This is a genomic window from Wukongibacter baidiensis (genome assembly GCF_050888315.1).
Lineage (GTDB): Bacteria > Bacillota > Clostridia > Peptostreptococcales > Caminicellaceae > Wukongibacter > Wukongibacter baidiensis.
In genome coordinates, this window is the sequence record NZ_CP138202.1 from 2,652,881 (window position 1) to 2,768,223 (window position 115,343).

The 115,343-nt window shown below is 34.6% G+C and carries 99 protein-coding genes, 1 pseudogene and 2 riboswitches (2 of these 102 running past the window's edge); of the genes and pseudogenes, 23 read left to right on the forward strand and 77 right to left on the reverse strand.

Features of this window, described 5'->3' with window-relative positions; genetic code table 11:
- The 10 genes from R9X47_RS12005 to R9X47_RS12050 all read right to left on the reverse strand — a co-directional run.
- A protein-coding gene (locus tag R9X47_RS12005; RefSeq protein WP_432667094.1) for a sigma 54-interacting transcriptional regulator crosses the window boundary here: on the reverse strand, window positions 1-1,578 show its 5' portion. It extends 444 nt beyond the left edge of the window; only the first 1,578 of its 2,022 coding nucleotides appear in the window; it begins with the start codon at window positions 1,576-1,578; its stop codon lies off the left edge, out of view.
- A gap of 150 nt (window positions 1,579-1,728) precedes the next feature.
- Complete coding sequence (locus tag R9X47_RS12010) at window positions 1,729-3,690, reverse strand: beta-galactosidase (RefSeq protein WP_432667096.1); 1,962 nt, start codon at window positions 3,688-3,690, stop codon at window positions 1,729-1,731.
- Between the two features lie 319 nt (window positions 3,691-4,009).
- Window positions 4,010-4,666, reverse strand: coding sequence for a beta-phosphoglucomutase (pgmB, locus tag R9X47_RS12015; protein WP_432667097.1), 657 nt, complete (start codon window positions 4,664-4,666; stop codon window positions 4,010-4,012).
- Between the two features lies 1 nt (window position 4,667).
- The gene (locus R9X47_RS12020; protein ID WP_432667098.1) at window positions 4,668-7,019 is read right to left on the reverse strand and encodes a glycoside hydrolase family 65 protein; all 2,352 of its coding nucleotides are present in this window, start codon (window positions 7,017-7,019) and stop codon (window positions 4,668-4,670) included.
- Between the two features lie 223 nt (window positions 7,020-7,242).
- Window positions 7,243-8,466: a sugar ABC transporter substrate-binding protein gene (locus R9X47_RS12025; protein ID WP_432667100.1), complete on the reverse strand. Its 1,224-nt coding sequence runs from the start codon at window positions 8,464-8,466 to the stop codon at window positions 7,243-7,245.
- Window positions 8,467-8,485: 19 nt separating this feature from the next.
- Window positions 8,486-9,319, reverse strand: a complete 834-nt coding sequence (locus R9X47_RS12030) for a carbohydrate ABC transporter permease (protein WP_432667102.1) — start codon at window positions 9,317-9,319, stop codon at window positions 8,486-8,488.
- The gene (locus R9X47_RS12035) at window positions 9,319-10,209 is read right to left on the reverse strand and encodes a carbohydrate ABC transporter permease (protein WP_432667105.1); all 891 of its coding nucleotides are present in this window, start codon (window positions 10,207-10,209) and stop codon (window positions 9,319-9,321) included. Before R9X47_RS12035 ends, R9X47_RS12030 begins: the two co-directional genes overlap by 1 nt.
- A 43-nt stretch (window positions 10,210-10,252) precedes the next feature.
- The gene (locus R9X47_RS12040; protein WP_432667107.1) at window positions 10,253-11,242 is read right to left on the reverse strand and encodes a LacI family DNA-binding transcriptional regulator; all 990 of its coding nucleotides are present in this window, start codon (window positions 11,240-11,242) and stop codon (window positions 10,253-10,255) included.
- Between the two features lie 218 nt (window positions 11,243-11,460).
- Window positions 11,461-12,081: a cyclodeaminase/cyclohydrolase family protein gene (locus tag R9X47_RS12045; protein ID WP_432667109.1), complete on the reverse strand. Its 621-nt coding sequence runs from the start codon at window positions 12,079-12,081 to the stop codon at window positions 11,461-11,463.
- 19 nt (window positions 12,082-12,100) lie between these two features.
- A complete protein-coding gene (locus R9X47_RS12050; RefSeq protein WP_432667111.1) occupies window positions 12,101-12,898 on the reverse strand; it encodes a YARHG domain-containing protein in 798 nt (265 codons plus the stop codon).
- Between the two features lie 234 nt (window positions 12,899-13,132).
- A riboswitch (M-box (ykoK) riboswitch) is annotated at window positions 13,133-13,297 on the forward strand.
- 323 nt (window positions 13,298-13,620) lie between these two features.
- Here R9X47_RS12050 and R9X47_RS12055 point away from each other — a divergent pair.
- Entirely contained in the window at window positions 13,621-14,553 is a 933-nt protein-coding gene (locus R9X47_RS12055) for a magnesium transporter CorA family protein (protein ID WP_432667113.1), read from the forward strand.
- 233 nt (window positions 14,554-14,786) lie between these two features.
- Here the strand turns inward: R9X47_RS12055 and R9X47_RS12060 are convergent, their stop codons facing one another.
- The 11 genes from R9X47_RS12060 to R9X47_RS12110 all read right to left on the reverse strand — a co-directional run bounded on the left by R9X47_RS12060 (window position 14,787) and on the right by R9X47_RS12110 (window position 28,043).
- Window positions 14,787-15,410, reverse strand: coding sequence for a sulfite exporter TauE/SafE family protein (locus tag R9X47_RS12060; RefSeq protein ID WP_432667115.1), 624 nt, complete (start codon window positions 15,408-15,410; stop codon window positions 14,787-14,789).
- Window positions 15,411-15,450: 40 nt separating this feature from the next.
- Entirely contained in the window at window positions 15,451-16,680 is a 1,230-nt protein-coding gene (locus R9X47_RS12065; RefSeq protein ID WP_432667117.1) for a hypothetical protein, read from the reverse strand.
- Between the two features lie 459 nt (window positions 16,681-17,139).
- Window positions 17,140-17,925 carry an AAA family ATPase gene (locus R9X47_RS12070; RefSeq protein ID WP_432667119.1) on the reverse strand — a complete coding sequence of 262 codons (786 nt, stop codon included), beginning with the start codon at window positions 17,923-17,925 and terminating at the stop codon, window positions 17,140-17,142.
- A 21-nt stretch (window positions 17,926-17,946) separates the two neighbouring features.
- Entirely contained in the window at window positions 17,947-19,833 is a 1,887-nt protein-coding gene (gene cooS, locus R9X47_RS12075; protein ID WP_432667120.1) for an anaerobic carbon-monoxide dehydrogenase catalytic subunit, read from the reverse strand.
- A 358-nt stretch (window positions 19,834-20,191) separates the two neighbouring features.
- The gene (gene lon / locus R9X47_RS12080) at window positions 20,192-22,573 is read right to left on the reverse strand and encodes an endopeptidase La (RefSeq protein ID WP_432667122.1); all 2,382 of its coding nucleotides are present in this window, start codon (window positions 22,571-22,573) and stop codon (window positions 20,192-20,194) included.
- Between the two features lie 127 nt (window positions 22,574-22,700).
- Complete coding sequence (locus R9X47_RS12085; protein ID WP_432667124.1) at window positions 22,701-23,411, reverse strand: hypothetical protein; 711 nt, start codon at window positions 23,409-23,411, stop codon at window positions 22,701-22,703.
- 63 nt (window positions 23,412-23,474) lie between these two features.
- Entirely contained in the window at window positions 23,475-23,891 is a 417-nt protein-coding gene (locus R9X47_RS12090) for a MarR family winged helix-turn-helix transcriptional regulator (RefSeq protein ID WP_432667126.1), read from the reverse strand.
- 204 nt (window positions 23,892-24,095) lie between these two features.
- Window positions 24,096-24,470 carry a redoxin domain-containing protein gene (locus tag R9X47_RS12095; protein ID WP_432667625.1) on the reverse strand — a complete coding sequence of 125 codons (375 nt, stop codon included), beginning with the start codon at window positions 24,468-24,470 and terminating at the stop codon, window positions 24,096-24,098.
- A 12-nt stretch (window positions 24,471-24,482) separates the two neighbouring features.
- Window positions 24,483-24,731 (reverse strand): hypothetical protein, encoded by a 249-nt coding sequence (locus R9X47_RS12100; RefSeq protein WP_432667128.1) that lies wholly within the window; start codon window positions 24,729-24,731, stop codon window positions 24,483-24,485.
- A 79-nt stretch (window positions 24,732-24,810) separates the two neighbouring features.
- The gene (locus R9X47_RS12105) at window positions 24,811-25,395 is read right to left on the reverse strand and encodes a TetR family transcriptional regulator C-terminal domain-containing protein (protein ID WP_432667130.1); all 585 of its coding nucleotides are present in this window, start codon (window positions 25,393-25,395) and stop codon (window positions 24,811-24,813) included.
- A 296-nt stretch (window positions 25,396-25,691) separates the two neighbouring features.
- Window positions 25,692-28,043: a glycyl radical protein gene (locus R9X47_RS12110; protein ID WP_432667132.1), complete on the reverse strand. Its 2,352-nt coding sequence runs from the start codon at window positions 28,041-28,043 to the stop codon at window positions 25,692-25,694.
- Between the two features lie 143 nt (window positions 28,044-28,186).
- Between R9X47_RS12110 and R9X47_RS12115 the strand changes: the two genes are divergently transcribed.
- Entirely contained in the window at window positions 28,187-29,032 is an 846-nt protein-coding gene (locus R9X47_RS12115; RefSeq protein ID WP_432667134.1) for an AraC family transcriptional regulator, read from the forward strand.
- A gap of 91 nt (window positions 29,033-29,123) precedes the next feature.
- Here R9X47_RS12115 and ortB read toward each other — a convergent pair whose 3' ends face one another.
- Genes ortB through R9X47_RS12140 form a run of 5 tightly spaced genes read right to left on the reverse strand, consistent with a single transcriptional unit; the run spans window position 29,124 to window position 36,576 of the window.
- Window positions 29,124-30,554, reverse strand: a complete 1,431-nt coding sequence (gene ortB / locus R9X47_RS12120) for a 2-amino-4-oxopentanoate thiolase subunit OrtB (protein WP_432667136.1) — start codon at window positions 30,552-30,554, stop codon at window positions 29,124-29,126.
- Window positions 30,554-30,859: a 2-amino-4-oxopentanoate thiolase subunit OrtA gene (gene ortA / locus R9X47_RS12125; RefSeq protein WP_432667138.1), complete on the reverse strand. Its 306-nt coding sequence runs from the start codon at window positions 30,857-30,859 to the stop codon at window positions 30,554-30,556. The genes ortB and ortA overlap by 1 nt, the downstream gene beginning before the upstream one ends.
- A gap of 29 nt (window positions 30,860-30,888) precedes the next feature.
- Complete coding sequence (locus R9X47_RS12130; protein ID WP_432667139.1) at window positions 30,889-33,246, reverse strand: glycyl radical protein; 2,358 nt, start codon at window positions 33,244-33,246, stop codon at window positions 30,889-30,891.
- Window positions 33,247-33,263: 17 nt separating this feature from the next.
- Window positions 33,264-35,621, reverse strand: a complete 2,358-nt coding sequence (locus R9X47_RS12135; protein WP_432667140.1) for a glycyl radical protein — start codon at window positions 35,619-35,621, stop codon at window positions 33,264-33,266.
- A gap of 25 nt (window positions 35,622-35,646) precedes the next feature.
- Window positions 35,647-36,576: a glycyl-radical enzyme activating protein gene (locus R9X47_RS12140; RefSeq protein ID WP_432667142.1), complete on the reverse strand. Its 930-nt coding sequence runs from the start codon at window positions 36,574-36,576 to the stop codon at window positions 35,647-35,649.
- Between the two features lie 585 nt (window positions 36,577-37,161).
- On the opposite strand from R9X47_RS12140, the gene R9X47_RS12145 reads away from it, so the two are divergent.
- Together R9X47_RS12145 and R9X47_RS12150 are read left to right on the forward strand one after the other, a co-directional pair.
- Window positions 37,162-38,169 (forward strand): proline racemase family protein, encoded by a 1,008-nt coding sequence (locus R9X47_RS12145; RefSeq protein WP_432667143.1) that lies wholly within the window; start codon window positions 37,162-37,164, stop codon window positions 38,167-38,169.
- Window positions 38,170-38,258: 89 nt separating this feature from the next.
- Window positions 38,259-40,025, forward strand: coding sequence for a sigma-54 interaction domain-containing protein (locus R9X47_RS12150; RefSeq protein WP_432667144.1), 1,767 nt, complete (start codon window positions 38,259-38,261; stop codon window positions 40,023-40,025).
- 281 nt (window positions 40,026-40,306) lie between these two features.
- Here the strand turns inward: R9X47_RS12150 and R9X47_RS12155 are convergent, their stop codons facing one another.
- Window positions 40,307-41,632 carry a sodium-dependent transporter gene (locus R9X47_RS12155; protein WP_432667145.1) on the reverse strand — a complete coding sequence of 442 codons (1,326 nt, stop codon included), beginning with the start codon at window positions 41,630-41,632 and terminating at the stop codon, window positions 40,307-40,309.
- 416 nt (window positions 41,633-42,048) lie between these two features.
- On the opposite strand from R9X47_RS12155, the gene R9X47_RS12160 reads away from it, so the two are divergent.
- Complete coding sequence (locus R9X47_RS12160; protein WP_432667146.1) at window positions 42,049-42,804, forward strand: FCD domain-containing protein; 756 nt, start codon at window positions 42,049-42,051, stop codon at window positions 42,802-42,804.
- Window positions 42,805-43,735: 931 nt separating this feature from the next.
- Here R9X47_RS12160 and R9X47_RS12165 read toward each other — a convergent pair.
- Window positions 43,736-44,002, reverse strand: a complete 267-nt coding sequence (locus R9X47_RS12165) for an IS110 family transposase (protein WP_432667147.1) — start codon at window positions 44,000-44,002, stop codon at window positions 43,736-43,738.
- A gap of 261 nt (window positions 44,003-44,263) precedes the next feature.
- Here R9X47_RS12165 and R9X47_RS12170 point away from each other — a divergent pair, with 261 nt between their 5' ends.
- From R9X47_RS12170 to proC, 3 genes are all read left to right on the forward strand, one after another.
- A complete protein-coding gene (locus R9X47_RS12170) occupies window positions 44,264-46,036 on the forward strand; it encodes a cobalamin-dependent protein (protein ID WP_432667149.1) in 1,773 nt (590 codons plus the stop codon).
- 16 nt (window positions 46,037-46,052) lie between these two features.
- Complete coding sequence (locus R9X47_RS12175; RefSeq protein ID WP_432667150.1) at window positions 46,053-48,065, forward strand: hydantoinase/oxoprolinase family protein; 2,013 nt, start codon at window positions 46,053-46,055, stop codon at window positions 48,063-48,065.
- Window positions 48,066-48,164: 99 nt separating this feature from the next.
- Window positions 48,165-48,971: a pyrroline-5-carboxylate reductase gene (proC, locus tag R9X47_RS12180; RefSeq protein ID WP_432667151.1), complete on the forward strand. Its 807-nt coding sequence runs from the start codon at window positions 48,165-48,167 to the stop codon at window positions 48,969-48,971.
- Window positions 48,972-49,332: 361 nt separating this feature from the next.
- Here proC and R9X47_RS12185 read toward each other — a convergent pair whose 3' ends face one another.
- The 4 genes from R9X47_RS12185 to R9X47_RS12200 form a co-directional block, all read right to left on the reverse strand.
- Window positions 49,333-50,673 carry a HAMP domain-containing sensor histidine kinase gene (locus R9X47_RS12185; protein ID WP_432667152.1) on the reverse strand — a complete coding sequence of 447 codons (1,341 nt, stop codon included), beginning with the start codon at window positions 50,671-50,673 and terminating at the stop codon, window positions 49,333-49,335.
- The gene (locus R9X47_RS12190) at window positions 50,663-51,373 is read right to left on the reverse strand and encodes a response regulator transcription factor (RefSeq protein WP_432667153.1); all 711 of its coding nucleotides are present in this window, start codon (window positions 51,371-51,373) and stop codon (window positions 50,663-50,665) included. The genes R9X47_RS12185 and R9X47_RS12190 overlap by 11 nt, the downstream gene beginning before the upstream one ends.
- A 37-nt stretch (window positions 51,374-51,410) precedes the next feature.
- Window positions 51,411-52,595 (reverse strand): 4Fe-4S binding protein, encoded by a 1,185-nt coding sequence (locus tag R9X47_RS12195; protein ID WP_432667154.1) that lies wholly within the window; start codon window positions 52,593-52,595, stop codon window positions 51,411-51,413.
- 230 nt (window positions 52,596-52,825) lie between these two features.
- The gene (locus R9X47_RS12200) at window positions 52,826-53,392 is read right to left on the reverse strand and encodes a DUF502 domain-containing protein (protein WP_432667155.1); all 567 of its coding nucleotides are present in this window, start codon (window positions 53,390-53,392) and stop codon (window positions 52,826-52,828) included.
- 253 nt (window positions 53,393-53,645) lie between these two features.
- Between R9X47_RS12200 and R9X47_RS12205 the strand changes: the two genes are divergently transcribed.
- A complete protein-coding gene (locus R9X47_RS12205) occupies window positions 53,646-54,344 on the forward strand; it encodes a hypothetical protein (protein WP_432667156.1) in 699 nt (232 codons plus the stop codon).
- An 88-nt stretch (window positions 54,345-54,432) separates the two neighbouring features.
- Here R9X47_RS12205 and R9X47_RS12210 read toward each other — a convergent pair whose 3' ends face one another.
- The 3 genes from R9X47_RS12210 to R9X47_RS12220 are packed head-to-tail and all read right to left on the reverse strand — an operon-like array spanning window position 54,433 to window position 57,032.
- Window positions 54,433-55,848 (reverse strand): PH domain-containing protein, encoded by a 1,416-nt coding sequence (locus R9X47_RS12210; protein ID WP_432667158.1) that lies wholly within the window; start codon window positions 55,846-55,848, stop codon window positions 54,433-54,435.
- A complete protein-coding gene (locus tag R9X47_RS12215; RefSeq protein WP_432667159.1) occupies window positions 55,841-56,323 on the reverse strand; it encodes a PH domain-containing protein in 483 nt (160 codons plus the stop codon). Before R9X47_RS12215 ends, R9X47_RS12210 begins: the two co-directional genes overlap by 8 nt.
- A gap of 16 nt (window positions 56,324-56,339) precedes the next feature.
- Window positions 56,340-57,032: a Crp/Fnr family transcriptional regulator gene (locus R9X47_RS12220; protein ID WP_432667160.1), complete on the reverse strand. Its 693-nt coding sequence runs from the start codon at window positions 57,030-57,032 to the stop codon at window positions 56,340-56,342.
- Between the two features lie 198 nt (window positions 57,033-57,230).
- Here R9X47_RS12220 and R9X47_RS12225 point away from each other — a divergent pair, with 198 nt between their 5' ends.
- The 3 genes from R9X47_RS12225 (at window position 57,231) to R9X47_RS12235 (ending at window position 58,815) form a co-directional block, all read left to right on the forward strand.
- A complete protein-coding gene (locus R9X47_RS12225) occupies window positions 57,231-57,653 on the forward strand; it encodes a DMT family transporter (RefSeq protein ID WP_432667161.1) in 423 nt (140 codons plus the stop codon).
- Window positions 57,654-57,664: 11 nt separating this feature from the next.
- Window positions 57,665-58,123 carry a DMT family transporter gene (locus R9X47_RS12230; protein WP_432667162.1) on the forward strand — a complete coding sequence of 153 codons (459 nt, stop codon included), beginning with the start codon at window positions 57,665-57,667 and terminating at the stop codon, window positions 58,121-58,123.
- Between the two features lie 119 nt (window positions 58,124-58,242).
- A complete protein-coding gene (locus tag R9X47_RS12235; RefSeq protein WP_432667626.1) occupies window positions 58,243-58,815 on the forward strand; it encodes a cupin domain-containing protein in 573 nt (190 codons plus the stop codon).
- Between the two features lie 196 nt (window positions 58,816-59,011).
- On the opposite strand, the gene R9X47_RS12240 is transcribed toward R9X47_RS12235, so the two are convergent.
- Complete coding sequence (locus R9X47_RS12240) at window positions 59,012-59,830, reverse strand: alpha/beta fold hydrolase (protein ID WP_432667163.1); 819 nt, start codon at window positions 59,828-59,830, stop codon at window positions 59,012-59,014.
- Window positions 59,831-60,240: 410 nt separating this feature from the next.
- Here R9X47_RS12240 and R9X47_RS12245 point away from each other — a divergent pair, with 410 nt between their 5' ends.
- The 7 genes and pseudogenes from R9X47_RS12245 (at window position 60,241) to R9X47_RS12275 (ending at window position 66,390) form a co-directional block, all read left to right on the forward strand.
- The gene (locus tag R9X47_RS12245) at window positions 60,241-60,810 is read left to right on the forward strand and encodes a TetR/AcrR family transcriptional regulator (RefSeq protein WP_432667164.1); all 570 of its coding nucleotides are present in this window, start codon (window positions 60,241-60,243) and stop codon (window positions 60,808-60,810) included.
- Between the two features lie 245 nt (window positions 60,811-61,055).
- Window positions 61,056-61,753, forward strand: a pseudogene (locus R9X47_RS12250) (NADH:flavin oxidoreductase); the annotation flags it as partial.
- A gap of 24 nt (window positions 61,754-61,777) precedes the next feature.
- On the forward strand, window positions 61,778-62,260 hold the full coding sequence (locus tag R9X47_RS12255; RefSeq protein ID WP_432667627.1) for a HisA/HisF-related TIM barrel protein: 483 nt from the start codon (window positions 61,778-61,780) through the stop codon (window positions 62,258-62,260).
- 107 nt (window positions 62,261-62,367) lie between these two features.
- Window positions 62,368-62,601: a MoaD/ThiS family protein gene (locus R9X47_RS12260; RefSeq protein WP_432667165.1), complete on the forward strand. Its 234-nt coding sequence runs from the start codon at window positions 62,368-62,370 to the stop codon at window positions 62,599-62,601.
- Between the two features lie 42 nt (window positions 62,602-62,643).
- Entirely contained in the window at window positions 62,644-64,620 is a 1,977-nt protein-coding gene (locus R9X47_RS12265) for an aldehyde ferredoxin oxidoreductase family protein (protein WP_432667166.1), read from the forward strand.
- A gap of 13 nt (window positions 64,621-64,633) precedes the next feature.
- Window positions 64,634-64,843: a 4Fe-4S binding protein gene (locus tag R9X47_RS12270; RefSeq protein WP_432667167.1), complete on the forward strand. Its 210-nt coding sequence runs from the start codon at window positions 64,634-64,636 to the stop codon at window positions 64,841-64,843.
- Window positions 64,844-65,265: 422 nt separating this feature from the next.
- Window positions 65,266-66,390 carry a radical SAM protein gene (locus R9X47_RS12275; protein WP_432667169.1) on the forward strand — a complete coding sequence of 375 codons (1,125 nt, stop codon included), beginning with the start codon at window positions 65,266-65,268 and terminating at the stop codon, window positions 66,388-66,390.
- A gap of 315 nt (window positions 66,391-66,705) precedes the next feature.
- On the opposite strand, the gene R9X47_RS12280 is transcribed toward R9X47_RS12275, so the two are convergent.
- The 8 genes from R9X47_RS12280 to R9X47_RS12315 all read right to left on the reverse strand — a co-directional run bounded on the left by R9X47_RS12280 (window position 66,706) and on the right by R9X47_RS12315 (window position 77,178).
- Entirely contained in the window at window positions 66,706-68,205 is a 1,500-nt protein-coding gene (locus tag R9X47_RS12280; protein WP_432667171.1) for a phytoene desaturase family protein, read from the reverse strand.
- Window positions 68,205-68,780 (reverse strand): TetR/AcrR family transcriptional regulator, encoded by a 576-nt coding sequence (locus R9X47_RS12285; protein ID WP_432667172.1) that lies wholly within the window; start codon window positions 68,778-68,780, stop codon window positions 68,205-68,207. Before R9X47_RS12285 ends, R9X47_RS12280 begins: the two co-directional genes overlap by 1 nt.
- Before the next feature lie 173 nt (window positions 68,781-68,953).
- On the reverse strand, window positions 68,954-69,838 hold the full coding sequence (locus tag R9X47_RS12290) for a transposase (RefSeq protein WP_432667173.1): 885 nt from the start codon (window positions 69,836-69,838) through the stop codon (window positions 68,954-68,956).
- A gap of 495 nt (window positions 69,839-70,333) precedes the next feature.
- Window positions 70,334-71,134 (reverse strand): alpha/beta hydrolase, encoded by an 801-nt coding sequence (locus tag R9X47_RS12295; protein ID WP_432667174.1) that lies wholly within the window; start codon window positions 71,132-71,134, stop codon window positions 70,334-70,336.
- A 101-nt stretch (window positions 71,135-71,235) separates the two neighbouring features.
- Window positions 71,236-72,147: a helix-turn-helix transcriptional regulator gene (locus tag R9X47_RS12300; protein ID WP_432667175.1), complete on the reverse strand. Its 912-nt coding sequence runs from the start codon at window positions 72,145-72,147 to the stop codon at window positions 71,236-71,238.
- 182 nt (window positions 72,148-72,329) lie between these two features.
- The gene (locus R9X47_RS12305) at window positions 72,330-74,573 is read right to left on the reverse strand and encodes a DUF3656 domain-containing U32 family peptidase (RefSeq protein ID WP_432667176.1); all 2,244 of its coding nucleotides are present in this window, start codon (window positions 74,571-74,573) and stop codon (window positions 72,330-72,332) included.
- 216 nt (window positions 74,574-74,789) lie between these two features.
- Window positions 74,790-76,187: a 23S rRNA (uracil(1939)-C(5))-methyltransferase RlmD gene (rlmD, locus tag R9X47_RS12310; RefSeq protein ID WP_432667177.1), complete on the reverse strand. Its 1,398-nt coding sequence runs from the start codon at window positions 76,185-76,187 to the stop codon at window positions 74,790-74,792.
- 85 nt (window positions 76,188-76,272) lie between these two features.
- Window positions 76,273-77,178, reverse strand: a complete 906-nt coding sequence (locus tag R9X47_RS12315) for a tRNA 2-thiocytidine biosynthesis TtcA family protein (protein WP_432667178.1) — start codon at window positions 77,176-77,178, stop codon at window positions 76,273-76,275.
- A gap of 273 nt (window positions 77,179-77,451) precedes the next feature.
- Between R9X47_RS12315 and R9X47_RS12320 the strand changes: the two genes are divergently transcribed.
- Window positions 77,452-77,850: a BlaI/MecI/CopY family transcriptional regulator gene (locus tag R9X47_RS12320; protein WP_432667179.1), complete on the forward strand. Its 399-nt coding sequence runs from the start codon at window positions 77,452-77,454 to the stop codon at window positions 77,848-77,850.
- A 24-nt stretch (window positions 77,851-77,874) separates the two neighbouring features.
- Here the strand turns inward: R9X47_RS12320 and R9X47_RS12325 are convergent, their stop codons facing one another.
- A complete protein-coding gene (locus R9X47_RS12325; RefSeq protein WP_432667180.1) occupies window positions 77,875-78,027 on the reverse strand; it encodes a hypothetical protein in 153 nt (50 codons plus the stop codon).
- Window positions 78,028-78,387: 360 nt separating this feature from the next.
- Here R9X47_RS12325 and R9X47_RS12330 point away from each other — a divergent pair, with 360 nt between their 5' ends.
- Complete coding sequence (locus R9X47_RS12330; protein ID WP_432667181.1) at window positions 78,388-79,482, forward strand: M56 family metallopeptidase; 1,095 nt, start codon at window positions 78,388-78,390, stop codon at window positions 79,480-79,482.
- 169 nt (window positions 79,483-79,651) lie between these two features.
- Here R9X47_RS12330 and R9X47_RS12335 read toward each other — a convergent pair whose 3' ends face one another.
- The 10 genes from R9X47_RS12335 to R9X47_RS12380 all read right to left on the reverse strand — a co-directional run bounded on the left by R9X47_RS12335 (window position 79,652) and on the right by R9X47_RS12380 (window position 91,782).
- On the reverse strand, window positions 79,652-80,503 hold the full coding sequence (locus tag R9X47_RS12335; protein ID WP_432667182.1) for a nitroreductase family protein: 852 nt from the start codon (window positions 80,501-80,503) through the stop codon (window positions 79,652-79,654).
- 36 nt (window positions 80,504-80,539) lie between these two features.
- On the reverse strand, window positions 80,540-81,646 hold the full coding sequence (locus tag R9X47_RS12340; protein ID WP_432667183.1) for a DUF917 domain-containing protein: 1,107 nt from the start codon (window positions 81,644-81,646) through the stop codon (window positions 80,540-80,542).
- Window positions 81,647-81,670: 24 nt separating this feature from the next.
- The gene (locus R9X47_RS12345) at window positions 81,671-83,068 is read right to left on the reverse strand and encodes an MFS transporter (protein ID WP_432667184.1); all 1,398 of its coding nucleotides are present in this window, start codon (window positions 83,066-83,068) and stop codon (window positions 81,671-81,673) included.
- A 286-nt stretch (window positions 83,069-83,354) separates the two neighbouring features.
- The gene (locus tag R9X47_RS12350; RefSeq protein WP_432667185.1) at window positions 83,355-84,497 is read right to left on the reverse strand and encodes a PucR family transcriptional regulator; all 1,143 of its coding nucleotides are present in this window, start codon (window positions 84,495-84,497) and stop codon (window positions 83,355-83,357) included.
- Window positions 84,498-84,575: 78 nt separating this feature from the next.
- Window positions 84,576-85,514 carry a DMT family transporter gene (locus R9X47_RS12355; protein WP_432667186.1) on the reverse strand — a complete coding sequence of 313 codons (939 nt, stop codon included), beginning with the start codon at window positions 85,512-85,514 and terminating at the stop codon, window positions 84,576-84,578.
- A 265-nt stretch (window positions 85,515-85,779) separates the two neighbouring features.
- Window positions 85,780-87,099: an FAD-dependent oxidoreductase gene (locus tag R9X47_RS12360; protein ID WP_432667187.1), complete on the reverse strand. Its 1,320-nt coding sequence runs from the start codon at window positions 87,097-87,099 to the stop codon at window positions 85,780-85,782.
- Window positions 87,100-87,141: 42 nt separating this feature from the next.
- The gene (locus R9X47_RS12365) at window positions 87,142-88,290 is read right to left on the reverse strand and encodes a mandelate racemase/muconate lactonizing enzyme family protein (RefSeq protein ID WP_432667188.1); all 1,149 of its coding nucleotides are present in this window, start codon (window positions 88,288-88,290) and stop codon (window positions 87,142-87,144) included.
- 65 nt (window positions 88,291-88,355) lie between these two features.
- On the reverse strand, window positions 88,356-89,876 hold the full coding sequence (locus R9X47_RS12370) for a BCCT family transporter (protein ID WP_432667189.1): 1,521 nt from the start codon (window positions 89,874-89,876) through the stop codon (window positions 88,356-88,358).
- A 150-nt stretch (window positions 89,877-90,026) separates the two neighbouring features.
- Window positions 90,027-91,151, reverse strand: a complete 1,125-nt coding sequence (locus R9X47_RS12375; protein WP_432667190.1) for a mandelate racemase/muconate lactonizing enzyme family protein — start codon at window positions 91,149-91,151, stop codon at window positions 90,027-90,029.
- A gap of 295 nt (window positions 91,152-91,446) precedes the next feature.
- Window positions 91,447-91,782: a winged helix-turn-helix transcriptional regulator gene (locus R9X47_RS12380; protein ID WP_432667191.1), complete on the reverse strand. Its 336-nt coding sequence runs from the start codon at window positions 91,780-91,782 to the stop codon at window positions 91,447-91,449.
- 126 nt (window positions 91,783-91,908) lie between these two features.
- Here R9X47_RS12380 and R9X47_RS12385 point away from each other — a divergent pair, with 126 nt between their 5' ends.
- Entirely contained in the window at window positions 91,909-92,397 is a 489-nt protein-coding gene (locus R9X47_RS12385; protein ID WP_432667192.1) for a lactoylglutathione lyase family protein, read from the forward strand.
- A gap of 86 nt (window positions 92,398-92,483) precedes the next feature.
- Here R9X47_RS12385 and R9X47_RS12390 read toward each other — a convergent pair whose 3' ends face one another.
- Both R9X47_RS12390 and R9X47_RS12395 read right to left on the reverse strand, forming a co-directional pair.
- Complete coding sequence (locus tag R9X47_RS12390) at window positions 92,484-93,206, reverse strand: GntR family transcriptional regulator (protein WP_432667193.1); 723 nt, start codon at window positions 93,204-93,206, stop codon at window positions 92,484-92,486.
- Window positions 93,207-93,650: 444 nt separating this feature from the next.
- The gene (locus R9X47_RS12395) at window positions 93,651-94,232 is read right to left on the reverse strand and encodes an NADH-ubiquinone oxidoreductase-F iron-sulfur binding region domain-containing protein (protein WP_432667194.1); all 582 of its coding nucleotides are present in this window, start codon (window positions 94,230-94,232) and stop codon (window positions 93,651-93,653) included.
- 177 nt (window positions 94,233-94,409) lie between these two features.
- On the opposite strand from R9X47_RS12395, the gene R9X47_RS12400 reads away from it, so the two are divergent.
- Window positions 94,410-95,150 carry a DUF3298 and DUF4163 domain-containing protein gene (locus tag R9X47_RS12400; RefSeq protein WP_432667195.1) on the forward strand — a complete coding sequence of 247 codons (741 nt, stop codon included), beginning with the start codon at window positions 94,410-94,412 and terminating at the stop codon, window positions 95,148-95,150.
- A 159-nt stretch (window positions 95,151-95,309) separates the two neighbouring features.
- Here the strand turns inward: R9X47_RS12400 and R9X47_RS12405 are convergent, their stop codons facing one another.
- The 20 genes from R9X47_RS12405 to R9X47_RS12500 all read right to left on the reverse strand — a co-directional run.
- A complete protein-coding gene (locus R9X47_RS12405; RefSeq protein ID WP_432667196.1) occupies window positions 95,310-96,248 on the reverse strand; it encodes a cation diffusion facilitator family transporter in 939 nt (312 codons plus the stop codon).
- A 171-nt stretch (window positions 96,249-96,419) separates the two neighbouring features.
- Complete coding sequence (locus R9X47_RS12410) at window positions 96,420-97,313, reverse strand: glycine betaine ABC transporter substrate-binding protein (RefSeq protein ID WP_432667197.1); 894 nt, start codon at window positions 97,311-97,313, stop codon at window positions 96,420-96,422.
- Between the two features lie 65 nt (window positions 97,314-97,378).
- Window positions 97,379-98,035, reverse strand: coding sequence for an ABC transporter permease (locus R9X47_RS12415; RefSeq protein ID WP_432667199.1), 657 nt, complete (start codon window positions 98,033-98,035; stop codon window positions 97,379-97,381).
- 19 nt (window positions 98,036-98,054) lie between these two features.
- On the reverse strand, window positions 98,055-99,170 hold the full coding sequence (locus tag R9X47_RS12420) for an ABC transporter ATP-binding protein (RefSeq protein WP_432667200.1): 1,116 nt from the start codon (window positions 99,168-99,170) through the stop codon (window positions 98,055-98,057).
- 405 nt (window positions 99,171-99,575) lie between these two features.
- A complete protein-coding gene (locus tag R9X47_RS12425; RefSeq protein WP_432667201.1) occupies window positions 99,576-100,211 on the reverse strand; it encodes a TrkA C-terminal domain-containing protein in 636 nt (211 codons plus the stop codon).
- Window positions 100,212-100,392: 181 nt separating this feature from the next.
- Window positions 100,393-101,751: a PFL family protein gene (locus R9X47_RS12430; protein WP_432667202.1), complete on the reverse strand. Its 1,359-nt coding sequence runs from the start codon at window positions 101,749-101,751 to the stop codon at window positions 100,393-100,395.
- A 19-nt stretch (window positions 101,752-101,770) separates the two neighbouring features.
- Complete coding sequence (locus R9X47_RS12435; protein WP_432667203.1) at window positions 101,771-102,040, reverse strand: ACT domain-containing protein; 270 nt, start codon at window positions 102,038-102,040, stop codon at window positions 101,771-101,773.
- A 211-nt stretch (window positions 102,041-102,251) separates the two neighbouring features.
- A riboswitch (glycine riboswitch) is annotated at window positions 102,252-102,342 on the reverse strand.
- Window positions 102,343-102,629: 287 nt separating this feature from the next.
- Window positions 102,630-103,949 carry an acetyl-CoA hydrolase/transferase family protein gene (locus R9X47_RS12440; RefSeq protein ID WP_432667204.1) on the reverse strand — a complete coding sequence of 440 codons (1,320 nt, stop codon included), beginning with the start codon at window positions 103,947-103,949 and terminating at the stop codon, window positions 102,630-102,632.
- Window positions 103,950-103,957: 8 nt separating this feature from the next.
- A complete protein-coding gene (locus R9X47_RS12445; protein ID WP_432667205.1) occupies window positions 103,958-104,980 on the reverse strand; it encodes a 3-oxoacyl-ACP synthase in 1,023 nt (340 codons plus the stop codon).
- Window positions 104,981-105,374: 394 nt separating this feature from the next.
- Window positions 105,375-105,794 carry a hypothetical protein gene (locus tag R9X47_RS12450; protein WP_432667206.1) on the reverse strand — a complete coding sequence of 140 codons (420 nt, stop codon included), beginning with the start codon at window positions 105,792-105,794 and terminating at the stop codon, window positions 105,375-105,377.
- Window positions 105,795-105,928: 134 nt separating this feature from the next.
- On the reverse strand, window positions 105,929-107,410 hold the full coding sequence (locus R9X47_RS12455; protein ID WP_432667207.1) for a sodium:solute symporter family transporter: 1,482 nt from the start codon (window positions 107,408-107,410) through the stop codon (window positions 105,929-105,931).
- Window positions 107,411-107,426: 16 nt separating this feature from the next.
- Complete coding sequence (locus R9X47_RS12460; protein ID WP_432667208.1) at window positions 107,427-107,846, reverse strand: hypothetical protein; 420 nt, start codon at window positions 107,844-107,846, stop codon at window positions 107,427-107,429.
- A 276-nt stretch (window positions 107,847-108,122) separates the two neighbouring features.
- Complete coding sequence (locus R9X47_RS12465; RefSeq protein WP_432667209.1) at window positions 108,123-109,355, reverse strand: esterase/lipase family protein; 1,233 nt, start codon at window positions 109,353-109,355, stop codon at window positions 108,123-108,125.
- A gap of 385 nt (window positions 109,356-109,740) precedes the next feature.
- Complete coding sequence (locus tag R9X47_RS12470) at window positions 109,741-111,153, reverse strand: sigma-54 interaction domain-containing protein (RefSeq protein WP_432667210.1); 1,413 nt, start codon at window positions 111,151-111,153, stop codon at window positions 109,741-109,743.
- A 305-nt stretch (window positions 111,154-111,458) separates the two neighbouring features.
- Entirely contained in the window at window positions 111,459-111,860 is a 402-nt protein-coding gene (locus tag R9X47_RS12475) for an arsenate reductase ArsC (protein ID WP_432667628.1), read from the reverse strand.
- A 20-nt stretch (window positions 111,861-111,880) separates the two neighbouring features.
- Window positions 111,881-112,201, reverse strand: a complete 321-nt coding sequence (locus tag R9X47_RS12480; RefSeq protein ID WP_432667211.1) for an ArsR/SmtB family transcription factor — start codon at window positions 112,199-112,201, stop codon at window positions 111,881-111,883.
- Window positions 112,202-112,236: 35 nt separating this feature from the next.
- Window positions 112,237-112,572 carry a Lin0368 family putative glycerol transporter subunit gene (locus R9X47_RS12485; RefSeq protein WP_432667212.1) on the reverse strand — a complete coding sequence of 112 codons (336 nt, stop codon included), beginning with the start codon at window positions 112,570-112,572 and terminating at the stop codon, window positions 112,237-112,239.
- Window positions 112,573-112,781: 209 nt separating this feature from the next.
- Window positions 112,782-113,153: a Lin0368 family putative glycerol transporter subunit gene (locus R9X47_RS12490; RefSeq protein WP_432667213.1), complete on the reverse strand. Its 372-nt coding sequence runs from the start codon at window positions 113,151-113,153 to the stop codon at window positions 112,782-112,784.
- Between the two features lie 461 nt (window positions 113,154-113,614).
- On the reverse strand, window positions 113,615-114,415 hold the full coding sequence (locus R9X47_RS12495) for a transporter substrate-binding domain-containing protein (protein WP_432667214.1): 801 nt from the start codon (window positions 114,413-114,415) through the stop codon (window positions 113,615-113,617).
- Between the two features lie 342 nt (window positions 114,416-114,757).
- Window positions 114,758-115,343, reverse strand: partial view of an ABC transporter ATP-binding protein gene (locus R9X47_RS12500; RefSeq protein ID WP_432667215.1) — the 3' portion only. 92 nt of this gene lie beyond the right edge of the window; only the last 586 of its 678 coding nucleotides appear in the window; its start codon lies off the right edge, out of view; the stop codon is at window positions 114,758-114,760.

Below are 115,343 nucleotides of genomic sequence, written 5' to 3' on the forward strand. Positions count from 1 at the left end.
ATTCAATCTATAATACAAGTCCTCTCTAAATGCACCAGCCTTTATCATTTCCTCAAGATTTTTGTTTGTGGCAGCTATAACCCTGACATCCACCTTTATAGTTTGATTACCACCTACCCTTTCAAACTCTCTTTCTTGAAGAACTCTTAAAAGTTTAACTTGCATTTCCTTACTTATATCTCCAATTTCATCTAAGAATATCGTACCTCCATCAGCTAATTGAAATTTTCCTAGTTTATCCTTTATTGCACTGGTGAATGCCCCTTTAACATGTCCGAACAATTCACTTTCCAAAAGATTCTCCGGTATAGCTGCACAGTTCAATCTAACAAAGGGCTTATCCTTCCTTGAGCTTGCACTTGCTATCGCTCTAGCTAAAAGCTCTTTACCAGTTCCACTCTCACCATGGATCAATACCGTTGATGATGTTTTTGCTGCCTTTGAAGCTATGTAAAGAACATCCTTCAAGGCTCCACTCTTCCCAATTATTATGTCAAAGGCTTCGTGGATATTTTGTTTTCTATCGAGCTCCTCTTTAAAATATTTTATTTTTTCTTCGGCCTCAGATAGCTTTTCAATCATCTTTTGTAGCTGTGTTTCTTCCTTAGATATGGATACTACACCTTTGAATACGTCGTTTATAAAGACTGGAGCTGCATTAGATATAACTTTTACTCCCTCTTCCTTTTTAATTATTACACCAAGCTTCTTTTTTCCTGTTTTGATAACCTTTGCAATTGCAGAGCTTGGCAAGATGTCTTCCACATATTTCCCCTGTATTTTTGTCCTGTCTAGGTTCCAGATCCTCTCAAACTCTGGGTTTACATAGGTTATAACTCCTTTTTCATCCACCATGCAAATTCCATCGTTGGCATAGTTAACAATGTTTCCAAACTTCTCCTTTATTTCTATTACTGATTCAAGTCTATCGGAAAGTCTTTCTATTTCACTTATATCCTGAAATACTGCCACTGCCCCTATAATATTATTATCTACTATAATAGGACTTCGATTTGTTATTATAGTTGTATTCCCTAGTTTTTGCTTTTCCTGAACAGATTCCTTTCCTGTCTTCAATACTTCGTGAAGCTTAGATCCTTCCAGGACCTCATTAACTTTTTTACCGATTATTTCGTTTCTTTTAATATTAGCAATTTTTTCTGCTGCCCTATTAAAAAGAATAACTCTATTATCTTCATTAACTACTAATACTCCATTGGATATACTCTCAATTAAACTTTCGCTTGTTAAGGTATTTTTATCTAATACTCTATCAATGGCCTCTATGTCCGGGGTTTCAACATCGATCCTACCCACTAAACATTCTGCCATTTCATCAATGGCCTGTTTACAGTCCTTATCTTCGTCATACCCTATTAAGACCCTATCTCCCTTTCTTATTCCAAGAGTGGTCAATGCTAACATACTTGTTATTGGGATCTTACTTTCATCCTTTTGGATAAATAACTTAACACCGTATTTTTTATTAATCCTGGTAGCATTAAAGGATACTATAGCAGCAGCTCTAGTATGAAGCCCTTTTGGATTATCTATGACAATCTCTTTTTGATAATACATAATTTGCCACTCTCCATTTAGGTTTTTTATTTGTTTTAATTGTACTAAAGCCACGGTATTTTTTCAAACTTTTAAAAATTTTCAGTTTATATTATTGATTAAAAATAAATAGACATCGCAAACTGATGTCTATTTGATATTTCTTTCCCCTTATATATCTTCCTTGCAGTTTATAACTCTACTTCCATATGGCTCTATCTCAATATCCTTAAATTTCTTTGTCTCGTCAGTATGATTAGTAAGTACTAAATATTCTTCATCATCGGTATCACGAATATATACTTCAAGCCCATCTTGACTCTTAATATGACGAATCTTATTTTCAATAACAACTTCCTCTACAATATCCTGAATAATGTCCGTGTCTACACCACCACCGATGTAATACACTCTTCCTTCTCCGTATTCATTTACAGTTATACAGGCTTTATCGTTATACAATTTGTCATTATATTTATATAATGTCTTAGCTGTTGTTGGCGTGATTAAGTCTCTCCATACTTCACACAATCCAGATTTGCCCTTATATTTTTCTTTCCCTACTATTTCTACTTCCTGACCTATCTGGAGTGACTCAATCTCACTGACTTCAATACCAGATATTTTTCTTATACTACATGGTATAATCTCTCCAAAATTGATATTATTATTTTTATCCTTAATACCAGCTCTAAATGAAAATACAATTGTACCTCCATTTGTCACAAAATTTTCTAATCTATGTGCTAGCTCTTTATCAATAATTTGAAGAACAGGTATCACTAAAACCTTATATTTTGTAAAGTCTCTAGTCACTGGAACTACATCAATATGGGTATTTAAATTATAGAAAGGCGTATATAACCTCATTAACTCCTTAGTAAAGTCAAAGCCTGTGCTTTGTGGCTGGAATCTCCATGACCAACTATTGTCGTAATCATATAAAAGGGCAACATCCGATTTTATTTCTGACTCAAACAATTCTCCGTGGGTAGTAATTTCTTTCATAAAGGATTGAACTTCTCTATATTTTCTCCCATATCTATTGTCGTGATCGATTATACCAAAGCAAAACTGCTCTGCTCCCCTTGTCATACCTCTCCATCTAAAATAAAGCATATTTGTACAGCCGTGGGCAAAGGCCTGATAGGACCACATTTTTGCCTGGTTAGGTCTAGGGAGATATCCTATCACTGTATGTCCCTGGGCACCCATTAACTGCTCTACAATCCAAAAGTTTTTGTCCTGTAATCCTCTGATGAAATCAAGGTTCATGGCAATTTCAGCCCTTGGTAATGGCTCCCTTACGCCTCCCCAAACAGGATAATTATCATAGGATACAAAGTCTAAGTCTTTTACATTCTCTTCATGATCGAACCATTTACCGAAGAATCCACCAGCAACGTTGGTTGTTATGGTCTGATGCTCTCCCTTTAAACTTCTAACAAGCTCGATTTGCTCCTTTGTAAAACTATTAAGGGAGTGTGACCTAAATCTAGCCCAATCTAGTTGTAGGGCTGGATTATGGGTCGTTATGGTCTTTAGTGGAATTGGTATCTCATCGAAACTGTTATAGGTTTGACCCCAAAAGATAGTCCCATAGATTTTATTTAATTCGTCGATATCCTTATATTTATCACTTATATAAAACTGAAATTCCGTCTGACAGTTTTCACAAAAACACATGTCACTTCCTTCATGTCCAAACTCATTATCAATCTGCCATGAAATAATCGACTCTTCATCTTTATAATGCTCAACTAGTTTAGTGACTATCTTTCTGCTATATTCCTTGTAAATCTCAGAGTTATAGCAATATTGTCTTCGGCCTCCAAACACTCTGGTCTGCAGATTTTCGTCCTTTGACAAAATAGATGGATGTTTTTTGGCAAGCCATGCGGGAAAGGTTGCAGTGGGAGTACCAAACATCACCTTTATATCTTTAGCTTTTAACTTATCGATTACCATATCAAAAAATGAAAAGTCAAACTCGCCCTCTTGTTTTTCCATTAGATGCCAAGCAAATTCACCTATTCTGACAATATTGACTCCAAGCTCTTTCATACCTCTTATATCTTCGTCCATCATGTCGATATCCCAATGCTCCGGATAATAGTCTACACCTAAATACATATGGCTCCCCCTTACTTTTACAGATGATTAAATTCCAAATATTTCTATACATGTACTTATTTTCTATGTTAGCAAAAGTGAAATTAAATAGCAAACAAGCATTAAACTCGGATTATTCATGAAAAATTCAAAACTCTGCTGCGTCCTTTTGATTCTAAGACATCCATCAAATTCTTGACGTACCGTTTTGGTATGCCTTCGAACTTGATGAAAGTCTTAGAATTCAAAATTACTTGCACCCTTTCAAACTTTTCATGAATAATCCGGGTTAAAAAATAGAGGCTTAGAAAAAATTTCTAGCCTCTATCTTTTACTCAGATTATTTAAATAATAAATTAAACTTCTCTAAATCCATTTCATGCAGTCCATCTATTTGCAAGTCCGAATCCTTTAATGTATCAGATTTCCCTATACCTATAGCTATCATACCAGCTCTTTTAGCCGCTTCTATTCCCGCCTCAGCATCTTCAAATACTATACAATCTTCAGGCTTTGCTCCAACAGCCTCGGCCCCAAGTAGAAACACTTCTGGATCGGGCTTAGCATTTTTGACCTTAGTACCATCTATAATTGCATCAAAATAGTTCAATATATTTAATTTAGTCAGTATCATCATAGCATTTTTACTTGCGGACCCTAATGCCACCTTTATTCCATTGTTCTTTAAGGTCTCAATGAATTCCTTTGCTCCTTCTAATAGCTCTGATTCATCCATCTTTTCGATATATTCCTTGTACCAAGTATTCTTACTAGCCGCTAATTTTTCTTTAAAATCTTGGTCGTAGGTTTTTCCTCCGATTTCAAGGATTATTTCAAGGGATCTCATTCGGCTGACACCCTTTAGTCTCTCATTATCTTCTAGAGTAAAATTTATATCTAGTTCTTCAGCTAATCTCTTCCATGCAAGAAAGTGGTATTTTGCCGTATCTACTATTACTCCATCTAAATCGAATATAGCTGCTCTAATGTTCTCCATATTACCTATCACCTATCTTAACACTTATTTTTTCCATTGGCTTTAATTGAAGCTTCTCACCATAATGCTCTACAGCTAATGCTTCGCCTTCTATGAGTTCATAGTTTGCTCCCTGTCTATTTACTTCAACTTCAATAGTTCTACCTTTAAAATTCGTTTTAAACCTATACCCTCCCCATTTTTCTGGGAGATATGGTTTAAACCCTATCTTATCTTTATTAATTCTTAAACCTGCAAATCCATTCACAACACACATCCAAGTCCCGGCCATATTTGCTGCGTGTATTCCATGACTAGTATTTCCTTGATAGTCATCTAGATCCATCCTAGCTGTACTACTGAAGTATTCATAGGCCTTTTGATGATAACCTATATCACTGGCTACGATGCTGAATATACAGCTTGAAAGGGATGAATCATGTGTTGTAATCCTTTCATAATAATCGTAGTTCTTTCTTTTTTCTTCATCTGTAAACCTATCACTTAGTAAAAATAGAGCTAAAACTAAATCTGCTTGCTTACACACTTGATATCTATATATTACAAGGGGATGATAATTTATAAGTAGGGGATAGTTTCCTTTTGGTGTATTTTCGAAATCCCATACTGCTTTATCAAAAAAGCTTTCATCTTGAGGATACAAACCAAGCTCATTATTGAATGGAATGTACATGTTGTCTGAAGCTTTCAGCCATATTTCTAGCTCGTTTTCCTCTAAATCCAATTTCTCTACTAATTCTTTATATCGCTCTTCATTTTTTTCCTTCATCAACAGAGCAACATCATATGCATAACTTAGGTTTTCCTTTGCAATTAAATTTGTGTAGCAGTTATTATTAACAATTGCTGTATATTCATCGGGTCCAGTAACTCCGTTGATGCAAAATTTGTTTCCTTTGCTCTCAATAAAATCTCCTAAGTCCGCCCAAAGCCTTGCAGTCTCAAACAATATCTCCGCGCCATACTGCTCTAAAAATTCCATGTCCTCTGTGACTTCCATATATCTTTTGATAGCAAAGGCTATATCTCCATTTATATGGTACTGAGCTGTTCCAGCAGGATAGTAAGCAGAACACTCTTCACCATCAATGGTTCTCCATGGAAATAGTGCTCCCTTTTCATGAGCCATTTGCCTTGCTCTTTCCCTTGCCTTATCTAAAATACTGTATCTATATTCCAGTAGTTTACGACTTATATATGGATGATGAAATAGGAAGAAAGGCAGAATATATATTTCTGTATCCCAGAAATAGTGACCTTCATATCCTTCTCCAGTTAATCCCTTAGCTGCAATGTTAGTTCTTCCATCTCTACCTGTTGACTGAAGTAGGTGAAACATATTAAATCTGATTCCCTGTTGAAGACCTGTATCTCCTTTTATCTGTATGTCTCCCTTATCCCAATATTCTAAGACAAACTCTCTTTGTGCTCTAGATATCGAGCTAAATCCTTCTTGTTTACCTTTTTCTACAATTTCCCTTGCCATTGATAGAAGCATATATTCTTTATAATCTCTTGATGTGACATATGATATATATTTTGATAATGAGATCTTCTTGTTTCTTTTCCCATCTATATCATAATGAACTTCTACCTTGGAGTCTTCTAGTACATTATCTAAGCAATAGCTGCTTTCTGTGTCTATTTCATTTTCCATTGAGCATACTAATGAAAACTGAGTATGTTTTGTTTTTTGTATTAATGCACCAAAGCTCTCATCCATAACTCTCTCTTCAACTGAAAGCACCGATCCATCAAAACTAGAACCTACCCTAGGATCATTCTCAGTAGCTATGTTAGATATATTTCCATCTAGAGCAGAGATTATCTTTATCTTTCCATCGAAATTTAGAGGAGTTACTTCATATTTTATTGCAGCTAGATGCTTGTTTTCAAAGGATATTAGTCTTTCTATCTCTATCTTAGCTTCTTTTCCCTTAGGAGATCTCCATATCAGACTTCTCTTTAACATTCCTTCCTTTAGGCTCAGTACTCTTCTATAGTCTAGAACCTCTCCACTGAGCATATCAAACTCTTCGTCTTCAATAAAAAGCTTAACTATTTTTCCATTGGTTACATTAAGCATAGTTTGACCTTTTTCAGGATATCCATAGGCAATTTCACCATATTTAATGACTTCACTTTCATAAAATCCATTTAAATATGTTCCTTCCGTTCCTGTTCCGACAGGCCCAGAATAACCTTCTTCAAATGTACCTCTCATACCAATATAACCATTTCCTAAAGCAAAGACTGTCTCATTCCTAGCGTTATTCTCTACTTTGAAATCTTCTTCTATTATGTTCCATTCATCATAATTATAGATACTCCTACTATTTAGAAGCTTTTTCATGTCCTAGCTCTCCTTCTTATTGCATCTTCTTTAAACCCAGATTATTCATAGAAAACTCCAAACTGTACTGTGTACTTTCAAACTTTCCATGAATAATACGGTTTTAAAGTAGTGTTCATAATCCTTTTAAATCTTTTTAACATATCTTAACAACTCTATATTTAAAGTTCATGGGACATATCTTTCAAGATATGTCCCATAATTTCTATCTGTCAGTTGCTAATTATTTTTTTGCTTCTTCTATAACCTTAGCATATTTATCTAATGTTTCTTTAACATCCTTACCTTCGATTGCGATTTCTCTTAATGCATCATTTAAAGCCTTATCAACAGTATCCCAGTAAGTAACATTAGGTCTTGCTTCTGCCACTTTGATTGCTTCATTTACAGCCTTAAAGTATGGTTGTTGCCATTCTTCAACCTGTCCATATGCATCACTTCTAGCAGAAGGCCATCCCATTTCTTTAACTAGTATCTCTTGAGTCTCTTTGCTAGTTAAATACTTCGTAAATTCGAAAGCTAACTCTTTATTAGGAGAACCTACAGGTATACCAATAACCTCTCCACCTAGAACCTTTGATTTCTTTTCTGGGCCTGAAAACGCCGGTGCAGCCTTAACTTCTTCTTTACCACCGTCTTTTACAATAACGTTGATTGCAAATGGCCAGTTTGCTCCATAATAAACAGATTCTGTTGCAAGATATTTGTTCATAGTATTCCAGTCAGCCTTCTTAGTGTCAGGTGATAGGTAAGGCCAAAGTTCTTGTAGGAATGTATATGCCTTTATTGAACCTTCATCGTTTAATACAAGTGGATCTCCACCAGCCTGTCTGATGAACTCAAATAATTGTACAGTTGTATTTCCATCTAATGTACCCTTTATTGCTACTCTACCAACGCCTTCTTTTTCCTTTAAGGTCTTAGCAACTTCTAAAAGTTCATCCCAGTTTGTAGGAGTTTTTAGTCCATACTCGTTGAATTTCTTTTCGTTAAAGAAATCAATTTCTACATTTGGTCTGTATGGCATAAAGAATAATTTACCCTCAAACTCTCCAACTGGTACTAATGATTCGATTATTTCATTTGGTATTAAATCTCTGTATTCACTTAAATCTTCAACTAATCCCTTATCAACAAGTTGTGCTAAAGCCATGTTATCTTGAGTGATAATGTCAATTTCCATTTTGTTTGCCTTATTCATTGCTTCAAGCTTTGTTATTAAATCTGCTGGTTCAATTTGAAGTGGTTCAATTTTTACATTGTGTTGTTCTTCAAATCCTGGAAATACTTTTTCCTTCATTACTTCCCACTCTGACTCACCAAGAGCCATACTTACTCTTAATACTTTTTCTTCTGAAGCTGCTTCTTCTTTCTTAGGACCAGCGCAGCCAGCGAAAACTGATGCAACTAACATTGTTGCAAGTAATAATGCTAAAATCTTTTTCATAAAAATCCCCCTCAAAGTTTTATTTTATAGCTCCACCAAGATAATCTGATTTTAGATATCTCTGAAGAGCGTATGTTATTAATGCCACTGGTATAGTTAGTATTGTGGCATAGGTAGCTGTTTGGAAGAATCCTCCTCTATTAACGTAATAGTAAACCTGTAGAGGTAGGGTATTCTGCGAAAGTGATAGGTATAATGCGTAGGTAAATTCATTCCATGAGTTAAGCCATACGAACAACGATGCCACTGCTATTCCTGGCGTTGCTATTGGTATTACTATACTTATAAGTGATCTTAATCTTGAAGCCCCATCTATCATGGCACTCTTCTCAAGATCAACTGGAATGACTTCAAAGGTTCCAACTAAAATCCATGTTATAAATGGAAGCTGTTCTATCAAGTGGGCTAGAACAAGTCCTATATAAGTGTCCATAAGATTCCACTGAAGGAATTTCACCGATATTGGTAGAGCAATACCTACATTTGGGAACATCCTTGTAAAAAATAGGGTAAGTATTACAATATATTTAACCTTCTTTGGCAGCCTTGATATTACATAAGCAGCAGGAGTAGCAATAAAAATTGCAAAGAGTGCTGTCAAAGTTGCTACCACGAAACTTTTTGTAAAAGCTGGCCATAGTTTACCCGATGTAATAACCTTAATCCAATGATCAGGAGTAAAGTTGTGAATTAGAAATGTCGGATGCTGAGTAAGTACATCAACTGGTTCACTAATAGATATTTTTACTAAAATATACACTGGTATCAACGTTATTAATGAAAAAAGTATTAATAAAGGGAAGTATGATTTTTCAATGAAACTGCCAAATCTATCTTTACCTATTGTTTTCATTATGCTAAGCCCTCCCCTTTGTCAACATATTTAAGATACAGTAAAACAAATAACATTATGATTACGAGTAGTATAGTTGCTGCTGCTCCTGATACATTCGGATTGTTATAAACTCTATATTCCTCAAAGGCAAATGTTGCTATTACAGGTGTATTTCTACCGGCCAGAATCATTGGTAATTCAAATATTCTAAATAGGTCTACAGACCTTAGGATTACTGTCATAGTTATAGATGGTTTAAGCAGCGGCAATGTAATATTTTTAAATGTTTCCCATTTTGACGCCCCATCTATTTGAGAAGCTTCATAGACTTGTGTTGGTATCGATTCTAAGCCTGCAAGTAATAATAACGTTACTATAGGCGTTACCTTCCACATATCTGCGAAAACAACCATGAGCAATGTTCTTACTCCACCACTTGCCCAATCTATTGGGATGAATCTATAAGTCTCTGCTACTATTCCTAGGTATTTCAATCCCTCTACTATTCTATAAAACATTTCATTTAAATAACCTTGGGTATCAAAAATGTATAGTAGAGCAACACCAGAAACTATTGTAGGTACTCCCATAGGCGTTAATATAAGTGCTCTAAAAAATCCTTTGCCTTTAAATTTCTTCTTAAGTATTAGTGCAAGAATAAGACCTACAGTTAATTGCATTATTAATCCTAAAATCGAAATGATCACTGTGTTTGAAAAGGCTTTTCTAAAATCGTCTCTTTCAAGTAGGTATTTGTAGTTCTCTAAACTGAAGGCATTAGTATCGATACTCATAAATCCTAGCTTTATCGTTGTAAGTACTGGAATCATAGTGAAGTACATTATATAAAGCGCCAGTGGTGAAATAAGTAATATCTCCATATAATATTTCTGTAAAAATCTTTTCATTCAACCATCTCCATGTAAACGTTATCATTTTCATTTAAAAAAATTAACAGCTTTGTCTTTCTATAACATTATGCTTTAAAACCACTTTATATTTCTCGATTTTTTCTTTATTTATTTTTCTAGCAAGTAGCTTCATTCCCTCACAGCCCATCTCATATAATGGCTGAGAAATAGTTGTCAGAGGGGGATATACCATTTTGGATATATCTACATTATCAAAACCTACTACGGCCAATTCCTCGGGAATCCTATACCCTTGTTCCAGAGCGGCTCTGATTACACCCACAGCCATCTCGTCACTTGCAGCGAATACTGCCTGTGGTCTATTATCTAAGCTTAAAAGTTTCTTCGCTCCTTCATAGCCACTTTCATATCTGTAGTTTCCTTCTAAAATAAAATCTTTGTTGATACTTATACCTGCCTCGGACAATGCCTTTATGTAGCCGTTAAATCTTGGCAGCCCAGCATTTGGATCTGTCATTTCTCCGCCTATAAATGCTATATCTCTGTATCCTTTGCTGATAATGTATTTAACTGCATCCTCAGCTGCTTTTATATTATCTACTGTAACCGATGTCAAATCTTTATAATCTGTAGATATCAAAACTATTTCAATACCTACGCTGGCAATTTTGTTAGCTATTTCTTCAGTTATAGTATTACTCATGTAGACTATTCCATCTACCTGTTTTTCTACAAGAACATCAAAGTATTTCTTTTCCTTATCCCTATCCAAATCTGTATTGCATAGAATGATGTTATAATTGTACTCATTTGCAACATCTTCAATACCTCTTACTACGTCGGGGAAAAAGTGACTTGAAATATCAGGAATTATTATCCCAATTGATCTAGTATTTTTAACCTTTAAGCTTCTAGCTATTGCATTAGGTTTATATCCCGTTTTTTCAATAGCATCAAGCACTTTTCTTGTAGTTTCTTCTTTTACATAAACATTTTTATTAATAACCCTTGAAACAGTAGCAATAGATACACCAGCTAACTTCGCGACGTCCTTTATACTAGCGCTCATGTTATCCCCTTTCGTGTAAACGTTTACATCATTTCTTAATTAATTTTATCAAAGTATTTTTTTTATGTCAATATTTTATTTTTCTGTAAATTCAACTTTCAGCTATCACTTTTAACTTTTTAATGCTTCTTTAATAGCGTATTTTTCTCTCTTTTTTACTGGATTTAAATATTTTTTTCCTTTTTTTACATATTCAAATGTGTCATCAGCCTTTTACTTTAGCTTGACTTTGTATTACTGAAAACACTTCTATTATCATTTAGTCGAGATTCTACTTCCCTAACTCTCCTCAATGTCTCGTCAACAAAGTCTTTATCTTTTATTAGAGAGCAATTTATCTCTACGTTATTTATTGATGCCTCAACTACAGCTTTAGAAATAATATAGGCCGCTTTAGCATCTCCAATTGCATTTTTATTTCCATTTTTCATTAATACTTTAATTATCTCTAATAATTCCAGTGTATTTTGAGCAAGCTCTAAGGGAACTAACGCAGCTTTTTTTAAGTTTTCATCAATAGTTGTTTCCCTGAGTAGTTTTTCATTTTCTTTACTCTTGGACATTTTATAAGCTTGTACTACTTGGCTATACACATTAGCATCATTGTCTATCTCTCGGACAAATATATTTCTATAATCCTCAGCCATCTTTGATAGTTTTATCATCAGATCTTGTACTCTCTCATAACCCTTTTTGTCAATTGTTGTGTTAGCAACAAGTTCTGCTAAAGCTGCAGATAAGGCCGCGCATAATGCTAAAACGCTCCCTCCACTTGGAACTAATGGATGTTTTGAAGAAGTATCTTCTAAAAAGGATTTAATAGTTTTATTTACATACATTAAGAGACTCCTTTCTCATTTATTCTAATCGCTCTAGGTTCTTTACAACTTCATGTTTCTCTGAATTCATTTTACGAAACTTTTCAAATTCTGGATGATCTTCTGGAAATGGAAAATCTGTTGGTCCTCCTATAAGGTACTTATTTTTGTCAGTTTCAAAGTATCTTTTATCACCTACAGTATCGTATATCCTCTCATCAGCATAGGGCGATTCAGTATTTATGATACTAAAAAACTCCCCGTAATTCTCATCCATTTTTTTCTCCGGTTTAAAGTATATAGTAATACCCATATCAAATTCTTCAACTCTATACTTCCCCTCCCAGCTTTTAGGAAATGTTAGTATAAAACCTAGCTTGCTACTCTTAAATTGTAACGGCTCTTGTTCTTTCTCCAAAGCAATTATTTGTTTAATATTCTGTTTATCAATATTATTTAGTTTGGCTTCAACATTCTTATCAATTGGCGTATACCAAGAAAACTGTGAGAAATAGTCACTATATTTTTTTGTTGAAAATTTATATCCATACTTTGCGTAAATTGAGTTCCTTAAAATTGAAAGCTCATTCTCATTTAAATTTTTAAGCAAATCATCTTCAAAGGGTTCACTAAGATTAAAATTGTAGCTATCTAATATCAGTGTCACATCTCCTTCTATCTCACTTTCACCCATAATAGTTGTTTTACTTACTTCTGCGTCAGTTGATTGTATATCAATATTAGAATTATCTGTATCGTCTGTGTGTGAACAGTTAGAAGAAATAATAGTAATGCATATTAATGTTAATATAGTAAGTAAATATTTTTCTATTTTCATGATGTCCCCCTCTTCATCTCAAGTGTTATAATTATACTTTTTTAATCATAATCCTTTCCTATTTACATTAATTAACATATCATTTTTCAGTATATATTAACAGGAAAAAATTTACTCTCATTTGATTACATTCATTAATATTGACTTCTACAAGAAAATAGAATAAGATAAATTAGGAAAGTATTTATTTCTAAGGGATTAGTCCCTTCATTTTATGATTAAAATTTCTAAAAAAATAGTCTTTGTTAGGCAAGGCTCCTATACAGATATACGCTGCTGCCCTGAAACATCGAAAGATGCCAAAGGGTCAACAGGTTCTATCGGATTAAGGTATTACTTAATGTAGCTGGATTTATTCCAAAGCTGTATAGTGCTAAAGCTCAACGAGTGAAGATGATTATTTATTTTACCGTGTGTAAAAACTTCACTTGTGGTGAAGTTTTTTTGTTGTTGAGGTCATTTCTCAAAGAGAAATCTGATCAAAGTGAAAGGGTTCAATACCCTTGAGTTGTTATTAAAGGGAGTGATTTTATGGATTCTGGGCCGAGTAGTTATAAGTCTATAGAAAAATTGATAAATTCACCTCATATTATTGTTTATTATTAACAGGTTGTTTCCTTTGTATTTCTGAGACCAATCGTCCATTTCCTGTTAATAGTAAATAGGAGTGAGGTATTATTGGTATCTGCATTATTTAAACTAAATACAAAGGATGTGCTGCTATGATTCAAATATATAAAACAGTAGAAAATGAGCTTCTTACATTAAATACTACTGAAGATGGGATTTGGGTTAATTTAGTAAACCCAAGCTTTTCAGAGATAAAGGAAGTTTCAGAGAAATTTAATATAGAAATTAATGATTTGAAGGCAGCCCTTGATAAGGAAGAAAGGGCTAGGATTGAAACTGAAGAAAACTATTTTGTTATTTTAGTTGATGTTCCAATAACTGAAGAAGATTCTAATTCTGAAATCTACTCAACTATTCCACTTGGTATTATCCTTGCAAAAGGTTTTATTATAACCGTTTGTACCAAGGAATTACCTTTATTAAATGAATTCATTAATAAAAAAGTTAGAGGCTTTTTTACATTTAAAAAGACCCGCTTTATACTTCAAATACTTCATAAAAACGCCTCATATTTCTTACGCTATCTAAGGCTTATTGATAGAAAAAGTAATCGAATTGAGGAAGAACTTCATAACTCAATGAAAAACAAAGAGTTATTTCATCTATTGGCTTTAGAAAAAAGTTTAGTTTATTTCTCAACCTCATTAAGGGCAAACGAGATTGTATTAGAAAAAATGTTAAGACTGGAAAACATTAAAAAATACCCCGATGACAAGGACCTACTTGAAGATGTTATCATAGAAAATAAGCAGGCAATAGAAATGGCAAATATATATAGTAAAATTTTGAGCGAGACGAGGGATGCCTTTTCCTCTGTTATATCGAATAACTTAAACATAGTTATGAAGTTTTTAACTTCTATAACTATAGTAATGTCAATACCAACTATAATTGCTAGTTTTTATGGTATGAATGTAGCATTACCTATGTCAAAGAATCCTAATGCTTTTCTGTATATTTTATTAATAACATTTATTCTTTCTGTAGTTTCTGCATTTATTATGGCTAAGAAAAAAATGTTTTAACGCAAGAGCTGCTCAAGTGCAGCTCTTTTTTAGTCATTTAGTTTTGATAAAAGCTATGAGATAATATATAACTGTAATATCTTATATTTGAAGGTAAGAATGAATTCATATTACAACAGAAAAAGTAAATGTCTAGAAAAAGAAAATGGTATATGCTTTGCATATACCATTTATTATTTTTCAGTTAGTCTACATGTCACTCCCTACATTAGCTTATAGACGCTTACAAGTCTTTAGATGCTAATTAAGGAATAGACATAATATGAACCAAAGCCTAAACTAGATATTCCGATAGCTAGATTCATAAATCTATTTATATTTGGATTACTATTTACTGCAAATGGAATGCCTATGATAAGGGTACATAATAGCATACTTATAATCGTACCCAAGCCAAATATAGCAATGAATAAACTTCCTTCTAGGTAACTATTAGCCGTAGATACAGTTAGTAACACCATTGCCGCACTTCCTGCTAGCCCTTGGATAAATCCTATTGATAATGACTTTATATAATCAATAATTCCAGATCCATGGGTATCATTGTGGCTATGACCATGTGAGTGAAGGTTCTTTTTATAATTTATTATTGTTCTTACACCAAGAAAAATTATCATTATCCCAACACCAATTTCTAAAAAATCAGCTATACCGGTAGGTATTTCTTGTTTCAACATTATAGCGATCATACCTATTATTAATAGAGTAGCAGTATGGCCCATTCCCCAAGTCACTCCAACCATTGCTGCTTTTCTGATATTTTTTGTTGTGCTAACAATATTTGATACGGAGACAATGTGATCTGGTTCTATGGCATGCTTAAACCCCAATAAAAATGCAAATAAAAATATTGGCATCTCACTCCTCCTATTCAAACCTCTAATATATATAATAAAACTAGTTGTTTTCTCGATTTACATTGAACCCTAATTTTTTTATTAATTGATTATAGGTTAAGCCAAATAATTTTTTTATTAAATAAGATGATGGTCCATTAAGACTATTATATTGCTTCTGCGTTGGTAGCCTCATATTCTTTTCTACATATAGTTTTATTTGTTCCTTAATTCTTTCAAAAACTTCGTCGTCATTTAGACCTAGATATCCTTCAATAAAATCAACTTCATTATAACCTAAGTATTTAATTAACTCTTTATAGGTTAATTTGAAACGCTTTTTTATATATCCATAGGAAGGAACATCCAATGATTGAAACTCTTCTGCATTTGGAAGCCTTTTCTTTTCCTTGGCAAAGCCCTCGATTTCCTCTCTAAATCTAAGCAAACATTCATCATCGGTAAAATACTTATATTTTTCTCCAGGATTAATCGGATCAAAACCCAGCTTTAGCAACAGGGCATTGTAGGTAAGATTATGCCTCTTCTTAAAGTATATTTCCGACGGTGCCTTTAGTTTGCTATATTGAAATTGTGTTGGAACAGTTTTATGTTCATCAACAAAATTTTGAATTTCTTTCCTTGTAAGCTCAAATATTTCATCATAGCTGTAATTTTTATAAACCAGGGGTTTATGTCTTAATCCCAGTGAATATCCTAAGCTCTCTAATAGATCATAATATGTCTTCTGAAATCTACTTTCATAAAATGCAACTGAACCAATTTTGAATTTACTAAAAGCCTTCTTATTAGGAAGTTTATTATGGGTTTCTAGATATTCATCAACCTTCAATTTAACCTGTCCTAATAAAACATCCTTTGGTATATGCTTGTATATCTTAAACCCATTTATATGATCACAGTCAATGTTTTTTAGAAGCTTTGGATAGCTTATATTAAATCTCGCCTTTAGATAATTCAATGATGGTAATGGTAGAGTTTTATAAATTTGCTCGTTTGGAACATATTCATAGCTATCAATGAAATTCTTAATCTTCTTTTTAATCAAATCGTATATTTCTTCCTTGGATAGCTTTCCATAATTTTCTACAACGCTAGGTTTATATGGATCGTATCCTAATTCTATTAAAAGGTCATTATATTTCATTTTTACATTTTCATTAAGCCATTTATATTCATTCGGATATTTAATTTTAAATTCTCTTTCGGTTGGGAGCATGTTAAAAATACTAATATACTCCTTTAACAGGCTTTCAATATCTTTTTTCAAGGAAACCTCTCCTCTAATAGTGGGATTTCAACTAATAAATACTCATCTATATATAATACGATAATTATCTTACATTGTGGAGATTTGACAGCCAACGTTTTTGAGGATGACAAATCTTCGGAATGTCATAGATTTTTCGTAACTTATATTATATTATACGATAAATATATAGATTTTTAAAAGTTTATATGGGGATTTAAGTAAAGACTTTAATTTATACTTGTCCAAAACTCCTAGAAGATTTGATTATTTGTACATATATAAATTAAGTTTTACTACGTAAACCCTATATATTAAGTTTAGAGGAGAAGTTCATTGAAAAAAATGACATGGTGTCAGACACACTTAATTGAGTGGGGGTCAAATGGTCTCGTCACCATGTCATACTTTGTTTTTAGTAGTAAAGTATACCTTTTATTCAATATAGATTAATGTTTTAGTTTTTTAACACATAGGGAATTATGACCCTTTTGAAACCATATCTAATAATTTTTTCTTAATATCCTTTACTTCTGTAACGGTCCTTTTACATAAATCATAGGGTGATGATTCCCTTCTATCCGAGTCGACGATTTCTTCATTATAGTGTATAGCGCCCAGTATATCATCCTTATTTATATTTTCTTTTATATATTCTATATCTTCTTCATTTCTTACTTTGTTTGCAACTGCAAATACTCTTTCAACCCCTATGTCCAAGGCCATCTTCTTAACTTTTTGATAGGTTTGAATACTTCTAATTCCTGGTTCAACTACAACAATGAATGCATCAACGCCCTTTGCAACCCCTCTACCTATATGCTCAATCCCGGCTTCCATATCCATAATCATTATCTCTTTATTTTCTAATATCAAGTGGGAAATTAGCTTTTTCAATAATACATTTTCAGGACAGTAACATCCTTCACCACCCTTATCAACGGTTCCTAAATTCAGCAAATTGATCTCATTGAATTTATGTGAATGCTCATTCTCAATGTCATCTACCCTAGGATTAAGCTTAAACATCTTGCCGAAGCCCCCTAGAGAACAGGCCGTTCTTTCCTCTATTAATTCCTTCATTTTCGAGATCGGAACTATATTGTCTATAATTTCTTGAGGAAACCCTAGTGCTAGAGCAAGATTATCATCTGGGTCTGCATCTACTGCAAAAACCCTATTCCCTTCATCTGCAAATACTCTGCATAGTATAGATGTAAATGTAGTTTTTCCAACTCCACCCTTACCTGTAATTGCTATCTTCATAGACTTATATCCCTTTCCTTTCTATATCCCTAACTTTTTTCTTTTTATATTCATTCTCTCAACAATCTGCTCCGCCGTTTTTATTGGATCTGTTTCTACAAAGAACTTCGCACCTACTATATCTTCAACATCATTTAATAGGATATTCACAACCTTTTCAGAACCTGTTATTTGTGGTAATACTCCTAACCAGGTGTCTATTCCTGTAGCCACAACATATACTCCAATAGCCACTGCCTTTTCAGACATCCATTCTGGAGCCACACCAACAACAGGTAAGTCTGAAATGTCTACTTCTAGTAGTTTTGCAACCTCTCCCGTTAGCTGTAGAATTCTGCTAATATCTACACAGGAACCCATGTGCAGTACAGGAGGAATATTTAAACCTTCACAAACGGATTTCAAACCATCTCCAGCTAGTTTAGCAGACTCTATATTTACCAAACCAGCCTTTGCCAATGCAGTTGCTGAACATCCTGTCGCAACTACTAGCACATCATTTTCAATTAACTTTTTAGCAATTTCTATATGGTTATAATCCTGCTTAATTCTTGGGTTATTACATCCTACTAGGGCTGCTACCCCTCTAATTTTCTTCCCTGCAATGGCACCTACTAGTGGCATAAGGCTTCCCTTTTCATTTTCATTTGCCGCTTTATCAAGATGTTCGATTATGGATTCTACACTGTACCCAACCATGAATTCAGTTCTATTATCTGGAATACAAATATACTCTTTATCTCTATTTGGGAAGTTTTCAATAGCTTTAAGAACAATCCTTTTAGCCGATTCATATGCATTTTCTTCATCAAACTCAATATGGGTAGCGCCTGTAATTCGAGCTGTAGGTGAAGTTGTAATGAAATCTGTATGATACTTCTTTGTTAAATCCGCTAGCGAAGGTAGGATACACTGAACGTCTACAATAACCGCTTCAACTGCTCCAGTTATAACTGCTAATTCCTGTTGTAGAAAGTTTCCTCCATTTTTGGTCCCATGTCTCATTGACAATTCATTTCCTGTACAACACATTCCCACTAGATTAATTCCATCTGCTCCTACTTCCTTTGCCTTAGCTACTAAATCAGGATCAGAAACAGCTAATAGAATCATTTCCGAAAGACTAGGCTCATGTCCGTGTAGTATAATATTTACTTGATTTTCTTCTAGCACAGCTAAGTTCGATTCAGTTTTTGTTGCCTTAGGTACATCGAACAATATATCGCTTATTGCCGTTCCCATATAGGATCCAGCCCATCCGTCTGCCAGAGATGTCCTTAAGGCCATACGCAACATCTCTCCTGCATCTGCCATACAACCTATATGGGTGGAATGCATTATAGAAACAACCTCTCGATCAATTGCCCTTGGCATAATGTTTTGTCTTCTCCAAAGCTCTTTCCTTACTTCTGGTACAGCCTTCGGTAATCTGATTTCACCAAAGGGTTTCCCAAAGTTCTCTAATGCAACTTCTGCAACTTTATGGCCTATTTCGTAAATATCCTTTCCCTCTGTATCAATATCCCATTCCTCTGCAAGCTTCCTCAGCTTATCGGCATTCTTTATCGTATAATCGCCATCCTTCGATGCACCGTGAAGCAAATGTATTATTCCCCTAGCATGGTCAGAATGGGAAGCAGTTCCTGCTGCAACCATTCTAGCTAAATTTCTTGACACAATCACATCCGCAGTTGCTCCACACAGTCCTCTGCTAGCCCCTTTGCCTGGAACAGGGCTGATACGACATGGACCCATGGCACAAATCCTACAACATAGACCCTTTAAGCCAAATCCACATTGTGATTTCATACTTTGAACTCTATCCCAAATAGTCTCTACTCCATCCTCTCTTCCTTTTTCTAACAGTGGAACCATATCATGATTTACCAATGATTCAAAATTTTGCATTTTATAACCTCCCCAGAAATAGAATAACTTGACGTAAATTGTCGAAATATTAATTTTATTATAGCAAAATATTTTTCACAAAACAATAGTAATCGTATTTTTTATAATTTTATTTAATAATGCGTAATGTTTATTTATTTTTATCATCACAACAAAAATAAATATATATAGTTATATTTACATCCCTTTTTCTTTGAGTTTTTAGTGAGTAAACCATTAGAGTTTTCGAATAAAAACTCAATGGCATAAAAGCCTTTTATTTCGATCAGATTTTTCTTCAAAAATGATCTTAATAAAACTAAAAAACTAGATGGTATAAATAACCATCTAGTTTTTTAGACAAAATTCTCAATTAATTTTATGCACTTGCACCACTTACTTCCTCCGTTGCCATTTCTAAAATCGCTGGTTTGGGTAGTTCTATTCCAATTGTTTCTTTTATTACATCTTCTACTGTTTCTACAAGGATAAATTTCAGTTCATTTCGAACATCTTCAGGTATATCAGTTAAATCCTTTTCATTATCCTTTGGTAAGATAATACGTTTGATGCCAGAACGATGGGCCGCCAATACCTTTTCTTTAATTCCTCCTACTGGTAGTACTGCACCCCTTAATGAAATTTCTCCTGTCATTGCTAGTTTAGGGTCTACCTCATGACCTGTTACTAAGGAAGCTATCGTTGTAAATAATGCGACCCCTGCAGATGGTCCGTCCTTTGGTATTGCCCCTGATGGCACATGAATATGGAGGTCATTTTTGTTGAATTCTATGTGTTTTAAATTGAATGCCAGTCTAGATCGAATCAAAGTTTGAGAAATTTTCGCCGATTCCTTCATTACGTTCCCAAGTTGACCTGTAAGCATTAATTGACCATTCCCTGGCATCAAAGCACCTTCAATAAATAGGATATCGCCACCTACTGGCGTCCAAGCCAGTCCTGTAACAACTCCTGGAGGATTCTTTTTACTTACCATATCATATCGAGTAATTTCATGACCTAAGATATCAAATAGCATATCCTTTTTAACAATGTATGGTAAATCTACTTTCCCAACTACTATCTTTTCAGATGTAACCCTTGCAACAGCTGAGAGTTGACGTTTGATCCCCCTTACACCAGCTTCCTTGGTGTATTTTTCAATTATTGTTTTTAGAGCCTCATCATCAATTTGGAGTTGATCACTGTTTAAACCATGTTCTTCTAGCACAGAGTCAAATAAATGCTCCTTTGCAATATGGAATTTCTCATTACTTGTGTAGCTACTAATATCTATAATTTCCATACGATCCCTAAGTGGTCCAGGAATACTTTTTAATGAGTTAGCCGTTGCTATAAAGAACACATCGGATAGGTCATAGGGTACTTCTAAATAATGGTCTGCAAAGCTATTGTTTTGCTCTGGATCTAAAACTTCTAATAGAGCGCTGGCTGGATCACCGCTGACGGATGCCATCAATTTATCTACTTCATCTAAAATAAATACTGGATTCTTTTCGCCTGCACGCTTCATTCCTTGAATTATTCGGCCTGGCAGTGCACCAATGTAGGTTCTTCTATGACCTCTAATTTCTGCTTCGTCTCTAACTCCACCAAGGCTGATTCTTACATATTTACGTCCTAAAGCTTTGGCTATGCTTTTACCTAGGCTAGTTTTACCCGTTCCTGGAGGGCCCACTAATAATAGAATCGAACCTTGCTTATTTTGTTTTAATTTCATTACTGTTAGATGTTGAATTATACGGTCTTTAACTTTTTTAAGACCATAATGCTCTTCATTTAACAATTTTCTTGCAGCTTCTATATCTACATCTTTAATCTTGCTTTCACCCCAAGGCAAGCTTGTTAGTAAATCAAGGTAGTTTCTAATAACATTGCCCTCGGAGCTATTTGGTCCTTGCCTATTTAATTTATTTAGTTCATCAAGAGCAACTTCTTTAACATCCTCAGGCATATTAGCTTCTTCAATTAATTCTTTATAATCTTTTTTCTTTCTTGAAGTACTACCCTCTGATTCATTCAATTCTTCTTGAATAGCTTTAAGCTGCTGCCTCAGCATATTTTCTCTGTAATTTTTGTTAATTTGATTATTGAATTTTGCTGCCATTTCCATTTGGAACTTTATTGATTCCTTTTGTTCGATCAAAATATCTAAAAATCTTAGACTTTTCCTTCTGAGTGAACGTATTTCAAGAAATCCTTGTTTTTCTTGAAAAGACAGATTCATAAATGGAAGTATATAAGCGATAATCTTTGTAATATCATCTAATTGGTTTATATACTCAACATAGGCTTCTGACCCACTAAAGTTTTGACTAATTTCAGAGACTAATTTTCTGATATAGTTTATCATCTCTGTTTGGTTTCTCTGATCTAAATCAATAATATCTGGAATAAAGTTATATGTTGCTCTAAAGTTTGTGTTATCTGGAATGAACTCCTCCACTTCTACTCGTTCAATAATATCTATATTGAACTGATAACCATCCTTCAGTATCTTTGTGTCCTTAATCTTAATTAATGTTCCTACGCGGTATAAATCCTCTTCTTTATAGACTCCATCATAATCTTCTTCCTTAACGGCCAATGCAATACCATAGAAATCATCTTGTACAATTCTGCCATAAAATTGATTTCCCATTTTTTTATTAACTTTTATTGTCATATCTGATCCATGAAATAAAACTGTGTCTGGTATAGCCACTATAGATAACTCTTTATTTACATTTAAATCTTTCACTAAAATCACCTCCGAGTGTTATGGGTAACTGCGATCTTACTAACTTCTTCATCTATTTCTTGTTTAATAATTGCTTCACTTAATTTTCAAATTTCATTCTCCATCATTAACAATTACTGTATATTTCCTAACCATTTACAAGCTTTAATTCTTGCATTTGATTATCTAAAACAGGTTCAGTTGCCTTGTCAATCATCTCTAACATGCCTTCATTGGTAAATAGCAGTATAGCAATCATTCTTCTCAGTTTTTTAGATGACCTTATGTAAAGCCCCCAACCCCATCTATCGATTTTGGGTTTTACTAAGTATTTTTCTAAAGTCACCTTTAGAAATGCTACAGTTCCAACGAAGAGTACACTGAGTGCTGCAGAATTTATGAATACATCTCCAGAGTGACTAACATGGGATAGTCCAATCACTAATATTAATGAAATCACAATTTCAACCATAGAAATTAATAAATACACATTTGAAAATAGCCTAGAATACCATTTAGTTTTTTTCTTTAGGCCCTTATTTAGTATTTTTAACTCTTCAAAGGCATCCTTCAATTTCTCGTTATTGCTATGCTTTAAAAGCTTTGGTTTTAGCTGACCTTCTATAATCTCATCGCTAAATTGATTTAACTTATTTTGTGCATCTTCAAAGGCCCATTCGATACTGTATTTTTCTCTATTATGATAGACATCATCGATTTCATCGAATAAGCTATCAATCTCTGTAAGATAGTTTAGCTCCCCTTGTTCCTTTTTTTGTTTAAAGCAGTCAATGAATTTATTTTTAAATGCCCTGTCAATTAGCGATTCAAATTTATCCTGCGCCTTACTCTTCTTCATTAAAATCCCCCTATGTATCATTATAGTTAGTTTTGCTTAACCTAACTTGTTTTTTAAAATTTTTTATTTTATTTTTGATAATAAATCAATTAGGTTATCAATTTCATCTTTATTAAGGCTTACTGTAATTCGATTGACTAAACTCTTAATAGCTAATTCTTCAATCCTTGCAATACATTTTCCCTTTTCAGTAAGATGAATATAATATACCCTTCCATCCTCCGGGCATTTTTCCTTATAGACACAATCTAGTTTAATAAACTTCTTAATCATTTCTGTGATTGATGGTTTAGATAAATCTAAAGTCTCAGCTAATTTACTAGTAGTAACACAGTCGCATTGGTCAAATTTCTTTATATACTCTATTTGGCGCAGGGTTAACTCAGACATATTAAATTCATTAATTAGCTTAAATGAGCACTGACCCTTTATTTTCATCAACCGACTACAGGTTTCAAATAGTTTTTCATTACTATCCAAAAGACCACCTCATTAATTTGTTAGGGTTTACCTAACAATATGATAAACCAAATTAATTTACTTGTCAAATAATAAAATTCAGAGACATCGAACTCCTTCGTCTTGGTTGAATTTTTCTTCGAGAAACGACTTTAATAAAAAGCTTGATAACAAATAAGTTACCAAGCCTTTTGGTTATATTTCAATTCTACAATCTATTATGGATTAAAGAACTTCCAAAACTTCCTCTGGTTCTAATCTTGTTGTATAATCAGTATCTACATAAGATAAGATTATTGTTCCATTTTCATCAGCTACATAGGTAGCTGGTACTGGAAGTTCATAATTATCATTTCCCTGTGTCCCAGGTAAATCAACTCCAAATTTTTCATATAGACGTCTCAGTTTTTCTCCAAGGGGAAAAACCAAACCAAATTTTCTTGCAACATCATTATTAATGTCACTTAATATTTCATATTTTAAAGAATGTTTTTCAATTAGATTTAATGAGTTATCCGGTAGCTCCGGTGAAATAGCCACAAATTGACCGCCTAGTGCATGTATTTCTGGAAGTATGTCTTGGTACCTACCAAGCTCTATATTACAATACGGTCACCAACCACCTCTGTAGAAGTTTATAACTAATGGCCCCTGTGCTAATAAATCGTCGGAGCTTATTGGTTCTCCTACAGCATTTTTAAGTACAAAACTAGGCAGCTTATCACCTACCTTTAGGGCTTTTTCTTCTATTCCTTGTTTAGCAAGCTTTTCTGCAAATTCACTAGAAATATCAATGATATCCTGTGAAGCATTTTCCAAAAACTGTTTCTTAATTTTTTCAAGTTCAATCTTTAAACTCATGATCATTCCTCCATTCTTTAGTATTTTTTTAATCACTTTTATATGACCAGTCATCTCAAACAATTCCAAAATAGAAGTTTTACTTAAGTAAAACTTCTTCTAATATCCTATAGAAATCATTTAGAACTTGACTGTTCTTATTGGCTTTCATTCTTAAGAGTGTACCTTGCCAACTACTCGCAATAAAATTGGCAAGACTGCTTATATCTACTTTAGGATTAAACTCATTAAGCTCATAGGCTTCCATTAAGCAATCATGAATTTTATTCACAATTTCGTTGTGGATTTCATCTGTAGCTTCAGAAATTATGGTGCTTGTATCCCCCATTTCTTGAGTTAAATTTCCAACAAAGCATCCAAGCTTAAAATCTGTGTCTTCATAATGGCTAATAAACCGTTTGTAGAATGTTTTAATTCGATCTAAAGGACTAACGCTTTCGTCTTTAAATATTCTAAAAGAACTCTCCCTCGAATCATAAAAGAAGAAGTTTAGAGCATCTACAGCATAGTGTTCTTTATCTTTAAAATAGTTATAAAACGAACCCTTTGGGATTTCTGCTGCATCGGTTATATCTTTTACACTTGTTCCGTTATATCCCTTTAGATACATAGTATCAATTGATTTTTTTAATATTTCATTCTTTCTTATTTGTTTTTTATCCATAATCAAATTATATGACCGTTCGTCTCAAAAGTCAAGGGTATTTCCTCAACTATAAGCTTGATTACTAAATACTAAATCACATTCTAATTTCTATTAAATACCACCATAAACTTAACACCTTGATCACAATTACTAGCATAAACTTCGCCACCATGAATCCTTATCACTCTTCTTACAACCGCTAACCCCAACCCAAAATTTCCTTAATTATCTAAAATTCATTTCATAAATCCTAGACAATAAGTAAAACACTCTATTAACGCCTATCAACGTTTTTAGAGTGTTTTACTTATTATCTAACCATGGGATGTCCTCAGGATTATATTTTCTTGTACATCTGGATCAAGTTCAACAAAATATGCTGAATATCCTGCAACACGTACCATAATATTCCGATGGTTTTCAGGAGACTGTTGAGCTTCCCTTAGAACAGCACTATCTGTAACATTTATCTGAATGTGCTCTCCAAGTAAGTCAAAATATGCTCTGATTATTTGATGAATTCGTTTCCTACCCTCATCACCTCTCACCAACACCGGATCCAGTTTCAAATTGAATAATGTACCTGCCAATGTCTGCATTTGATCAATTTTTGATACGGATTTAATCACTGCAGTAGGTCCTTCTACATCACGACCTGCAGCAGGCGATCCATTGTCTGACAAAGCTTCGAATGCATAGCGGCCATCAGCAGAGGCACCAACGCATTTTCCCTGAAGCACGTTAAACGATGATGACAAAACAGAAAGTATGTAACGTCCTCCTCTTGAATCCCTGTAATGTTCCAACTCCTTGTTATACATTGCAACAATTCGTTTTGCTAACAAATCTACCTCGTCATGGTCATTACCATACTTTGGCGGCTTGTTGATTAACAACGCCTGGATGTTCTTTTGTCCTTCAAAATTGATTTTAAGAATATCATTTAATTCAGCCAAAGAGAGTATTTCTTCTTTAAAAACAGCATAATCAATTGCAGCCAATGCATCTACTGTGTTTGCCAACGCAGTTATGAAAGTAGACGAAAAATTGTACTTAGCACCACCTTCCTGTAAGGAACGTGCTTTTTGAATACAGTCATCTACCGTAGAAGACGCAAATGGTGCTGGCATTCGTGTTGAATGCAAAGCTCCAACAACATTATACCCTTCAAGCATCAACCTAATAAAATAGTGCAGTTGTTTTTCAAAAGCTATCATAATATCTTCCAAGGACTTATAAGAAGACGCATCGCCAGTTTTCAGACCAATTTGCTTCCCTGTCAGCGGGTCTACACCATCATTCAAAATTAACTCAAGGAGCTTAATACCATTAATATAACCTACAACAGGTCGACCATCACTTTTACCACTTACAAAAGGTTCAACACATCCTTCAATACTCCAATCTCTGGCATCCTCTATGCTTGCCCCCTTAGCAAGCATCATTGGAATTACCAACTTATCATTGAAAAATGCTGGCATGGCCAGTCCTTTCTGTGTCAGTGTCAGTGCTTTGTCTAACACATTGGGATCAATATTATCATGATATCTAAAAGATGGAGACGGTTGAGTGGTCTGTACCCCTTCGAATGCTTCTAACATTGCCATTGAAAGTGGGTTTGAAGCATCTTCTCCCTCGGGTGTCTGTCCAGCAATAGCTACATTCTGCCACATTGGATATCCAGCAAAAGCTTGGGCATTAAACCCATCTCGGACTTTTAAAAGTTCCGTAATCTTTAACCATAACATTTGAATCAACTCAACTGCATCTTCTTTTGTCAACTCGCCTGATTCAATACTCTTTTGATATAGTGAATACAAGTATTGGTCAAATCTTCCTAATCCTATAGAATGGCCGTTCGTTTCTATCTGAATGATTAAATGTGTAAACCATACAAATTGAAGACCTTCCCAAAAAGTTTGAGGCGCTTCTTCTGGAATGCGACGACATATTTTACTGATTTTTTCTAATTCTAACTGTCTGTTCGAATTTTTTTCCTCTTTTGCCATTGCTTCAGCTCTATCGGCAAAGCGCTGTGCAAATGCAATAGCACCTTCGTTACTAATAATCACAGCATTTAAAAAGTCTACTTTTGATTGATTCTCATGGGTTCTAAGTCCAATTTCCTCAAGTCGTCCTTTGGCTTCGGTGATAACTCCTCTGTAACCCAACTGAATGAGTTTGCCATAATTCGGTACAACATGCCCAGTTGATGTTATTCGAGAGCCAACTGTTAGCACACCAGAACGTTCCGCCTCAAGAACTTCTTTTGAAAGAGCCTGCTCAGCCTGTTCAGCAAATCCCTGCCCTTTCCAACCTTCTAAAATATTAAGTAACTCAACTTTATTCTCCTTTGAAATCCTTAAGGGGTCTGTTTCCCTAGTTGCAAATTCGTCAATTTCATCAACCATCCACTGCGCACCATACTCTGGAAAGACTGGTGCACTTCGAAAAGTAGATGCATGATTTCCTACAATGAGTTCCTCCGCTCTAATATCTATCTCCATGTGTTCTAAAACATATCTTGTCACTTTTGCTTTTAAAATGACCGCTGGTTCGTTCTTATACATACCATAAGCTTCTGTCACCAATCTAGCCCTATCAATGCATATCTCAGGTATTGATTCTCGTAGCGCATCTTTGCGCCTCTGTACTCTTTCAGTCATTATTTCTACATCCTCCTTTTCTGATCTATTGTTTTTTTATAACTTATTGTATATAATAAATTTACCATATAGTAAAAGCACTTTCTTTGCGTATAAACGCATATTTATTGCATATAATAAACTTTTGATATGGAGGATAATTTATGGAATCAATCATAACGAAAAGTCTTGAAACTAAAGGCTATTTTGTTACAACTGAAGTTAGTAAAGAGTTTTCAATGGATTTTCATCTACATGATTACTTTGAAATATACCTTTGCATTTCTGGAGGACAACATTTTTTTATTGATGATACTATCTATGAAATGCATCAAGGTAGCTTATTTCTCATCAACAATACTGAAACCCACAAAACAGTTACACAGTCAAATTTACCTTATGAGAGATGTTATATTTATTTTGATCCAGATGCGGTATTACCTTTTTGTTCTTATAATTCTAATCTACTGAAATTCTTTACAGACAGACCATTAGATTTTTCACATCGTTTACAACTGAATACTGACCAATACGCAGAAATGCTTGAACGTCTTAACAGGCTAATGCAACTACCCGATGGCTTTGGCAAGGATATTTTAGAAAAGACATATTTTATTGAACTACTAGTTTTTATTTCTCGTCTTTATACTGAGGGAAGTTCAACTGTGGATACATATACTAACCAAACATATTACTACAAGGTTAAGCCTCTACTGGATTACATTAACACACATCTTCATGAGTCGATTCCACTATCAGATATCGCAGAAGAAATGCATTACAGCGTTGTCTATATGAGTAGGCTCTTTAAGCAATATACAGGCACAACAATTCAGAAATACATTATTGCCCGCCGTATAAATGAAGCAAAACGATTATTGAAATCTGGAGAGACAGTAACATCTGTTTGTCATCAAGTTGGATTTAATGACTACAGCCATTTCATTAGGACATTCAAAAAAATGGTTGGTGTACCACCAATGAAATATGCAAAAAAGAAACCTCTTTAATCTAAGACTTTATTGATCCTAGATTAAGAGGTTTAGTTAAGTATATATCATCTTAATATTATAGTTATTCACATTTCTTCCATCTATAAACTTATTGATTAGCTTCTACTTTAACTCCTCTAGCTTCCAATTCAGTAACTACCAAATCTCTGCTAGACTTGATTTCACCCATGATAAAGGCTATATCTTCTTCAGTTGCCGATGTCATCCCATAGTTTTTCACACAATTCTTAATATAGGATTGTCTCATCTCATTAATATCCTGAGTCCTTGCTTTTATAAAAGATGGGTCTTCTGGAAGTACAAGAGTTTCTCCTGGAACTTCATCATCCGGATTACCAAAGACAACTTCTATACCATTCTTCTTGGCAAACGTCAGTTGAGGCATAGGATGCTTTCCTGCACTAGTATATTCTGTTTCTTGAACAACGATAATTTCATCTTTATCCATTTGCTGAGCTAGTGAGAATGCAGCTGCAAGTGAAGTATTCCCAGCTGGTCCACGTTCATATCCCTCAAGAACTGATAAGGCTTGGGTAATAAAGAACAACTCCCCTTGCTTTACAGTTACAAGCTCATCCATATAACGAAGTACACGAGCTGCATTTCTAGGACAATCTGAACGATCCGGCCATGTAGTGAAAGGAAAACTAAAACCTGTATGGCCAGTTGTACAAGATTTTTTGTTGAAATCTTTATCCGAAGCCATATGAAGGCCTTTTAGATCAATACACGCTCCAATAACTCTGGTATCCTTAGCTCCTGCTTTAATCATCCCTCTTGCTGTACCAGTTAAATTACCTCCACCTGCATTGGTACATACAACACTATGGGGTTCTTTACCAAACTGTTCTCTACACTGCTGAACTAGTTCATAACCCAGGGTTTCAACACCTGCGATTCCAAATGGTGTATAAAGAGAAGCATTAAAATATCCGGTATCTTCTAACAAACTCAAATGGGTAGAAAACAATTCTGGTCCCACAGTTAATTGAACAACCTCTGCTCCATAAGCTTCACAAATTCTTTGTTTCTCTAGAATTTCTGGTTGCCCTACCTTGTTATCATCGTAGCATTCCTGTACCACAATACAATTAAGACCTTGTCTTGCTGCCTGGCAAGCAACTGCAGCACCATAGTTACCTGAAGTTGCAGCTATAACACCCTTATAACCCAATTTTTTAGCATGATGTACAGCTATAGAGGCCCTTCTAGCCTTAAATGACCCAGAAGCATTAGCCGCTTCATCTTTAACAACTATTCTGGCGCCCTTCCCTTCTGGTGCATATTTTCTAGCAAGTGCTGTCAAGTTGTTCATTTCTATAAGCGGGGTATTGCCAACACCGTGATTCAATTGAATCTCTCGCATTTCCTCTATTGAATAAGTCACCTCATTCATCATAGTCTCATAATCAAATCCAATACCGTCATACTCAAATTCGGAATAGTCTAATTGCATTGCCTTTTTCATAATATCACTTTTTCGAGCATTGATAGCCTCATAACTCTTATCCATAGTCATTAACAATCACCTACTCTCATAATCTTTTTAAGTTGCATTTCTATTTGAAGTAGTTCAGGTTGAAACTCACCAAAATCATGAATATAATTAGGATTGATCTCCACTAAAACACCTTTGGTCTTTCGCCCTGTAACCGTAGTGATTAATATTTCCTCTCCTATAGCAGCTTCCGATTCTGCTATTCCCTTTACCCACAGTTTTAAATCGCACCCTTGCGTATCTTCTGGAACTTGTGGTGCTCTATTACCTGATGTAAGTACTATATTTTGTATTTGCACCCAATCATTCTTTTTTGCCCTTATCATTATGCTCTCTTCCTTCCCTAAGGTATTTATTAAATACTTGTTTGAATTGTTCTTTCGATAATGTTTTCCTGTATATTTTCCTCTAAGTCAACGAAAAATGCAGAATAACCTGCAACACGAACAAGCATGTTTCGATATTTCTCTGGGTGCTTTTGAGCGTCCCTAAAGGTCTCGTTATCCACAACATTCACTTGCATATGACTACCTTTCATACTAAAGTGTGCCTTTAATACTGTCTCAAGAATATCTATTCCTTTTTCACCTTTTACAATCTGTGGATCAAATCGTTGATTAAGCAACATGCCTGCTTGCATTGCTCCTTGATCGATTGAATCAACAGATTTTACCACCGCTGTAGGACCACAAGTATCGCAGCCTATCATAGGAGAAGCATTGTCTGCTAATGGTGTATAGGCATGTCTGCCATCAGGTGTTGCCGTAATATTTTTCCCAAGCTGCACATTATAAGATTGGGTAGCACATACAGATATAAATGTTCCATCTCGTCCATCTTTATATTTTTTAATTTCAGCATCAGCACTTTCTGCAACAAACTTAGCATATTTATCAACCTGCTCTATATCATTACCATATTTAGGAGCCCTATGAATCAGCATCTGACGTAGATTTTCTTTATCTTTAAAGTCTGTTTCCAACAACTCCATAAGTTCTGTCATAGTTATATGGTTTTTATTAAATACACATTCTTCGATTGCAGCAAATGAGTCTGCAATGTTGGCTAATCCAGTAATTGCCATGGCATCCCATCTATAGTCAGCTCCCTTATCCTGAAGGAGCTTACCCTTTTCAATACACCCCTGTGTAAATGCAGACGAAATAAGCGTTGGCATAGTATAAGCATGAATAGATACCAATCTATTGAACTTACCGACAAATCGCTTAATAAAATAAGATAGTTGTGTCAGATAAGCTTCTTTCAACTGGCTTATAGATGTAAACTCTCTTGTATTGCCAGTCTTAGGACCGATTTGCTTGCCTGTTACAGGGTCTTTCCCACCATATAGGGTAATTTCAAATACTTTAATCAGGTTAAAGAATCCTAGCATTGACTGGTAATCCGAAACACCAGGTACAATAGGCTCTGTACAACCTAAAAGACACCAATCTCTTGCTTGCTCCTCAGTAAAGCCTAACTTCTTCAAGGCTGGAATACTGTTATTATCATTAAAAAATGCAGGATGACTTCCGCCAGTTAAAGCCACTTTTATTGCCAATCTGAACGTTTCTTCATCTACATTATCATGATATCTAAATGAAACCGGTGGCTCTTTTGTTTGTAAGTCCTCCATGCCATGAAGAATCAGCCTAGTCAATTCATTACACGCATCACTGCCATCCCTCTTTTGACCACCAAGAGTCATTTGAATATACAAGGCGCATCCTGGATAGGCAGCTGACTCATACTCATCTCTTAGGTACCACATCTCTTCAATTCTAAGTTTAAATTCATGAATAACATCACAGATTTCTTCTTCCGACACGCCACTCTCTAAATCTTTTTTGTAGAAATCATACATATATTGATCAAATCGTCCCAAAGCATGTATGTACCCCATGTTTTCAATCATTAGAGCATCGTGTGTTAGTAAAACAAGCTGTGCTGCTTGTAAAAAGTTTTGTGGAGGATTTTCTGGAACAATACGACAGTTAGTCGCAATGGTTTCATACATTTTTTTCTGATCAGGATTTTCACAAGATGCTGCCTTACTCTCTGCTAATTCAGCATACCTATGTGCTAACTTAATAACCCCTTCCATTGCAGTTATCATTGCTTCCCATTTTAATCTCTGATCAGTATTTTCAATGGTCATACCATCATTAAGCTTACTAATCTCTTCCTTGCATTTATCAATATAATAACGATATCCTCTCTTCACCAAGTTTGCATAGTCAGGCGCATGACACATAGTAGAACACTGCTGAATACCCCTTGTAAAAATACCACTTTTAACAAGTTCATGCTCTTCTTCAGTCATGATTTCATCAGTATAATCTCCAAATGTATGACCTTGCCATGATTTTGCTATCTCTCTAAGCTCCTCCTTTTCACCTGGCATATATTGAAAAGGATCAAACTGACGTGTATCAAAGGTTTCCACAGCCTCTGGCAGCCAATTAGTCATTTCCGGAAAAACAGGTACGGCTCGCGTTCTAGAAGCAATACTACCAGCTAAAAAAGAGTCCTCTTCAATGTAGATTTCCCTAGTCTTCAGAATCAAATCAAATAGTTTAGCTCTTCTGCTAACATAAGGCTCCACAGACGGAATCTTATAAAATTCTGTTGCAATTCTTGCCCTATCAAGACAGATTGTTGGTGTTGTATTTCTGATCCTATCACGGATTTTTTCTATTCTAGATGACAACATACTTTTCCTCCTCTACTCTACATCCCATTTTGTATTGTTCGTTCAATTATGTTATTTTGAATTTCCTCTGTTAAGTCAACGAAATATGCTGAATAGCCTGCTACTCTAACTAGGATATTTCTATATTTTTCAGGCTCCTTTTGTGCAGCTCTAAGCGTTTCATCATCCAATACATTTATCTGTATGTGAAAGCCACCCTTTGCAAAGTGAGCTCTAAATACTGCTTCTATGATATCTAAACCTTTTTCTCCTTCACATATGTTTGGATCAAACCTTTGATTCAATAACATACCGCTTGTCGGTACCAAAGGATCACATGCTGCTAATGAGTTCACAACAGCAGTAGGTCCATTTTTATCCATACCAGCCATCGGTGAAGCATTATCGGCTAATGGTGTAGTGGCTAACCTACCATCAGGTGTGGCACCTATCAGCTTACCCAACTCTACGTTATAAGCCTGAGTTGCTATTACTAGTGTAAAAGGTCCACCCATTGCATCACGATACTTCCTTGATTCTTGGTCAAGTGTATCAACAAGCCAATAAGAATACTTATCCACTTGTTCAATGTCATTTCCAAATTTCGGAGCCCTATTCACTAGCATCTGCCTTTTATCTTCATGCCCCTCAAAGTTATGATCTAACATATCAATTAAGGCATCCATGGAAATACTTTTTTTGTTGAATACACATTCTTCTATTGCCGCAAAGGAGTCAACAATGTTGGCAATCCCTGTGATAGCAATTGCTGAAAAATGATGGTCCGATCCTTTTTGCTGTAAAAGTTTGCCCTTCTCAATGCATCCTACCGATAATGCAGATCCAATGATTGTCGGCAGTGTATAGGTATGTCCTGACAATGTACGATTATACATATTGATAAATTTCTCGATAAAAAATGCTTGTTGTTTTTCATATGCCTGCTTTAAGTCCTCTATATTTTCAAAACCTCTAGGATCACCTGTTTGTGGACCTATTTGAGTACCTGTAACATGATCAAACCCGTTATGAAGCATGATATCAAAAACCTTAATTGGGTTAAAATATCCCGAATTACTTTGAAAATCACTTTTTCCTAAAACAAGTGGTTCAATGCACCCACAGATCCCCCAATTACGCGCTTCTTTTAGGGTGAATCCAATTTGAAGTAAATTTGTAATAGCTGTTGTATCATTATAAAAGGATGGATGTCCACCTGTATCTCTTGCTGCTTTTATAGCTAATCTAAATGTTTCTTCATCTATATTTGGATGATAACGGAATGAAATACATGGCTCATCAGTCTGCAAATCCAATAAACAACGTAAGAATACTCTAGTCAGTTCATTACAAGCGTCCTTTCCATTTTCCTTTACCCCACCCAAAATTATGTGCATCCAAAGCGGGCATCCTGGATCAGCAATGGATTCCTTGTAACCTCTAATCCCCCACATCTCCATTACTTTCAATTTCAGTTCATGAATAATGTCTGCAAAATGATCTTCGTCCTTACCCTCAGCCTTTTCCTTTTCATAAAACTTCAGCATATACTGATCATATCTTCCTAAATTGTGGTCACCTCCTGCAACTTCCAAAGTAAGCGCTAGATGGTGAAACCATATAAGCTGCGTGGCTTGCAAGAAAGTTTGTGGTGGATTTTCCGGAACCACTCTACAGTTTTCAGCCATTAGTAAAAGTTCTTGCTTTCTTTTTTCATCCTCACATACAGCCGCTTTTTCTTCTGCATGATCAGCATAACGATGAGCAAAGTCTATAATTGCTTCCATTACAATAATCATCGATTCCCAAGCAATTTCCTGCTCCATATCGTATACATCATTTATCTTATGTTCTGCTAATTTTTTCTTACAATCATCAATATAGTATCTATAACCTCTCTCAACAAAATTATCATAATCAGGTGAATGGTTCATTGTAGATAGATTAGATATACCATGGGTCATTAAACCTGATTTGATAATGTCTTTTGTTGCATCATCTATCAAACTATCAGTAACATCTCCAAAAGTTTGCCCTCTCCAAACATTAACAATCTTCCACAACTCATCTTTATCTTCTTTTGATCTGAATAGTAAATTCTCTGAAGGTCGGGTTTCAAGCGTGTCAAAATCATCGTAAAGCCACTTAGCTGTCTCAGGATACAAAACAACAGATTGAATTTGACTACCTTGATGACCTGCCATTTGCTCATCCTCATCAATAAAAATATCTCGATTTTTAAGATAATATTCAAATGCTTTTGCCCGTCTTAAAATATAATTATCCATAGTAGGTCTGCTATAATAGTCTGTTATTAATCTTGCCCTGTCCAAATCAAACGTTGCTTGTGTGTTGCGCACCCTCTCGCTAAGTTTGGTAATTCTATCAGTTAACATAATACATCCTCCTTATTCCCATCTATCAACGCACGATTTCTCGATTGTTATTTTTGGTATAATAGCAAACTTTATCTGTCCCTTTAAAAATGTCATTAGCATATTTTACAAGATCTCTAATTTCTTCATCAGTAGGGGGCTTTGTATCCGTAAGCAAATACTCTCTGCCCAAGGCTTTATATTTATTAATGCCAAACTGATGATAAGGAAGCAATTCGTACTCTTTTACATTGCTTAAAGTTTTTATAAATCTGGCACTAGCTTCAATATTTTCTTTTGAATCATTACAATTCGGGATAACTGGTGTTCTGATAATAACACTCATACCATAATCATCAATTGCTTTTATATTTTTTAGAATACCTGCATTGTCTATACCAGTAAGCTCTCTATGGATTTTGGTATTCATATGCTTTAAATCAATAAACATGCCATCAACATATGGCAGCACTTCTTTAAAAAGCTTAAACTCACCATAACCACAACTCTCAATTTGCACATTAATACCTGATTCATGACACTTTTTTGCAATATCTTTTAGAAAACCAGGTTGTGTAAGAGGTTCTCCACCAGAAAATGTAACGCCCCCTCCTTTCATATCATAGAAGATTTTATCTTTCTTTATTTCCTTGTATAACTCATCAATGCTATATTCCTTACCTTCTATATACTTTGCGCCAGCATAACAATGTTCCACACACCTAAAACACGATATACATTTATCTCTATCAATTTGTGGACCCTCATTGGTTAAGTGAATGGCATTCTCCGGGCATTCTTTGATGCAAACACCACATCCAATACATTTCCCTTGAGATTCCATTATTTCCGCCTGATAAATTTGAGATTCTGGGTTTGCACACCACTTGCATCTCAAAGGACATCCTTTTAAGAAAACTACCGTTCTTAATCCATGACCATCATGGATTGAACATTTTTGAATATTAAAAATCATTTCTACCTCCTAATTTATAGCTAAAAGATTTTTAACGCTATGTCTTGCCCCTTAATAGAGCAAAATACGTGCCAACTATTTTGAACCCAAAATAGCTATTTTCAGCTATATATCCCACTATTTTTTACAAGAATTCATGTATTCTAATCAAAAAAGGTACTAAAACGTATCATAATTGACACACAACTCTAAGTTGAATTTTTCACTCTACTTACTCAATGGAACCAAAGCTTCTTTTTCCAATCCTTTTGATAATTAAGCACTATCTAACCAAAATTGTGTGTCATTTTTGACGCACAGCATTTTGTCCAGTGTGTCATATTTGATACACTTAGAAAACTAGAGTTTTCCATCCTGCTGGATTAAGGCTAGAAAATCCATTCATTTCAATGGTTTAGAGTTTTAGCCTCCAAACCTGTATATCTGTGTGTCATTTATGACACACTACACTGTGTTCAGTGTATACTATTTGATACACATTCCTCGATTTTACGAATAATAACCCTTAAAATAGCCCTTTTTATATTGGTACAATTTTTGCATATATAACTAGTTATAAGACTAAAATCAATATGGAGGATTATAATGAAATCAAAAAAGATGTTTAGGACTATTGAAACCCACACTTTGGGACACCCTACTCGAAATGTCGTTAGTGGATTTCGCCACATTCCTGGCAAAACAATGGCAGAAAAGTATATTTATATGAAGGAACACGAAGATTGGTTCCGCAAACTACTATGTTTTGAACCCCGTGGCAGTGAAATAATGTCTGCTACACTGGTTACAGAACCATGTACCCCTGGTACAGATGTTGGTATTCTGTATTTCGAAGCAAGTGGCTGGCTACCAATGTGTGGGCACGACACCATCGGAGTAGCAGTAGCACTAATTGAAAGTGGTCTTGTCGAAGTCACTGAACCAACAACTGTTATCAACATGGATACAGCTGCAGGAGTAGTCAATGTACAGGCCACGGTAATCGATGGCACTGTAGAAGAAGTGTCCTTTCTCAATGCTCCTGCTAGTGTACTAAATAGAAATGTAGAAATAGACACAAAATTATTTGGGAAACTGAAGTTGGATATTTGTTGGGGTGGCAATGTTTATGCTATTCTACCGGCTGATAGCATCGGCCTCACAATTGAGCCACGCAATAGTAGTAAATTGGTAGAAGCAGCACAGTCCATTGCCGCAGATATCAACGAACAGGTCAGTATTCATCACCCAGAGTTGTCATTTGTCGACAGTGTGACCCATGTGGAATTTTCAGGACCACCAACCATCCCTGACTCAGACATTAAAAACTGTGTAGTTGCACTGCCAAAAGTAGTGGATCGTTCTCCTTGTGGCACTGGTACCTCAGCCAAGGCAGCCCTTCTGTATGATGAAGGAAAACTTTCCGTTGGTGACCATTTTTTCCATGAAAGCATCATCGGTTCTATCTTCAAATGTGAGGTTATGGAAGAAACCATGGTTGGTGATATCAAGGCAATTCGCCCACGTATTACGGGTAACGCTTGTATCATGGGGTTCGCCACATGGATTCTTGATCCTAAGGACCCATTCCCAGAAGGATTTCTGCTAGACTAATAATGCTTGATAATTGATTTTTTCACTTGTTGCATATATAATGAAACCATTAGTAACACCACACAATCAAGAAATAGAGAGGTTGTTCAATGGTGAATATTCAACATTTTTTAAGTGATATAAAAAAAATAGCGTTACAAAGTGATAAACGTAAAATAACCGGTAGAGACGCCTTGGTCAGAGACTTGTTTGAATTCATTCTGAAAAGAACACAGCTTGACTATCAACTCTTGTTGCTGTGCTCAAAAAAGGGGTTAATCATTGATTGTTTTTCACCTGATAAGGAGAATGAGCTTTCAGGGTATTCCATTAACATCGATACGTTTAATACCCACCAAGACCAACTTTCCATAAGCAATAACTTGGAGAATTATCACCTGATTTTCGTTGTCGAAGACAATGCAGTATCCCAAGTCAATCAATTGCTTAGTAGCTTGAAAATGTTACTGACGATTTATAACATAAATAGCGGCAACGCAAACTATCTTCTCGACTGTTTTGATTTTGTGGAGAATGCAATTTGTATCTACGACAAAGAAGCTTATTTACTTTATGGCAACAAAGCTTATTGCGAAAACATGCAAATTTTCGATAAGAACATGGCCATCGGTATGAACATAATGGATATCACAAAGCAGTCTGGCATTAAAATTCAATCCACAAAAAATGGATCAAGTAACTTAAAAATGATGGATTTATTGAAAAATGGAAAGAAGATTTTAGATTGGGAAGTCAAGATAGAATCGCAAACCTCTTCAAATAAGGCTCAGTTTGTTTCAAACAACATGTATCCAATAAAAAATAAAAGTGGTGATATCGAAGGCATGATTGAAATAGCATATTCCCATCAGTTGAGTTTGAATAAAACAAAGAAAATTATGGGATTAACTGCTGAATATACATTTGATTCAATAGTGGGGAATAGTAATGTAATCACAAAGACTATCCAAGAAGCTAAGAACTATGCCAACAGCCCTTATAACCTCCTGATTGTAGGTGAGAGCGGTGTTGGCAAAGAACTTTTTGCACAATCAATACACAACCATAGTGATCGTTGTCAAAATCCCTTTGTCGCACTTAATTGCGCCAGCTTCCCTGAAAATTTAATCGAAAGCGAACTCTTCGGTTATGTCGGCGGGGCTTTTACAGGCGCTTCCAAAAATGGACAGGTGGGTAAGTTTGAATTGGCTGACGGTGGTACTCTCTTTCTAGATGAAATTGGAGAGCTTCCTCATCATTTCCAGTCCAAACTATTACGAGTCTTGGAAACGCGAAAAGTGACGCGAATAGGCAGTTCAACAGAAACGCCTGTGAATGTTAGAGTTGTTGCAGCAACCAACAGAGATTTGAAAAAAATGATATCTGAAGGTCTGTTCCGTGAAGATTTATATTATCGTTTACAGGTACTAAATATTGAAATACCGCCACTGAGGGAACGTCGCGATGATTTATTACTGCTAACAAATTCTTTTTTTAATCAAGTAGCTAATGCTAATGAGGAAGAACCAAAATTTTTAGATCCTATGGCAAAAAACTGTTTAATGACTTATGACTGGCCAGGTAATGTACGGGAACTTCGTAACGTTATTCAACGAGTTACGTTACTGTCTAGGACGAACGCCATCTCAAAGGAAACATTAGAATCTGCAATATATTCCAAGGGATATAGCTTAAAATCCAAAGTTGAAGAAGAACCTGAAGTTCGCTTGAACAAACGTCTGCTAGATGTAGACAACGCTTACGTCAATTTAATCAATGAAGCCTTAGACATCACAGGTGGAAATAAAAAACAAGCCGCTGAACTTCTTGGAGTGTCTAGGAAGACCCTTTATCGATTGATTGAAAAGTACTTCTAAATCACATAAATGCTAAAAAGCACCAACAATATCGGTTATCCGATATCGTTGGTGCTTATCTTATTGTTACATTCAATAACAAAGGAGAGTTTTGTAATCAAAAAAGAAACCTGCATCAATGATGCAGATTTTTTTTTAGGGAATCTATATTCCAAGAACCTATTGGTTACTTTTTAGTACCCTTCATACTCTTGGCTACAAGTACTCCTGTAGTTCCCCAAATAGCCACTACTACTATTATCGTCATTATAACTGCTGAAGTTTCCATACCGTTCCTCCTCTTATATCAAAGACTTGATTACCAAGAATATTACTATTGGTCCTGCTACATACTTTATATAAGGAGCATACCACTTGCCAATCTTGAAATCACTGCATGGATTTATTATTTCAGTTCTAACCTTTTCAGCTCCGTATATATATCCTATTACGATTACTGAGATTGCAGCAGTTATAGTATATCCGTAATTCCCAACAACCATATCTACCGTTTCTAGAATTGATGGATTATAGATACAAGGAATTCCTACCGCAAGAGTTAATACTGTGAAAAAGCTAACTGACTTTTTCCTTGACCATCCAAACTTGTCCATGAACGATGTAACAGGAAGTTCAAGGTTAGCAATAGCTGAACTCAGCCCTGCAAAGAATATTGCTGTAAATAGAATCACTCCAATAATCTGTCCACCAGGGATAAGATTGAATATCGCTGGAATTATTATGAAAATCAATTCTGCTCCAGCCTTTGGATCGAATCCAAGTGCAATTACTGCCGGAATAAGCGCAAATCCTGCAAGTAATGCAATTGATGAGTCAAGGAATGCGATTGTGGTCATATTCAAAGCAATATCGTCATCTTTCTTCAATCGGCTACCATAGGCAATTAGGAATCCTGGTCCAACCCCTACTGAGAAGAACGCCTGTCCAAGTGCGATAAACCATACGCTTGGATCTGCAAGTGCTGAAAAATTAGGTGACATATAGAAATTTATACCTTCTGCTACATTAGGTAAAGTCAATGTCCTAATCAACATTATTCCAAATGCAATAAATATTGTAGGAATCATTATTTTACAAGCTTTTTCAATCCCTTTAACAACACCTCTAGAAACAACGAATCCTGTGACCAAAACTACAAATACAAATACAAGAGTTAGTATTGCTCGGTTTTCTATAAAATGGTTAAAAATTTCTTCAGTACTCATAACAGTCCATTTTGCTGTCAAAGCTACATAAATATAATAAACACTGTAACCAATTATTGCACAATAAGTAAAGTTAACAAATCCACCGATTAATGCACCAAATCCGCCCGTTAATGTACCCAGCTTGTCATTACCAGTTGCAAATACATGGGCATCCATTGCACCTTTCTGCACTTTTTTACCAATTGCTGCCTCTAGCATCAATAGTGGTATTGCAATACCTACAACAAGAATCAAGTATGCCAATACAAATGCGCCTCCACCATACTTTCCTACAAGATATGGAAACTTCCAGATGTTTCCCATACCAATGGCCATACCAGCTGACGCAAGAATAAAACCAATTCTCGAAGTCCACTGTTCACGGTCTTGTACTTCAACGTTTTTCGTTTGATCTGACATTTATACCCTCCTATAAAATAATATTATATCATTACTGAGTATCAAATCAGTAAATCAACCTATTTAAGCGGTGTTCCTTCTTTCCTAAAGTTGGATACCCTTCGTCAATCAAAAAACTGGTCAAAAATTAATCGATTTTATCCATTAATTCAAGATGTTCATGACATCATACGTCTCACTAATCAAATTCATAAAATTATCTCATTTGACATATATTTGCATTAACGGCTTTTTTATGAGTATATCAAGATGTTATGTATTCATATTTGACTCTATTTATAAACATTATAACACATTTTGATTGTTATTCAATAGTTTTTTTTCTCACACTTAAACATATTTACTATATTAGGCAACCTATTGATTTGTGACAATGTATATAGTAAAATGAAATGAACCAATGAAGGAGGTGTAAAATGACAGAGTTTAAAAATAAGGACTATATAATATTGAAAGCCATATCAGATGCAAGTATTCCTTTAGGTGCTCACAAGATACTCAGAATTCTTGATGAAGAAGGATATAGTCTAAGCCTTTCAACAGTTGGTAGACTCCTCAACGATCTGGAAAACAAGGGATTTATACAAAAAGAAAAAAAAGGACGTTCAGTAACCGATGCGGGAAAACAATACATTTCAAAGTTTGACATTATGAATAAAAGCGTCTCTTACCATGAAAAGATATATGACAATGCAAATCACACACAGGAAAAACAATTGAATGATTACTTTGATGCAAGAAAAATGGTGGAAAAAGAAGCGGTTGCATTAGCAATAAAAAATATGACTGATGAAGATCTAAAAAATCTGATTAATATTTTCAATGATCAAGTAGAAACCATGGACAAAAGTACTGGAGATATCAGTATGAATGATGCAATAGATGCCCATGCCAAGCTTGATTATGATTTTCATATACTAATTATCAAAGCATCAAAAAACCTTCACTTAATGAATTTTTACGAAATGCTAGGTTTCTCGGAAAAGGCTCAGAGCCTCTATGCACTCATGGTAGGTGTACACCTGCACGGTCACAGTAGAATTGTAAAAGCTTTCAAAGAAAGAGATATAGAAGCTGCTGTAAATGCTGTAGATCTTCACATTGAGGAGGTTCGCGAAGAAACTTTCAAATACATCAATAGTAAAAAACTTATATCCAAAATTTCACTCTAAAGGAACATAGATTTATAAGTAACTATAGGAGGTGTCCCAGAATGGCGAATTTCTGCGTTATTTGAAATGTTCACCGACTTGGCACGTACGTTAGTACTAGCCAAACCGCCTGAATTTCAAAACCTTGAACTTCGCTCATTCTGAAACACCCTGGGGCTGAGCTCATCAGAAACCTTTATGAGACAGCCCCATTATATTTTCATTTTTGACCACATAATAACCATTGGTAGATAATTGATAGCAACCCTTAGCTTTAGATACTTCTAATAATTCTCTATGAATCCCATTGCCTTCCATCACTTGTCCTTCTAATTAATAAAGGCTCTCTCAACATATCAAAATATGCTGAGAGTAGATTTCCAAATATTCAAAACCCATGTCCCGTTGACGACTACATATCGGACTAGATATTAGGAAGGATTCCTACAATTCATAGACCCTACTCAGTTTAAATAATGACTTTAAAAGTCCTACGTACTATTTGATTTATCAACGATAAATACTACCAAACCACCTTCTAATCAAAAACCATAATGTATCAAAGGTATAACTACATGCCATACTTTTCGACTATTCTCATCTCCTTAAAACCTATTAAGACCCTCGTTAGAAAATCTTCACTCAAATAGAAAATCATTATAATCAATCGAGAATTTATCACCATTAATACATTAGTTTCATTCCAATTTCACCATCCAATAATTTATATAGTCTTTTTTAAATACATCAAAGCATCAAATATTTATTCTTGAATATATCTACTAATAATGTTACTATAGTCATATAATATCGTTTAGTCAATCATTAACAATCAGCATGTATTTTCAAAGGAGACCAGCAAAAACCAAAAGCTTGCTAGGATGACTAACATGGTGAATGTCTCCAATCTCACCAAGGATCATGACGACATTAAGAAGATGTGCAAGATGAGTCATATGCATAGAAGCGATTTCCTGCTGTGCAGAAGCTTCCTTGAGCAAGGCATATAGAAAAAAACAAGGTTGTTGCCATAATGAGCTGTTGATCTAAGGCCGATGATGAGGTTGTCCTTCTCGAAAGAATTGAGACAAGAGGTCAACTTATGGAAGCCATCATCGTCATTTGAGAATTCAAAGGGCTCAGCGAGTATCTCGTCATCTGAGGATATGACAGAGGCAAAATGAGTTTTCTTGGCGATATCAACGCCAACGTAAATCATTTGAGGATCTCCTTTCATTTTATTGACACTGTGATGATCCACCTCGTTTTATCATCATAGACTTGATAGATATGAGAGCTCAGAGGCACATCCAACTATAAATGATTTAGATAAAACAGTGGCAATACACTCCTTCGAGCAGTCTAGGCTACGAGGAAATTATCAAAAGTCCACAGGTCTAAACTCATTGTAGTCACAGTGAACACTAATAATGAAAGGAGAGTATGATTTTGGCTTCCGACTATATCATACAAGTACTCGATGAATAAAAAACTGAAATCTCAAATTAAACGTTCCATGCCAAAGAATCTAAGGCCAGGAAAAGAAATACTGAATGAAGGGATTGAACTTTCAAAATCAATTGATATTGGTCAAACACTTTTTCTTAAGGAAAACAATGTTAAGTCTGAACTTGAATACAAGAAAAAGATGATGAAGGAAAGGAAAGTTACTTTCAATATGCAATATGGGCTTTCTGATTTTGAAAAAAGCATAAAAGGACTTGAGCATATTTATAACGAATGTGTAAGCAGAGGTCACGAAGTCACAAGATTCGGTCTTTGCCTTGACCGCTCAATGGGACTACCAAAACAAATGCGAGATAGAGTAGCTAGGGAAAGTGGGCTCTTTATTGAAAATGAAGAAGGATGGGAGAGAATTGCACAAACCGTTCCAATGCAACCTCACTATGGCGACCACATGATTGGTTCCCCAGCCTCAGTCGAGAATACAATTAGTGCTTTGAAATCAGGAGTTACTACAATAGGAAATTATTCTCAATATTTTACCTATGAGTATCCTCTCTGGGAAAACAAAGTTTTAAGAACTGAAAATACAATAAGGGCTCTAGGCATCATGGCTGATAAAAGAAATGACGGCGTCCTTGTTCACTCCAATATCGATGATGGTGTAAGTGCGTATTTTTCAGATACTTGTTCTTTAATAGCATGGGCCATTCTTGAGTTCTATATCGTGGAGAAACTTACAGGTGCTAAAATAGCTCAAACCTTTGGAAATCTTGTAGATGATCCAAAACTTAGAATGGCTACACTTATAGCACTTAACAAAATTCACGATGGTAAGCTTGTAGGAGCAATGGTTATCGGAAACACTGTTGGTGCGACAGAAGATCTTGATAGAAATTTTGCGTCAGTTGCTGGATATGCTATATATGACATGATTCTTCAAATGAAACATCCTACAGGACATGCCATACAGCCCCTACCCATAACAGAAATGATAAGGATTCCTACGCCCGAAGAAAATGCTCAAATTCAAGTATTTGGAAACCAACTCCTTAAGGAAGCTGAAAAAATTTATAAATCAGGATTAATTGACTTTACTCCAGTATATGAACTTAGCGACCAACTATACAAACAGGGACAGAAATACTTCAACAACATGATTAACTTTTTGAAAGACGTTGTAGACATCACTGACCCACTTCAAATGATGCTTGCAATTAAAAACATCAATCCAGTATATATCGAGAAAATTTTTACAGATACATTGGATGAGGAATCATCTACATACAAACCAATAGTTCCAAGAGGAATGTATGCAAAAATCGAAGACTTCATAGAAAAAGAAAACCAAAGAATAGATTTTAAGAACATCAAAAATTCTAGTGTCATAACTGGATTAAAGGCAGTTGTGGCAACTACCGATGTCCATGAATTCGGTAAGATGGTTATAAACGGAGTTTTAAAGGAATGTGGGGTGGAAGTCTTTGATGCAGGTTCTGTAGGAAATCCGAATGACCTCGTTTATCTAACATCTAAAGAAAAAGCAGACATCCTAATTGTCAGCACTCATAATGGAGGAGCACTTTCCTATGGCAAAACCCTTACAGAAGGAATGGAAGAGTACGCCATCAACATTCCAGTATTCATGGGCGGAAGGCTCAATGAAGATACGGGAGATGATGTACCTGTAGACGTTACTGCTGATCTTAAAAAAATTGGCGTAAACACTTCAAGTACCCCTGAGGAGCTAGTTAGAAGACTTATCCTACTATTTGAATCTGATGAATAATTGCTAGGAGGCTTGAATGAACATAGGCTTGGGAATCGATACTGGTGGTACCTATACAGATGCCATCCTATACGATTATGATACAAAGGAAATTATATCATCTGTCAAAACACCTACTATAAAGAATAATTTAAAAAAATCCATCACAGAAGCTATTTGGCACTTCTCTGAACACTATAGAGAAAGAATTGATTTTGTCTCTCTGTCTACTACACTTGCAACAAATGCAGCTGTAGAGAACAAAGGATGTCGGGCCACCCTTGTGCTTATAGGCCCGTCGCCAGAGATCATTAAGGGGATTATAGACGAAAAAGGGGCTGAATTTGGTCTTCAGAATGCAGTCAACATAATATATCTAAAAGGGGGACACGACTGTCTGGGAAACATCATAATGACTCCCGACTGGAGCAAGTTTAAAAAGAAGCTACTGAAATCAATCCGTTCAACAGATTCATTTGCAGTAGCACAAATTTGGGGGATAAGAAATCCAGAGTTCGAGCTCATCGCTAAGGACATCATAATACGTGAAACAGGCATGACATGTGTATGTGCTCACAAGCTTACGACCAAACTTAATTTTCTGAAAAGGGCAAGCACTGCGCTTCTGAATGCTAAATTGGTAAATATAAATAGAGAATTCATAAAATCTGTCAAAGAAAGTCTTCATAATATGAACATATCAGCACCAATTTCCATCGTGAAAAGTGACGGTACACTCATGACTGAGAAAATAGCTCTTGAGAATCCAGTCTTTACTCTTGCCTCTGGTCCTGCGTCAAGCATTGCAGGAGCAATCACACTTACAAACGAGAAGGATTGTATAGTTGTAGACATGGGAGGTACAACCAGTGACCTTGCCCTAGTTCGGGATTGTCAGGCAGGTACATGTGAAGAAGGTTTAGTGATTGGAGATTATAGACCCTATATCCCCTCAATCAAAATGAGAACCGTAGGGCTTGGAGGAGACAGTCGCATCAGCTTTGATATAAATGAAAATATCATAATAGGTCCTGAAAGGATTCTTCCATTCTCAAGGCTAGCAGAGGGGTATCCTGAGGTAATAATTCAAGCAAAGAAAATTCTAAATGCAAGAAAAAAGAAAACATATCCTCTATGTGAATTTCTTATATTGAATCAAAATTGCAAAAATGTCAAGTTTTCTAAAAACGAAAAGATTATCATCGACCTTCTGCGTAATGGTCCAAAATCTATTGAACAAATTTCAGTAAAACTTAAGACATTTATCAGTGAACTTGATATTAGGAATCTTATAGATAAAGACATAATACTGAAAAGCGGTCTGACCCCTACAGACATAATGCATATAAAAGGTGATTTTAATGAATTCAATACAGAGGCAGCGAGCATATGCTCTGAAATAATGGCAGAAAGAGTAAACCTGTCTGGAGTAAAAGAACTTTGTAATGTAGTCTACAACTTTATCAAAAGCAGGCTTTTTTATAAAATAGTCAAGATGATGTCAGATGACAAAGTCAGTTTAGACAGACCAGAAGTGAGAGATCTCATTCTCATGAGTTATTTCAATAATAACCCTCTATTCAATATTAACATTAAGTCAAACATATCACTTGTTGGTGTTGGAGCTCCAATCCATGTATTCCTTGACGATGTTGCTAGTGCTCTAAACTGCAAAGTAATAACACCACCCTTTGCCGAAGTTGCAAATGCAACAGGAGCAATAACTGGCATCATAAGGGAAGATTTTTTAATAACTATAAAACCAAATGAAATTGAAGAAGGTGAATATTCTGGTTTTGTATGTTTATCGTTAAAGGGCAGAAACGTCTTCAAAAGATATGAAGATGCTCTTAACTGGTCTATACAAACGTGCGGAGAATTAGCTGAAATCAAAGTTCTTGAAAGCGGAGGCACTTCTATAAGACTTTCCTCTAACTACAGAGAATTTTTTGCATCTCCAAAAGGACTGAAAAACAAAGAGGAAATTCGCAATTATCCATTTATTGAGACAGTGGTCGAAGCAGTAGCCATAGGCAGAATAAACACATAACCTTAGATAAAATGAATACTCAAACGAGTTCTTTTTAATAAAGATTCCTACACGGAATCAATTTTATAAAATGATTTGTTTAACAAGGAGGATGCAGAAATGCAGAGGAAAAAAATATTATTTATTGGTGCAGGAATGATGGCGGAAGGTATAATCAAAGGATTTATATCTAGTGGAACCGTTAATAGTGAGCAAATTCTTATTTATGATATTTCCAAAGATAGAATGTCTTCTTTAAAGAAGACATATTGTATTAATACATTTACAAATATATCAAATGCAGTAAAAGAAGCTGATGTGGTTTTCGTATCCGTTCGTCCACAAAATATTGTTGAAGTTCTACCAGTTCTTAAATGCAATAATAACTGTATTGTAGTGTCTATTGCTGCAGGAATTGACATCCAATCTATTGAAAATATCATTGGGACGAACCGAAAAATATTTCGCGTAATGCCTAATACTTTAACCGATACAAGAAAAGGGGTCAGTGGTATTTGCTATAATGAAAATGTAAGTGAAGAAGAATTTGCTGAGATTGATCAACTATTGCAATCTATCGGTGAAACAACTAAGATCCAGGAAAGCTTGTTTAATGCTTTCAGTGCCTACTGTACTGCAGGACCAGCATATATTTATGAATTCGTTGAAGCAATGATTGATGCTGGAGTTTTTGTTGGTTTTTCTCGTAGTCAATCTAGAGAATTTACACTTCAAAACATGCTTGGAGTAGCGACTAGGTTGTTAAATTCAAAAGAACACCCTGCAGTCTTCAAAGAGCGTATGACATCGCCTGATGGAACATCGATTACAGCATTAAATGTTTTAAATTCATATGGTTTTAAAGGGATTATTCAGAATGCTATAAAAAAAGGATTAGATAAAGAAAATTCTCATATTAATCTTTAGAATTACTCGTATTATAAAGCAAAACAATCCTAAAATGTAAACGAATAATCTTCTACTAAAGTAGTTTGCAAATGTTTTAGCTAACAAGCGGTGAATCTTTTTAAACCGATTATTCCATAGAAAGCTCTTATATTTTTTCGCATATCGTTTAAATGACTACAATAAATTATTCTCGTATGGACTATTTAAGTGGATGCAGGCAAATTAATGCCTGCATCCCGTTTTCATAAAATTTTCACTCCAAAAGAATCTTTACCTTTTAAAATAATTTTTTATTCTGTCCATATACTTAATCCCGGATTATTCATGAAAAATTCAAAACTCTGCTGCGCTCTTTTGATTCTAAGACACCCATCAAATTCTAATTTCTATTAAATACAACCGTAAACTTAACACCTTGTTCACAATTACTAGCATAAACTTCGCCACCATGAATCCTTATCACTCTTCTCACAATCGCTAATCCCAATCCAAAATTCCCTTGCTTATCTTTGGTATGACTTTCGAATAGATCATCTGGATTTTCAATCGAAAAATGAGGTCCATCATTGGATATGATAATTTTATCATGGTCAGTTATATCGATTTTAATTTTCTGTTTTGCAAATCTAATCTGATTATCTAAAATATTTTCAAATGCAATCAGTAAAGATTCAACATCTCCTGAGATTTCTAACTCTCTAAGATTTAATTCCCAATCAATATCAGGGCAGATAATTTTATATTTCTGAACTAAATTTCTTATCATCCTATCAATGCTAACTTCTTCCCAGATACTTTGATCTCTTTGTATATGTTCTAAAGTATTCAGTCTTAGTAGCTGGATAATCTTTCTTTCTAGTCTGTTTGATTCTTCTTGGATAATATCAATGTATTCCAAATCATTCGGTTTATATTTTCCATCTTTTACAGCTTCAATATAGCCCTTTATAATCATTACCGGAGTTTTTAAATCATGAGATACCGATTGAAGAAATTCTTTTTCTCTATTATCAGCTTCTTTTAGAGATTCTTTCATCTTATTTAGGTCTTGAATCAAGTCATTGATTTCAATAGTATCGGACATTTTGACGGTATAATCCCAATTCTTACTTGCTATTTCATCGGTAAATCCCTTCAATTCTTGAATGGGTGATGCAATCTTTTTAGCTATCTTTCTTGATACAATAAATATAAACACTAAGAAAACTGCTATCATCATTGCCAAAAGTAAATAGCTCAATACACTATCTTCAGCTTTTTCTATATAAACCTTGATATTTCTATTCTCTTTCACGCCATAGTAATAAAAATTCATGAAATAATAATTGATTTTGCCATTAGATATTTTCCCACTATCTTTTACAACTAAGTTTGATATATCTTGTATAATTTGATCGTCATGAGAATGGTGAAGGTAAGCTTTTCTCACAAAATCATTAATAAGTATATTCTCTATTTTTGATTGACTTTCATCCATATGAATTGTAAAAAACATTGGGAAATATAGCTCACCATCTTCCTCAAGCACGCTTTCATTATCATAATCTTCTGATATAGTGGCTATTTCTCTTAATCTTTCATAAGCGCTTCTACTACGAATTTTTTCTATTATCGTTATATTTATAATGAGAAAAACTATAAATAAAATAATGAGTATTTTTGCAAATTCAATCCAAATTTTATAGCTTAAGTTTTTGGGGTTGTGATTTCTATTTTTCATCGCTATACTCACGTTTCATTATATATCCATATCCATAGACATTTTCTATTGGCAATCTAGGTGCTTTTTTTCTTATTCGTCTAATAGTGTCATCAACGACTCTCGATGATCCAAAATAATCTATACCCCAAACATAATCTATGATCTCATCTCTTTTTACTGCTATTCCAATGTTTTTAATGAAATAATCTAATAAATCATATTCTTTATTTGTAAGGATAATACTTTCACCATCAATAGCTAAATCTCTTGTCTGCCTTCTAAAAGAGTACTCTCCAATAAATTCAGATGAATGATCTGTTTTTCTTTTCTCTTGTTTCAATAACCTATTAACTCTCAAAACCAATTCTCTAGGTAAAAATGGCTTTGGCAGATAGTCATCACTACCCATTTCTAGTCCAATCACTCGATCCAATTCAGCATTACGGGCAGACATGAATATCACAGGCACTTCCTTGTTATGCTTTTTTATCTCTTTAATTAAAGTGTAACCATTCATTCCAGGCACCATGATATCCAGTATCCATAAATCAACATCTGTACTTATTTCTTTATAGGCTTTTAATCCATCGTTAAATATCTTCACCTCATAGCCTTCATCTTCTAAATAAGTTGTTAGCAGTGTGGCCAGATGTTCTTCATCCTCTACTAAATATATCTTTCTAATAATAACACCCCTCTTTACTCCTAAGACATTCATATAAATATTTTTTCAATTTTATAATCATATCCTAGCTTTAATGGCGATGCTTCCTTTTATCCTTAGTAACAATATAGTCTTTTTGTCCTAATGCATTTTTTACAGAATTTATAATTCCCGATGATGAATAGGTCGCCATAGTAACAGTATCGACTTTCGTAGTTTGATTGGCAATAATCTCATTTGGAATGATTCCATTTGCATGGTTAAACCATCTTGCATCATCTTGATGACTCGTAATCGCTATGGACTTTATTCTCTCATTTTCTATAGTCACATCTGTCTTAATTATACCATTAAAGCCTTCAGCTTGACCCGTATATACGCCGTCTTCAAAGCCTACAGCATCTGATGTTTCTACCTCTGCACCTGTTGCCACTACAGCCTGAGTATTTATATATTCCGGGAAAGGTTTATTTCTCTGGCCTAAAATAAGTAATAGACCGAGAATTAAAATTCCACATGTAACCACAAATATATTTTTCTTCGTAACCTTTCCTCTTAATCGAGCTTTCAATTCACCATTTTTTATTGAACGATTAAATGATTTTACATCGTCAATTATAGGTACAACTTTCAACGTATTTTCTACAGGGCAGCTACTTACACACTCATAGCAATTGACGCACTGCAGCGAATTTACTTTTCTATTTGTGGATATCTCTATGTTCATAGGACAAACTTTATCACATATTTTACAGTTAACACAGCTGCTTTCATTTCTTTTTACCCTAAATGGTCTAGCCACTCCCATTAATCCATATTTTGCCCCTTCGTAACAAAAATAATTGCAAAAAGGTCTTTTAAAAAATACTCCTATAACTAAAAAAATGATTATCGTCATGATTGCACCTAATGAAACCACTTGACTATCTATCACCTTTAAAAAGTTAACTCTTGGATCATATCCTAATAACTGAAAGATTATTTGCACACCAGATACTCCTACTAGAAGAAATATAATATATCTAGTAAATACTAAAAACTTCTGACATTTTTTAGGCATTTGCCTTTGTTTTATTCTTAGAGTTTTTCCTAACCTAGAGCTTAAATCCTGCATAAATCCAAAAGGACATACAAATCCACAAAAAATTGGCCCTAGCAAAATTCCCAAAAGTATAATAGTTGTCATTGCATATGGAATTTTTGTAATTAATCCAACTGCAAACAACAACATAAAAATCACCTGTACTGCTACTCTAATTGTCTGTAATCTTTTCATTTTTCCCCCTCCAATTCTATTTTATATTATACAAATAATAAAAAATAAAATATACAACACAACGAAGTGAAAATAATGTGAAAGTTGTGGGATTGATAAAATAGCTAAGACTCTTCTTAATTGCAAAAAAAACTACCTACTTTCCTATAAAGTAGATAGTTTGAAGCAGTTATACTATATTTAATTATGCCCTGTGAATCTAAAAAGGTGATGCTATATAATCTTACCTATTAAAAATCGACACTTCCCATACTAACCACTGTCTTGATTGCCTGATCAACAGTTATATCCAATTCCTTTACATGATCTTTATGTACATAAACTAAGAAACCATTAGTTGGATTAGGTGTAGTTGGGATGAATACTGCCACTTGGTCTTCACCGCACATATGTACATTGTTATTAGTAATAAATCCAATACTTGTAACTCCTTTCATCGGAAACTCTACCATTACGACCTTAGAAAAGGATCCTTTTTTATTTTTTGTGATAGTTTCACTGATATCTTTAATAGCCCTGTAAACTGACCCTGCAAATGGAAGTTTTAATATGAAATTCTCAAAGGCATTAAATAATCTTTCACCAAGAACAAAGTTCGTTATACATCCAAATAAAAATATAAGTGATATAGTTAATATGAAACCTACTCCTGGAATAGGTTTTCCAAGTACTGCAGCTACAAATCCCTTTGTCATATTGTCTATAATACGGTAAACAATTTTTATTACATAGAAAAATAATCCTAGGGGTAAAATGGTTAGAAATCCTGATATGAATAGTCGTGTAAGTTTTTTCATTCCCTTAATCTCTCCTCAATTAGTTTATGAATTAAAAATATTTCCCTTCAATTAGTCCCATTACTGGATTACTTGTAATTATATACCAGAGTATAATCCTGTGTTTCAAGTTATTATAGCACAATTTTATAATTATTTTCATTAGAAATTTATGTTCTTTGAAAATCTGATGTAGGTATGTTTATTGCTAAGAACACTTACCAGAAATCCTTCATATACTGATAAAGAAGATTAATTTCAAGGAGGTATCTTAGTGTTCTATTCCTATCATTACAATCTCTATCCCTATTACTCATATCCTCAATATTTTTATAACTATTTCTACTCACCATTCTCATTAGAGCCCATAAATTTATATCGTTATAGTAGTAAAGGGATTTTAAGACCTCAACAGCATCAGTTTTATAGAGAACTTTCTATTAAATACATTACCGATTGGTTTAGTGGTAAATATGATGAATATAAAAAGTATTTGTTCAAGTGTTTTTATAAATATCCCTATGAATTTGAAAAAATTAAGAAATGCCTACAAGAGGAATATAATGTACCCAAATCTATGGCCGAGAATATGACCAAAATGGTTCAGTACGGATATGAAACGTCAGGATGGGCGAGTAAAAGACTATCATTAAATAAACTAAGTGGAGAATGGAAGACCAATCTAGGTATGTTGAAATTATATATTTCAGAGGATTTAGTCCCTACAGATGATACTATTTTTCCTTATGCTAATAAGGTTACCGGTAGTTATGATTGGGATGGTGGTGGCAGAATTGAAGGTTCCGTAAACTGGGGAGGTGCTTCTTCTGGTGTTATAATAGGACCAAATGTACAAGGAGAATTTGAAATAAAATTTGAAAAAGATAGTAGTGGTAAAAGGACTTTCAAAGGAGCCTTTACTGAAAATGATGAAAACCACGATTGGGAAGGCGAGCAAATTAGTGAATATTAGTTATTCAAAATATATTTACACACAAAGAGTGTCAAGGTTGATAAGTTACTCCTCCTGACACTCTTTCTTTTCGTCATTACTTAAGTTCTTATTTATTTTTTTGAATTTCCTTTACATATGCTTCAAATAAAGAGCTATCCATATGCTTCACTTTAATATCCCCTATAACCTTTCCCCAGGTTATAATAGAGTAGTTGCATATTCCTTTTTGCTTCTGAAAGTAATGCTGGGATTGACATATAGACTGAATGACATTGCCGTTTATATAGGATTGTTTTTTCTTAAAAGCTCCTCGTGATGCATACAATATCCTGCGATTCATTTTCATTCCTAAGGCTGTATTCCTGTAGATCATATAGCCATGGACTACTGCTATAGTAATTACCAGAACCCCTACCCAAGCATATCCAAAATTATAGGCTAATATAATGGTTCCTATGATAGTCACCAGTACTTTAGAAAGTATAAAATGAATGAAAGATTTTTGGGGTGGTCGGTGAATAACTCCTGAATCTTGATGGATACTAGGTAGCAATTCATTAAGGATTTGTACCTTCACTTCTTCGTTACAATATGGATACAAAACAGCCTTCTCATTGCCTTCATCACCATATCCAATACTCTCAATTTCGATGGTGTATTTATGAAACCATTGCATTAGCATGGATTGTTTAATGTGTATTCCTTTAATTTTCCTTCGATCAAAGCTATAATTTTTCTTCTCAAGTAATCCATATCTAATCTTCAAGGTCTTTGGCTCAATTCTTATTTGGAAACCTGAGTACCTAAGCATATTTCTTACCAATACTGCTATAAAGCCTATAGCAAGAGATAATCCTATTAATCCCAAAAGCCTATAAGTTGTAAACTGGGCATTATTTAGATATGCGTCGCGATTAAATCCTATCACATTTCCAATATCATCTAAACGCTCATATAAAGCCCATAAAACCAGCAAGATTTCTATGATGCCATTAGAAAGTAAAGAGTATCTTATTAATTCTGAAATACTTACATCATAGGTACAACCAACTTCTAGATCATGGTCATTTGATTCATTCTTTCCTAATAACTGTTGCTGTAATTTATTCGCCCGATCTTTTCCCAATATAAGGATTAGTTCTGAACCTGTATCGAGTATACTTTCCGTATCAATCTTTACTCGTGATAGACCTGTTATCTGTTCTAATAGATTCTGGGATAGGTCAATGGTATTGATTTTATCCAATGGTATATCTCTTCTTATTCTCTTTATAAAACCTTTTTGAAAGAATAACTTGTCATCTTTAATATAGAAATAGGTATGCCGCCATGATAGAACATAGCTTATGTTAATAACACCTAGATAGACCAATATAATCCCTATCGCAGCTAGCCAGCCAACTTTGCTGATTAGAATAAGATAGAGTACCAATACTATGACCAATTGTTTTAAGACTCCATTAATTATGATACGAGCTAGTAAAGATAGCAGATGATTACGTTCTCCTTCATACCTATTCATATCTATCACCTGATTGGATCACATCTGTCAATCGACTAGAAACCTTCTCTGCTTCTTGCTCTGTTAATGCAGGAATTTCGTGAACCCCTCCAGCCGTATTGATAATAACCGTTACTAACCCATAGCAGCGATTAATGGGTCCTTGTTCTACATCCATGTATTGAATCCTTGATATGGGAATCACCATATGTTTCCTGATAAAGATCCCATAGATTAGGTCTATCCTTTCATCTGTAATGCTATATCTCCACTCTTTATACTCAATTATAGGAAATGCAAATATATAAGCTACTAAGAAAAGTAGTAATCCTCCAGTTACTGAGTATATTAGATATATTAATCGTTGATCTGTAATCCTAGGTAATAGGATAATATGCATACCAGCACCATAGATTAACATTAAAATTATACATATGATTAATCGGCTTATTATCCAAGATTTTATAGCTTTTTTACTAATTCTATTATATGTCATCCACTGCACCTCCTTATCAAGTCTTATGAGGATAAATATCAACATCCAACATTCTTAAATTCACTTCATCAAGAACATAGATAGTACCATCCCCCATCGTAATCAATCCTTGGCTTTCTAATTCACCTAATGATCTAGTTAGATGTCTGTAGGTAGTTCCTAATAACTCAGCAAGCTCTTTGTGGGTGAAGGGGAAGGTTATTGTATTAGAATCTTCACATAGATATTCCAACATATAGCTTACCAAACGATTTCGTAGCGGGTATAGGATATTGTTTGAACTAATGCTAGCAATATCGTCAAATTTATTACATAGGTCAGAGCATAAGTATCTCAGAAAAGCATTATGATTAAGACCAATTGTTTGAATAACCTCTATAGGAAATGCTAAGCATAGACTATCGGATAATGCTTCCACACTACAACGATACCTTGTACCAGTAATGAGTTCTATATCTCCCAAATTAGTAATTGGACCAAAGATTCTTAGGGATAGAATTTTACCATCAACTGAGGTTGTGAATACCTTTACATTACCTCCCAGCAATATATAGAAATAACGTATAGGTTCACCTAATACGCATACTAGCTCACCTTTCTTTAAGTCATGAAATTCATGATGTTCTTGCATATCTTTATGGATAACACCTTCTAAATGGTAAAGTTCAAGGTATTTTCGTAGCTTTATACTATCTTTATACTTATGCAAAACATCAACCTCCTAATACTCCATTTCCCGAATATAACATATAATCGGAAGTCCCTTTATAATATGACAAAATCTATGAATCAGTATAATCATAACTCAAACAAATTTATCTGTAAATATTATATCCCCTCGACAAATGTCCTATTTAATCTTTTTTAAGATATGTTACCCTATAAAAAAAGAAAGGAGTAATCGAATATGTATAAGGCACTTGCTACATTTGATGGTGTATTAATTGCTTTGATGGTGGCTTTCAATGGATTACTAGCTTCTCATATAGGCAACGAACAATCGCTCATGGTTATTCATTTTATTGGTCTGCTAGGAACAATCATTCTACTACTAGGAAGTCGTAATAGATTACAAAGCTTAAATGGCTTACCTGCCTACCTCTTCATAGCTGGAGCTCTCGGTATTTTTAACGTTCTCTTTAATAATCTTAGTTTCTCAGCTCTAGGAGCTACCTTAACCTTGAGTCTTAATTTAATAGGGCAATTGATAACTTCTATGCTCATTGATCACTTTGGACTCTTGGGACTTATATCGAATAGGATTAATAGGACTAAACTAATTGGTATCTCAATCATGGTTCTTGGCATTATATCCATGATGATAATATAAGGAGGGATTCTATGTACATAGTACTAGCACTACTAGCAGGAGCACTTGTAATTATATGCATTTCAATTAATGGTCAGCTAGCTAACAAGGTAGGCCTAATTCAAGCTGGAATGACAAATTTCTTTGTTGGACTTCTAGGCTCCATCGTATATGTCTATATAGTAAGTGGCTTTTCATTAAGTCAAGTATTAGTTTTTAAGGGATATGTACCCTTTTATTACTTCTTAGGTGGGGTTATTGGTTCTTTAATCATGGTACTAAATAGCATAGTTATTAATAAATTGTCAGCTGTTTATGTAACCATCTTAGTCTTTATAGGACAGCTCATGACGGGGATGATAATCGATTATCTAAGATGGCAAATACTATCAGTCGGAAAAATTATTGGCGGAGTATTAATTATTATCGGGCTTTATTACTATATAAAAGGCGATAAAAGATGCCCTGATCAACAAGAGGTATTAGTCTAAAGAGACCTTGCTAAAAAATTTCTTGGCTATAGATAATACCGTATTCCCACGAATCGAAACACATTTCCTAATCATAGAGCATATTATAATGTTATAAGTCTATGAAAGGAATGAACAATATGTATAATATGTATAGCCCATACCCATATTCTTACTACCTTAACACCCCAGTATATAGTCCTCAAAATATGTATAATCTTTATAGAATGTATCCATCTCCTTATTCCTTTAACACTCCTATGTATACCCCAAACCCTTCTAAGCAGTCTATTAAGTTAAAGGACTATGGACCAAAACCCTTTGTAGTCAATATTGATGAGGCTACTAAGCAAAACGATAATTATCGCACCGCTTTATGGACCGGAGATCATTTACAGGTTACCTTGATGAGCATCGATGTTGGAGATGACATAGGTTTGGAAGTTCATCCCAATGTGGATCAGTTCATACGTGTTGAAGAAGGCCAAGGACTTGCTCAAATGGGACCTAGAAAAGATAAGTTGGATTATCAGAAAAAAGTTTATGATGGTTTTGCGGTCATGGTACCTGCTGGAACATGGCACAATGTGATCAATACAGGTAATAAACCACTTAAAGTATACGTTATCTATGGACCACCTAATCATCCACGTGGTACGGTTCATGAAACTAAAGCAATTGCAGAAGCTGCTGAAGGTGGCAACGGCCACTAATACCAAAAGAGAGCTAAATTTTGAAAAAGGATTAATCAAAATTCAGCTCTTTATTATTTAAATTCTATTTAGTAAATGACTTCTGAAAACTACCTATGCTATTAAATAAATACGCAAAAATAAAGCTTAGGGAAATACGGGGCTTTTATAATTTTTGTCTATATTTTATTTCACACTAACTGTGTTCACCACAACTTTATGCATTTTTATTAAACCAATCTTTAAATAATTCTAATACTTCCTCATTATTATCCTCATATGCAAAGTGTCCTGCACCTTCTAAAATCTTAACTTGACTATTTTTAAGCATTTTATCTAATTCAAAAGCATTTTCCTTTAGTGCAAAAACATCATTTTCTCCCCATGCAATCATTACAGGAATCTCAATATCACCATATTTCTTTTGCATTTCAGGAAGATCTACAGGGTAAGCTCTAACAAAATTAATTGGCTCTACTATTCTTTCAGTAGTATCATATGAAGCTAAAAAATCATTTACAGCTTCTTCTGAAGGTTGGTGTTTTAAATAACCTCTTTTTACCGTATCCATAACTAATTGCTGGTTAGCAATTGGTTTTAAATCTTCTAAACTAGGAGCTTTTATTAGTTGCTCAAGAGAACTAGCTACAATAAGAGGCGATACACATGCTCCATCACCAATAAAAAGACTTTTAAGCAATTCAGGCTTCTTGATGGCTAATGCTAAACCTGCTGGGCAACCAACATCCGGTCCTACAAGATGGAACTTAGGAATTTCTAAAGCATTTACAATATCAACAAGACAATCAGCCATTTTTAACGGTGAAAAATACTTTATATCTCCTTCAGAACCACCGTAACCTGGTAAATCTATAGCAATAACACTGAATTCTTCAGTAAGTTTATCCCAAAATGGTTCAAATGCCATAATAGATTGTGGCCATGGACTCAACATAACTACTGTCTCTTTTTGGTTACCTCTTTGCTCTGCATACCTGATCTTTAATCCATTTACTTCTTTAAACTTAAATTTCATATAATATCATTCCTTTCTTATTTTTAATACAATCTTAACCTACTAGTAGGTAGGTGTCAATACTTTTTTAAATTTGAGTTTCCCCTTTTTTCTAACATCACCATTCTGTTGTCATCCTGAGATGAGAGTAGCGTAGTCGAAGTATCCCATTGCCAGTAAGACATGACGTTGGTTAGAGCATTTGCCTATATAAATCTGACCATGACCTATTTATGCTATTGGTTAGATTAAACTTTTTATGTCTTTATATTCTTTTGGTATTTTTCTTTTTTTATTATTGCTATGTCTACTTACGTTATATACTTCAAAATAAACACGTTTATGATCTATTTCAATATTTATAAAGAATATTTGACAACAAATAAAAAGTAGTTTACAATTTTGTTAGTAAGTATTTACTAACCAAGGGTGTGATAGAAATTAATACACGTGATAAGCTAATTTATGCGACAATAGAACTTGTAAATGAGTTTGGACTTCATAATACACCGACTTCTAAAATTGCAAAAAAGGCTGGCTTTTCAGAAGCAACTATATACAAACATTTTTCAAATAAAGATGAATTAATTATTGCAACTTACTTAAAAATCAAATCAAATTTAGCTAAAGAAGTTTTCCGAGGCACTGAAAGTATTATTGATGTGAGAGAGAAAAGTAAAAAAATTTTATATAATTATTTGAACTATTTTCTAATAAATATCGATCAACTTAAGTATTATCTACAATTCACCAATTCTAATTATATAGACCAAGTTACAAGCAAAAGAGGAAAAAAACAAGTAGAAGTGTTAACTCAATATATAATTGAAAATACTAAAAATAAATACTTGAAGGATATTCCAATAGCTCTTTATTATGCCTTTGTACATGTGCCAATTTTAGAAATTGCTAGAACAACAATTGCAGGAGAGCTGGTTCTTACAGAAGAACTTAAAGAGCAAGTTATTTTAAATATCCTAAGCTTTATCTTTGTTGACTAGCCAAACATTGTCATAGAGACAAGTTAGTAATTAATCACTTATTGTGAAGAGGTGGACGATATTAACTTGGAAAAGGAAGCTACAGTGTTAAAAGAAATGAAATACTCTTTTTATTCGGCAAAAATAAAGAGTATTCAATTTAGAATTAATTATTAAAACTCTAAGATAGAAGTTGTGTGTATTAGATAGTATTTCTTATATTATAAAACATAAAAAAATATTAAAGTGAGGAGTGTAGTCTTAACATGAAAAAAGATGTATTTAGTCCTGTAAACATAGCAGGAATAACCTTCAAAAATCATATTCTACGTTCTGCAACCCATGAAGGTATGGCAGATGAGTTAGGTAGGCCAAATGAAAGCTTAAAAAAAACCTACCTTCGTTTTGCAAAAGGTGGCGTTGGCGGCATCATTACAGGTTACAGTGGGGTTATGCAAAGAGGTAAATGTGAAAATCATAATATGATAATGATAGACCGAGATGAATTTATAGACTCTTATAAAACTATTGTTGATGAAGTTCATGAATTCAATGTGCCAATAATCCTTCAAATTGCACATTCTGGTAGTCAAACATCCTCTAAGGTAACAGGAATGACACCTATGGCTCCATCTCCTATAAAAAATAAAATCCATAATGACGATACGCCTCTTGAAGCAACCGATGAGGACATTGAGAATATTATTGACCATTTTGTATCTGCAGCAAAACGTGCACAACAAGCTGGCTTTGATGGGGTTCAAGTACATGAGGCCACGGTTATTTATTGAGCTCCTTTTTATCCAATTACACGAATAGGCGAAAGGACAAATGGGGAGGAAGTTTAGAAAATCGCTATCGTATAATTGACTTAATCATAAAAAGAATAAAAGAAAAAATGCCCTCCTATCCTGTTTTAGTAAAATTAAATGCATATGATAATAGAAAGAGTGGAATGAGAATTGAAGAGGCTGTGCTTGTTGCAAAAATGCTTGAGAAATCCGGATGCGATGCTATTGAAGTATCTTGTGGTGTAGAAGAAGATGGACTGAGCTTTGCTCGTGGAGTTAGTTTTCCTGCTGAAGCTTTATTGGAATATGGAACCAAATTCAAAAATAAACATCCTTTAGTAAAAAAAGTATTAAAACCCGTTGTTAAAAAAATAGTACCACCACCCCTAAAGCCTACTAGAAATTATAACGTTGATGCTGCTAAGTATATAAAAAGTGCTGTAAACATTCCAGTTATAGTTGTAGGTGGAATTAGAACAAAAAGTGCTGTCGAGGATATAATCGAAAATGGTAAAGCAGATATGGTATCTATGAGTAGACCCTTTATCCTAGAGCCAAATATTGTTTCAAAGTTTAAAGAAGGCAAACAAGAGGAATCAAAATGTATTGATTGTAACTATTGCTTGATAGCAATACAAGATAGACCGGTACGTTGTTACTATGGAAAAGTCAAAAAATAATTAAATAACAGTTATGGAATTATACAGTAACAATGACTTTGTTAAGATAGACTTGGGTCTAGAGTAGAGTTATACAGGTTAGTAATTAATAATAAGGAAGTGACTTAATGCGTGTTAAGGTGTATGCACCAATGTTTATTAAGACCATCAATATTGATGACGATGGTTATGTTGAATTGAATGAGGGTTCTAGAGTAAAGGATTTACTAAGAAAAATTAAAATTCCATTACCTTTAAGCCCTATCCTAATGTGCTCTGTCAATTACAAACGGGCAAAAGTGAGTACACCTTTAAAAGATGGCGATATTATCACATTTATCAATATTATTTCAGGTGGTTAAGATTCAACTTATAGACCACTATTTATAAGGAGGTATTTCATTGTGAAGGGTTATCAAGGTAAGATACTTATTGTAAATCTGACAACAGGTGAAATTGAAGAACAGAAAATTGACAATAATGTTTATGAGAACTTTCTTTCAGGAGTAGGATTAGGCGCTTATTATCTCTATAATAATATACCCGCAGGGGCCGATCCCTTAGGACCAGACAATATTTTAGGCTTTGTTAGTGGACTCCTAACTGGTACCGGGAGTTTTGTGACAGGACGTTGGCTGGCAGTATGTAAGTCTCCATTAACAGAAGGATGGGGTGATGCAAACTGTGGCGGTACCTTATCACCTGCTATAAAACAGTGTGGAGTAGATGCTATCTTTTTTAAAGGCATATCAGAAAAGCCAGTTTATCTCTATATGGATAATAAAGGAGCTGAATTGCGGGATGCTTCAGATCTTTGGGGAAAAGATGCAATCCTGACAGAAGAGATACTTGAAAAGGAAAATTGGACAAAGAAAAAGCCTGCAATAGCAGCGATTGGGCAAGCTGCAGAGAAATTGTCATTAATTTCTGGGATTGTTAATGATAGAGGACGGATCGCTGCACGATCTGGTGTAGGTGCTGTAATGGGTTCAAAAAAATTAAAGGCAGTAGTCCTTGCTGGTTCGAAGCCTATCAAATGTAATGATCCTGAGGCTGTGAAGGCCATTAGTGTCGAATTTGCTGAGAAAGTTAAGAATGCTAACTTTCCTAGTTTTGTTGGTAGCAATATGCTAGCTTTATTAGGAAAGCAAATGGGAAAGGCAAAAAACGTTAAACCTACTGATCCAATGCTTATGGCAGGCTTGTGGAAAAAGTGGGGAACCGGCTTTGGAAATACATTTTCAGCTACAAGTGGGGATTCGCCTATAAAAAACTGGAGTGGCTCTTGTAAAGAATACAATAAATCCTACTATAAGAAAGTAACAGCCGATAAAGTGAAAAAGGATGAAATCAAAAAATACCATTGCTACTCTTGTGCTATAGGTTGTGGTGGGATATGTGATATCAAGTCAAACACTAAGGGAGAGTTCACACATACCCATAAGCCAGAATATGAAACAGTATGCGCCTTTTCAGGTCTACTCATGAATAAAGATTTAGATTCTATTTATTACATCAATGAACTTATGAATCGAGCTGGAATGGATACAATTTCTGGTGGTACTGCTGTCGCCTATGCTATTGAATGTTATGAGAGAGGTATACTTACAAAAGAGGATACCGATGGTTTGGAATTAACTTGGGGTAATGCAGAAGCTATTGTAGCCCTTATTAAAAAAATGATTCAACGGGATGGTATCGGTGATATTTTAGCTGACGGTGTTAAACGTGCCGCAAAGAGGATAGGTAAAGGCAGTGAGTCTTACGCCATTAACGCAGGGGGTCAAGAACCAGGTATGCATGATTCAAGATTTGACCCAATGATTGGCGTACATTACAGTGCAGATCCAACTCCTGGGCGACATACCATCGGAGCATCAGTTTATTACAATGCCATGTCTTTATGGGATAAGGTATCCTGGGCACCAAAGGTTACGAAATATCCAAAGGATGAAGAATATATCCCTTCAGATCAAGAAGCCCTGAAGAGTGTTGCAGGAAGCTGTTATAAGCAATTAACCGATGGCGTAGGTGGATGTATGTTTGCAATGATGTTAGGCGTCCATCATTGGAAAATGTTTGAGTGGCTCAATGCAGCTACAGGCTGGAATAAAACTCCAGATGAATACATGGAAATTGGCAAGCGCATGCAAACATTACGTCAATTGTTTAATATTAAGCAAGGTATCAATCCAATGGATTTTAAACTTCATAATAGAATGGCTGGGAAGCCACCTTTAAATGAAGGACCTTTAAAAGGAAGACAGGTACCTATTGAGGCTATGATGAAGCTTCATTGGAAAAACTTTGGCTGGGACAAAGAAACAGGTCGACCACTTGATGACACTGTAGTAGTCTTAGGGTTACATGAATTTATATAAGGGGTGATGAGGATTGGCTAAAGGAAAACCAGTTGTTGATTATAAAACATGTATGGCATGTGGTATCTGTATTCAAGCATGTCCATTCAGTTGTTTAGATTCAGTTAAAACAGATGTGGATAAATATAAAAAAGCGTATCCTTATTTAGTAGATAAGCAACGTTGTACCAGTTGTGGATTATGTGACAAGGCTTGCCCTGTCAGCGCAATTACATTAGTTTAATAAAATCAAAAAAGAAGCTATAGAAAAATATTAATGTACAATAAATGAAATGGGGCTGTCTCATAAAGGTTTCTTTTGAGTTCAGCCCCGATGTATTTCAGAATGAGTGAAGTTAACTCTGGATCATTCATCCCCTGGTTTCCAGGTTGATATAGACATATAAAATATAACCACTGCCACTGATTAAGGCTAATCACTCCTTAATCAGTGGCCTTATTTTTAATGCAAATGTATGGACAGATATAGAAGATTAAATTATACTAACTTTAGCGAAGTAGATAATAATGGAAATGACTTATTTCCTTTTGATACATTACGGACTGATTTAGAACATGTATTCTCAGTCGTTAGGAAAAATAGAAAAATATAACAAGAAGATTTGAATTGAATTTTCAGGATGATCAATTAGAGGAGGATACGTTATGAAAATTTCGAAGAAAGATGCGTTGATATGGTTTGAATTTTTTTCTTTATTACCTGAGGAGGAGGAAATTTCTCCAAAACATGAAGAAATCATTTACTCTACCTTTGCGCAAATTGAGGCAGCCATCGATCATAGAAATGATAAGTTAATGTCGGCGATTAGAAGTTTAAAAACTCTGGAAAATAGAACTTTTTTTGTGGGAAATGAAAGCAAATTTTCAAAAGGATGTCGTTCTTGTCTGTTGGGTACCGGTTTGAGTGCAATTAGGAAAACGAATAAATGTAACTTAGAGTGTAAGTTCTGTTATAATTACGGACATCTAGAAGATATTCCTCCGATTGGCGAAAATATGTGGGAAATTGGAGGCACTAAATTTTATGAAAAGGATATTGATTTACTTCTTTCCATCCACCAAAAACCCACTGGCATCTCCTACGTTTATTTAGAACCATTCATGGAAATTGAAAAATACTATTCGGTTATAAAGAAATTTAGTGATGCTCAAATTCATCAACATCTATATACCAATGGTACTTTAGCTACGGAAGAGACATTAAAAGCATTAGGTGAAGCCGGTCTTAGTGAGATCCGTTTCAACCTAGGTGCTACTGACTGTTCAGACAAAGTTATTGAAAATATTGGAATGGCGAAAAAATATATTGAAAATGTAGGTATTGAAACTCCAATGACTCCTGAGCTTTTCGAAATATTTTTTAAGAAAAAGCAAGCTATCTTAGATACAAAACTAGATTTTATCAATTGTGCAGAATTACATTTAAATGAGAATAACATAGACAATTATTCTGGGGAAAACATGTATATTTCCAGACATGGCTATATATCTCCGATTTGGAGTAGGGAATTAACTCTGAAGTTTATGAAAATAGCCGATGAAGAAAACTGGGATTTAGCAGTTCACGATTGTTCAAACTATACAAAATTTGCTAGGGGCTTAAATTTGAGTAGCAAAGCGGGTATGTGGTTTGGAGCCAGCAATTATGCCTGTGAGTTTTCTAGGATTCCATACGATGTATTTTTGCCAATTCTACGTGATGACAATTTCAAATTTTTAAGTGAAGAAGAATTGTCTGACGACTATAAACCATTAGAGATAGACTATTAGATTGTCTTGTCAATTATAAGTGTTGATTTGGTATTAGGCTGGTTGTCGAAGTCATTTCGAAAAATACCGTGACATACACCAATTTGAGCTTTGTTTTGATATATAGTTAAGAAAAAAACTGTGGGTCTAGCTTTTATGATCTCATAATATAAAAGCTAGACCCCTAATTATATCCAATACAAGGCATGTATACAAGTACTCCCTCCACTAAACGGGGTAACGATAAATCATTTTTACTTTACTACTCAATATCATAAATTTTTCAGAACAAAAAGCTCCGACCCTATCGTTTTACAGTTTTTTAAGATCAGTAACTTAAATAGTTATAAACGGTTGTTTTACTTTCTTGCAAAGTCGCATGATTGTATCTTTGCCGGTAATAAGCGCAACAGGCAGGCCTCCAGGAGGTTGCAACCATTGGCCGCTCAAAACTAGATTATCGAGACCTCTGATTTGGCCGGTGTGAGCCAGCCGCTTACCTTTTAGTGTGGGCCAAAAAGCCATAAAAGCACCGCGATAAGCGTTACAGTAACGCTCATAGGTTTGCGGGCTGGCCACGTCAAGTAGCTTGAGCCTACCAACCATCTCTGGAAAACGAGTTTCCATGGATCTGATCACCTCCTGACCTATGCGGTTCTTTTCCTTGTTATAAGCTTCCTTGTCTTGTACCAGCATCTCCCAATTTTCCAGTTCCGGCTGAAACTGGTTGATGGCAAAGGTAACCGCAGTATAACCGACAGGAGCAAAATCAGGTTCGTAACCGTAATGTGTCATATGTAAATACTCTGTCGGTTTCCGGTTCTGGTCTATCGCCAGTGCATCGACAGGAAATTTAAGTGTCCGGGGCATTTCCCGCATACTGCCCTCGTACCCAATACCCACATAAATGTTTGAAGCCAGGGGGTAGGTGTCCGGGTCCCTGAATCTCTTTTGAAATTTAGGGTCGAGGTACTGCCCCTTAAGCAGTTTTTCATACAACACATTAGCATCACAGGCTGCAATAAAGTAATCGGCCTCAAAAGATTTACTGTTACTACAGGTTACTCTCCTCACTGAATCTCCTTCGATTTCCAGCTCCACTGCCTCACAGGAAGTCTCAATATTTCCGCCCAGGGCAAGATACTTTTCTTCCATCCGCCTGACCAGAGCCCTTGAGCCCCCTAAGGGAATAGATGATTGGCCTCCGGTAAAAGTTCCGAGCGGAAAAATTATCGATACAGCACTGTAATCACCTTCAGGCATGAAGGAGGACAATGCTTCTTTAAGAGCCGGATGCTCAAATTTTCTGGCCAGATCCTGCACACTTAGCCTACTATATTTCTGCATGACTGGACCGACATCTTTCATGGAAAGCATATACTTAATCTTCTCAATCAAATTCATCATATCCATCGGTTTCTCGACAGGAAAAGTAAAAGTATGCAGTTTGCTGATATCATTGCAGAACTCTTCAATCGTTTCTTTATCCTTCGGTGATATTTCCAGCCAGCTCGCCTTCAATCTATCAAGATCTCGGTAAAAATGCACTGTCACCCCTTCATGCTCAAAAGCCATGAAGCTTTCAGGCTCATAAATTTCCACTCCTTCAAGGGCTCCTACAGTATTCCACAATTCCCGGATGGGGGTTCCTTCTTTCGTCCCTACCAGCCAGTGAATGCAACCATCAATATGATAACCCTGACGATCCCAGCCAGTACATTCTCCACCTAAAGTATGGTGCTTCTCCAAAATAACGCTTTCAAAACCATTTTTTTGGGCAAAAATACCTGCGCTTAATCCTGCGACTCCTCCACCAATAATAACAATTTTTTTCATTACAAATTCTCCTTTTGTTTCATTTGTTGTGCTAGCAATACGTCATCTCCCACTTCCATAAGCAACTGGTCAAACTCTTGATTATCGAGCCACGAAGGCATATGTCCGTTGGCCACCATGACTGAGAGTCCCATCTGAAAGACCCGCAATTTCAGCAACAATCGTTTACGTTCCTTAAGAGTCCAGCCTCGCATAGCTTCATCCTCAGCCATTGCCTCAAGCATGGCATTCTCTATTGTTTCATAAGAAGTCATATATGGATTAGGCTGTATTGACAATTCCCGAAACAATACCGGGTACTCCCGAGCAAAGGCCAAGCTGGCTTTCCCAATCTTTTCAAACATACTTTGCCCTTTTTGCTTTGCAAGCAACTCCTCTGATATAGCAAATACCTGCTGTACTACAGTCTCTACCAAGTCATCAACAGTAGCAAAATTAACATAGATTGGAGCGACCGAACAGTTAAGTCGATTCGCCACACTTCGAGCAGTGATTCCAGAAAAGCCCTTTTCTTTAGCAACCTCTAAAGCGGCATCCAAAATAGTGTTTTTATCAAATTTTGTTTTTGGCGGCATATTAACATCTCCTTACACTGTGTTATATTACTTAAGTTATGTAATATAGTGTAAGGATATGTTATCCAAGTGTTATTTGGAATTTAACTTGATATTTTTCAAGGAGTATCAGAAGTGTTAAGCATAAATGGACCAAGAGAGGGAGCACAAGATAGGGGTCAGGTATGAATAATTCACTTATTTTCATATCTTTCCATTATACTAATCACTTCTTCATTAATTGCTACGGCATCATTTTTTATTTTTGATACCATAGATGGATTTAATTTAAGCGTATCGGCTACTTTTTTATTACTTAGTTCGCAATATTTTTCACTTAACAGCACAATTGCCTTTCTTAAATCTGATAATGTCTTTACCCTGCTTCTTTTTCTTATATCTTTTATTTCAATATCTTCTTGATCACATATTGAATTGACCAACTCTTCAAATTCTATAGTATTCTTATTGTTTGACTCTTGTTTCGACTCTTTCAATATTCGTTCTTCTTCATTTAGTTCATAATCATTAGGTTCTAATGATTCATCTAGTTCCATTCGTTTTAAGTAAATATTGATAGCCTTTTTATGATTAGTTGATAAAATTTCTAGTATATAATTTTTATCAACTAAGGGTTCTTTTATCTCTAAATATTCATCATGACTGCTCCACTCATAGCTAAGACTTTTTGTTAATCCTGCTTTTAACGGATTTTGATGAATATATCTGACCAAGGATAATAAATAGCTGTCTTTATCACATATAAAGGCCTTATATCTCTGCTCAAAAACATGGCCTGATCTTTTTAATTCCCTATTATATTTTTGTGTGTAAACTTGTTGTATACATTTCATTATTCTTGATAATTCTGTCTTGCCAACCTCAATTAGCAAATGAGCATGATTGTCCATAATGCTATAAGCATAAAGCTTAAAATCATACTTTTCTTTATATCTTTTTACAATTTCTAAATATGCATTCTTCCACTTAGGTTCCATGAATATTAAGGATCTATTATTTCCCCTTACGATTACATGGTATAATGCACCTTCATAGTGTACTCTCAATTTTCTTGCCATAGTCATCACCCATTTAATTATATCATGGTTAGTAAATTATTCATACCTGACCCCAGCCTTTCTAACCCTTTGAACCGTTTTGGGCTTTGTTTTGTAATGCAAACTCACCCGGTTTATACAGCCTCAAATACGATTCGTGTACCTCGGACCGGAATTTTGCCTCCGGCTTCCTTCAGATTCCACCTCACGGTGGACACCCTTGCCTTTGACTAGTGGTTGGTACGGTCAACCCCCACAGTGGACTTTCACCACCTAGTTGTTACACATGCCCGGCGCACATTAAAAAAGTTCTGTTACATAAATTGTAACAGAACTATAGTTTTATTTGTTTCTATCTTTTAGATTTTTCTGAGATATTGAGTCTCAACAATCCTGTAATTTGATAGCCAAAGTTGCTTATCTTTTGTACTCATTGTTCTTATCAATAAACTCTCTCTCAATTGCATCAAGCAATTCCACTGACTTAGATATCTTTTATTATGATGTAAAGAGACTTTAATCAATGAATTCTACTATCCTATCAATCAAAACCTCTGGCAACTCCAGTGGGATTATATGTGCAGACTTAACTTGCTCCTCTTTATAGTTATTTATTTTGTCATTGAAAACTTTACTTGAATTATATACATCTTCATAATCAAAGGATCCAACTAAATGATAAACTTCGTTATCTATTTTGTTTAACTGTACATTAACAGGTGGATTGATAAAATTTGGCATTTTATAGTTAGCACCATTCAAAAGATTCTGCTTAGTTATATTCTTAAACAAATCAAGCTTATCCGAAGAAATATCTTTATCACTTCTATTTTCTCCCAACAGCCAAGTTTTAGTCCATATTCTGGCTGCTTCTTCCACATTGCCTGAATATAACTCAGATTGAAATTCCTTCATACGTACCACCTTGTTTTCATCTTCATTTACTCCAAATAATCCAGTTGAAATAATAAATAACTTATCTACTTTTTCAGGATATTGAATTGCATATTCTAGTGCTGTGTGACCCCCCGCGGAAAGACCAATTAGATTCACATTAATTAACCCAAGTTCATCAATTAAATAATTCAAATCCTCGAACAAGCTATAATCTGAATTATCCTGTTCAGTTTTACCTGTATATCTAAAGTCAAGCTGTATAACCTTATATTTCTTTGATAAACTTTCTTCGACATTGCTCCATATTCTTAAATCTGCAAATGCTGGATTCAATAATATAATGGGTTTCCCTTCTCCCATAATTTTATAGTGTAATTTCAAACCATTTTTCTCTAAAAACAAACTTTTTTTATTATTCATAATACCTCTCCTTATTTTTTTAATCTTCATTATTGCACTTCTATTTTGTCATAAACACTTCATTATTATTCTAAAATAAAAAATAGGACATCTAGTATGTCCTATTTATATAAATCATTCATTTTTCTTATCATTTTTTTTACATCAATTATAAGTGACTCAGGTTCTATAACCTCCACTTGATTCCCAAAAGATAGAATCATTGATAGTAGCCATGTATCATTTCTAAGATATGTTGTTACAGTAATATATTCCTCATTTAATCTGCTTATCTCATCATCATTAAAAATATCTACTACCCTCGGATATGATCTATTAGTGAATTTTAGAATTTTTTTCTCACTATCATTACTTCTCATTTTTTCATTGTCAAATTCATTATAATCCTTCTCAATAAAATGTTGTTCTGTAATCTCTAATCCAACGATTCTATTGACTTTAAAAATCCGAAACTCATTCCTATTTAGGCAATAGGCTTTTAAATACCACCTACCACTCTTCATTTTCAAGCCATAAGGTTCTATTTGTCTTTTTGATGATATTCCTTCTATATTACAATACTCAATGTTAAGTAATGATTTATTCTTAATTGCATCAGATAAAGTTTTTACTTTTAATGAAACAGATTCATCTTGATTCCATGGAGATAAATCAATTTTCATTTGAACTCTATCATTATTAGGCACAGAGTTTAATGCATACTCAAATTTCTCCCATAATACTTCTAATTGCTTATTATCATAGATATTTCTTAACCCTTCTAAAATAGAATTTAAGACGCCTACTTCAAAACTTGATAAAAGTTTTGTATCAAATTTATATGAATCTAGTATTCCGTATCCACCTCTCATCCCTTTTTCAGAGAAAACGGGTATTCCAGCCATATTCAATGTTTCTATGTCTCTTTGAATTGTTTTAATTGAAACTTCATTCTTATCAGCTAAATCTTTTGCTGATACAAGATCATTATTTAGTAAAGTGGTTAAAATAGATAGTAATCTATATACTTTCATAACTCCTCCTTTTACTCCTACATAAGTTTTAAAGAACTTATGTTATTTGATTACTATTATTAATAAAATACAAAGTAAAATCTAATTATTCATCACTTGTGATACGGTTCACTATATATAATCCAAAATTATTTGAGGCTTTAATTTTTGGATGTGACGCCCAGATTTGAACTGGGATTTCCCTACAAAATCTCTTTATTAAAATGTCCTCTTGTGTCTGTTTCCTGATTAAAGACAGATTTATTCATTGAGCCATTTAATTTGCTTAAGGCCTTATTAATGGTTTTCACAACCTGCTCTTTTGATTCAACTGTAAAGTTTAATCTGAATGCCTCGATTCCTTTTATGCTTTGTAACTCATCTAAAAGATTAAGCGTCTTCCCATTAAGGATAGTCGTTGTACAATCATCATGAGAAATGATAGGGAAGGTTCCGTGCTCATCTTTTAACTCATAGCTCTTCGTTTTACAAATACCGCATTGATTCATTTTTTCCAGCGGACAATATTTTGTAAACAGCAAAGGAGCCTTACCATATACAATCATTTCTAGTGCAGGATAGCCGTCATTTTCTTCATAATAGGCACTAATTAAATCTTTAATTTGTCTCTTATTCAATTCATAAGATAAAGTTACTCGTTTCGCACCTAATCTATATAATTCATAGCAACTAGCAGAATTAACAACATTTAGAGAATAGTCCGTAACAAAAGGATTAGTTTTTCTGTAGTGATAAATTCCACCATATCCTCCTATTAGTAACTGCCCTTCTTTTTCCTTATAATTGTTCTGGTTTCTTCTAACAACATTTTCAAAATAGATTTCCTTAATTCCACAGTTCACGCAAGCATCATACTGTTCCTTAGTCGTTACAGAGGCCGTAAGATATGGTTTTTCAGGGGCAAAGCTTATTTTTTCTTTTGCTTTCAAAGCCTTTGTTCTTTTCTTTTTGCTGTTAAGCTTTAAGTCATATAAACCCTGTACAATATCTCTTCTTGCTGCATTTAACAGTTTAGCTGGAATAAATGCATTGTATGCCTCAAAATCTACATGATTAAGTTCGAATATAGTATCATTTAATCTTGAAAATTGCTTTATTACCTGCTCTTTTGTTGTTGGATTATTAATTGCTTCGCCTAGTATTTCCTCGCTTTCATATAAATAATTAAAGCCTAAGCCCTCCGCATCTATGATAAGCTTTGAATCTGGATATGCATACACTCTAATATCTAGGTTAAAACGCTTAAATTCTTTTTCCAGTGATGATCCTAACTCTTTGTAATAGAAGTAATCCTTCGATATATATACTAAATCACCCTTAGACAACTTTTCTTTGATTTTGATATAGCAGACATCATCTGCTTTGTTGATTAAATTGCCATCTTTATCGTACAGTTTTACAACAGTTAAATTAACATCTTCATTGTTATGACTTATTCTAATTATATCGTTTTGATTTAAAGTACGTGTAAGTGTTATTTCATACATGTCTTTAACAATCCTGCTAATTCTACCAATTTCATAACCAAAGTTATTAGGTCTTAAGATGTTTGTAATATCTTTCTTATTTTCGTGAAACAAAAATCCTTTAGTAAATGTTCTATTAAATGTTTTGCTCAGATTTTCTTTATCTTCTTCGGTTATTTTATTATCTAGGGCCATGCGATATTTTGATACAACATTAGCAACATATGCAGGCTCTTTCATTCGACCTTCTATTTTTAAAGAATCAATTTCTTTTAAATCATTGATATGATCAATTGTGTTTAAGTCCTTAGTAGATATAATATAGTTTTTCGCTAAAGTTGTATCTGTTGTCTTATCAATTAGTTCATACTCCTTACGACATGAACCAACACATCTTCCGCGATTTCCGCTTCGATAGCCGATTAATCCAGACATTAGACAGTTTCCAGAGTAAGATATACATAAAGCACCGTGAACAAAAATTTCTAAAGGTATTTTAGCTATTCTTTGTATCTCTTTTACTTTTTCAATCTCAACCTCACGGGACAGAACAACTCTTTTAGCACCAAGTTCTTTAAACAATAAAGTTCCGTCTAAATCGTCTATTCCCATTTGAGTTGAACAATGTACTTCCATATCAAGAAAGTTTTTAACTATATAATCGAAAGCGGCCAGGTCCTGGACAATAATACCATCAACACCGATTTCATTTAATTCGTGTATCTGCTCTTTCATCTCTTCAACTTCGTTTTCGAAAACAATAGTATTCATTGTAACATAGATTTTAACATTTCTCAGATGCGCATACCTAACAGCCTCTTTTAAAGATTCTAAATCAAAGTTAGATGAGTATGCACGTGCACCAAATTTTTGCATTCCTAAGTATATTGCATCACACCCATTAGAAATTGCAGCTTTTAAAGCTTCCATATTTCCTGCCGGAGCTAATAATTCAGTCATTTTTTTCCTCCATAATATTCGCTATTCTGAGCTTAGTACTTCTAACTGGTTGCAAAGTTTTTCTACAGTTATCAGCTTATTTTTTTAAGGCCAATGTAATATTGGCTTCTAATTCTTGTTTTTCTTATCTATTTCTAAATACTTCTGATTGAGATATTTATCATATACCATTTTACTGAAAGAACGTGTACGCAAAAGTTCTACTTAAATCAGATTCTATTTTTTCTTAACTAACTGCGACACAGTCTCAACATGGTGTGTATGCGGAAACATATCCACCGGTTGAATTTCCTTCACCTTATAACCATTTTTAGTTAGATACTCTAGATCCCTTGCCTGAGTTACTGGATTACATGATATATAAACCACTTTTTTAGGGCTTAGCTTAACTATTGAAGATAAAAACTTCTCATCACTACCGCTTCTAGGTGGGTCCATGAATAATGTATCGACAGTTTCTTTTTCTTCTGCCATTTGAGCCATAAACTCACCGGCATCACCTTGGTAGAAGCGTGCGTTCTTTATTTTGTTTCTTTTTGCATTTTTAATAGCATCTTGTACTGCATCTTTGTTCACTTCTACTCCAATAACTTTTTTCACTTTACTACTTAAAATCAATGCAATGGTTCCAATACCAGAATAGGCATCAAACACTACTTCGCTTTCTTTAAGCTGTGCCATTTCAATGGCTTTATTATATAGTTTTTCTGTTTGAACAGGATTGATCTGATAGAATGACTTGGGAGAAATCTGGAAAACTTGCCCGCATAACGTATCTTCAATGAAACCTTTACCGTACAATACCTTTTCAGTATTTCCAAGAACCACGCTGGTTCTTCTATTGTTTACATTCATAACAATTGTCGTAATTTCCGGATGCTTTTTCAACAGTGCCTTAACGAAATTATTTTTTGAAGGAAATATGAGCTTTGAAACCACAAGTACAACCATGATTTGTCCACTGGTGAAACCTGTCTTTATTAGGATGTGACGTAGGAATCCTTGGCCTGTATCTTCATCAAAGGGTCTCATTTTAAATGACTTCATCAGTTCACGGATTGATTTTATAATCTCATCGGCACGTGGATCCTGGATAATACATCTATCTATAGGAATTACACGATGGCTATACTGTTCATAGATTCCAGATATGATCTCTCTATTCTTTCCCTGGCTAAGGGTAGAGTGTATCTTATTACGATAATCATAGGGCTGATCCATAGTGATGATTTTATTAACTTTTCCGTAACGCCCCATTAATCCTTCAACAAGCTTTTCCTTATAATTTGACTGGGCTTCATAGGTCATGTGCTGTAATTGGCAGCCACCACACTGATAAAAATGTTTACATTTAGACTCTACCCTATCCTTTGATTTAGTTTCAATCTGGTGCACCTTTGCCGTCGTATAATTTCTTTTCTTTATAAGATCAACTACAGCCCTTTCGCCCTCAATCAAGTAGGGTACAGAAACTCTTTTGCCGTTGATTTCAATAATCCCTTTTCCTTCTTCATCCATTGCTATACAGTTTGCTTTAACTCTTCCACTTCCAGCCGGTGATCCTTTTTGATGATTCTTTTTAGGCTTTCTGTTCTTTTTTTTATAATTTCTCATTAATTATCATCCTCAAATTGTTGTTTTAGAACTATCTTATAGGTTTTTCATAGTATAAGTTAAAGTTTGTACTAAAATACCTATATTACTCCTCTTCATCATAGAAATCTAGATAAGAGTACTTCTTTCTATTCTTTTGCCATCCCAAAACTGATCCCATATCTATATTCTTGGCTGCATTAAAGATACTCATATCTACGTCATCGGTCTTCTCTTTTAAATTCTTTATTAATTCCTTCATTTCATTTCTTTTACTTGAAGTCCTCTTGGCTGCAACCATACATGCACAGTTCAAAGGCCATATTCCACTTTTTTGTGTGAACTCTTCTATATATTTTTCCTTGATATAGTACATCGGTCTAATCAATTCCAATCCTTCAAAGTTTGTTGATTTTAGCTTTGGAAGCATGGTTTTGAAGGTTCCAGAGTAAAAAAGGTTCATTAGAGTAGTCTCGATAACATCGTCGAAGTGATGACCAAGAGCAAGCTTGTTGCACCCAAGCTCCTTTGCCTTCGCATATAGTGCACCACGACGCATTTTTGCACACATATAGCATGGATAGTCCTGCGCTATGTTATCTACGATATCAAAAATTCTTGATTCAAAGATATGTAGAGAAATATTTAAATACTCACAATTATCCATCATAAGTTCTCTAATATTTTCATGATATCCTGGATCCATGGTTATAAACTCCAAATCAAGCTTAGCCTTTCCATGGCTCTTTAGTTCTTGAAATAATTTTGCCATAAGCATACTGTCCTTGCCACCGGAAATGGCTACGGCAACCTTGTCTCCAGGCTCTATTAAGTTAAACTCTTTTATGGCTTTAACAAATTTCGACCATATTGATCTTTTATATTCTGTATTAATGCTGCGTTCTATCTCTTTAAGAGGTTTTCTTTCTTCAAAGGGTATTAGTATTTCGCAGCCCGAACCGGCTATGTTATTTTCCTGATCTTCTTTATTTATTATTCCATTATCTTTCATCTTAACACCTCAATTCTTCAAAGGTTATTATAGCACCTTTTATATACAGTTCCTAGTGAAACTTAACTTATACGTATCAAAATATCCGATGGTTATGGTGTTTTTTTATGTATGCAGATTAAAGCTTCAACTGTATTCTATGTAGTATTAGTATTCTATGAAAACAAAAAAATATTTAATGCTAAAAATTTAGCATCTTTTTATTGACTTCTATAAATTTCCATGCTAAAATTTTAGCATGTATCAGAATATTGTTGCAAAGGAGGTTTTACGATGTTTAAAAGGTCATTAAATGATCTGAGTAGAAGAGAACGTGAGATAATGGATGTAATCTATAGAAAAGAACGTGCAACCGCATCTGAAGTTCAAGGTGAAATGTCTAACACTCCTAGTTATTCAACTGTAAGGGCGCTTTTAAAGATCTTAGAAGAAAAGGGATATTTAAAACATGAGAAGGATGGTCAAAAGTATATTTATTATCCTTCAATACCGAAAAACAGCGCAATAAAGTCTGCTATTGAAAATCTAATGAATACTTTTTTTAATAATTCCGTTGAAAAAACTGTTGCTGCTTTATTGGAAAATAATAAGACTGAGCTAACAGAAAATGATTTTGATAGACTTACTAGTCTGATTGAAAAGGCAAGAAAAGAGGAAAATAGCGATGAATAACTTTATATCCTTCATCTCAACAAATTATTTTACTTCCGACTTTCTAAGTATGCTTATTGATACTTCAATAAAAACGGGGGTTATAATTACCCTTGTGCTTCTCATATGTAATTTTAGGAAGAGATTATCCTCTGAGTTAAAGCATTTACTTCTTTTTTCTTCAATTTGCAGTTCCATTGTTCTTCCTCTTATATTCAGGCTACTAAACACCATAAATTTTTCTAGCTTCGTAGCAAACGTCGGAAATAGTTCAAGTTCTGATCAATCCCCATTAATCACAAATACTATAAATGATTATTCAACATCAAAATTCTTGAATATAAAGCCGTTAAATATTACTTATATATCCACAAACTCTGAATTTAATTGGACAGGCTATATTTTTCTCCTTTGGTCTCTAATATTTATATTTCTTTTATTTAGGTTAGCCATAGGTCTATATGGTACTAGAAGAATTTTTAAACGTTCTGATGAGATCTCTCAACCTTTATTTATGACTTTAAAAGAAAGGAAATAGGTCTTAGACGTGATGTGAATTTGTTTATCAATAAAGATATTTTCTCGCCCTTTACCTTTGGCACAATTAAACCAATAATTATTCTTCCTACCGACTCCATTAACTGGAGTGAAGAACGCTTAAGAATTGTATTAATCCATGAGCTTATACATATTAAACGCCTTGATAATCTGACACAGATGATAACTCAGCTTATATGCGCAGTTCATTGGTTTAATCCACTGCTATGGTTTGCAAGTAAAAACCTTAGAGCGGAACAAGAAAATAGCTGTGATGACTATGTTTTAAGATATGGAGTTAAGCCATCTGATTACGCTGACCATCTATTGCAAATCATGAAGACCTATGATTCTACTAAATCATATTTTAATGCTTTTTCAATTACCTATATATCCAATATCGAAAAACGTATAAAGAATATTTTAGGTGGGTCTAAAGATCATAAAGCATTAAGCTTTAAAACGGCTTCAAAGTATATTGTCCTTATATCATTTGTACTAGTTTCATTGTCATTTATTAGTATAACTACTGCAGAAAATCAAGGAATTAGCACATCCAATATTGCCTTTGATGAAGAGAATCTCTTCATTAAAAATAATATAGATCTGAATAAGGGGGATAACATGGTTGTAAGCGAAAAGTTAAATCAAGACAAATTTCAAGTAGTAGTAAAAATGACGGAGCCAACGAATGTAGCTTATATTAAATTTAAAGGAGTATATAACATACCTAGTAATGTATGGAAACTCCAAAACTGGATAAAGGATAATGGTTTAACCATAATATCTCATCCAAAATGCATTTTCTATGGTAATTTTATGAAGGTTCCTGCGGGCCAAGCTGACTTTGAGGTTCAGTGGCCTATTGCTGAAGCTCCCAAGGATATAACCGGTGAAATAGGTATTAAAGTTTCAGAGCCTGTAAAGGTAATATCGACTTATCATAAAGGGTCTACTGAGCTACTTCATCACACCCATAGGTTTTTATCTACTATAATCGAGGAAGAGGGATATAAAAAGGATGAATCAGAGTCCCATAGAGAAATTTATATGAGCGATCCTAGAGTTTCACCGGCTGAAAAGCCGATAACAGAATTACAGATGGCTATTGAATAACAAATAGGGCTGTCTCATAAAATTGTCTTATGAGTTCAGCCCTGGGGTGTTTCAGAATGAATGAAGTTCAAGGCTTTGAAATTTCAGCGGATTGGCTAGTACTGACGTACGTGCCAAATCGATGAAATTTCAAATAACGCAGAAATTCCTCATTCTGAAGCACCCCCATTTATTTCTCAAACCACTTAAATGACGAATTTTTTATGAACTCTAAAAGTTTCTTACTACTCTCAATGCCCTCTATAGGATCATAGAACAATCCAAAATCATGCTGTAATCTATTAATGAAACCTTTATCTTCTATCTCTTTAATGCATTCATCGGCAAATTCTTTGCCATGTACATCGATACATGCTTCTCTTAGTCTCACAAGCCTCTCTTCTGTAGGCTTCATCTTCCAACGGCCATACTTATACTCGTATGCCTCAAGTAACTCTTCATCGGTAGGGTCCCTATATTTTTCATTATGAACAACATCTTTTATTCTGAGCTTTCTTTGTGTATTTCCATTAGTTTTAGGATATCCAAGGGTCAGCAACATACAAGGAATCACGTAATCTGGAATATCAAGAAGATCTTTTATTCCCTCTGCATAATCTAGTATGTTTCCTATATATAACGACCGTATTCCATAGGATTCTGCAGCTATGGAAATAGTCTGGGCACATATTGCTGTATCAAAAAGTGAATACCAAAACTCAAGAAAGCTTTCGGTTGAAACAAACGGTGCCTTCATGATTTCACAGGTTCTTTTTAATCGCCTAAGATCGATACAAAATAGCAGATTTACGGGAGCATCGGCTAAGTAGTATTGTTCTCCACTTAAAGCCACTAATTTCTTCTTTGTTTTTTCCTTAGTAATTTTAATTATAGAATATGGCTGAAAATTGCCTGCTGATGCCGACTGTATTCCCACTTTTATTATATTTTCTAAAACATCTTGGGGTATATCTTTTTCTAAAAAACTTCTACAACTTCTTCTGTTCTGTAATATATCTATAACTACTTTATCTCTACTCAAGATATACTCTCTCCCTCCACGCTGTGAGTAATATCATTATACTATCTCTTCTATCGGCACATAATCTATATCGTAGTTGAAAAATTTAGGACCTAGTATATCCAATCCCTTCTTTTCCCTCCATTCATCTCTGGCTCTAAATCCAAACACCTTAACATTCATACCTATCTCAGCATAGGGATTTAATAGTGGCATATTAATATCACAATTAACAATATTTATTAAATCCGGTGACATTACATAATATTCTCCATTTAACCAACTCATAATATTTTCATTTTGATACCAAACCTTTAGTTGTTTTCCTGCATACTCGCCTTTACCATCTATAATTATATCTCCGTAGGTAAATCCATCCTTGTCTTCCCAAGATGCATTTGATATTTTACCTTCAAATATATGATATCCATCGAAATCTTCTACAATTTTATCTACAAAATTTCTCCCAGCTTTTATCTCTTTTCTGGCTGCTCTACCAATATTAAGACACCAAGAAATCGTGTTGTGATGTAATGCTTCTCTAATCACTCCCCATTCACCGGGATGATCAACTACACCTACTGCGTTAAAACTTGCTACTGCTACTGATCTAACTATAGACTCTGCTCTCTCATCATTAGAAACATGAGTTAATATTAATTCGTCTCCTAATTGATTTGCTAATCCCATCGGAGCTATAGGAATATCCTTTAGATAATAGGTTGTATGCTGCAAACAGGGTACGCTTCTCCCCGCAGGATCGGCATCAATTATTGGTTTTCCTAGCCTTGCTCCAGCTTCTAATGCAACGGCTGTATTAAATCCACCTAGTTCTGTAGCTATTACTCCATAAAACTCTTTATTGTAATACTTTTCAAGAACTCTCATTGCAGCAGTTTCTTGACTTATAGAAATTTTATCTGCTTTATCAAATTCCTCTTGCTGTTCCTTAGTAAATGGGCTTATTGAGCCACAACCATAGGGTGTACCAACTAAAGCATCCCCTGGTATATCATCATCATTTGCTAGCATAAAAGAATAACCCTCATCCAAAGCCTTATCAATTACTTCTATGCCTTCCTCTAATGTCCCACCACCACCGGTTCCAACTATTGTGGCTCCTAGTAAAATATCATATAGGTCTTCTCGGGTCAACTCCCTCATGTTCAAGCACCTCTCTAAAAATTTCTATAATAAAGCTTCAAATTTTGATGTGTCAACTTCTTCACCTTGTTTCTTTGCTTTTATTGCCTCTATTAATGCTCTATGACGCTCTCTTGACATGGGGTTCATGATAGCTAAGACAATACTAATTATCAAGAAAGCCGTACCACCAAATGCAATAAGGTATTTAATCCCCTCAAGGGTTTCGGCTGATTGATCTACATTTGGAACATAACCAATTATCGTAAGTACTTTACCACTTATAAATACCGCTAACGCTGTAGCCATTTTTTGTAAGAATGCTATTATTCCATAGTAACTTCCTTCTCTACGTAGCCCAGTCTTGAATTCATCCACTTCGATGGTATCTGGTATCATTGACCATGCAATTTGATATTGTCCTACAAGCCCAAATCCAGCAAATATTTGCATAAGATATATCATAAAAATATGTGTAGTAAAGTTGAATATAATCATCGGGAATACCATTAATGATATACACCAAACTATCATACAGGTACACCATGCCACTTTTTTAGAGTATTTATGACATAACCAATCAATTACACGAACCCATAGTAAACCGGGTAACCAAGATACTAGAAATGACATACTGATCTGAATTTCGTTTAGATTAAGATTATAAGATAGATAGTAAATAAATGCTGAGTTTTGAATTGCTACGGATATGACTGAAGCTGTAAATAGTCCCATAGTATACATAAATGGCTTATTTGCAAGGACATTCTTTATAATAGCTTTATTTTCGCCACTATCTATTTTAGGAACCTCAGTAGCCTCATAGCCCTTTGTTGAGTAATATCCAATATAAATTGATATTATTGCAAGTATACTAAATATTCCTCCAGTTGCAGACCATCCTGCACTAAGACTGCCAAACCAATCTGTGAAAAAGAATACAAATGACAATGTAAGTGAGCTAATAATTCCAGATACAGTAGCAAAGAAATTTCTATTACTATTTAGACTACTTCTTTCGTCATAATCATGGGTCATCTCTGCACCTAATGATGTATATGGAACGTCTAGCAGTGTTTGAACAGTGTAAAATAGAATAGCCATAACAATAAAGTATACTTTATTTGCTATAGGACCTAGATCAAAGTTAGTAAATAACAACCATCCTACAACCCCAAATGGCAAAGCTACAAACTTTAGAAAGGGTCTCCTACGTCCCTTTTTAGGATCTCTTCTATCTGAAATAGCTCCTACAAGGGGGTCTGTTATTGCGTCCCAAAAAGTTCCTATTGCTAAAATTACACCTGCAAATGTAGCATCAAGGCCAACGCAATCTGTAAAAAAGAACATACCATAAAGGATAAGTATCGTAAAAGTGTTTATTGCTGCAAATCCCGTTGCGCCATAGCCAATCTTAACTTTTCTAGGCAATCTTTCTTCCAAAACAATCCTCTCCTATAACTAATCATTTTGTAGTACTGTACTATTTAGTATAAAATCACCTCGCCTTCAACAGCATTGATATTATTATTTTAAAAATTCTGCTAATTTAATTATTTCAAACTTTCTATTATAGTTAATACAAATTTCAAGCTACTTTCATTATAAATATTACAAAAACAAATAAAAAATCAGGCAACTAGCCTGATCCTTTGGACTATTAACTATATATAGTTTATTTTTTCAGAATATCTTAATACTTATTATAGAATTACAAAGTTCTTTAACATTATCCCAATATCTCATCAGCCTTTAATGCTAAGCATAATTGTACATAAAAGCTTATGGTTGACTTTTTCATGTTTAGTATTTCTTTTATTTTATCAATACGATATCGGACTGTATTTTCATGTAGGAATAGTTCCACTGAAGTCTTTTTTATATTTCCATCATTCTTTAAAAAACATTTTGCAGTATTAATTAATTCAATCTCATTTTTTCTTTCATAATCTTTTAAAGGTAAGATAATCTCATCTCTAAATTTTCTGAGGCGTCTATCGGACTTTAGCTGAAATAGAAGTTTATATACTCCTAACTCTTTATAAAAAACTATACCTTGATTTAAATTATTAGTGGAATTATAGGCTAATAGGGCTTCATTAATACAGTTATCTAGCATTCCTAGGTCTGTATAAATATCACTTACACCAATTAAGTATCTTACCAAATTTCTCTTGATTAGATCCATAGCCAGACTAATTTTTTCCTTAATATTTACTTCTACACTATCTTTAAAGGTTAGTATTAAAAGAATACCTCTTTTATATTTTACTACTGACCATCCTACTTCTTTCTTAACAATAGGATCTAAGAAATCTATATTTATTTTTTTCTTATCAAAGGTTGAAAAGTATATTGTAACTACAAATTCATTAAAGGAATAGTTGATTTCTCTAGCAAGTTTCCTTATTTCAATTTGAGACTTATTAGAGTTTAAAATATTGTCTACAATTCCTTCAAGAATTTTATCATCTTTACTCTTTATAATAAGTTCCATAATTCCAGTAATAATATCTGCATAACTTATATTTTTAGATATTAATAAAATGGGCAGTCCAGATTTATTTGCATAATTTATTATGTCTATAGGTAACTGTTGAAAGTATTCATCGATAAGGCAAATTCCGCTACTTCTTTCAGAAACTAAAGATTCAAACTCTTTTGCAAGCTTTGTTACATTATCTTTATAGGCGAAAAAGCCTGTTATCTTAAATTCCCCTGGCTCAGTTAATTTTTCATCACTTATAGGATTGCTGGGCATTTCTATAAAATTCACTCTTGTGATTTCATTATCCAATCCCGATTCGCCAGCTAGAATTTTTACATCTCTAAAAATAGGCAAATTCAACGTATCTCTCACAGTCACTGCCATATCAACCCACCCTTCAGAAATCCTGTATTTTATTCTATTATAAAGTATAAAAGCTATTTTTTCCTAAATTAATATCTATTAAACCTCGCATAACTCTTCTTCACTGGACTTTGTTGACTTTACAGAAATATTTGAGTTGATTAAAAATATCGATAATATTACTAGCCCAGCTCCTGCAAGCTTCTTAAATGTAAGCATTTCACCAAATACAAAATATCCTCCAAGCATCGAAACAATCGGGATAAAGTTTGTAAATATAGCTGTAGTTGATGGTCCTAAAACACTGACACTATATACAAAGCCGCCAAAGGCTATGGCTGTACAAAAGATTCCCATATATAATAAATTTAAAATTATTGCTTTTTCATTAATGAATAGACCAAAATAGTTAATAGTAAAAAGCTCTTTAACTACAAAGGGTAACATTAAAATCGTTGCCGTAATACTCTGGTAGGTAAGCACACAAGGGCTTGAATACCTAGAAGATAATGGTTCAGTTATAAAAGTATAAGCAATCCAACAAATTATTCCAAGTAACATAAAAAGGTATCCCTTAAATGGAACACCACCATTTAATGATGAACTTGAGTCTATAACTGTCAGATAAATACCAAGGGTAGAAAGTAAGAAGATCATAATAATCTTTCTCGTTACCTTTTTACCAAAAAAAATAATTTCAGCTATCAAAGTAAGAATTGGAATAGTTCCATTGAATAACCCTGCCATAGATACGGATATGCTCTTCAAGGCCACTGTTTGAAAATAAAAACAAAGGTTTATACCTAAAGCACTACTTATAACAATTCTCATAATAGACTTTTTTTCCAGTTTTAAGTCTTTCCCTCTGATTTTCATAAATACAAATAGAAAAGTCGCTGCAGCTAAATATCGGAAAAATAGTATCTCCTCCGAAGAAATACGTTCTAAAAGAAACTTGGTACTAACATAAATACTTCCCCAAAAAAGAGTGCCAATACTTATCAGTATTACAGCTGCTTTTTTTTGATTCTCCATCATGATCCACTCCCATATTATAGGTCTAAGAGTATGGAATCTAACTTATTTATTATAAATTTTTACTTAAACCTATATAGTGTTCCCTCATATATAGTATCCCCACATACCATTGTAACAAAGTCTTTTATTTTTATAAAGATTTTTAAAGTGAACTTTGTAAAAACACATTTCAAAACCTCGAATTTCATTCATTCTGAAACACCCCGGGGCTGTACTCATAAGTGATCTTTATGAGACAGCCCCGATTTAGAACAATTTACTTTTTTTATAGTACACTTCCATTTGCTATCATCGTTTCTCTTACTTTTTGTATATCAACCTGCCTTGGTTCGATATTTTCTTTTACACACATCGCTGCTGCAATCCCCGCCGCAAGGCCTTCTTCAAAGCATTGTGCCACAACTCTACATGAAGCCAAGGCTTCGTGCTCAGCTGATATACAACGTCCTACGGTCATTACTCCCTCGATATCCTTTGGCAGCATAACCTCAAATGGAATCTCGTAGTAATCATCGTCAAGATTGACAACTTTTACACCCTTGCTTCCACCATGCATTTCTATAGGCCAAGCGCTGCGAGCTATAGCTGTATCGAATTTCTTAGCATTTACTACATCTTCGTTTTTCAGTGTATATTCTCCTACAATCGTACGGGATTGTCTAATACCGATCTCATTTCCATTATCAAATATATATGCATCCTCAAAGCCTTCTAGGTAGTCCTTTGCAAATCTTTCATATTCTCTTATTTGCTCTCTACCTGCAATTTCAGCAAAGGTTAAATCATCTGCCTTCGTTGGATATAATACTCTATCATCGGGAGCAATAATAGCTGTTGAATTCATTAAAGCCTGATCCTGTTTTGGAGTCGGGAAGATAAACGGATGCTTACGTGGTAAATTATATTGTCCAGTTTTCTCGGCCTCACTAACCTTTTTCCAGATGTCTTCTAGCGAATACTTAGAAGCCTTATTCCAATCAACATTTCCCATTCTAAAGGTCATTGTCATAGCTTGAATAAATCCATCTTTCCCATAAACGTATGGTGCTCCTGCCCTTGCTGCTACATCACCATCACCACTGGCATCGATAAAGATCTTACCCATAATAGCACTACGACCATCTTTATTCTCTATTATTATCCCTACTATTTTATTTTCTTCCATAATCACGTCCACAAAATAGGTGTGGAACAGTACCTTAACATTTGCATTTTTTATAAATTGGTCTGCCGTTTCCTTCCATACGAATGGATCATGGGGTGCTAAGGCCGTATGTCCAAACCTAACAGGTCCAATTAGTCCACCCTTTTCCCTTAATTTATCGGCAAATCTTCCTGCAAATCCAAATACTATTTGCTCAAGCTCGCCCTCTTCCGTAGAGCTATATAAACCTCCTATGGTACCTGAGTTACCTGAAACATTGGCACCTCCAAAGAAACCATTTTTTTCAATAATTAAGGTTTTCATACCCTGTTCACTGGCAGTTACCGCTGCAGCAACCCCAGCAGGACCACCGCCTACTACTACAACATCTAGTTCATCTATTATAGGTATTTCCCTACCTTTTTCTTTTAATGACTTCATATTACCCATCCTTCTCCTATTTGTCTAATTTAAATTAATAACCTACAACAAACTTTCAACTAATTGATCATTAATAGTGATCCCCAATCCTGGTTCCTGCGGTTTATTAAATACTCCATCTACAAGCTGAGGCTCTTTTACTAGCAAGTCTCTTCTTAGGGATGAATCATATAAATCTGGATGCAGATACTCAAAATATTCAGAATTGGTTACTGCAAAATTGAAATGTACGCCTGCAGCTGCCGAAATACCTGTTTTCCACCCATGGGGAGCTATTTGTATTCCATACATATCTGCATATTCTGCAATCTTTCTAAGCTCCGTAAGACCACCACATCGATTTACATCGGGCTGTACTATGGCAACCTTTGTTTTTTCTATCCAATCCTTCAGTTCCCATCTACTGCCTGCCATTTCGGCTCCACATATTCTCGTATTAACCTTATCAACAAGCATTTTATGTCCTTCTAGATTATCATGTTGAAGTACAGCCTCAGCAAAGAATAGCTGACAGTCTTCAAGTTTATTAAGAACTCTTAGGGCATTATATGGATCATTCCACCTATATAGAAAATCAACTCCCATTTCTACATCTTCACCTAGGTTCTCTCTTAGTCTATATATAAACTTTACAAGCTCTCTATCATTCATATACTCATTTGGCATTATTGCAAACTTTACCGCCCTAAATTTTAATTCCTTAGCTTTCTCTATTAATCTCTTATATTCCTCAAGCAAAACATCATTTGGAGAATTTACATCGATAGATGGATATAGGGTCGCATAGGGTATAGCCCTTTCTTTTTGAGCCCCTCCAAGTAGCTTATAGGCTGGAACATTATGTTGCTTTCCAGCTAAGTCATAAAGAGCCATGTCTATACCACTAATGGCCATTAAACCTAATCCTCTTCTACCAACCCAGATTTGACTGTTATACATGGCATCATAGTTTGCAACAAATTCTATAGGGTCCCTCCCCTTCAAAATTTCACTAATATTTTTCTGCCATCCGTGGGCCGTTTTCATTTCTAAATATGCTTTTATAGCTTCTGTCGGGCCATCGCTCTCACCAATACCATATCTACCTGCTTCATCATATATTTTTATAAGTACAGTACTTTGATCCCAGTTTGAGCTTTTTATTTCTAAAGGTATAATCTGAATCTCTTTAATCCTATTATCTTTAACCATATATCCTATCTCCTTTAAAATAGGAGAAAATGATTTGAATCCATCAATTTTCTCCTAATCTTTTGTTAATCTATTTCTAACGCATTACTTTTTATATCTTCTCTAACCATCTTTACGAAGGATATCGCCGTAATTACAACTATTATTGAAACTGGCAGTGCAACAACTATTGATGCAGTTTGAAGAACCGACAGCGGACTTCCCATAAGCATAAATCCTATTGGAATTAAAGCTATACTGAAGGCCCATAATAGTCTAAGCCATCTCATAGGATCTTGATCCTGAGGTAATTCTCTTTGTGAAACGGCTGCAAGAACGTATGAAGCTGAATCAAAGGTTGTGGCCATAAACACAATTGATACTAAGGCGATAATAAATATAACGAAATTTCCTAATGGTAAGTTTTCGAACATTTTTATAATTGTAGCTGGCCCTCCAACTTCATCTAGAGTAGCTACTACATCCATTTTTCCTGTAAGCTGAAGATCCAATCCATAGTTTCCGAGTATTGCAAAGAACATTGTACATCCTAGTGATCCGTATATCAATGAACCTGAAAGCATGTTTCTTATAGTTCTACCTCTTGATATCTTAGCTATAAACATACCCATGAATGGAGCATAAGCACCCCACCAAGCCCAGTAGAATACAGTCCACCATTGTGGGAACATAGAGTTTCCAGCTGGATCTAGCCAAGTCATCATCGTTGGGAAGTTTTGTATTACTCTACCAACGGCTGTAGTTCCCATGCTTAGCATAAATACAGTGTTTCCTGCAAAGAAAACAAATACAACAAGTACTATTGTAAGTGCAACATTTATATCACTTAATATCTTAATTCCTTTTTTAAGTCCCATATAGGCACTTAGTGCGAAAATAGCAGTTATAATTCCGATAATTAACAATTTGAATCCTGTAGTAATTTCTATACCTAAAACGTGAGCCAATCCTTCTGTTGCAAGTGGTGCTCCAATTCCAAGACTTGTTGCAGTAGCTCCAAGTAAACCAAACATGAATGCGATATCAATTATAGATCCTAAAATGCCATCTACGCTATTACCTAACACTGGTCGACAGGCTTCACTTACTCTAAGAACTGGTGTTTTCTTAACGAAATACATATATCCAATTGCGCAACCGGATACAGAATATATAGCCCATGCAGCTGGACCCCAGTGGAATATTCCGTATGCTGCAGCTAGTTCGGCAGCTTGCCATGTTCCCTCAGCTACACCTAGTGGCGGAGCTTTGTAGTAGTACACCCATTCTATTGCTCCCCAATATATAATTCCAGCACCTATACCTGCACAGAAAAGCATAGCTGCCCAGCTAAAAGTGTTAAACTCAGGCTTTTCATCCTTTTCACCGAGCTTAATTCTACCAAATTTTGAACTTGATACCCAAAGAATAAATGCAAGAGCGAAAATACCATACCATATATAAAAGAATCCTAATTTAGTTATCATAAAAGTCTGTATCTTACCAATAATTAGCTGACTGCCTTCTGGATTTATAATTATAGGTAAACTTACTATTAACAAAACTATATACGCAGGAATAAAAACCTTCTTATCAATTTTCCCCATTTGTTAAGCCTCCTGTTTTTTTATAATACATAGAAATTTATAATTTCCGTTATGTGTTTCAATAATGCCAATCCTACAAACCTTTATAAAAGAACTTATTCCTTCTGAAACACACTATTATTCGTTTAGTAATTACTAATTTGAAGTTCTCTATTTAACTTCATACTTCATTAGTGTTATCTTTTCAACTGCATCCCAATCCATTCTTACTCCTAGTCCATTACCCTTTGGAGCGTGTACATATCCGTCTTTGTCGGTTCTAATTACATCTAATGATCCTATCTCGAATGGTTCATATGGGTATGCCTGCTCAAAGTAGGTACAATTACTGTAGGCAAGCATTATATGAAGATTAGCTGCTTGAGTAAGGGTCATTCCCCAAGACTGTCCTTCTACTCTCATGTTGTTAGCTTGCGCTAGTTCCATTATTTTCTTCATAGGAGTTATTCCTCCAACTACCGTTGCATCTGCCCTTACGTCTGTCCAACATTTCATATTTATACCAAGCTGAATCATTGGCAGTGTAATCAATGAGTTTCCTCCACATGAAATAGGTACATTAGTTTTAGCTACAAGATCTCTATATCCTTCTAAGTCATGATCTGAAAGTGGTGCCTCTAGCCATGCCCATTCTAACTCCTCAAGAAGCTTTGCTATTTTATAGGCTTCTTCTCTGTTGTATTGTCTGTCTACATCAAGCATGAATTCTACTCCGGAATCCTTGAAATGCCTATCTACAGCTACCACTAACTCTACATCCCTATCGTATTCACAATAGCAGTGAAGCTTAATTGCTTTGAAACCATGATCTATACATCCTTGAATATAGTCTATATAGGTTGGTATATCATCAAACATAGGAGTACTTGCATAGGATAATATCTTTTCTCTTTGTGCTCCTAGCATCTGATACAATGGCATTCCAGCATACTTAGCTGCGATATCCCAAAGAGCTATGTCTATTATTGATATTGTTGGAAATGCTAACCAGTTTGGTCTGCTAGCCATCCAGTTCCAAATTGATTCACGATCTAAAGCTGATTTACCTATTAGTTCTGGTAGATATGGACGGACTGCCTCTCCAATTGTCATGTCAAAGTCATGTTCTGTGTAGGCTATTGTAGCTCCGACACCTTCATATCCATCCTTCGTAGTTATACGACAGACAATGTTAGTAGTATAGATAGGACCCATATAGGTAGCCCATCTAACCCTGTCGGCATTTTCATCCCCTGTTACATAAATCTCTACCTTTTCAATTTCCAATGGCTTCATACTTTTCCTCCCTCTTTCACAAAACAAAAGTCGAAAACGTTTTCAACAAACTGATAATATACTTCACATATACTCATGATATATATGTGATATATCAGTTGTATATTATGTATATCATTATAATACTTTTCTTCATACCTTTCAAGTGAATTTTCAGTATTTTTTGTTATTGCATTGCCAATCCTACTGTATTTATTGTTTTTCAATTCATACAAAAAAATAATAGATACTGCAAAATTTTATTTGAAGTATCTATTCAAACTCGAATTCTTCTATTTTTATATTTTATTATTTTTCACCAATTTTCTTCTCCCCATCTATGCATGGATTCCAGTATGGGCATTACTGTGGCCCCCTTTTTAGTTAGAGAATATTCTACTCTAGGAGGGATTTCATTATACTGCTTTCTATTAATCAACCCTTCATCTTCTAATTCCTTTAGCTGCTGACTTAGCATTTTATGTGTTATTCCTGGCATTAATCGTCTTAACTCATTATATCTATATGTCCCATCAGTACCCAAATGCCATAGAATTACAGACTTCCACTTCCCACCAATTATTGACAATGTGTACTCTATTGAACATTTTAATTTTCCTCTTCCATCAGTCTGTATCTTTCTTTCAGTCATTTATCAGTCCTCCTATACTACCCTTTTAGGTAGTATATCACAAAAAAGTGCATTCTTGTTTTATTCATTGTGGAATGCTAAATTTAAGATATCATAATGACAAAGAATATTAAAGGAGGTTTTAAAATGTATCCAAGAACTTTTTCTCACATTGGGCTTTCTGTTCCTAATCTAGAAAAGGCAGTGAAATTTTATAAAGAGGTTTTCGGCTGGTACGTACTCATGGAAACAACTGAAATTAAAAAGGATGAAAGTGCCATAGGAATTATGTGCAATGATGTCTTTGGTGAAGACTGGACAAGTTTTAAAATTGCTCACCTTTCTACAGGTGATAAGATAGGTGTAGAAATATTTGAATTTCCTAATAATAAAGACCGTGAAAATAACTTTGAATACTGGAAAACAGGGTTGTTTCACTTCTGTGTTCAAGATCCTGATATTGAAGGGTTAGTTAAAAAGATAGTTGAACATGGCGGGAAGCAAAGAATGCCTATACGAGAGTACTATCCCAATGAAAAGCCCTTTAAAATGTGTTATGTAGAAGATCCATTCGGTAACATTTTCGAAGTATACAGCCATAGCTATGAAATGACTTATTCGGCAGGCGCATACTAAAATATAATACCATTTTGTTTTAGAAAAACCTCTCTTTACAGCAGAGAGGTTTTCTTCTATATTTTTATTAAGTTCATTTTTCTTTTCTACTCATAAACATACATATCAATTTTCATTCTATTTAGCTTTACTACACAGTCAAGCAGATAGTCTGATTTCTCTACTGCTAGTTTTTCATCTCCAGATGCTACAGCCCTCATAAGATCGCAATGGGCATAATTTATTTCCCTTGTTAGATCACTATCAACTTTATATTGCATATAATACAATCTTCTAGCTAATGCATGTAGTGGTGCAACTGCACTATATGCATAGGGATTACGAGCGCATTTTCCAATATGTTCGTTAAATTCGTTATCAATCTTAATTGCTTCCATCTCATTTCCTTCAATAGTAACTTTTTCATATGCATCGGCTAACTGTAAAAATTTTTCTCTTTCCTCAGGAGTAGCAAGACGAGCCGCGCGTGATGCAATAAGTCTTTCAAGAAGTCTACGGACCTCTGTCTGTAAAAAGAATTCCTCTACCTTAAATTCTGTTATCATTACTCCTCTACGGGGCAAGATATTTATAAGGTGAGCTGCAGCTAGGCTTTTTATTGCCTCTCTTACGGGCATTCTTCCTATTCCAAGAAGCTCACTAAGCTCATTCTCTGACCATAGGCTTCCAGGTTTTAACTCGAGGGTAATAATCATATTTTCTAGTCTTTTATATGCTATTTCCGCAAGGCTTTCAGTGTTTCTTTTCTTTTTAGCTGCGGCTGGCTTACTTTTTTCAACAGAGCTAGTATTTCCGTCTTGGATTTTCATTATAATTTTCCTTTCAGTATAGGGTTTGCATAGTATAAATTAAAGTTTCTACTTAAATGCCTAGATTATACATTTATGATTAAAAAACTAAGCTTTCTCTAATATATTTGTAATATATCAATCTGAATACTAAATTATATCATAGATTATCTTAAGTTTCAACGACTTCCCATGATGTGCAAATAAAAGCTAATGAGCATCGTATCCCTTCGTTTTGGTGAGATTTCTATTTAAGAAAATGACCTCAATAAAAAACACACTTAAAATATCTTCACTTTAAGAGTGTTTTAAACTCAGATTATAAACCAAGTGGCATTTTCTATATTATTTGTTTTTGCTATAAATTACGATGAAGATTTGCAGCTAACGTTTCGAACGAAGGTGAATTTTGGAAACGAAATAGTTTTTTTTGTAACTTATAACTATTAAAGATTTACTCTACTTCTATTGAAAGCTTTTTAGTTCTTCACATATCTCAGCGGAACATTTCTTATCAACTATATGCTCCATATATTCATCTTTAAAATACTCGATAGAAGTTAATATAGGCTTGTGAGCAGTTTTACCTAATACACAGGGGGAAGAGTCCTTTACGGTGTCACAAAGATCTATAAGTATATCTATATCCCTTTCTATTCCCTTACCTTTTGCAATACTCTCTACAATATAGTGCATCATCCTATAACCTTCTCTACAGGTTACACATTTCCCACATAACTCTTTATTTAAAAAACTAAGATAAGTTTTGGCGGCATCTATTATACAGGTACAATCATTACTATTAGTATCAATCTCATTTCCCAATTCAATCATTGAACCAATATTTCTTAGAGAATCGCATTTTACATTTTCATCGTAATATCCCTCTAGTGTTGATACCTTTGATGGATTATCAATTTGCAAAATCTCAAACAATCTATCGCCTTTGATCTTCTCTCCAGCATTTCTTAAGACTAGTTTAAACTTCCTTTTATATAGATCTATATCTTCACTATAATTTACACTATGGTTTATTCTACTATCCATCTTTGTCCTCCCCTGTATTTAATTAATATTTTTCAAGTTAATCTATCTTAATATAATCTCTATTAGATTAATAGTGAAAGTAGAACATTAAATCTAGGCTAAACAATAATCTTTGGTACTCTTCTTAAATCAACGTCATATATTAATAGAAGGATAGTAAAGGAGTGATGAGAAATAATGAAAGGTCCATTTAGTTATGTTTATCAGTTTTATGGCCCCTATATACCTAGACCATATATAATGGATAATCCAATGTATAGGTATTCTTTATCAAGAACAAATCCTATACAAATAAAGACGCAAGAAATACATTATTCCGATGAATATATTAAAGCTGACTTAAAATATCCTGAAATAGATGGTTTAGAAGATAAAAAGGTTCAAAGTTTTATAAATAACTCTATAAAAAATGATATTATGGAGTTTAAAAATCAAATGGAGCGAGCTGCTAAGGAAGCCGCTGAAGAAGCTAGAAGGAATGGTGAAGAATTTAAACCATTTGTAATATCATCTGTCTACGAAGTCACCTATAATAAAAATAATCTACTAAGCATCTCTATAGTCTATCATCAATATATCAATGGTCGGAATTCCTATATTAAGACATCCTATAATTTTAATCTCATGAATGGAGAATCTATGTCATTGAAGGATTTATTCAAAGAAGGAGTAGATTATCGGTCAATAATCAATAAGGAAGTGAGAAAGGAATTAATATTAAACAGAGAAAAGTACTTCCCAGATACCTTGGAAAATTTTAAGGGTATTGCAGAGTATCATCCCTTCTATATAGATGATAATGGGATCGACATATATTTTGGTTTCCACGAAATTGCACCAATTGCTTCGGATATTCCTATAATTCACATACCTTTTTCCGCTTTGAGGAATTATATGAAACCTAGGTATTTAAGATAAGGAGGGGTGTCTCAGAATGGCGAATTTATGAAACACCCCGTGGGCTGAACTCATAAGAAATCTTTTAGGAGGCAGCCCCTTCTAGGTTTTAAAGTTATTCTCTTTAGTCTTTTAACCCTAATAGATTAACCCTAAATCCCAGTAGCTAGCAGATAAAGCTCATTTCTTATTGTTATATTTACATAATAGACAATCGCCTTTCTTAGGATTTTTACATGGAGCTATTGATATTAGTACGTCTTTAACATTTTCTATATTATCGTGCACCAAATCCTCTACCTCATGGGATATAGTATGTCCTTTGAGGACTGTAAAGTATGGATTGACACATACCTTAATATCAACAAATACCTTAGAACCGTGTTTTCTTGTTCTTATTTTATTGATATTTAATACTTCATTATGAGAGACTATCTTATTAACGAGATTGAGTAATTTTTCTTCTTCAATAGATATATCCATCAATTCATTATATCCTTGAATAAAAAGCTCCAGCCCCACCCTTATGATTATTATTGCTACTATAAGACCTGCTAGAGGATCTAAGAAAGGATATCCCATTCTAGCTCCAACTATTCCAATTAATGCTGCAATGGAAGAGAAGGCGTCCGAACGGTGATGCCAAGCATCTGCTATAAGGGCATTGCTATTTATTCTCTTTCCTCCATACATTGCTATTCTAAATTGTAGTTCCTTCACAACTATGGATATACCTGCAATCCATGCTGCTAGGCTTCCTGGTATATGCGTTTTTCCACTAAGTATTATCTTAAAGGCAGAGTATCCAATGTTTATTCCCACAGCCGTTAGAAAAATTGCCAGTACAAAACCTGCTATGGACTCAGCTTTTTCGTGTCCATACTGATGTTCCCTATCCTCAGGTTTCTTAGATATAAAAAAGCCTATTATTATTCCTATAGAGCTTCCAACATCAGAAACAGTATGTATTCCGTCTGCTAGTATTGCAGTAGAGTTTAATAAAATGCCTGATAGTACCTTAACCACTGCCAAAATTATATTTATTACAATCGTGATCCATGTTATCTTATTCCCTAACCTATATCGCTCTTCATCGGTTATTTTACCTACATCATTCATTTCATCACCTCATTATCAATTGATAACTTACCCAATAACAGTATATTTCCACACCAATATTGTTGTTACAATTATTTTCTTAGTAAATAATAACTGATAGAAATCAATTAACATTATCAATTGATAATAATACACATTAAAAAAAGTAGGCAAATGCCTACTTTAATAACTTTAATCTATAAACCCTTCGCTTTTTAACCACTCTTTAGCTACTAACTTTGCATCCTTTTTATCTATATCTACCTTTGAGTTTAAACTCGCCATAGTGCTATCATCTATCTTTCCAGCTAAAGAATTAAGTACCTCTTCTAATTCTGGATACTTTTCTAGAGTATCCTTTCTAATAATTGGAGCAGCATAATAAGGCGGGAAGAAATTTTTATCATCCTTTAGTACCTTTAAGTTAAAAGCAGGTATTCTTCCATCTGTTGCGAAGGCAGAGTTCACATCAACCTTGCCATCCTTAACTGCTGTGTATGTTAAACCTGGATCCATACTTCTTGCACTCTTAAATTCCATACCGTAGGTTTCCTTAAGTCCCTTATACCCATCGGCTCTCTCTAAGTATTCTTGAGTTCCAGCAAAGACTAAGTTTGGTGCATGTTTAACAAGATCACTATAGGTTTCTATACCAAGTTCTTTTGCTTTAGATTCCTTCATTGCAAGGGCATATGTATTGTTAAACCCAAATGGCTTAAGCCATATAATATTCTTTTCTTCTTCATATCTCTTCTTAACCTTTTCATAAACCGCCTCAGGGTCATTCATACGATCTTCTTTAAGTACACTCATCAGTGCTGTCCCTGTGTACTCAGGATAGATATCTAAGTCACCTGATTCTAATGCTTGGGCACAAATCTGTGTACCTCCTAAGAACGATTTTCTTTCAACTTTAATATCAGTTTTATTTTCAATAACCTCTGCAATTATATTCACTAATATATCCTGTTCTGTATATTCCTTTCCTCCTACTACAATCTTCTTTTCTTCAGCTGGTTTGCCACAAGCAGCCAAAGAGAAGATTAGCGATACTATACATAATACTGCTAATACTTTTTTCAACATCAATTCCTCCTTTATTACTAAGTTAGATTAAATATCTGCTAGTGAGCTTTATCATTTCTCACTGTTTAATTCCTCATTCCACGAGGAGTAAGCTTTACTTCAAATATCTTTAACAGATAGTCGAAGGTTACAGCTAAAATTGCTGCCGGCATAGCTCCCGCTAGTATTAGTCCTGTGTTAACCGTAGCTATTCCTCTAAAAATTAATTCTCCAAGTCCTCCAGCACCAATTAAAGATGCTAGAGTAGCCACACCAACAATTAAAACTGTAGCTGTTCTTATTCCGGCCATTATTATAGTTAAGGATAATGGTATCTGAACCATAAAAAGTATCTGTTTTGACGTCATACCCATTCCTTTTCCAGCCTCAATTGCACCTTTATCAACTCCCATAATTCCTGTATAGGTATTACGAAGTATTGGAAGTAGCCCATATATAGTTAGTGCTACTATAGCTGGAAGAGCTCCTATCCCTAAGAAGGGAATTAGAAATCCTAACAACGCCACGCTGGGTATTGTCTGAAATACTGCCGTTATACCTATAACAGAATCAGCAAGACGTTTGTATCTCGTTAAAAAAATGCCTAGTGGCACGGCTATTAAAATAGCTAATGTCAATGCAATTAGCGTAAGTCTCAAATGTTGAGCTAGACTCTGCAAAATTTCAGGCCATCTATATCTTACTGTTTCAATAAACAAATTTAATCCACTATTTGCTCCCATATAAAACTCCTTTCTTTAGTTATATATTTAACTCGTCTGTCAATACCTTTACTATCCCCTCATTGGTAATAACCCCTTTAAATACTCCATCATTGTCTACTAGAGGTAGGTATCCTGTGGCAGACTCACCTATTATCTTTACAGCTTCTTCAAATCTTTCATTAATGTTTAGCCTATCTATATCGGTTTTCATAATATCTTCTAACGTCAGTTCTTCATTTTTATAGTTATTGTAAATATCCCAGGCGCTTACAATACCTAGCAGCTTGTCTTTTTTGTCTAAGACAACTAACCTTTCTGAACGCTTATTATGTAATATTTTCATAGCCTCAGCCAATCCCTTTGTTTTCTTTGCGGTCACAGCCTCACAAATCACTTCTTTTAATTCCGGCAAAGTTGTAGCTTTTTCTAATCTATGTTCACCAATAAAATCCCTAACAAATTCATTTGCTGGATGTCTTAATACCTTTTCAGGTGTATCCAGTTGAATAACTTTTCCATCCTTCATCAAACAGATTCTATCGGCTATTTTTAATGCCTCATCCATATCATGGGTTACAAAGACTATGGTCTTTTGTATCTCTTCTTGTAATCTAACCAGTTCATCTTGGAGTTGTTCACGACTTATAGGATCTAATGCACTGAAGGGTTCATCCATTAGGATGATTGGAGGGTCGGCAGCTAACGCTCGGATTACTCCTATTCTTTGCTGTTGTCCACCGCTCAGTTCTGAGGGATACCTGTCTCGGTAAATTTCTGGATCTAAGCCAACCATATCTAAAAGCTCGTCCACCTTTTTTATATACTTTTCCTTATCCCATTTCTTTAACTTCGGAACTAGTGCCACATTTTCCGCAATAGTCATGTGAGGCAGTAGGCCAATTTGCTGGATCACATAGCCTATGTTTCTGCGAAGCTCTACAGGATCTTGTTCATAAACAGATTTACCATTTATATGAATTGAACCCTCTGTCAAATCAATAAGTCTATTGATCATTTTCATCGTAGTAGTTTTACCACATCCACTTGGTCCAATTAGAACAAATATCTCACCTTTTTTTATGTGAAGATCCATGCTATTTACAGCTTTGAATCCATCTTCATATACTTTCGATACGTTCTCAAATCTTATCATTTAAAACCTCCTAACATATTAATTTTTTAATCTGACAACCTGGGAATTTTTAAGAATTGTTTTTTTGCGGGCAATTCCATTATAACATATAAGTTGTCAGTTTCAAAGGTTAGACCACAAAATATTGTATATACTATATATTCTAGACACTATTGCACAAAAAAAAACTATGAAATTTCTTATTATAGATATACAACCTTGAGATTCAAAATAAATTTTTGTGAAAATAATGAGTGCGTCTACATTTTTTCACAGAAATTTATTAAACCTTAAAGTTGCTTATCTCTAATACTATAGAAAAAATTAATCATAGTAGATTTTTTAAATCTACTCAAAGATTTTCATATAGTCAGAAACCTTCATAGGATCTATTCACTATTATATAATTTAATTTTACTGATATATCTATATTGGTTTATTTACAAAATCATTTACCTTCTCTATGAACTCTCTTTTACAGACATATAGGATTCTGTCACCACTTTTAAAACGAATATGGGGCCCTGGTGATACCATTAGCTCTTCATCTCTCTTTACTGCAACCACTGTAGCTCCGGTCTTTTCCCAAAATCCAATTTCTAAAACAGTTCTTCCTATCATATGACTATTTTCTTCAACTATAACGTCATAGGTAGAAATTTCATTATACATTTTAAACTGTGTCGAGCGTTCTAAAATCGATTCTATCTTGCTTTCTATATCCTTTTCAATTTCATTTTTATGTTTAATTAGTTCCTTTATATCCTTCTTCAACTTATTTACATTCTTCTTATTATCGAATTTTTTTATTACATCCTTAGATTTTTCTATTGATTCAACATAAATGCCGCTTTTCACATTAATATTTACAACACCCATATCCTGTAGTAAACCAGCTGCTTTTCTAATAGTCTCTGGTGAAACATTATATTCTCCTGCAAGTATGGATCTACCACGAAGCTTATCTCCAACCTTAAATTCATTATTATGAATCCTATAGGCAATATCAAGTGCTATCTTAATATACTTAGGAACATCATCTTTATTAGTAGATTTTGTCATTATTCTTCCCTTCCTAACTCAATCCTTAGTTTTTACTATAGATACACGACATTAACATCTTAACTTTTAGCCATGTATATTCTAAGTAATGTTATTATAACAAATACTTTAGATAAAAACTATTCGTATTATTATCTTTCTATATAGTTTTTATAACAAAATCTACAAACCTTATGATTGTCTAATTCTTAAAACTATGCACCGGTGCGGGAATTCTTCCACCTCTCATGACAAAATCAGCACTCGAAAATTTACTAACAGCCATAATCGGTGCCCTTCCTAAAAGACCTCCAAATACAGCCTCATCACCAAGATTTTTTCCATAAACGGGAATTATTCTTACTGCTGTCGTTTTCTTATTTATAACTCCTATTGCAGCTTCGTCGGCAATAATGGCTGATATAGTAGTCTCCGGCGTATCTCCAGGTATTGCTATCATGTCAAGTCCTACAGAACAGACACAGGTCATTGCCTCTAATTTTTCTAGGTTAAGGGCACCTGTCTGAACTGCGTTTATCATTCCCTCATCTTCACTTACAGGTATAAAAGCTCCACTTAATCCTCCTACATGGGATGATGCCATGATGCCTCCTTTTTTAACTGCATCATTTAATAACGCCAAAGCTGCAGTGGTTCCATGCCCCCCACAGGTCTCGATTCCCATTTCCTCTAAAATCCTCGCAACGCTATCTCCTACTGCCGGCGTCGGTGCCAAAGATAAATCCAGTATCCCAAAGGGAACACCTAACATTTCCGAAGCTTCCATAGCAACTAATTGTCCTGCCCTCGTTATTTTAAATGCTGTTTTCTTTATGGTCTCAGAAACAACGTCAAAGCTTTCTCCCCTTACCTTTTCTAAGGCTGCCTTAACAACACCGGGTCCACTAACCCCTACGTTTATAACGCACTCAGCCTCTCCAACTCCATGAAAAGCTCCTGCCATAAAGGGATTGTCCTCAACGGCATTGGCGAAAACTACAAATTTTGCACATCCTATACTGTCATTGTCCTTTGTTAGGTATGCTGTTTCTTTGATTATCTTCCCCATATCCCTAACAGCATCCATATTTATTCCAGACTTTGTATCTCCAATATTTACAGATGAGCACACCCTTTCGGTCACCGCCAAGGCCTGAGGTATTGATTCTATAAGTATTTTGTCTGCCTTCGAATATCCTTTCTGCACAAGGGCTGAAAAGCCACCTATAAAGTTAACTCCTACATCTTTTGCAGCCTTGTCTAATGTTTTAGCAAACTCCACATAATTGTCATCATTGCTTGCTCCTGCAACTAATGCGATTGGTGTTACTGATATTCTTTTATTAATTATTGGAATACCATACTTTTCTTCAATAATCTCTCCAGTCTCCACTAGCTTCTCGGCATATCGTGTTATTTTGTCATAGATTTTTTTTCTGGCCCTTTCTCCATCAGGGTCACAGCAGTCTAATAGGGATATGCCCATAGTAATAGTTCTTATATCCAGCTTTTCCTTTTCAATCATTTGTATGGTTTCCATTATGTTATTAAATTGGCTCATTTTATTTCATCCCCCATTACTATATTTTGTGCATTGCATTAAATATATCTTCATGCTGTATTTTTACCGACATCCCTATTTTTCCACCAGCGTCGTTGAGCTTCTCCCTTAGCATAGTAAAGCTAATATCAGTCTTTTCAAGCTCAACAATCATTATCATAGTAAAATAATCCTGTAAAATCGTTTGGCTGATATCCAAAATATTAACCTTATTCTCCGCTAAAACTGAAGTAATCTCTGCTATAATTCCTATCTTGTCCTTTCCTATAACTGTAATAACTGCTTTCACTTTAAATTCCCCCTCTTACAATAATCATTGGCTATTTGTAGCTTTAAGATTAATTTCCCTTGGACCCCTTATTTTTTATTAAAGAAATGACTTCAAATACAAAAGAGACTACATCATAGTGATATAGTCTCAGTAAAAACAGGATTAGACTAAAGAAGATTAATAGGCAGGGTTATTACACTGCACAAAAACTGCATGATCTTCTTTAATGTTTTAATCCCCTGTCCTTTTACCTGAGAGTTTCACCAATGTTCTTGGCTTTCCCCTTCGGTGCTCAATTGAGTCTCTCCAGAGGTCTGTCCAATAGCGGTCATATTCACTACTTCCGCCACCTTCATCCAGGATATTAAATTAGAGAGAGTTCCTAGTAAAACCTAATTTATACATATCAAAATATCCGATGATTCTGGGGATTTTTGATGTGTATAAGTTAAAATCTTCACTGGAATCTCTACATATGTGTTTAGATATAGAATGATTCTAGCACAAAGCCATTGCAAAAATCAACATATTTTTGAATATTTATAAATTTTTATATAGAAATTGCAATAAATCTTTTACATTTCAATTCCTTGAATCGCATAAAAACCTACCACATCATAAGCTCTTCTGCCTCTTCCCTTAGCCGATCTCTAAAGTCTGGATGGGCTATTCCGATAAGTCTTTCTATACGGTCTCTAATCGATGTTCCTCTTAAAGCAGCAACGCCGTATTCAGTAACTACGAAATCAACATCATTTCTAGATAATGAAACGGCAGCCCCTCTAGCTAACCTCGTAACAATTTTTGATATGGTTTTTCTTTCACTGCTATTTGGAACTCTGACCTTTGCCGTGGAATAGAGTGCAATTATTGACTTGCCACCGGGTGAGTTTTGTGCACCTATGGCTGTATCCGCTTGACCTCCAGTTCCACTGAACTGCATATGTCCTATAGATTCTGAACAGCACTGACCTGTTAAGTCGATTTCAAGGGTAGTATTAATGGATACCATTTTATAGTTTTTCCCTATTATATAGGGGTCATTTACCCATGAGCCTCTAAGAATATTAACTGCTGGATTGTCATCTATAAAGTCATATAGTTTTTTCGTTCCCAGAGCAAAGGTAGCAACCATTCTTCCCGGCATAAGTGTTTTCTTTTTACCCGTAATTACGCCTGCCTCATATAAATCTACCATACCATCGGTAAACATTTCCGTGTGTATACCTAAGTCCTTTTTATTCATAAGCTCCGCTGCAACTGCGTTAGGAATACCTCCTATACCAAGCTGTATTGTTGATCCATCCTCTACAAGATCTGCAATATGTTTCCCTATAATTCTGTCCTTTTCCGATGGCTCTAAAACGGGTATTTCAGGGACTTCATAGTTGGTTTCCACTATAAAATCCACTTCACTTACATGGATTATTGTATCTCCAAAGGTCCTAGGCATATTAGGGTTTACTTCTAAAATAACTAAATCAGCGTTTTCAATCATTTCCCTTTCATAGGTGGCACTTAATGATAATGATATAAATCCATGCTTATCCATAGTAGATGCCGTTCCGATAAAAACATTGGGCCTTCTATGGGCAAGTCTCTTCATTGCACATATGTGCAGGTGATTTGGTATAAAGGATACCGTCTTATTTTTATGGGCCTTTCTCATACCCGGGCTATAAAACCATCCCTCCATAAGAAAGCTGTCCTTATATTTTGGATCACTAAAGTATTCATAATCTGCCATTGGTAAACATGTTGCTATATTTACATCCTTTACTCTATCTGAAATTGTATAGAGCTTTGATAAAATTTCCTTTGGCTCAGCCGGTGATAAAGCCGATACAATATTGTCTCCTGACTTTACCTTATCCAATGCCTCTTCGCAGGATATAACCTTACCTTTATATATTTCCTTTATATTCATTATAGATTTCACCCCCACTTTATTACGTTTGCAGCCCAAGCATAGCCAATACCGGCTGCTATCATAGAAATTACAGTTCCGTCTTTAACCTTTCCCTGCTCAAGAGCTAGATGTAATGATAGGATTTGATCTATTTGACCCATATGTCCATAATTTGATAGATAAATGGACTCATTCTCTGTAAGATTCAAAAGCTCTAACATATACTTGTGCATAGAATGTTTAAAATGTAATACTGCTAAATATCCTAAATCCGCTTTTGGTACTTTTGATTTTTCAAAGGCTTTATCTATGCAATAAATCCAATTCTCCATCGACACTTCATTTAGTCTATCTTTCATATGCTTTTCATCGAATATCATTAAGGATTTGTATGCCTTATCTATATTTTCTAATGTAATAGGATTTTCTGTTCCTCCATACTTAACTCCGGCATCCCTAGCTAGGCTTCCATCTGTCATGATATGGGTTCCAAGAAGAAGATTTTTATTATAATTTTTCTTTAGAATAATAGCTCCACCGCCAGCCGATAGATTATACATCATTGACATAGCTTTATCTCTATAGTCAACCAAATCTCCATTTCTATATCCACCTACTACCATAACGGTATTTATGTTATCGTCCGCCAGCATCATATCCTTCGCCATTTTCATTGCAGCTACAGTCGTACAGCACCTTTGTTGAACATCTATTGCCCATGCCCTTGTAGCTCCTATTTTTTCTTGAATATATATCCCTGATGTTGTAAGCGGATACTCCTTCCATTCCTCTCCCATGCAAATCACTAAGTCTATTTCCTTAGGATCTACACCTGTTTTTGCTAATGCATCCAGACCAGCCTTCACTCCCATCTCCTGGGTTCCATCCTCTAATCCTGGAATTGACTTTTCTATAATTCCCAGCTTCTTTATTACTGCGTCCTCAGCCCAAATCCCATTTGTTGCTTCTGAGATTTCCTTTGCAGTCATCCTTCCTTTAGGAATATATATGCCTGTACCGACTATTCCCACGTTTGCTTCTGTATTCATAACTAAGTCCCCCCTTTTATATTCAACAAATTATGGCTTTATATTATTAATTTATTTTTTAAGCTGGTCAGCTGCCTATGTCAACTGCCGCTATTTTTATTGAGTAAAAGATTTGGCTTCTTTAATACATGATTACAACAACTACTAATCCCTTATATATAACGCAAGTTAGATGCCAATTTTTCCACTGTAAACCGTTGAAATTTAAGGGTTTCATTTGTACCTCATTTCCTTGAAATTATAGTTTTGTCTGATTACTAGACAAACTTCACATCCTTAATCTGATTAACTTATTTAAAGCCATGTTTTGTTTTCACACATGTCTGTATTTCGTACAGTATTTTAAGAAAATAAAAAAACACGGAAAACTCCGTGCCTTTGCTCTTTAGCTTTTCTATTTTTTTAATGTAACCTTTTCTCCCATGAATTTCTGAAGAAGTTCATATGTATCTGAAAAATCTATCTGCTTCTCCTTTGTATATAACTTAAATTCCTCATCCTCTGTATTAATTATCATATTTGCATTTTTGAATAAGGTTCTACCATTTAACCTAATTTCTTTTATATCATCATAATCTATAGATATGTTTTTCTCATTATATTCTACTATTTCATCTAAATCTAGTTTTTCAAATTCTTCTCTCTTGTTTATACCAGGGTCTATACTAAGCATCCATGGCTTATAGCTTTCTCCCATGTTTACAAGGATTAATCTTTTATTTGTCACCACTATCTCATAATATATCTGATTATAGAATCCTATTTCAAAAAACTTAGATATTATCTTACTTAACACTTCTCCATGGCTTTTCATTTTTTGATCATCCTTTCCCTGATTATATAAACAAAATGAGCATCTGAGAACAACTGGCTTCTGTACCATTTCATTTAAAAACACCTAGAGGCTAGACTCATAAAATACCTCTATGAGATAGCCCCTATATATTACTATACTTCCATGATTGCTTCTACATCTTCCTTAAGCTTTGGTTCCGGAGTTAAGTAAGAAATAACTATGAAAAGAATAATTGAGATTACTAGGGATAACGTTCCATTATATATTCCCATTGGCGCGAATATAGCTTTATAGAATCCCGCTCCAAGTTTACTTGATATCTCCAAAAATACATTAAGGCTAAGTCCTACTAATATTGACCAAAAAGCTGCTTGCTTTGTTGCTCTCTTCCAGTTCAGCCCTATTCCTAATGCAGGTGCTAATGCTGCTGCAAATGTACCCCATCCAAAGGCTCCGAGAACGGCTACCCCCTTAGCTCCAAAGCTAAATGAAATGACAACCGTAAGGACTGAAAGTGCTACTACGGCATATCTCCCATACTTTAATTCCTTCTTTGAGTCGAGTTCTATACCGAAGGCCTTTGGTATATCCCTAACTGTAGCCGCAGAAGCTAGGTTTATAAATGAATCTGCCGTAGACATAACCGCTGATGCTATACCTGCATAAATAATACCAGCAAGTATCTTAGGCGTATAGTTATTTAGGAATATGGATATTGCATAATCTGCATTTTCTAATGCTGCTACCTCTCCTATAGTTACCTTGTACTTCATTACCATTCCAACGCCCAGCCATAATAATCCGCCCAACATACCTGCCATTGCTGCAATTACTGGACCCCATCTAAGCTTCCTAATATCCTTTATCATATAAAACTTATGGGCTATATGGGGCTGTCCTACGATTCCTATAGATAGACAGAAGAACCACCCCATCGCCAATGAGGCCGGCAGTACTCCCCAGGGGCCTACAAACTCTGGTTTAACCTGCTGTGCTATTGTAGTAGACATATTAGCCATACCACCGCCATGCTTTAATGTTAGTATAAAAACAAATATTGATGCTACAGCCATGATTGATCCTTGGAATACGTCGGTGTATACTCCTGCTAACATCCCTCCAGCAACGGAATACACAAGAACAATACCCATACCTATAAGAACTGCTGTTTTATATTCAATATTAAATATTGGTGAAAGAATAAATGCAAAGGCGCTTATTTGTGTAGCCAGATATAGAATCAGTCCAACTATTGATGCTATAGCGGCAAGAAAACTTGCAGGTTTACTTTCATATCTAGCTAATATCGCATCTGAAACGGTCATACAATTTCTAGTTTCAGCTAAAAATCTCATTCTCTTTCCAAGTATCATCCAAGCCATCGCAAATGAAATGGAGGTAGGAAATGTAAGCCATAGAGATCCTATTCCCACTTTGTATTCAAGTCCCGGTCCACCTACAAACACAAAACCTGAAATAGCAGCTGAAAATGCTGCCAATGCAACGGCTATAATTCCTAGCTGTTTTCCTGCTACAAAAAAGTCAGATGAGTTTCTTGTCTTTTTCATAGCCCAGAATCCAATTCCCAATACAATAAGCATATATAGAGCTATAACGATTTTTATTGTAGCCATCTTTTATCCCCCTCCATTATTTTGTTTCTATAACTCCATCAGTTTTATTTTCAAACTTTCTTATATCCTCTTCATCAAGGTATTCTTCATTGAACTTTAAACAATAAACTAGAGTTCCAATAAAAAATGGTAATAACCATATAATATATATCATTATTGCTGTTCCCGGAACTAAACCTAATATTGTTCCATTAAACTGACTATGGTCCATTACATTTAATACGATAAAGCCTACAACCCAAATCACAAGTAATGCTGCCAGCGACATTTTAAGACTCTTGCCTATCTTATTTCGTCTCATGGCTCCTAGAGCCATCCATCCTACTATTACTATTGGAAATGAAATAGCAAATAGCATAGGAATTTTTCCTATCTGTGCAATTAACATAAGAATAGATCCTATCAGCAAAACCTTTACCCATGTGTCATTTTTCACTTTATTTTACCTCCCTCGGTCTTTATCATAAATAACTATTCTATTTTTTACCAATCTCTCCTCCCTTTTATTTAAATTTATTCATATGGCTATACGAGTAAGAAGTATGGATATCAAGAAGGGTCACAGCTCCCTCTTTCCTAACACTGTATTTTCATGAAGAGTTTGTGATCCCTTCTGATGTAGTTTAAACTTCATAATCATATTTCCATGAATAATCTTGGCTAAGCCATATGTCATAGTAATCCTTTAAGAATGGTATTTATGCAATTCTCTTTATTTAGTTAGTTGGTTTTTTATCCAACTCTTAGCACTCTTATCATAGGCTAATTCAACATGATTTAGCGATAAAACTTTCTTTTCTAGCAGTGATGCTCCACCGGCTGTCATCGGTTCTGTCATTAATGCACTCTCAACGAAAACTATACCATCACTTGGTCCATCGTTTTCCATTACTACACCATTTATAACATTTTGATTACCTGCTAGGGTAGCAATCTGCACCGATGAATCAACAGGAGAATTTTTTAAAGTATCAATAAGGTTTCCTCCTTGAGTTATAGCATAATCTATTCCTTTAGAATAACTGTAGAAGCCCTGCCCGCCATGATACGCTGTATACCAATCCTGTTCAAATGATCCAAGGGAATATTCATCATCCCATCTAGCAAGCATTTGTGCTTGGCCTGTATAAGCTCCTCCTCCATCGGATTCTCCATATAAACTATGATAGGCTGTATTCTTCCAAAAACCATATATCACCATTCTAGTAAATGGTACAGGTCCATGACCGTTTGATGCCATGATGCCCCAAGCTGCCCATGTATTTCTAAAGGAATAATCTATCCCTCCGTTTGGAGCTCCCAGTTGAATATATCTTCTAACATCTTTGCCAAAGCTCTGTCCCCAGCTTTTCTTTACATTTGACACATACATTCTGGCGCTCATATTTCCCTTGCTGTGGGCTATAATATCTACCTTTTCCGCTCCAGTAACTTCCTTTATTCTTTGAATAGCCGCAGCTAAAATTTCTCTTTGTATATAGTTGTCCCCATGGGGATGAGCAAAGCTTATTGAAAAGAATTTAAAGTTATTATCCCTTAAATACTGCATGATACCATCTGAACCGCCATTTTCTTTCGGGTCAGCAGCATAATCACCATTTTTTCCAGCTCCATGTACAAACAGCACTGGATAAGGCTGTGTACCTGTATCCCAGCCCTCGGCATAATGAAGTAGGAATAGCTTTGAGCTTGGTTCAGATGTTCCTCCAAACTCCCTAACAATGTTTCCACTCTTCTGCTTGTTGTCTGATATAAATTTCTCTTTTCCAATGTTCGAATTATTAAGTCTAATTCTTTCAACCTTCACCCAATGTTTCGTTACATTGATATCCGTGAAGGTCTCTTCAATATCTAGGCTTGACCCTGCATATGTATATTGTGGTATGAAGCCTGCCGACATAAAGCCTAGAGTCAAAATTAAAAACATAATTAAAGCTCTTTTCACATTCACTCCTCCTTTTTTTAATATTTTAGGGTTAGTTTTTCTATACAAAGTCATCATTCGAATATCGTTATTATTAGAAATAAGCAAAATATATGCCATAAAAAAATATACTCTATTAAGATATGCCTAGAGTACAGTATATTCCCCTAAATTCTTAATTATATTTCGCTGTCATTCTATTTAAAGATACTTGACCCTTAATAAAAAAAGACTTAAAACTGTATAATAAACCTACAGTCTTAAATCTAAATTTTTCTTTTATAAACAACATCTATTTCAAATCATTAGTTCTATTAATTTTTTAACAAAGATAAGTACAGTGTTTTAAATCTGTACAATTGTCTGAAATTACTACAGAGTTATTTAGCCTACATTCCAATATCATTTACATTCCGTATCTCTCGATCCTATCATAGAGACTTGATCTGCTTATATCTAGTAATTTAGCGGTTTTAAGCTTATTTCCCTTTGTGTACTCTAGACATCTCATTATAGCTTCCTTTTCTACATCCTCAATAATATCTTTTAGTGGCCTGATAGGCCCATCCAGAATTCTTTTTTTATTTTGAACTAGATATACTGGTAAATGTACCGGTAATATGGTGTCTGAATCGGTTAAGTTAATGGCCCTTTCAAGCACATTTTCAAGCTCCCTAACGTTACCTGGCCAGCTATGACTTTTCAGGTATTCCATCGTTTTCGAAGATATATTTGATACATATTTGCCCAATTGATTTGATAACTTTTTAAGTAGTAAATATGTAAGATCTTCAACGTCACAAAATCTTTCTCTAAGTGCCGGAATGTCAATACTCATAACATTTAGTCTATAATATAAGTCCTGTCTAAACTTACCTTCTTTAACAAGGTCCTTTAATTCTTTGTTTGTCGCTGCAATGACCCTTATATCTAACTTTATAGAAGCTGTTCCACCTACCCTTTCGAGCTCTCTCTCCTGTAAAACCCTAAGGAGCTTGGCCTGCATTTTCAAAGGCATATCCCCTATTTCATCTAAGAATATGCTACCGCCGTTTGCAGATTCGAACTTTCCAATTTTCCCACCTTTTTTAGCTCCAGTAAAGGCACCTTCTTCATAACCAAATAGCTCAGATTCCAACAAATCCGAAGGAATTGCAGCACAATTTACCTTTACAAAGGGAGAATAACTTCTCACGCTGCCGTTATGTATAGAGTGAGCAAATAGTTCTTTACCTGTACCACTTTCACCAAGTAATAATACGTTTGAGTTAGTTTGAGCAGCTTTTTGAGCCATATATTTTGCAGCAACCATTTTCTCACTTTTCCCTACAATGTTTTCCCATGAATATTTAGCTCCGTGGATTTCCTTTAATCTTTTTTTATAAATATGGAGCTCATTTTCTAAAAGTTTATTCTTATCAATAATATCCCTAAACTGTTCTAAATCCTCAAAGAGTACTATCCCTACTCCATATTCAACTTCACCGGATTCATTTAAAACTGGTATCCTATGAACTATTGCCGTGTGACCATTTTCAAACCTATGCTTCCAAGCTATCTCAGCCTTTTTCGTTTGGAATACATAGGGGAATCTAGTATTCTTATCAATTTCCTTTACCTTTTTCCCTATAATCTCTTCCTTTGGGAATCCCAAATAGTCAGCAAAAACATCATTTATCATTTTTACTCTGGTTTTATTGTCTATTAGTATTATAGGAACGGGAACGGGATCAAAAATTTTTCCCATAGTGCTAACTAAGTAATCACTTAATAGTTCACTATGATTCTCATTTTGAAGAAGACCTTGATTATTATTCATGGATACACCACCTTATAGTAAATGAAAGTTTCATATAAAAGATAATTTTAGAAAGGTTTTTTCTTTTATTCGCAATAAATACTTTACATATAGAAATTTCTGACAATAGTAATTTATCTATTCGACACTTGCTGGTTAAATCCTCTAATTATTAAATTATATTCCACTCTATTTAATGAACTCCAACAATCAAACTCACGTTCATCGATTCCTTCATTTTAATCAGAGTTCTCTTCGATAAATGAGTCCAATAGAAAAACCCAGCATTTTTATCTGCTGGGTCACAAAGTCAATATACACTAATCTTATAATTCACCTTTTTTTACTCTCTCTATTAAATCTTCAACCTTTTCCTTTATTATATCTCTTGTGTTTCTAAATCCTTCTATAGGTCCTCCAGAAGGATCCTCAAGACCCCAGTCTTCTTGGTGACTGCAAGGTACATATGGGCATACTACTCCACATCCCATTGTAATTAAAATATCTATTTCTTCAGGTATATCAGTTAAAAGCTTTGGGTAATGTTCACTCATATTGATTCCTGATTCCTCCATAACCTGTACAGCTCCAGGCTTTACCTCTGGATATTCCTCAGTTCCCGCTGAATATACTTCTAATACACCCTTACCTGAATGTTTCGCCCATGCTTCTGCCATTTGGGATCTACAAGAGTTATGAATACATACAAATGCAACCTTCTTCATAATTTCTCCTCCTCCGTTCACTTTTAAGATTCTACATTACAGCTACTTTTAACTACTTTCTTGCATATACAATTTTCCTTTTCCGAAGATAGCTTTTCGATAAATCCACATAGATTACTAAAAGCATCCTTATCGAGAGAATAAATGGTCCATTTTCCATTTTTCCTACTGTTTACCAACCCTGCATGTTGCAGTATTTTCATATGGTGTGAAACAGTTGGTTGAGTTAATTCTAATCCCTCTATAATATCGCACGCACATAATTCTCCACATGATAGCATGTCTATGATTAGTAATCTGTTTTTGTCAGATAACGCTTTAAAAATTTCGATCTTTTTTTCCATTTTACCCACTCCACATAATCAATATATCTATATATCTATACTAATGTTGATAATACAAAGGCTCCTATAGCTCCTCCAAGGATAGAATAAAGAACCGTCGGCATTGCCCTTTTTAAACTAGCACCACGATAAATTGCTCCTGCTAACAGCCCGACTCCTGCTGCCCAAGCCATATCTATCCATGCTTCTCCGCTCTGATAGATCATTCCTACACCATGATTTAGAGTCCATACAGTACCTACTATAAATCCTGCTGCCATCCATCCTCCTATCGGCCCCCAGGATTCTACCATTTTACCCCAACAAAGGGTTATCAAAAACGGAAATATGAATGCTCCCGTAAATGTTGAAATCATTAAACCTATGGTCATTATTGTATCTCCTTTCTTTCATTGTATCACTTTACTCATATTGATTATATAGATGTGGGTCTATGCAACTATTACTATTTCATAAAAAGTTATTACTTTACTTAGAGTATTGTTTTTACTCTTCTTAGGGTTGTCAACTAGTCTCTAGCGTTAAAACCTTATCAATAAAATCTTTGAGTTACAAATATATAACTAAATTTTTGAAACCTTTATTGGGCCTCTTTACCATCTCTCTCTATATCCTTTTTTATCATCTCACCAACGATCCCACCTGTTACACCGCCTGCAATTACTATTAACAACGTAGGAATTGATCCAAAGAGTGGCTTTATAGATAACTTAGCAAAAACAGGTATTAAGGTTCCACAGACTCCAATGGCTAGAGCCATATCTACCCATGCTCCTTCTTCAGGATTATGTAATATACCAACATGATGATTTAGAAACCACATAGTACCAATAATAATCAAGGCCGCAAACCAGCCTCCTCCAATGCCATAGGTCTCTGCAAACTTTCCCCAAACACTCATTACAAAGATTCCCGCTATGGCACCACCAATCATTGTCCCGATATTTTTCATATGACCACCTTCCAATTAGTAATATTAGCTCTAGCAACTCAAAAATCACATAGATACATGTCTATATATCTATATTTAGATTAGAACAGTATTCTTCATTTGTCAATACCTTTATTCATTTTGAGAAGTTTTTACATTTATAGAGAGTTCCAAGTAAATCTTAATTTATACGTATCAAAATATCCGATGTTTCTAGGGGGTTTTGATATGTATAGATTAAAGTTTTGACTGAAATCTCTATATTATTTTTCCATAAAAAGAGAGCATTTTATTCATATAAAATGCTCAGATTGTAGACAAAGTCTACAAGATGATAGACTGTTGAGAAATCTGAAGTTCGAGGCGTGCTGAAAGAAAGAGACCGCAGCGTATACAGACATACGTAAGGGTTCTTGCTTGAGGCAACAACGAAGAAATTCAGGTTTGTCAACAGTCTCAGCATTTTATTTATATAAAATGCTCTAAAACCATGTTTCATATATAGTACTTAAAGTTCCATCTTCTTCCATGGTTCCTAATGCTTCATTTATATCTTTTAGAAGGCTTTCACCCTTCATGTTTTTCAAAAACGGAAACCCCTTTTCTGTAACATTAACTAATTCACCTACAAGTTTAAGGCCTGTATCCATATCTTTGATAGCTTCTAAAATAGTTACCGAATCATCTAAGGCGGCATCAATTTCACTGGAAACTACTGCTTTTAGAGTTTCCTCATGTGTATCATATACTCTAATATCTATTTCATATTCCTTATCATAATCCCTTAGAAAATCTTCATAATCTGATTTAAATACTACTCCGGCTCTTTTACCCTTGAGGGTATTCAAGTCAATAATTGAGGAATCATTTTCTCTGATAACCAACTGTGCTCCACTCAGCCCATAGGGGTTAGAAAAATAGTATTTTTTTATCTTCTTTTTATTTATTCTTACTCCATTGGCAATTGTATCAATTTCACCTTTATCTAAGAGGTCTATCAATTCATTGTAAGAGTTTATAACAAATTTTACTTCTATATTGGTTCTTTTACCAACCTCTTCTAAGATATCTATATCAAATCCAGATAACTCACCATTCTTATCTAAGAACGAGTAGGGATAGTAGTTACCTGTGGTACCGACTATAATAACTTTTTGTGCTTCTCTCTTTTCCATTTCTTCAAGGTCAATACCAAACAATTTCATTAAACCCGATATTGCTAAAACGGCTAACGAAAGTAATAAAAATCTTTTTAAAATAAATAACAGCTTCTCCTTTGACATAAAAATCTCACCCATCATAAATTTCTACTATTTATATGATAGCAAGAATCTTTAAAGTTTTAAAGGTTAAAGCTGTTTTATACGTGATATAACAAAGTGAAATAAATGAAAAAGAACGTAAAAGCAATGAAAATTTTGAGAAAGCTACGCTTCGCTCCATTGAAAAATCTTAAATCATGATAACTCGCTACGCTCAAACAATCATGATTCTTAACAGATTTTTCAACTCCACTTAGCAAGTTTTCTAAGCAAAATTGTTCAAAAGCTTTTGCTTATCCTTTTCATTTATTTCGTCCTCATAGTTTTATTTAGCACTAAATACACAGGTTTATATAGTATCCACTACAATACATCATTAACATTTCCCATCTGAACTATTTCTCCCTCTTTTAATACTACAACTCTATCTGCAATAGCTTTCGAATCTTCTTTATCATGGGTAACAAAAATTGATGTTATTCCTGTTTTTTTAATTATCTTTTTCAGTTCTTCCCTTATTTTAATTTGTAGATCTGCATCTAGGTTACTAAAGGGCTCATCTAAGAGTAATAGTGAAGGCTTAGGAGCTATGGCTCTAGCTAATGCAACTCTTTGCTGCTGACCTCCACTTAATTCATAGGGATATCTAGCATGGAACTTTTCCATATCTATTAACTTTAATACTTCATTTAACCTTATATCCTTCTCACTTTTATTCATGTTCTTTAAACCAAATTTGATATTCTGAGCTACTGTCATATGGGGAAATAGGGCATAGTCCTGAAAAACCATTCCAATGCCTCTTTTTTCAGGTAAAACAAACTTGCTATCATCTACTAGAAACTCACTGTCGACTTTGATGGTACCACTGCTTGGTACTTCAAGTCCTGCCATCAATCTAAGAACCGTGCTTTTTCCACTTCCACTTTGGCCTAGAATAGAAATTATC

Excerpts from the sequence above, each read along its gene's own strand:
- R9X47_RS12010 (WP_432667096.1), bottom strand. The coding sequence starts at position 3,690 with ATGTATTTAGGTGTAGACTATTATCCGGAGCATTGGGATATCGACATG.
- pgmB (WP_432667097.1), bottom strand. The coding sequence starts at position 4,666 with ATGGAGAACATTAGAGCAGCTATATTCGATTTAGATGGAGTAATAGTA.
- R9X47_RS12020 (WP_432667098.1), bottom strand. The coding sequence starts at position 7,019 with ATGAAAAAGCTTCTAAATAGTAGGAGTATCTATAATTATGATGAATGG.
- R9X47_RS12025 (WP_432667100.1), bottom strand. The coding sequence starts at position 8,466 with ATGAAAAAGATTTTAGCATTATTACTTGCAACAATGTTAGTTGCATCA.
- R9X47_RS12030 (WP_432667102.1), bottom strand. The coding sequence starts at position 9,319 with ATGAAAACAATAGGTAAAGATAGATTTGGCAGTTTCATTGAAAAATCA.
- R9X47_RS12035 (WP_432667105.1), bottom strand. The coding sequence starts at position 10,209 with ATGAAAAGATTTTTACAGAAATATTATATGGAGATATTACTTATTTCA.
- R9X47_RS12040 (WP_432667107.1), bottom strand. The coding sequence starts at position 11,242 with ATGAGCGCTAGTATAAAGGACGTCGCGAAGTTAGCTGGTGTATCTATT.
- R9X47_RS12045 (WP_432667109.1), bottom strand. The coding sequence starts at position 12,081 with ATGTATGTAAATAAAACTATTAAATCCTTTTTAGAAGATACTTCTTCA.
- R9X47_RS12050 (WP_432667111.1), bottom strand. The coding sequence starts at position 12,898 with ATGAAAATAGAAAAATATTTACTTACTATATTAACATTAATATGCATT.
- R9X47_RS12055 (WP_432667113.1), top strand. The coding sequence starts at position 13,621 with ATGATTCAAATATATAAAACAGTAGAAAATGAGCTTCTTACATTAAAT.
- R9X47_RS12060 (WP_432667115.1), bottom strand. The coding sequence starts at position 15,410 with ATGCCAATATTTTTATTTGCATTTTTATTGGGGTTTAAGCATGCCATA.
- R9X47_RS12070 (WP_432667119.1), bottom strand. The coding sequence starts at position 17,925 with ATGAAGATAGCAATTACAGGTAAGGGTGGAGTTGGAAAAACTACATTT.
- cooS (WP_432667120.1), bottom strand. The coding sequence starts at position 19,833 with ATGCAAAATTTTGAATCATTGGTAAATCATGATATGGTTCCACTGTTA.
- R9X47_RS12085 (WP_432667124.1), bottom strand. The coding sequence starts at position 23,411 with ATGAAGAAGAGTAAGGCGCAGGATAAATTTGAATCGCTAATTGACAGG.
- R9X47_RS12100 (WP_432667128.1), bottom strand. The coding sequence starts at position 24,731 with ATGAGTTTAAAGATTGAACTTGAAAAAATTAAGAAACAGTTTTTGGAA.
- R9X47_RS12105 (WP_432667130.1), bottom strand. The coding sequence starts at position 25,395 with ATGGATAAAAAACAAATAAGAAAGAATGAAATATTAAAAAAATCAATT.
- R9X47_RS12110 (WP_432667132.1), bottom strand. The coding sequence starts at position 28,043 with ATGACTGAAAGAGTACAGAGGCGCAAAGATGCGCTACGAGAATCAATA.
- R9X47_RS12115 (WP_432667134.1), top strand. The coding sequence starts at position 28,187 with ATGGAATCAATCATAACGAAAAGTCTTGAAACTAAAGGCTATTTTGTT.
- ortB (WP_432667136.1), bottom strand. The coding sequence starts at position 30,554 with ATGACTATGGATAAGAGTTATGAGGCTATCAATGCTCGAAAAAGTGAT.
- ortA (WP_432667138.1), bottom strand. The coding sequence starts at position 30,859 with ATGATAAGGGCAAAAAAGAATGATTGGGTGCAAATACAAAATATAGTA.
- R9X47_RS12130 (WP_432667139.1), bottom strand. The coding sequence starts at position 33,246 with ATGTTGTCATCTAGAATAGAAAAAATCCGTGATAGGATCAGAAATACA.
- R9X47_RS12135 (WP_432667140.1), bottom strand. The coding sequence starts at position 35,621 with ATGTTAACTGATAGAATTACCAAACTTAGCGAGAGGGTGCGCAACACA.
- R9X47_RS12140 (WP_432667142.1), bottom strand. The coding sequence starts at position 36,576 with ATGATTTTTAATATTCAAAAATGTTCAATCCATGATGGTCATGGATTA.
- R9X47_RS12145 (WP_432667143.1), top strand. The coding sequence starts at position 37,162 with ATGAAATCAAAAAAGATGTTTAGGACTATTGAAACCCACACTTTGGGA.
- R9X47_RS12150 (WP_432667144.1), top strand. The coding sequence starts at position 38,259 with ATGGTGAATATTCAACATTTTTTAAGTGATATAAAAAAAATAGCGTTA.
- R9X47_RS12155 (WP_432667145.1), bottom strand. The coding sequence starts at position 41,632 with ATGTCAGATCAAACGAAAAACGTTGAAGTACAAGACCGTGAACAGTGG.
- R9X47_RS12160 (WP_432667146.1), top strand. The coding sequence starts at position 42,049 with ATGACAGAGTTTAAAAATAAGGACTATATAATATTGAAAGCCATATCA.
- R9X47_RS12165 (WP_432667147.1), bottom strand. The coding sequence starts at position 44,002 with ATGATTTACGTTGGCGTTGATATCGCCAAGAAAACTCATTTTGCCTCT.
- R9X47_RS12170 (WP_432667149.1), top strand. The coding sequence starts at position 44,264 with ATGAATAAAAAACTGAAATCTCAAATTAAACGTTCCATGCCAAAGAAT.
- R9X47_RS12175 (WP_432667150.1), top strand. The coding sequence starts at position 46,053 with ATGAACATAGGCTTGGGAATCGATACTGGTGGTACCTATACAGATGCC.
- proC (WP_432667151.1), top strand. The coding sequence starts at position 48,165 with ATGCAGAGGAAAAAAATATTATTTATTGGTGCAGGAATGATGGCGGAA.
- R9X47_RS12185 (WP_432667152.1), bottom strand. The coding sequence starts at position 50,673 with ATGAAAAATAGAAATCACAACCCCAAAAACTTAAGCTATAAAATTTGG.
- R9X47_RS12190 (WP_432667153.1), bottom strand. The coding sequence starts at position 51,373 with ATGAATGTCTTAGGAGTAAAGAGGGGTGTTATTATTAGAAAGATATAT.
- R9X47_RS12195 (WP_432667154.1), bottom strand. The coding sequence starts at position 52,595 with ATGAAAAGATTACAGACAATTAGAGTAGCAGTACAGGTGATTTTTATG.
- R9X47_RS12200 (WP_432667155.1), bottom strand. The coding sequence starts at position 53,392 with ATGAAAAAACTTACACGACTATTCATATCAGGATTTCTAACCATTTTA.
- R9X47_RS12210 (WP_432667158.1), bottom strand. The coding sequence starts at position 55,848 with ATGAATAGGTATGAAGGAGAACGTAATCATCTGCTATCTTTACTAGCT.
- R9X47_RS12215 (WP_432667159.1), bottom strand. The coding sequence starts at position 56,323 with ATGACATATAATAGAATTAGTAAAAAAGCTATAAAATCTTGGATAATA.
- R9X47_RS12225 (WP_432667161.1), top strand. The coding sequence starts at position 57,231 with ATGTATAAGGCACTTGCTACATTTGATGGTGTATTAATTGCTTTGATG.
- R9X47_RS12230 (WP_432667162.1), top strand. The coding sequence starts at position 57,665 with ATGTACATAGTACTAGCACTACTAGCAGGAGCACTTGTAATTATATGC.
- R9X47_RS12235 (WP_432667626.1), top strand. The coding sequence starts at position 58,243 with ATGTATAATATGTATAGCCCATACCCATATTCTTACTACCTTAACACC.
- R9X47_RS12240 (WP_432667163.1), bottom strand. The coding sequence starts at position 59,830 with ATGAAATTTAAGTTTAAAGAAGTAAATGGATTAAAGATCAGGTATGCA.
- R9X47_RS12255 (WP_432667627.1), top strand. The coding sequence starts at position 61,778 with ATGCTTGAGAAATCCGGATGCGATGCTATTGAAGTATCTTGTGGTGTA.
- R9X47_RS12260 (WP_432667165.1), top strand. The coding sequence starts at position 62,368 with ATGCGTGTTAAGGTGTATGCACCAATGTTTATTAAGACCATCAATATT.
- R9X47_RS12275 (WP_432667169.1), top strand. The coding sequence starts at position 65,266 with ATGAAAATTTCGAAGAAAGATGCGTTGATATGGTTTGAATTTTTTTCT.
- R9X47_RS12280 (WP_432667171.1), bottom strand. The coding sequence starts at position 68,205 with ATGAAAAAAATTGTTATTATTGGTGGAGGAGTCGCAGGATTAAGCGCA.
- R9X47_RS12285 (WP_432667172.1), bottom strand. The coding sequence starts at position 68,780 with ATGCCGCCAAAAACAAAATTTGATAAAAACACTATTTTGGATGCCGCT.
- R9X47_RS12290 (WP_432667173.1), bottom strand. The coding sequence starts at position 69,838 with ATGGCAAGAAAATTGAGAGTACACTATGAAGGTGCATTATACCATGTA.
- R9X47_RS12295 (WP_432667174.1), bottom strand. The coding sequence starts at position 71,134 with ATGAATAATAAAAAAAGTTTGTTTTTAGAGAAAAATGGTTTGAAATTA.
- R9X47_RS12300 (WP_432667175.1), bottom strand. The coding sequence starts at position 72,147 with ATGAAAGTATATAGATTACTATCTATTTTAACCACTTTACTAAATAAT.
- R9X47_RS12305 (WP_432667176.1), bottom strand. The coding sequence starts at position 74,573 with ATGACTGAATTATTAGCTCCGGCAGGAAATATGGAAGCTTTAAAAGCT.
- rlmD (WP_432667177.1), bottom strand. The coding sequence starts at position 76,187 with ATGAGAAATTATAAAAAAAAGAACAGAAAGCCTAAAAAGAATCATCAA.
- R9X47_RS12315 (WP_432667178.1), bottom strand. The coding sequence starts at position 77,178 with ATGAAAGATAATGGAATAATAAATAAAGAAGATCAGGAAAATAACATA.
- R9X47_RS12320 (WP_432667179.1), top strand. The coding sequence starts at position 77,452 with ATGTTTAAAAGGTCATTAAATGATCTGAGTAGAAGAGAACGTGAGATA.
- R9X47_RS12325 (WP_432667180.1), bottom strand. The coding sequence starts at position 78,027 with ATGGAACTGCAAATTGAAGAAAAAAGAAGTAAATGCTTTAACTCAGAG.
- R9X47_RS12340 (WP_432667183.1), bottom strand. The coding sequence starts at position 81,646 with ATGAGGGAGTTGACCCGAGAAGACCTATATGATATTTTACTAGGAGCC.
- R9X47_RS12350 (WP_432667185.1), bottom strand. The coding sequence starts at position 84,497 with ATGGCAGTGACTGTGAGAGATACGTTGAATTTGCCTATTTTTAGAGAT.
- R9X47_RS12355 (WP_432667186.1), bottom strand. The coding sequence starts at position 85,514 with ATGATGGAGAATCAAAAAAAAGCAGCTGTAATACTGATAAGTATTGGC.
- R9X47_RS12360 (WP_432667187.1), bottom strand. The coding sequence starts at position 87,099 with ATGAAGTCATTAAAAGAAAAAGGTAGGGAAATACCTATAATAGATGAA.
- R9X47_RS12365 (WP_432667188.1), bottom strand. The coding sequence starts at position 88,290 with ATGGTTAAAGATAATAGGATTAAAGAGATTCAGATTATACCTTTAGAA.
- R9X47_RS12370 (WP_432667189.1), bottom strand. The coding sequence starts at position 89,876 with ATGGGGAAAATTGATAAGAAGGTTTTTATTCCTGCGTATATAGTTTTG.
- R9X47_RS12375 (WP_432667190.1), bottom strand. The coding sequence starts at position 91,151 with ATGAAGCCATTGGAAATTGAAAAGGTAGAGATTTATGTAACAGGGGAT.
- R9X47_RS12380 (WP_432667191.1), bottom strand. The coding sequence starts at position 91,782 with ATGACTGAAAGAAAGATACAGACTGATGGAAGAGGAAAATTAAAATGT.
- R9X47_RS12385 (WP_432667192.1), top strand. The coding sequence starts at position 91,909 with ATGTATCCAAGAACTTTTTCTCACATTGGGCTTTCTGTTCCTAATCTA.
- R9X47_RS12390 (WP_432667193.1), bottom strand. The coding sequence starts at position 93,206 with ATGAAAATCCAAGACGGAAATACTAGCTCTGTTGAAAAAAGTAAGCCA.
- R9X47_RS12395 (WP_432667194.1), bottom strand. The coding sequence starts at position 94,232 with ATGGATAGTAGAATAAACCATAGTGTAAATTATAGTGAAGATATAGAT.
- R9X47_RS12400 (WP_432667195.1), top strand. The coding sequence starts at position 94,410 with ATGAAAGGTCCATTTAGTTATGTTTATCAGTTTTATGGCCCCTATATA.
- R9X47_RS12405 (WP_432667196.1), bottom strand. The coding sequence starts at position 96,248 with ATGAATGATGTAGGTAAAATAACCGATGAAGAGCGATATAGGTTAGGG.
- R9X47_RS12410 (WP_432667197.1), bottom strand. The coding sequence starts at position 97,313 with ATGTTGAAAAAAGTATTAGCAGTATTATGTATAGTATCGCTAATCTTC.
- R9X47_RS12415 (WP_432667199.1), bottom strand. The coding sequence starts at position 98,035 with ATGGGAGCAAATAGTGGATTAAATTTGTTTATTGAAACAGTAAGATAT.
- R9X47_RS12420 (WP_432667200.1), bottom strand. The coding sequence starts at position 99,170 with ATGATAAGATTTGAGAACGTATCGAAAGTATATGAAGATGGATTCAAA.
- R9X47_RS12425 (WP_432667201.1), bottom strand. The coding sequence starts at position 100,211 with ATGACAAAATCTACTAATAAAGATGATGTTCCTAAGTATATTAAGATA.
- R9X47_RS12430 (WP_432667202.1), bottom strand. The coding sequence starts at position 101,751 with ATGAGCCAATTTAATAACATAATGGAAACCATACAAATGATTGAAAAG.
- R9X47_RS12440 (WP_432667204.1), bottom strand. The coding sequence starts at position 103,949 with ATGAATATAAAGGAAATATATAAAGGTAAGGTTATATCCTGCGAAGAG.
- R9X47_RS12445 (WP_432667205.1), bottom strand. The coding sequence starts at position 104,980 with ATGAATACAGAAGCAAACGTGGGAATAGTCGGTACAGGCATATATATT.
- R9X47_RS12450 (WP_432667206.1), bottom strand. The coding sequence starts at position 105,794 with ATGAAAAGCCATGGAGAAGTGTTAAGTAAGATAATATCTAAGTTTTTT.
- R9X47_RS12455 (WP_432667207.1), bottom strand. The coding sequence starts at position 107,410 with ATGGCTACAATAAAAATCGTTATAGCTCTATATATGCTTATTGTATTG.
- R9X47_RS12470 (WP_432667210.1), bottom strand. The coding sequence starts at position 111,153 with ATGAATAATAATCAAGGTCTTCTTCAAAATGAGAATCATAGTGAACTA.
- R9X47_RS12480 (WP_432667211.1), bottom strand. The coding sequence starts at position 112,201 with ATGGAAAAAAAGATCGAAATTTTTAAAGCGTTATCTGACAAAAACAGA.
- R9X47_RS12485 (WP_432667212.1), bottom strand. The coding sequence starts at position 112,572 with ATGACCATAGGTTTAATGATTTCAACATTTACGGGAGCATTCATATTT.
- R9X47_RS12490 (WP_432667213.1), bottom strand. The coding sequence starts at position 113,153 with ATGAAAAATATCGGGACAATGATTGGTGGTGCCATAGCGGGAATCTTT.
- R9X47_RS12495 (WP_432667214.1), bottom strand. The coding sequence starts at position 114,415 with ATGTCAAAGGAGAAGCTGTTATTTATTTTAAAAAGATTTTTATTACTT.